Raw genomic sequence first — 112696 nt, forward strand, 5'->3', positions numbered from 1 at the left:
TCGCTTCCGACTCAGGCCGTTCTCTATGGAGCGCCGTTCAGGTGTTTCAGGTCAAAGACCCGACAATATAGGGCCGGATTTGCGGGATAATCCGGGCTTTCCCAGCCCCCCATTCGGGGCGCGCCAGTGTACTATCCATAGCATAAAAATATTTCCCAGTTATCGAATACCCACAAGGAGGTTATTCATGCAGCGTCGCTCGTTTCTGAAAAAGGCAGGTCTTGGCGCCGTAGCCAGTACCGCCGCTATTGCTGCTCCTGCTATTGCCCAAAGCAATCCCAAGGTTAATTGGAAGCTGACATCGACTTACGGTCCCGCTACCCCGGCTCTGTTTTCGACAGCCCAGTCGTTTTGCAAGATGGTGGAAGAGGCCTCGGACGGCAACTTCAACATCCGTCTGTACCCAGCCGGTGAAATTGTCCCCGGTTTTGGTGTGATGGATGCAGTCAGCAATGGCACGGTGGAGTGCGGTCAGACAGCTTCTTATTACTACTACGGTAAAGACCCCTCGTTCAGCTTTGACACGGCCGTGCCTTTTGGCCTGAATGCCCGTCAAATGAACGCCTGGATGCAGGAAGGCAACGGTACCAAGCTGCTGCGTGAACTGTTTGCCACTCGCAACATCATCAACTTCGCTTTCGGTAACACCGGCACCCAGATGGGTGGTTGGTACCGCAAGGAAATCAACTCTCTGGAAGACCTGAAAGGTCTGAAGATGCGTACGGCCGGTTTTGCTGGCGAAGTGCTGGCCCGCATGGGCGTGGTGCCTCAGCAAGTGCCACCAGGCGATATTTACCCATCGCTGGAAAAAGGCACACTGGACGCCGTGGAATTCGTCGGTCCTGTGGATGACGAGAAACTGGGCTTCCAGAAAGTGGCCAAGTATTACTACTATCCCGGTTGGTGGGAGGGGTCGGCCCAGGTTTCGCTGTACGTGAACGACGCTGCTTTCAATGCACTGCCCAAGCAATACCAGTCCCTGATTGAAATTGCTTCGCGTGCTGCGGGCGAGCGCATGATCTGTCAGTACGACGCCCAAAGCCCAGGCGCCCTGCGTCGCCTGATCGCCAGCGGTGCGGTACTGAAAGCCTTCCCGCGAGACGTGATGGACGAGTCCTTCAAGACCGCCAATATTCTGTACAAGGAGTTCTGCGACAAGGATCCCATGTTCAAGAAGATTCACGACGACTACATGGGCTTTCGTGACGCGATTGTGCCTTGGTTCCGTGTGGCCGAAGGCTCTTACGACAACTACCTGGGCATTGCTCTGGCAAACCAGAAAAAAGGCTGATCCCCGTAGTTGGGACCGGGCAGGGCAGTCTGCTCCGGTTCGACTAACCAGTCTTGTTAACCCCTGTTTTTCCTTTGGAAAGCAGGGGTTTTTAATGCGCCTTCCCTTTATGAGAGAGCGCCTGGTTGTGGCAAAAAACCTGTGTTTTTGTGCAAAACCCTAGTGTTATCCACTATTTATGTTATTATGGCGAGCTATTTGGCAGAAATGCACGGGCGGAATATAACGCCTTGGCAGGGTCAAATAGAGCTGCCCGGCTTGAAACAGCGGGTAGATTGTATGGGCCGAGCATGTTGCTTTGACCCAGAATTTTAATATTTAGGAACCATCATGAAGACCTTCGTGGCCAAGCCGCTTGAAGTCAAACGTGACTGGTTTGTGATTGACGCTAAAGGCAAAGTCCTTGGTCGTGTGGCCAGCGAAGTCGCACGCCGTTTGCGTGGTAAGCACAAACCCGAATATACCCCTCACGTTGATACCGGCGATTACATCATTATCATCAACGCTGCTGACATTGCCGTGACCGGTAACAAGGCGCAGGATAAGAAGTACTATCGTCACTCGAACTACCCAGGCGGTATTTACGAAACCAACTTCCAAACCATGCAAGAGCGCTTCCCAGGCCGTGCCATCGAAAAGGCCGTCAAGGGTATGTTGCCAAAAGGCCCTCTGGGCTACGCCATGGCCAAGAAACTGAAGGTTTACGCTGGTGCCGAGCATCCTCACAGTGCTCAACAGCCTAAAACTCTGGACATCTAAGGATAGGTCATGATTGGTAACTGGAATTACGGTACGGGCCGTCGCAAGACCTCCGTTGCTCGTGTCTTCATCAAGAAGGGTACGGGTCAAATCGTAGTCAACGGCAAGCCTGTTGACGAATACTTTGCTCGTGAAACGGGTCGCATGATTGTGCGTCAGCCCCTGGTGCTGACCAACCATGTTGAATCGTTTGACATCAAGATCAACGTGCATGGCGGCGGCGAAAGCGGCCAGGCCGGTGCTGCCCGTCACGGCATCACCCGCGCTCTGATCGACTACGACGCAACACTGAAGACAGAACTGAAACAAGCTGGCTTGGTGACTCGTGACGCTCGTGCTGTTGAGCGTAAGAAAGTCGGTCTGCACAAAGCACGTCGCCGCAAACAGTTCAGCAAGCGTTAATTCGCTTCGCGACCTGTTTATGGTGCTCAAAAACCCCGGACGTGTCCGGGGTTTTTGTTTGCTGGCTACATTTGTCCTGCTTTGCCCGGTCTGGTACTTGAGAACAGGCAGGACTACGTTAAGATAGAATTTTTGCTCGTCTCTCTTTCAGGAAAGTTCATGGCTACACATAGCGATACCCGGATCAAGGTAGGGATTGTTGGCGGTACAGGTTACACCGGGGTCGAGTTGCTGCGTCTGTTAAGTCAGCACCCCCAGGTAGAACTGGTTGCCATTACCTCGCGTAAAGAGGATGGTGTGCCGGTATCGGATATGTATCCGAACCTGCGTGGTCATGTGGACCTGAAGTTCTCCACGCCGGAAAATGCCAATCTGGAACAGTGTGACGTGGTCTTTTTTGCCACGCCACATGGCGTGGCCATGAGCCAGGTCGAACGTCTGCTGGAAGCGGGTGTGCGCGTTATTGACCTGGCCGCAGACTTCCGCCTGCAAGATACGGACGTATTCCAGAAGTGGTACAAGATGGAGCACAGTTGCCCGGACATCCTGAGCCAGTCGGCTTATGGCCTGCCAGAGCTGCTGCGCGACAAGATTGCTCAAGCCAAGGTTATTGGTAACCCGGGTTGCTACCCCACCACCGTCTTGCTGGGCCTGGCTCCCTTGCTGGAAGGCGGCAAGGCGCTGGTTGATGCCCAGCATCTGATTGCAGACTGCAAATCCGGTGTGTCCGGTGCTGGTAAAGGGGCTTCGGTTCCCAATCTGTTTGCTGAAGCCAGCGACAACTTCAAGGCATATGGCGTGTCGGGTCACCGTCACCATCCGGAAATTGTGGAACAGCTGCAGCGATTGGCTGGTGGCCCGGTCGGTCTGACCTTTGTGCCCCATTTGGTGCCCATGATTCGAGGCATGTTCTCCACGATCTACGCACGTATCAAGCCCGAAGCCATGGATACAGACTTCCAGGCCTTGTACGAGCAGCGCTACGCCCAGGAAACCTTTGTAGATGTGCTGCCTGCCGGTACCTTGCCAGAAACCCGCTCGGTACGCGCTTCCAACCAGCTGCGTATTTCCGTGCAGCGTCCTGGCAATGGCGATCAGCTGATCATTCTGGTGGTGCAGGACAATCTGGTTAAGGGTGCTTCGGGTCAGGCTGTGCAGAACATGAATATCTTGTTCGGTCTGCCAGAACAAACCGGCTTGAATCACGTTGCAATTTTGCCTTAAAGGGAACTTGGTCTTGGTGAACAGGTCAAATGTTTATGGCTGAATCACCGCAAACCAATTCTTCTACTGTCGCTCCGTCCCGTTCGCGGGGCGGGGCGACTACGATTGGGCTGGCCGTATTGCTGGGAGTGTTGTTGGGCGGTGGAGGCCTGTGGCTTTACCGCAGCCTGACTCAACCGGCCGATCAGTCCGAACAAATACAGCTGGCCATGCAAAATCTGGCGCGTAGCCAGCAATCCCTGCAGCAAATTCAAAGTGAATTTGAAGGGCTGCGCGGGCAACTGGTTCTGGAAGAGAGCACGCGCAAGGGTTTGGAAAAGTCCTTGTCGTCTACCCAGGCCGAACTGGCGCAGACGCGCGAACAGTTGGCCTTTTATGAACAGTTGCTCCCACCCGGTCCCAGTGGTTCTGTTACTGTCCGAGCCCTGGACGTTGCGAAAAGGGGTGATTTGCTGGAGTACAAGGTACTGCTGCAACGTAACGCCCCAGAAGGAAAGGCTTTTTCCGGGCGCCTCCAGTTTCAGCTGACTGGGCGGCAAGACGGAAAAAACGTTAAAATCGATCTATCACCCAGTTCCGGGCCGGACTCGGTACTGGCAGAGTCGTCTGTAGAACAGATCGATCCCTTGGTTTTAAACTTCAACCAGTTTCAGCGCGCCATGGGTTGGCTGGCTTTGCCGCCAGGCTTTGAACCCACCGCCTTGACGCTGAACGTCCTGGAAGGAAGCGTTATCCGCGCCTCTCGCCAGGAAAAAATCGCCCAGCCAGACTAATCACCTTACCCGCGGGTGGTCATGTGCAAGGCGATCACATGATAATTATTCATGCCGGCGGGGGCCGGCAGGAGAACCACATGAGCACTCTTACCGAATCCGTTGATCTGCAAGCCCCTCCTTCCCCACTGATCTTTACCGATTCAGCGGTTGAGAAGGTCCGTGAGCTCCTGATTGAAGAAGGCAGCCCCGAACTGAAGCTGCGCGTCTTCGTGCAAGGTGGCGGCTGTTCCGGCTTCCAGTACGGCTTCACCTTTGACGAACTGGTAAACGACGACGACACCATTATTGATAAGGATGGCGTGCAACTGCTGGTTGACGCCATGAGCTTCCAATACCTGGTGGGCGCTGAAATTGATTACAAGGACGACCTGGACGGCGCTCAGTTCGTGATTCGTAACCCGAATGCCACAACTACCTGCGGCTGCGGTTCTTCCTTCACGATGTAAGAAGGCAAGGCTGGCGCTGATTGCTTAGCGTTTCTGGCCTTGGCAGGTTGCTACAAAGTACACCCCAGACTCTGAGTTCAGAGTCTGGGGTGTTTTGTTTACGGGGTTTTGTTGAAGGCCGTGCACCGTTAGGTCTAAGGGGTAAACCGCTGGAGGACGCTTCTTGGTTCAACTTGGGAGGGGCTTGTTCGTAGCTCAGGCCGGATAACAAGCGCCTAGCACCGTAGCGCGCCGTGCGCCTGTCACAGCGGGCAGTCCCGCAGGAATACGTTCGATATGCGCGTAAGCCAGCCAGGCAAAGGCAAGGGCTTCGATGGATTGCGGATCCATGCCCAGCTCGGCGCTGGAGCGGATAGGCATAGTCACCAGATCGCCCAGGCGTTTCAGCATGGCCGGATTGGCAGTGCCACCGCCACACACAATCAGCTCTTGAATCTGATCTGCGTAAGGCTGGATGGCCTGTGCAACGCTATGTACGGTCAAGTCCATCAGAGTGGATTGCACCGTAGCAGGCTGAAGCTCGCCTTTCGGATCAACACGATCCAGATGCTCCTGCAGCCACCCCAAATTGAACAGATCACGACCTGTAGATTTAGGAGCAGGCAGAGCAAACCAGGGTTCGCTCAATAGGCTGCCAAGCAAGGCAGGATCAGATGCCTCGCTATCAGCCCATTGTCCGCCCTTGTCGTAGGACTGGCCTTGATGCTTGTTCACCCAGGCATCCAGCAGCATGTTCGCCGGGCCAGTATCGAAGCCAAAAACATCGCGTCCAGGCAGCAGCAGGGAGATATTCGCAATTCCACCCAGGTTTAGAATGACGCGGCCATGTTCGTGACGGAACAGGGCTTCATGGACGATGGGCACCAAAGGTGCACCTTGGCCGCCCGCCGCTATATCCCGGCTGCGGAAATCCGCAATCACGTCCACTCCACAGCGTTCGGCCAGAAGAGCAGGGGCATTCAATTGCAGGGTATAGCCCTGGTCAGGCGCATGGCGGATAGTCTGGCCGTGTATGCCAATCGCACGGATCAGGTCTCTCTCGGGGCCTTGAGTCCAGGGCGTGCAAGCCTGAGCATAGAGCTCGGTCAACTGCTGGGCGGCGATGCTGGCGCGGGCCAGTTCGTTGTGCCCTGGATGCTGCAAAGCCAGCAGCTCGTCTCGCAGAGCGGCTGGCATGGGCAGGCTATGGGTTTGGTGTATCTGTGCCCCCTGTGGGCCGAAGGATGCCAGCACGGCATCCACACCGTCCATGCTGGTACCAGACATCAGTCCGATAAACAGGGGGGCTTTCATGGTTTAGCGGCTGGCCAGCTTTACGGGCTCAGCATCTGTGTGCAGCAAGGCAAAGCTGTTTTGGTAGGAAGCCAGGGTTTGCTGGAACTGCTTGCGCTGCGGGGCATCCAGAACGCGTGCTACTGGCAGGTCTACCGACAGGGGATCAACGGCTTTCTGGGCGATACGGAATTCGTAATGCAGATGTGGGCCTGTTGCCCAGCCCGTCGAGCCCACATAGCCAATCAACTGACCCTGTTCTACGCGGTCGCCTTTACGCAGTCCAGCGGCAAAGCGGCTCTGGTGAGCGTACAAGGTGGTGAACTGACCGTGATGCTTCAGGATGATCGTGTTGCCGTAGCCGTTCTGGCGGCCAATAAACTCGACCGTGCCATCCGCGGTAGCGTGGATGGGGGTGCCGGATGGGGCAGCATAGTCCACACCCTTGTGGTCACGCCATCCGCCATGCACCGGATGGCGGCGACCGCCAAAGGTGGAGCTGATGCGGGTGAACTTCAATGCGGTGCGCAGGAAAGCGCCTTTCAGGCTTTGGCCGCTGAAATCGTAATAACCGCCGGAGCCATTTTCAGGCTGGAACCAGGCGGCCTCATGGGTTTTGCCCTGATTGATGAACTCCACTGCCAGCAAGCGGCCCGAACCCACGTCCTGGCCTTCATGACCGTAGGACTCGTAGACCACGCGGAAACTGTCGCCTTTGCGCAGATCTTTCAGAAAGTCGATCTTGCTGCCCATCACATCCGCCATTTGCAGCGTGATGTTGTCGGGGATGCCGGCCTGATCGCTGGCGCCAAACAGCGAGCTGTTGATGGTGGCTTGAGCCACGCGCACTCGGGTCTGGGTCAGGTCGGTTTGTTCCTGGGCGATAAAGCCATTGTTACCGTCCGGGCGTACTTCCAGCCAGCTGGCCAGACCTTGGCCGGACTGATCGGAGTAGGGGGTATGACGGTAGCGCAGCCATTGCAAATTGCCATTGGCATCCAAGGCAGCTTGGATGGTACGGCCAGGGTAAAGCTTGTAAATGGACCGCGCTTTCTTGTCGTGCGTCAGAAATTGCAACAAGCCTTCTTCACTGACTTCCATGCGCTGGAGCAGGGCGGACAAGGTGTCGCCACGGCGGATGCGGGTTTCAGTAATGTAGGCTTGCTGGTCCTGGGCCTGCAGCACGGTCAGGTCCGAGGGCAGGGTCAAGGCGGTGCGGGCTTGGTAAATCTGGGGTTCTGGACTGCTGGGCATCACCACGGCAAGTGCACCGGCGGCTACAAAAGAGCCAAGGGCAAGCGTGATCAAACCGGCACGGATAAAAAGGGCTCGGGCGGACCGAGGCTGGTGGATGTTGAGGTGGGAGGAGGAGCGTTTCCCTTTGCTGAACATAAAACCAGAACCTTGTTGGACGTACGGTTTACCGTCCACCTGGCTGGCAGGCGGAGGTCAGTTGTACTGGGCGGACAGAACATTCCAGCCCTGGCGATCTGACCTGCGCGGGAATGATAAAATAATTCGGTTTACGAAACCTTGCTCAATTCTTAAGCACGTCTCGCAATAGCAGGCTATCCTAGCGCATTAGGCTTAATTTTTCGAGCATTTTTACTCATTAGTTTGTCACCAGATTTGTTATGTCATCCCCCTCAGAGCCCCTTTCTCCAGAAGTCCTGGCTGATTTAGCCATCGTCAAACGCGGCTGCGACGAATTGCTCGTCGAATCCGAGTTTGCCCGCAAACTGGCGCGCAGCCATGCAACAGGACAGCCGCTGCGGATCAAGCTGGGTCTGGACCCCACGGCTCCCGACATTCACCTGGGGCACACAGTGGTGCTCAACAAGATGCGCCAGCTGCAGGATTTGGGGCATACCGTCATCTTTTTGATTGGCGACTTCACCTCCACCATTGGTGATCCCAGCGGCCGCAACACGACTCGTCCGCCCCTGACGCCCGAGCAGGTCATTGCCAACGCCAAGACCTACTACGATCAGGCTGCGCTGGTTCTGGACCCGGCCCGTACCGAAGTTCGCTACAACTCGGAGTGGTGCGACAAGCTCGGTTCGCGCGGCATGATTCAACTGGCTTCGCGTTACACCGTGGCCCGCATGATGGAGCGTGATGATTTCACCAAGCGCTTCAAGGCGAATCAGCCTATTTCGGTGCACGAGTTTTTGTATCCTTTGCTGCAAGGCTACGATTCGGTTCAATTGAAAGCGGACGTGGAATTGGGCGGTACCGACCAGAAATTCAATTTGCTGGTGGGTCGTGAATTGCAAAAAGAATATGGTCAGGAACAGCAATGTATTTTGACCATGCCATTGCTGGTGGGTTTGGACGGCGTAGAAAAAATGTCCAAATCCAAAGGCAATTACATTGGTATCAGTGAAACGCCGGACTCCATGTTCGGCAAGTTGATGTCCATCTCCGATACCTTGATGTGGCGTTACTTCGAGCTGTTGTCGTTCCGTAGTCTGGAAGACATCGCCGGTCTGCAAAAGCAGATTGAAGAAGGCCGTAACCCACGTGAAGTCAAAGTGGAGCTGGCACAGGAGATCGTCACACGTTTCCACAGCGCCCAGGCCGCCGAGCAGGCACTGGAAACATTTGATGCCCGTTTCCGTCGTGGCGAAATGCCCGAAGACATGCCCGAGGTAACCGTGGCCGGTGAACTGGCCTTGCTGCGCGTCTTGCGCGAAGCAGGTCTGGTTGCTTCCGGCAGCGAAGCCCAGCGCAATGTGGAGCAGGGCGGCGTGCGCATCAACGGCGAACGTGTGGACGATAAAGGTTTGCAACTGGAGCCGGGCAGCTATGTGCTGCAAGTGGGCAAGCGCAAGTTTGCGCGAGTCACTTTGACCGGCTGATTGATTGTGGAGGTCTGCAATGAAACTGCGTAGTGATTCTTTTCAAGATCAGAGCGTGATTCCCGAGCGTCTGGCGTTTTGCCGTTACGACGCGCAATCGAGAGTCGCCTTGGCCGGTAACGCCAATCCGCATCTGGAATGGTCCGATGTTCCCGAGCAGACCCAATCCTTTGTGGTTATTTGCCACGACCCCGATGTCCCCAGTAAACCGGACGATGTGAACCAGGATGGGCGCGAGGTACCGGCGGATTTGCCACGGGTGGATTTCTTTCATTGGGTCTTGATCAACATCTCGCCCGAGCTGCGTAGCCTGGCAGAAGGCTCTTATTCCAAGGGCATCACGCCACGCGGTAAAGCCGGTCCACTGGCTCTGGACGATACGCGCCAGGGCGTGAACGACTTTACCAACTGGTTTGCCAGCGACCGCGACATGAACGGTGATTACTTCGGCTACGACGGCCCGTGCCCTCCGTGGAACGATGCTTTGCCGCACCGTTATGTCTTTACGGTTTATGCCCTGGATATTGCCGAGCTGCCTTTGGAAGGTCGCTTCAATGGCCAGGACGTGTTGCGCGCCATGGAAGGTCATATTCTGGGTCGTGCATCCCTGACCGGTATGTATACCCTGAATCCCCGTTTGATCCAGCAATCCTGATTCCCCAGGGCGGACTGTTTGAGTTTTTTTCATATTCTCTTGAGTCCGCCTGCCGCCGCCTTACTTATTTCCATGTTTTTTGGGGTTTCTGCCACCAGAGACGTTTGTCTCGGTGGTTTGACGCGCTTCCGCGCTAAAATGTTGCTTTCTTAGTTTGCTACCACTTTATCCTTAGGAACCCTCATGTTTGACCGTTCTGCGACTCTTGACAAAGTTGACCCCGATCTTTGGGCTGCGATTCAAAGCGAAGATGTGCGCCAGGAGCAGCACATCGAGCTGATCGCCTCGGAAAACTACACCAGCCCCGCCGTGATGCAGGCCCAGGGCACACAACTGACCAACAAATACGCGGAAGGTTATCCTGGCAAGCGCTACTACGGCGGTTGCGAGTTCGTGGACGTGGTCGAGCAACTGGCTATTGACCGTCTGAAAGAGCTGTTCGGTGCAGAAGCCGCCAACGTGCAGCCCAACTCCGGTTCGCAAGCCAACCAGGGCGTGTACATGGCTGTGCTCAAGCCCGGTGATACCGTTCTGGGCATGAGCCTGGCAGAAGGTGGTCACTTGACCCACGGTTCCCCCGTGAACGCATCGGGCAAGCTGTACAACTTCGTATCCTACGGTCTGGACGAGAACGAAGAGCTGGACTACGACGAGCTGGAGCGCCTGGCCAAAGAGCACAAGCCCAAGCTGATCGTGGGTGGTGCTTCGGCTTACGCCCTGCGCATCGACTTCGAACGCATGGCTCGTATTGCTCATGAAAACGGCGCCTTGCTGATGATCGACATTGCCCACTACGCCGGTCTGGTTGCTGGTGGTGCTTACCCCAATCCCGTGCCTCACGCTGACTTCGTGACTTCTACGACCCACAAGTCCCTGCGTGGTCCTCGTGGTGGCGTCATCATGATGAAGGCCGAACACGAAAAAGCCATCAACTCGGCTATTTTCCCCGGCATTCAAGGCGGCCCACTGATCCACGTGATCGCTGGTAAGGCTGTTGCGTTCAAGGAAGCTCTGGCTCCCGAGTTCAAGACCTACGCTGCTCAAGTTGTGAAGAACGCTGACGTTCTGGCCCGCACTCTGGTTGAGCGCGGTCTGCGTATCGTGTCCGGTCGCACCGAAAGCCACGTCATGCTGGTAGACCTGCGTCCCAAAGGCATCACCGGTAAAGTGGCTGAAGAGGCACTGGGCAAGGCTCACATCACGGTCAACAAGAACGCCATTCCTAATGACCCAGAAAAGCCATTTGTCACCAGCGGCGTGCGTTTGGGTACTCCTGCCATGACCACTCGCGGCTTTAAAGAAGCCGAAGCGGAATTGACGGCGCACCTGATTGCTGATGTACTGGACAACCCTCACGACGAAGCCGTTTTGGCGGACGTTCGTCGCCGTGTACACGAGCTGACTGCCAAGTTGCCCGTTTACTCCTCCAAGTAATCCAGCCGGAGCGGGCCGTGAGGCCCGCGATCTTGAATGAAGTGTCCGTTCTGCCACCATGCCGATACCCAGGTGATCGACTCTCGAATCACCGAAGAAGGCGACGCCATACGGCGACGTCGTAAATGCTCGGCCTGTGAACGGCGCTTCACGACTTACGAGCGTGCCGAGCTGAGCCTGCCTGTTGTGGCCAAGCGCAATGGCACTCGTATGGATTTTGACCCCGCACGTTTGCGGGCGAGCATGGGCGTTGCGCTGCGCAAGCGTTCCATCCCCATGGCTCAGGTCGATGCCGCTGTGCAGCGCATCGAAGAAAAACTTCAACTGACTGGCGAGCGCGAAGTCTCCTCCGAGACCATAGGCGAGCTGGTCATGGCCGAGCTCAAGCAGTTGGACCAGGTGGCCTATGTGCGCTTTGCCTCGGTCTACAAGAGCTTTAAAGACATCCGCGAGTTCGTAGAGGCGATCGACGAAATGAACGATCCCGACCGCGGCTAAGGCTATGGTCGAGCAAGAAGACGTCATCTGGATGCGGCAAGCCCTGGAGCTGGCCGAGAAATCCCTTTATATCAGTGCCCCCAACCCGCGAGTCGCCTGCCTGATCGTGCGCGATGGCCAATTATTGGCTTCGGGTTCCACACAGCAAGCGGGTGGCCCCCACGCCGAAGTGATGGCCTTGCGTCAAGCCAAAGAGCGCGGCGTCAGTGTGGCCGGTGCGACCTTCTACGTCACCCTGGAGCCTTGCAGTCACCACGGGCGAACCCCTCCTTGTGCCGATGCGCTGATCAAAGCAGGCGCTGGGCGTGTTGTCTTTTCCATGTACGACCCCAACCCCTTGGTTGCTGGCAACGGCGTTTCACGCTTGCGTCAGGCGGGTATTACCGTAGATGGCCCCTTGTGCGTAGAGCAGGCGCTGGCGATCAACGCCGGTTTCTTTGCCCGCATGACACGTGGACGTCCCTGGTTGTGGATGAAGATGGCTGCTTCGCTGGATGGCCGTAGTGCCTTGCCGGACGGTCGCTCTCAATGGATTACCGGGCCGCAGGCTCGTGACGATGGTCACCACTGGCGCGCCCGTAGTTGCGTCGTGCTGACAGGCATCGGAACCGTGCATGCCGATAATCCCTTAATGAATGTGCGTGCGGTTTCTACGCCGCGTCCCCCGATCAAGGCGGTGCTGGATACGCATTTACGCATGGACCCGAAAGCCGCCTTGCTGGACGGCACGCCGTGCTGGGTATTCAGTCACCGTCGTGATCCCGAGCTGGAGGCGGAGCTGGCAGATCGAAATGCACAGGTTATTCCCATGCCCTTGCACGAAGGTCAGGTGGATGTCCGTGCCGTTCTGGACTGGATGACAGATCAACAGATCAATGAAGTCCATGCAGAAGCCGGTGCTCGCCTTTCCGGAGCCTTGATTGATGCCGGTGTAGTGGACCAATTACTGATGTACCTGGCCCCCAAGATCCTGGGGCAGGGGCGAGGCGTGGCCGATATTACCGAACTGGCCGGGCTGGACGATGTAGAGCCGTTTGAGTTTACCGATGTGCGCTTGCTGGGTGCCGACCTGCGCGTCCTGGCGCGCCAGCGCGATCATTGGGAAGCCTTGCTGCGAGCGGTGGGTGGAGCTTATCCGCCGGACTCGGAATAAGCTGTTTGTCCGCTTTACTGTTTAGTTGCTACTAATTAGCCGAAGAAAGAATTTGAGCACTTGCGTTACAAGGATAAGTGCTGCTATTATTATGGACTTGGCGTTAGCAGCTTCAAATTGCTTGGCCAAAAGAACAGTTAGGACAGGTGGCCGAGTGGTTGAAGGCGCACGCCTGGAAAGCGTGTATACGTTTATAGCGTATCGGGGGTTCGAATCCCCCTCTGTCCGCCAGAATACCGTTGTAAATCAGATAGTTAAGGTTTATGTCGTGTCATTATAAAGACACTCCTTTTCTGACTGATTTGCACATGCCCTGGCACTTGCCGGGGTTGCCAGCGGCATTACTAATGCCGAAAATAGCTTCGGCTTTTAGGCCAGCATTTTCATCGGCCTCGGGCATCCATTTAGCGTAAATTTTGGCAATCATTGTCCAGTCGCGATGCCCCATCTGTTTCGCAACCCACATTGGATGTTCTCCAGCGCTTACCATCATTGAGGCATAGGTATGTCTGGTCTGGTAGGGCCATCTGTAGCGAACCCCAGCAGCTTTCAAAATTCGTATCCAGGCATCTCTAATTTGTTGGTCACCCGTCCAGCGTTGGCCAGTGCCAGGGTTTAGAAATATGGGATCACCTTTCAGGAACGTGTGCGGTCGTTGTGCCTGCAGCGCTTCAAGCGTGGGCTTTAGGATTTTGATTTCCCTCAGCCCTGACGCGGTTTTTGTTGTTTCAGCTTGACCTTTTGATGCTTGGGTCATAGCACGGCGAATTCTTATATAGCCACGAACAAAGTCAACATCTCCCCAATTTAGGGCAATTAATTCACTGGTTCGAACCCCTGTCCAGAACGAGAACTTGATTTGATTGGCCATGTCCTGGGTACATTTTGCCAAAATGGACCGTTGTTCTTCGATCGTGAATGGGTCAATGTCTTCCTCTTCCTTTATCTGAGCTTTTCTTTGGTAGCAGAAATCAGTCATGAAATTGGCATCCAATAGCTCATCATCAACTGCATCAGAAAGAGCCTTGCGAATAACGCTTTGTATATTTGCTAATCGCTTGTTGCCGCACCGCATGACTTCAAGCCAGTCTCGGGTGTCTTTGCGACGCCATTGAGGCAAGAGCAAATGGCCAAACTGAGGAATAACTAAGTTATCGATGATTTTCCGGTAACCCTCATAACTGGATGCTTTCAGAACGGGTTTTTGCGAACGAAGCCACTTTGTCAGATATTCTTCGACATGTTCTGTTTGACCGCTTGTGGTGAAAAACATCTTTGCTTTAGGGCTATCAGGGAAATAATTGGCATATTCAAATGTGCCCTGATCGATAGCATGAATAATTGCAGCTCGCTGCTTTTCAACGCGCTTCAGATTTTCTGGTGTTGGTTTTAGTTGAATATTTTCTCTGCATCTAAAGCCCTGGTACTGAAATGTAATTTGAATGCTGCTTTTTGATGCAGGCTTGACGCCACTACCATTCCTACTCATATGCAATTACCATAAAACAAAAACGAGCAACACCATGCTGGGCTTGAGTGTACGAGCTTTGGGTAAGACCTGAGACTAGGTTTCGGGCTCTACCCAAAACTGGCGAAAACTGTACAAAATAAAAAAGGTATGCCCCCTAATTAAGGGGGGCTGAGTATAATTTCGACTAAGTATTAGTCAATACCTGGGAGAGGATTACTCGCCATCCTCACAAGGGATTGTCTCACGACAGATCCGGCGTCCAAAACATCTGGATCGTCAGTACTGGCCCCTCTTGGCGCCAACTCACTGGCCTGGGGGGGACTGATTTTTCACGCGCTTTATCTCCTGCCGCCGTGCATTGTTGGGCAGCCGCGCAGTCCTTACCTCAAGGTAGGGCACGGTATTTATCAAGCTTCGGTTGTTAAGGAACGTGCTATACATCAGCAATTGGATGTATTGTTAGTCAATGACTTAGTAAAGTCAACAGCTACCTGACCGTTATATTTATTATTTATGAACCATGATCACCCTAACTCTTCCGACAATTCCGAATTTGATGCGCCATATCATGTAAAGCGTGCTATCAAAATTGTGGGAAATGGAGCGCTCTTAGCTGAAAAACTTGGTGTCACAGCGGTGACTATTAGTGACTGGTCATCAGGAAAACGCCCTGTGCCAATTATTCGATGTGTCGAGATCGAAGAGTTGACCTGTAATGAGGTGACTCGAAAACAGTTACGCCCAGAAGATTGGTATCAAATATGGCCAGATTTACGCGATAAAAAAGCATAATCATAAAGCGCTTTTATTATTTCTTCGGTAATGCCCTTGGCTGAGTTTATTGCGCCTTGTGTAAATGATGGTTAAGAACCCGGCCCCAGGTCGGGTTTTTTATTTATGGGGTTGTTTGTAATTCCATAGTTTTAGGCTCAGTGTTGTGATGCTGTAGGGCTAATGTCATCTCTTTTGGATGCGTCTGCTCAAGCCGTAGCAGTGGAGGGCGGATCTGCATACCCGGTTAGTGTGCCACATCGTTCTCGCGTTCAAGTGCTGCACGCCGCCAGCGGCGCTTGCGGCCACCTGGCCGTCTTCAACACTTGAGCGCTGCGCTGCGACGTGTCTTCAGGTTCCGGGCAGTTCCGCCCCAGCAACCGGAGAGACCGAATGGCAACTAAAGCACAAGAACAGAAATTCTTTAACACAGCCGATGAACATCAGCAGCAAATCATCAAGCTTTTGCGAGCGGTAGCGCGTTACCGCGGCCTGGATCAAACATGGTCCGACTGGGTGGAAATGGGTGCCATTGCCATAGCGAATGCCGTCGATAAAACGCAGTTCGAGCAGCGCGAGAAACGTTATCTTGAAATTGTGGCTCAGTATCAAAAAGAAGAAGTGAGCAGTTTAGTTAAGGCATTTGCGCACCTGGTGCAGTGCTGGGAGCAGCGCGTCGCAACAGGCGAGTTTGGTGACGTACTGGGCTCAACGTTCATGATGATGGACATGGGCAACGCAGGCACAGGACAGTTCTTCACCCCGTACGAAGTGTCTCGATTGATGGCTGGCATCTTGATGGCTGATCATAGCGTGCACCAGGCTCAATTGAAGCAGCAGGGATTCATTACCTTGCAAGAACCAGCATGCGGAGCGGGTGGGATGGTTGTTGCTGCGATACACACATTGGTTGACTCTGGCGTTAACTACCAGCAAGCGCTACATGTCACAGCCATCGATATTGATCGGCGATGCGTCCACATGACATACCTTCAGCTGGCGTTGTTGCATGCACCAGCAATCATCATTCAAGGAAATGCGCTCTCGCTGGAGGTGTTTGAAACATGGTACACACCAGCTCATATACTGGGCGGCTGGTCATCTCGTTTGCGCGAGCAACGGGCCATTGGCAACGTCGATCAGTTGCTGATGCCTGAAATGGAGCGGGCTGGAACTGAGTCGATTATGGCGGAGCCGGCTCAGCATGTAGTGCGCGCTATTAAAAAGGGAGTAGAGGCGGGGCAGATGAGCCTATTCTAGGTACTTAGATGGTGGGGGCTCGCAGGGGCCCCACCGATATTCGTGCTCAAGTTATAGTCTGCGCGTTTTTAGTTATTCTGCGAATCCTTGGCTTCTAAGTAATCCCGTAGCTCTTTGACACCTGGATAATCTCCACTTCGAATTTGCGCTCGCAGCTCATTGGAGTGTTTCGAGAGCTCAATTTCTCGATGAATGCGATTGGTGATGCTTTCCCACTCATCCCAATAGCTTTAGAGTGACCCTAGGGCTCGTAGTCGAAAAATATCGTAGAAGTAATCCAACAAACCATTGCACGGGTGCAGACTAGTCAAGGCAAGGTATCCATCTCTGCTGTTGCAAAGTTGGCGGAGGGCACTCCTGCCTTGATTCACAACACCTATCCTGATCTTGCCGAAAAAATCATGGGGCTGGTAGGCAAAACGACGCGAAGCCAATGCGCTGCCAAACATGACGCCCTAGTTCGTGAATGCGCGGTTAACCGAGCTCGGAGACAGGAGCTCGCAGACTTGGCTAAGCTTGCATCAATAAATCAAGTGCTTATCAATGAAGTGGCCTTGCTACAAGGCATAGCCACTGGAAAAGTGGCTTCAATTCTTCAATTAAAAAGCGTTGGCGTTTAGCCCTTTTAAAGGCTCTGGTCACGTTCGCTCTGGTTAATGACAATAATTTCTACGTCAGTTGTGAGAGCGTGTTTCGCCCCAGTTTGCACGGTCGTCCAGTGATTGTTCTGTTCTCAAATGACGGACTTGCCATTGCGCGCAGCAATGAGGCCAAGGCGCAAGGAATTTAGATGGGCGCGCTGTCGGCCAACTTTGCCTTGTATCGGGACATGGGCGACCGCATGATGAGCATCGCTGCTGGGCTTGGGCCAGTCCAGGAGATTTACTGAATCGAACCCCGAACATGGTTGCTCCAGTTTGGTAATGCAAAAGAACTGCATAATGCAGTACATTTACGTATCTCAGTTAATTAAATTCCGCTATGGCGTGCCTCAAAGACGAGACCCTTTCCATCCGTACCTCTGCCGAAATTAAGCAGCTTCTGCGATTGGCAGCGGATCGCGAGCGTCGCTCGGTGGCATCTATGATCGAAATTCTGGTGCTGGAGTATGCGCGAAGCCATGACTTGAGACCGAGCCACCCGAATGAAGACGCACCTAAGGCGAGTGTTTGATATGGCTGTAAGCAGATTCATAAGCCACCTGCTCGCAATACCAAAGCACTCATGATGGCCGGAACCGATTCATGACCACGACAGAACACCAAATCGAGCTGGACCTGATCGCCAAGCTCGGCGACCTCAAGTACACCTATCGCCCCGACATCCGCGACCGCAATGCGCTGGAAGCAAACTTCCGTACTAAGTTCGAGGCCCTCAACCGGGTGCGGCTGACGGACGGTGAGTTCCAACGCTTGTTGGAAAGTCTCATCACGCCCGACGTCTACAACGCCGCTCAAACGCTCCGCAGAATCAACGCCTTCGAGCGCGACGACGGCACGCCGTTGAACTACACCTTGGTGAACATCCGGGACTGGTGCAAGAACGACTTCGAGGTCGTCAATCAACTGCGCATGAACACCGATAGTAGCCATCACCGCTACGACGTGATGCTGCTCATCAACGGCGTGCCCGTGGTGCAGATCGAGTTAAAGTCGCTGGCAGTCAGCCCGCGCCGCGCTATGCAGCAGATCGTCGATTATAAGGGAGCCCCTGGCAACGGGCACGGCAAGACGCTGCTGTGTTTCCTACAGCTCTTCATCGTCAGCAACCGCACTGACACTTGGTACTTCGCTAACAACAACGCCCGGCACTTTAGCTTTAATGCCGACGAGCGCTTCTTGCCGGTCTACCAGTTCGCCAGCGAAGACAACAAGAAGGTCACCCAGCTTGACAGCTTCGCCGACAAGTTCCTGGCTAAGTGTACCCTGGGTCAGATGATCAGCCGCTACATGGTGCTGGTCGCCAGCGAGCAGAAGCTGCTGATGATGCGGCCGTACCAAATCTATGCCGTCAAAGCCATCGTGGAGTGCATCCACCAGAGCTGCGGCAACGGCTACATCTGGCACACCACCGGCTCGGGTAAGACGCTGACCTCGTTCAAGGCCTCCACCTTGCTTAAAGACAACCCGGACATCGACAAGTGCCTGTTCGTGGTGGATCGCAAAGACCTGGATCGCCAGACCCGCGAAGAGTTCAACCGCTTCCAGGAAGGCTGTGTCGAAGAGAACACCAACACCGAAGCACTGGTGCGCCGCCTGTTGTCCGACGACTACGCCGACAAAGTCATCGTCACCACCATCCAGAAGCTGGGCCTGGCGCTGGACGAGAACAGCACACGCAACAAACAGAAGGAAAAGCAAGGCCAAGAGACCTACAAGCAGCGTCTGGAGCCCCTGCGTGAACAGCGTGTGGTGTTCATCTTCGACGAGTGCCACCGCTCGCAGTTCGGCGAGAACCACAAGGCCATCAAAGAGTTCTTCCCAAAGGCCCAGTTGTTCGGCTTCACCGGCACGCCGATCTTCAAGGATAACGCCACGGCCGTGCAGATTGAGGGCCAGCAGGCCAGCTACCGCACCACGGACGACCTGTTCCAGCGCTGCCTGCACGAATACACGATCACGCACGCCATCGAAGACCAGAACGTCCTGAAGTTCCACATCGACTTCTTCAAGCCAGAGGGTAAGAAGCCACCCAAACCGGGCGAAGGCCTGCCGAAGGCCAAGGTCATCGAGACCATCCTTGCCAAGCACGATGCCGCCACCAACGGGCGCAAGTTCAATGCCGTACTGGCCACCGCCAGCATCAATGACGCCATCGAGTATTTTGAGGCCTTCAAGGAACTGCAGGACAAAAAACGTGCCGAGGATGATAGTTTCGTTTCGCTGAACGTGGCCTGCGTGTTCTCTCCCCCTGCCGAAGGCAACAAGGACGTGCAGCAGATTCAGGAAGACCTACCGCAGGAGAAGGTAGACAACCAGCAGGACCCCGAAGGCAAGAAGGCCGCGCTCACGCGCATCATGGCTGACTACAATGCGCGCTTCGGCACCAACCACCGCATCGCCGAGTTTGACCTGTACTACCAGGATGTGCAGAAGCGCATCAAGGACCAACAGTACCCCAATGCCGATCTGCCGCACGACCAGAAGATCGACATCACCATCGTGGTGGACATGCTGCTTACCGGTTTCGACTCCAAGTACCTCAACACCCTGTACGTGGACAAGAACCTGAAGTACCACGGCCTGATCCAAGCGTTCTCGCGCACCAACCGTGTCTTGAATGACAGCAAGCCCTATGGCAATGTGCTTGACTTCCGCCAGCAGCAAAAACCCGTGGAGGAGGCCATCGCGCTGTTCTCGGGCGAGAAGACCGACAACCCGCGCGAAATCTGGCTGGTTGACCCGGCACCTAAGGTCATCGATACCTTGCAAGCCGCCAAGCAAAAGCTGACGGACTTCATGCATTCGCAAGGGCTGACGAATGCCCCGGAAGACGTTGCCAACCTGAAGGGCGATGCCGCGCGTAGCCAGTTCGTCAACCTCTTCAAGGAAGTGCAGCGCCTCAAGACGCAGCTGGACCAATACACCGACCTGTCGGAAGAACAGAAAACGCAAATCACCCGGATCGTGCCGCCCGACCAGATGCTGGGCTTCAAAGGCGTGTACCTGGAAACCGCCAAGCGCTTGAAGGCCTTGCAAGACCGCGACCAAACTCCGCCCGAGGTGCAGCAGCTCGATTTTGAGTTCGTGCTCTTTGCCTCAGCCGTGATCGACTACGACTACATCATGGGCCTGATAGCGCGCATGACGCAGCAGAAGCCCGGCAAGCTGACCTTGAATCGTGAGCAGCTCATCGGCCTGATACAGGCCGACGCCAAGTTCATCGACGACCGCGAGGACATTACCGAGTACATCCGTTCTCTGCCCGTAGGCCAAGCGCTGGACGAGGATGACATACGCAAAGGCTTTGATCGCTTCAAAGCCGACAAGAAGCACCGTGCGCTGGCAGACATCGCACAACGCCACGGCTTAGGTGCCGATGCGCTGCAAGCCTTCGTCAGTGGCGTGCTCCGCCGGTACATCTTTGACGGTGAAGCCTTGAGTGAGCTTATGGCGCCGCTGGACTTAGGCTGGAAGGCCCGTACACAAAAGGAGCTTGCGTTGATGGAAGAGCTGACGCCGCTCCTGCACAAACTGGCCCAAGGGCGAGAAATCTCAGGATTGAGTGCATATGAGCAATAAAAAGAACACCGCAATGACGAAGCAAAGTGAGCATCAAGTAGCACAGCCTCAAATTCGCTTCCCTGAGTTTAAAGGTTCGCAACCTTGGACTACCGAGCTTGGTGGGGATGCTTTTGATCAGATTAACAATAAAGATCACAACTCTGACCTGCCGGTTTTGGCTGTAACTCAGGAGCATGGCGCGGTTCCACGAGACATGATTGACTATCATGTATCTGTAGCCGATTCGAGCATCGAAGGTTATAAGGTCGTAGAAGTTGGCGACTTCATCATTAGCCTAAGATCATTCCAGGGGGGCATTGAATTTTCAACTTACCGCGGTATTTGCAGTCCCGCGTACGTCATTCTTCGACTCAAGAATGGCCACTCTAAAGAGTATTTCAGGCATTACCTGAAAACGGATCGATTCATTCGCCAATTAACAAAGAATCTTGAGGGGCTGCGTGATGGAAAAATGATCAGTTATAAGCAGTTCTCTGAACTGCATTTAGCGATCCCATCGCATAGGGAGCAACAACGAATCGCCGACTGCCTATCATCCCTCGATGAGCTGATTACAGCGGAGGGCAAAAAACTGGACGCCCTCAAGGCCCACAAGAAGGGCTTAATGCAGCAGCTTTTCCCTCGCGAAAGCGGAACCGTTCCCCGACTTCGCTTCCCTGAGTTTTTGGGGGCAGGGGATTGGAAAATGAAAAAAATATCCGCTCTGCTCACAAAGGTGGTAAATCCGGTGGATGTATCTGGTGACGCGATATATCGAGAAATAGGCATTCGATCACATGGAAGAGGTCTATTTCACAAAGAACCCGTTAGCGGAAAAGCGCTGGGCGAGAAACGAGTTTTCTGGGTGAAAGAAGATGCCTTTGCGGTCAACATTGTTTTCGCTTGGGAACAGGCTGTCGCTGTTACGTCGGCGGCGGAAAGAGGAATGATCGCCTCTCATCGGTTTCCCATGTATGTGGCTCAGAAGAACAAATCCGATGTCGAGTTCATAAAATATTTCTTCCTGACAAAGAAGGGAAAAGAACTACTGGGGATAGCATCTCCTGGGGGGGCCGGAAGAAACAAGACACTTGGTCAGAAGGATTTTGAAAAGTTGGAATTTCTTTCTCCAGAATACGTAGAAGAACAAGTCGCAATCGCCCGTTTTCTGTCTTCCCTCGACGATATAATCGCCGCACAAGACAAGAAGATCGACCACCTGAGGACTCATAAGCGAGGCCTGATGCAGCGGCTGTTTCCGGTCATTGACGAGATGCACGCATGAAGCCGGGACAAACCTTCTCCGACCTACCAGCGCTGGTCGGCCACCTGCGCAGTGAATTGGCAAACAAGAAGACTATCGTCCTGTACGCCTACAACGGCACCGGCAAAACACGCCTGTCCATGGCCTTCAAAGACGTCGGTAAACAGGATGATGCCGACAACGAAGCACGCGACACCCTGTACTTCAACGCCTTCACCGAAGACCTCTTCCATTGGGACAACGACCTTGAGGGTGACAGTGACCGCAAGCTGACGCTGAACCCTAATTCGCGCTTTTTCGCTGGTTTGGCCGAGCTGGAGATGGATAACCGCATCCGGCCGTTGCTGCAGCGCTATGCTGACTTCGACTTCCGCATCGACACCCAGGAATGGGCCGTGCGGTTTTCGCGTAGCGTAGACGGGCAAGTCATCGACAATATCAAGGTCTCGCGAGGCGAGGAGAACATTTTCGTCTGGTGCTTCTTCCTCGCCATCATGCAGTTGGCGATGGACCCGAACATTGAGGCCTACCGATGGGTGAAATACGTCTACATTGATGACCCGATCTCTTCGCTCGACGAGCACAACGCCATCTCCGTGGGCAACCACTTGGCGCAATTGCTGGTCAAGGCTGACAACTCGTTGAAGGTGGTCATCTCGTCGCACCATCCGTTATTCTTCAACGTGATGCATAACGAACTGGGTGTGCGTACTTCGAAGAAGGCGTCCGCCCATTTCCTGTCGCGTTCAAAGGTGGATGATTCATACACCCTCACTTACACCGGGGCGACGCCGTTCTTCCACCATGTGGCGGTGCTGACGGATTTGTACCAGGCAACACAGTCGGGCGAGCTGTACACCTACCATTTCAATATGCTGCGCTCGGTGCTGGAGAAATCAGCGAGCTTTCACGGCTTCTCGAAGTTCTCGGATTGCATCCCAACAGACGAGGCAGACGATCCGGAAGGCGTGCTGCATGCGCGGCTCATCAACATCATGAGCCACGGCGACTATTCTTTGTTCGAGCCCGTCCCGATGGGGAGTGAGAATAAAGAGCACTTCAAGAAGATTCTGGATGGCTTCCTGAGTCGCTACCCATTCAATCCAAAATTGTTCCCTCAGCCTGACCCGGCTGCTGAATAAGCAGGTACACCATGACCGATCTCGAAAAACAAAAACTGGGCAGGACCCTCTGGGCGATTGCCGACCAACTGCGTGGCGCCATGAACGCCGACGATTTCCGCGATTACATGCTCGCCTTCCTGTTTCTACGGTACCTGTCGGATAACTATGAGGCGGCAGCCAAGAAAGAGCTGGGTGCAGATTACCCCCAACTGGAGCCGGAAGATCGTCTGAGTCCTTTGTCTTTTTGGTATTCCGACAACGCAGAAGATACGCCAGAGTTTGAAAAGCAAATGCGCCGCAAGGTGCACTATGTCATCGAACCTCAATATCTATGGACCAATATTTCTGAGATGGCTCGAACTCAGGATGATGAGCTTCTCAGTACGTTACAAGACGGTCTCAAATACATTGAGGAAGCATCATTCGCAAGCACTTTCAGAGGCCTGTTCTCAGAGATCAACTTAGCTTCTGAAAAGCTGGGAAAGACTTATACAGAGCGTAACACCCGTCTGTGCAAGATCATCAGAGAGATAGCGGACGGGTTGAGCCAGTTCTCGACCGACAGCGATACGTTGGGTGATGCCTATGAATACCTGATCGGGCAGTTCGCAGCAGGTTCGGGCAAGAAGGCGGGCGAGTTCTATACACCGCAGCCCATCTCCACCATCTTGTCGACCATCGTTACGCTGGACGGGCAGGAGCCCGCCACGGGCCAGCGCACGCACTTGGACAGCGTTCTGGACTTTGCCTGCGGCTCGGGTTCGCTGCTACTGAATGTGCGCCACCGCATGGGGCTGCACGGCATCGGCAAGATTTATGGACAAGAGAAGAACATCACCACCTACAACTTGGCGCGCATGAACATGCTGCTGCACGGAGTGAAGGATTCGGAGTTCGACATCTTCCATGGCGACACCCTGTTTAACGAATGGGATGCCCTGCGCGAGACCAACCCAGCCAAAATGCCGAAGTTCGATGCGGTGGTAGCCAACCCGCCATTCAGCTACCGCTGGGATCCCTCCGAATCGCTCAGTGAGGATATGCGCTTCAAGAACTACGGTCTGGCACCCAAGTCTGCAGCGGACTTCGCGTTCCTGCTGCATGGCTTCCACTTCCTGAAGCAGGATGGCGTGATGGCCATCATCCTGCCGCACGGGGTGTTGTTCCGGAGTGGTGCCGAGGCCCGCATTCGCACCAAGCTACTCAAGGATGGACACATCGACACGGTGATTGGCCTGCCCGCCAACCTGTTCTTTTCAACCGGCATCCCGGTGTGCATCCTAGTGCTGAAGAAGTGCAAAAAGCCGGACGACGTGCTGTTCATCAATGCCGCAGAAGAGTACGACAAAGGCAAGCGACAGAACGTGCTTCAGCCCAAGCACATCAACAAGATCATCGACACCTATCAGTTTCGCAAGGAAGAGCAACGCTACTCGCGCCGCGTGAGCATGGAAGAAATCGAGAAGAACGATTTCAACCTGAACATCTCGCGCTACGTGAGTACGGCCGAGGCGGAGGAAGAGATCGATCTAGCGAAGGTGCATGCCGAGCTGTTAGCCGTGGACCAGAAGGTCAAGACCGCCACGCAGCAGTACAACGAGTTCCTCAAGCAGTTGGGGCTACCGAGTCTCCCATGATTGTGTGTTGAATATTGGGACGAGAGCCTTGGCCATATCAGCGATCATTTCCCTGCGAGGGGATGGGCGGCTGCTCTCATGGGAAGAAGTGCCAGCAGACAAGCAACGATTCATGTGTTCACGTCGCTCGGTAAATCTGTTCTGGAGCTGCAGGACCTTGAGCAGGCCATCAGCACGTTCACCAGTCGTGCCGCTGAGAGGTTGCGGACCCGGCAGGGTGTGACAGCGTCAATTCTCATGTTCATCCGCACCAGCTATTTTCGCAACGACTCACAGTATGCAGGCAGGATGGTGGTACTCCTACTGACGCCGATGAACCGCACGGCTAGCCTGGTGCAAGTAGCATTGCAGGGCTTGCATAACATCTATCGCGAAGGCTTCAAATACTCAAAAGCCGAGGTTTGCTTATTGGATCTCGCTACGCAGCAGCAAGAGGAGGCACAACGCAGTTTATTTTCGTCTGGCCCAGCAGCCGGCAGGACCGACAGATCTGCCCTAATGTCGGTGCTGGATAGCCTCAATCAGCGGTACGGCTGCAGTACAAGTGCAGCGGCCAGTTCGTTCGCGCCAGACGATGCTTTGTGGAAAATGAAGCAAGAACGAATGACATCGGCATACACCACAGACTGGAGTCAAATTGTGGATGTTTGGAAGTCAGGGGGGCTTGGTTGAAGCTGGTCGTGGATTAAAGAGTAGTTTGTCGTAATAAGAACGTAGCGATTGCCATAATAGTGCCTTCTGCAAAATACATCACAGCGTACAGCGCGTAGGGTGGTGGTTTCACTCCTTTCAAGGTCTTGATCATCATAGGATTTGAGATCGAGGTATCACGGGGTTGTCAAAGCCCTATCGCACGATAGGCATGGAATATGTCAGCGGTAATGAGCAAACCAATCGGTGGCACCCACCACATGAAATTGCTAAAGACTGAATTATCGCGTCCATCCGTTTCCTTTTGATCAATTACCACTTAATGGTCTGTCGTTGAGTTCAACGAGTTCCATTTAGCTTTTTTGACTTCGGCCCTATTGCGCCTGCGCGCTTTGCTTGCCAGGGCCGCGTTGCGGTCTAGTTGGTGTGCTCCGCACAAAAGGCGCTCGCCGCGCGGCTGTGGTGCGTCCTCTCATCACTGGGCTACCGCGAATCCGGTCTCGTCAGTCCGTCGCCCCAACAACGCCGACCGTACCACTCCAGGCCCGCACTCCAAGGGCTTTCGCGGCATAAACCACTCGCTTCGCTCCCTATTTATTCCACGGTCCCTTTCCGTTTGTCCTTCCATGGTTCGGCACGGCAAGGGCGACGAACTAACGAGACCGGCGGCACACACCGCAAGCCGAAATGTAGAACGCAACACATATCTACAAATCGGGCTCGGAATCTTCGATCCCGGTCAGCGGTTAATCCTTGGAATGTTTAAAGGGGGGATTCATGGAAGCAGAGAAAACTCGGCTTAAGGGGTACATCGTAACAGTGAAAGACGGTGATGAAACTACTGAAACTCACTATGTGGTCAAGCCAAATGGAGCTGTTCTGTTCAGTTCTGGCCACGACCCACTAGACCCTCATTTTGGCCCACGAAATAGCGATGATTGGGGCCAGTCATCAAACTTGCCTGAGTGCGCGGTGTTCGTTGGTTTTTTCTACAGACACATTGCATAAAGAAGCCCCTGTTCGGCGGCAACCGAAACAGGGGCAGGCATCACACAACCTTGAAGGAGTTCACGTAATGCAAGTTGATCTTATCAAATTAGCCCAGGAATGGCGAGAAGCCCATGCTACCGCGACACCCTTTCGTTTGCCAGCACTGACCGTTGCCCAGTTAGGGCGATTGTCTGCATTGCTTTCTGACGCATTGCCTGTTGTTGGTAATTCGACGGTTCATTGATTCAGTGGGAAAACACACCATGAAACATAAGGCTATTCAACTTGACCCGCGCAAACTGATTGTTTCGGAGCAGTATCAGGCTCGCAAAACAGCAAGTCAGACACCGTTGCCTCAACTGGCTGAATCCATTGCGGCTATCGGCCTGCTTCATGCCCTGGCTGTGGTCAAAAGCAAAAAACGTGGTTTCCATGAGGTTATCGCAGGGGGACGGCGTTTGCAGGCAATCCATCTTTTGCTAGACGATGGCCGTTGGCCAGAAGGGCAATCAGTTGCCGTCAATCTCTACGAAGAAGAAAACGCCCTGCTTGTATCGATTACTGAGAACGTGCAGCGTGAACAGATGCACCCAGCAGACGAGTTTGAATCATTTGCAGAGCTGATAGATCAAGGCAAAACCATTGAAGATGTGGCTGCCGCATTTGGTGTCACGGCAACCGTTGTGCGCCGCCGCTTGCAGTTGGGCCGAGTTGCGCCAGTATTGATGCAGGCATATCGTGACAATGAATTGCCACTGGATGCGCTGATGGCGTATGCAATGACGGACAATCAAGAGCGTCAAGTGCAGGTCTATTCCAATCTGAATATGTGGGACCGCAAGAGCCCTCGTGTTATTCGCGGGATGATTGAAGAAGCCATGACAGCTAATCACCGGCTGGTGCATTTTATCGGCCTGGACGCTTATCAAGCGGCTGGCGGCGGGGTGACGAGAGATTTGTTTGCTGATGAAGATGACCTGAACGGTATCTATCTAATTGATAGAGCTTTGGTTGATCGACTGGCGCTCAGCAAGTTGCAAGATACTGCTGCCAGTTTGAGGGCGCAGGGCTGGGCTTGGGCAGAGGTCACACTTGATTCTGAACCAGTCAGCAATCGCTATGGACGTGTTTATCCTGAGCAGGTTGATTTGACGCCGGAGCAAGCGGCGGCGATTGACCAGTTGCAAATCCAAGAAAAAACGCTGATGCATGACATAGCGATTCTGGAAGACGAGGAAGAAAAGGCTGATGAAGATGAATGGCAAGCATTGCATCAGCAGCTTGACGAACTACAAGAGCAAATCCGTACGATTGAAAACCAGTGCGAAGCCTATACCGACAGTCAGAAAAACGTAGCAGGTTGCATTGTCCGTCTGGATTACCAAGGTGTACTGGACATAGTTGAAGGGTTGATTCGTCCAGAAGATCGTGCGCAAGCTCAGGAGCAGCAAAAAGACGCTGAGGGAGTAGGGCGTGTTTCCCTGCCAGCAGTGAAGACCCGCCCAACGCATTCTGAACGCTTGGTGCGCCAGTTGACCGCCAATAAAACGGCCATTGTGCAAGCCGCCCTGGCCAACAATCCTAATGTGGCTTTGGCTGTGCTGGTCGCTCAACTGGCGCGTCGTCATTATGGCACTGGCTATTACAGTCACGGTGGTTTTGGATTGGGTATTTCGACCAGTTGCGAGCCCTTGGTGACAGACGCGCCAGACTTTCAGGAAAGCCGCGCTGGTCAAGAGTTGTCGCGTATCGAGCAACATTGGGGTGATGTGATTACTCCAGGTAGCGATGGTGGTGAGTTGACCTGGGCGCTGAGCCAAGATACCGAAACGTTGCTTGAGCTGTTGGCCTATTTGGTGGCCATTACCGTACAGGGTATTCAACACCAGGAGTCCAGTCAGGCGAACACGCTTGATCAACTGGCCGGGTTGCTAAACATCCAGATTCCTGAATGGTGGAGTGCCACAACTGCAACCTACCTAAGCCATGTCTCGAAAGACCGGTTGGTGGAAGTCGTTTCCGAAGGGGCTTCGCCCGAGCAAGCGGCACCACTAATGCGGATGAAGAAGAAAGAGGCGATTAGAGCGGCAGAGCAAGCCCTTGCTGGCACCGGTTGGTTGCCATCAATTATGAGGCTTAAAGACTAATTTCCGGAGGTGCTAGCCTACTGCGGAGTAGCACCTGAGTGATAAAAATGTTTCTGTCGTGGTTGACTAGAGTTTCTTGAACGTATTCTCAAGTAAGGGCTAATCTGGATTGGCTGTTGCTGTTCGTATCGCTGCTGCGAAAGCTGCATCATCGAGTGCTTCACCGTACTTTATGGCTTGTGCGAACAGGTCTTCTGCATAGCGAATTAGCTTCGAGGTTATTGGGTATTCAGAGGCTTGGAACAAATCGAGGCGATTGAGACGCTCACGAGCGCTAGGATGGGTATTGGGACGTATTGATGAAGTGTGGCCAGTACGGTTCAAACGTTGGGTTAGCAGTTTTCCGATCTCTTCGATGACATCCATATAAATGAACAGTAAGCGAACTCCGTTAGATTCGGCCTGGAATTCATGTAATAGTTCGATGACTCCTTGGGTTGGAGCTGTCTCACCGGCCGGTTCCTCCATTTCAAAGTTGAATCGAAGACGGTTATAGAGGGCTGACCGTAGAGCCTGCTGTGCAAACGCGTCGGCGGCAAACTCGAATTCATTTCGCAAGCCTGGCGGCTCATCCTTGTTTGAAGTAGCTTGCATCCGACGCCCGTGATCAAGTGCCAAGTGCCCTAATTCATGACGAATAATGAAGTCAACTTGGCTTGCCGTGATTGTATGAGAGTAGCGCGCTATGTCTGAGTCTAATAGTACATGGTAACGTGCGAGGCTACGGACCGGTACCGCAGAGATCGACTGAAAGTATATTGCGACAGGCAATAGACTCGCCCAAACACGCTCTAGTCGACGAGGCCCTGCCAAGTGCTGAGTGTGAAAGAAGTGAAGCAACATGCGATTGAGGCATTTTAGAATTGGCTCCAGCGCATAGTTCAGTCCGATCAGGCCATGGGTGTCATACCGATAGGAGCGGGCGTTGAAGGCAGGGTCCTTCAGAAGTACGCAAGCAAAATTGTCCAGCGAGTGGGCATCTATTTGCTCATCAGGGATTGTCGCCATGACACGGAGAAATCCAAGGCGACCCCAGTAGGGCAACAATGCATTGGGTGACTCAAGGTCTTCCCCCTGAGACTGGGCGACCTGAGTTAGGACGACCTCTAGGGCGTACTCGAAAGTTCCTGCTCGTTGGACACCCTCTTCAGATTCTGCGTCATCCCAGCTTAATCCAATTAGTGATCGAAGGGCTAGGTACGCCATTTCGGCAGCAGGAACCGGCGCGCTTTTTTGCAGGCTCCTGATGGCCTTCTGCTGCAATGGGTTTTTTGTGAAATTAGCATAATCCACCACTTGGAGCTGTTCCAGGTCGAAATAGAACTTCGGTTGGGCCCCTTTGCCCACTATGCTTTCAGCGACTCGAGTAGTCTCGGCAAGAATCCAGTTCAATTTCTCTTTCTGGACAACAGGTAGACACAGGTCATTATCGGAATCCATGAAGGATACATAGCGATTGTTCCAGCCTCCTGGCATGCTCACTCCAGTAGTTCGTTCGTCGTCGGGGCAGATTGCCACAGTTTTCATTATTGCGTCTGATTTCAAGTTGCCAACAAGCTCGATGGGTCGGCAAAGTTGGCTGACTCAGTGGACTTGGCCTTTTAAGTGTCCTGTCCCTTGCGTAAGAATAATCGGAGTTTTTGCCCTCCTCGGCGGGAAGGATAGGGCGTCCCAGCCACCTCAAAGCCCAGGCGATTGAGAGTTGTATGCATCGCAACGTTGTCTGCTCTGGCTGTGGCGAATACGCCTTTCCCCTCACTCTGTTTTAATGCTTCGCTAGCCACAACATGGGAATAGCGTCGGTTCCGAGCGAACGGATAGACGAAGACCCACCCTAGCTCGAACGGATAACGCGCCTCCGCTAATTTAATCTCCGCGTACCCTGCAATACGCTCTCGGTAGGCAGGCACTGGTGATTTCAGCGCGGCGATAGCTGCTAAGACCTTGACCTCGCGCAAGAAAACAATTGACCTCGCTAGCATTATCCGATCTTGGAGTCCGTGGGGATTAACTTCATCGCCCTCGAGAACAGCTAGTTGGAACTCATTGATTTCTTCCGTTGAGAGCTTGTTGGGGGGCTTGGACTGAAGCGTTGATGTCATAGTTGTCTGCACCAATAGATTTCATTTTTAGTCCGATTTTGGAGGACTGGATCGGGGTGAGCATGGCTATGATTAAATCATACCAAACGCTTACCACGAGTGATCGATTTGGGTCTTGGATTTAACCGATTGAACTGCGACATTCATTCTCTGACACATTCTGTGGGATTAAATCGCAATTTCTAAATTTGCTTTGTAGATCATTTCAGTATGGTTTTTATATGCAACAAAGACCACCTTTGGGTGGCCTTTGTTGTTTCTTGTCGGCAGCAAGTGTTTAGCGGTCTAATTGTGGACCTTCCCAGTTCACTTCAAGACCTTGTTTATCCATTTTATGTAGTCTCTCCTCATAAGCGGGTGTTAATAGCTGGTTGACCTTCTCAAAATCCGTCTGTGGCACTTGGGCATTCTCGATGTCTTTGCCGATGTACAGGTCTGTTCGATGATCTTCCAGTCCTTTGATGTAACCTTCAAGTACGTCTGGATTTTTTAGCTCTGCATCGGTCAATTCCTGAGCCTTCGAGCCTACTGCATAACCACGGTCATAGGCTTGAAATCCCTCCGCCTCTTTATGCGCAAATTGATGCTCAGGTATTGGAGACTCAAAATTTCGCTGTTCCTCTCTTACGTGGTCGGCTGACGTCAATTTTTCTAATGACACACTGGCCTCAAAAATCTTCGTATTGATGTGCTCACGCTCAGCCGGTTGCCGCTGGAGTCCCAGTTTGATCATCACATCACGAATTAATCGGGGTCCGTCCATGGTTTTGGTTCGCCTTTGCTGTTCAACCGTGTGTGACTTTTCGGCTTGGCGCCGCCGCTCGTGATCATCTATTGATTTGCGTTTGGTGCCGTCATCCCCATCGTTGAGTTTCTTTTCCATCGTCGTGAATCTCCTATTACGCGCAGTTTTATGCACTGCATGGTGAGGCCTTCGTCAGAGCGATGAAGGCGTGACAATCTGGCCGCGCTGTCTAGCAGCAGCGGCTAAATTGGAGTTGGTTGGATAGCGTGAGTTTCCCCGGCGTTGCCGGGGCCCCACCATGGTGACGCTGCCTGGTCTGAGGACCAGGCAAGAGACCAAAAGTCCCGCAACGAGCTTGCGCTCTTTGTGGCCCTTAAGGTCTCACACAGGACGCACCCCTGCCGGGGTGCCGAAAGCCGCATGAATGCGTGCTTTCAGAAGGTTGGCGACTTTAGACGGTGTGGAACAAATAGAGCAACAGAATCATCTAAAAGCCAGTAAACACAGCATTTCTATGGGGCACGCTTGTGGCATTTGAGTCTGTAGACATGGGTTAAAACTAGCCAAATACCCAATAATTACCAAATAGACACCAAACCATAGACAGGAAATTACCAATCAATTACCAATAAAACGTTAATTGATGAACAATTGATTACCAACCAATTACCAATTGATCGCCAAATTATCAAATCTCCAGTTCGGCATGTTGTTGCTCGGGTTTGGCGTGGGCCATTTCGTGCGGTTTGGCCTTGTTGCGGGTTGCCAGCAAGTCGTGAGCTAGTCCTTTGTAAGCCTTTCTATTGACCGCCTTGGGGAGCAATGTGGCGTTATCCGTGAAGACGGTGACCTCATGCCGTTCACGCGAAATACTCACGTAATAGGTGTCCTGGGCTGTTGTGCGCGAAAAACTTTCCGCGTTGTAGAGCACGCGATCGCAGGTCAGTCCCTGGGCACTGTGGGCAGTCGTTGCGTAGGCATGATCCAGGTGCAAGGGCTGGTCAGCGGACAAGGTGACAGCCCGGCCATTGGCCGAAATGGTCACCGAGTCCTTGGCGATACCGAGCACCTCATAGCGCTCACCATTGGCCAGATCGAGCTCGGCATTGTTGCGGGTTACCCGAACCATGTCCCCCACGGACACTTCAGCGGTGTGCTGGTGATAGACCGATAAGGTACTCATCGTTTTGGGGATGACTTCAATGGGCTGGGCTTCCTGGCCAGGACCGGGGCGCAGGGGTAAAACGATCAGCCTATCGGTAGCGCGGTTGCATTCGACGACCTCATAGAGTTGGCCACGTTTCATCCCGTTCTTGTAATCACGCTCGGGCTGGACGATATCACCGACCGTGTAATACTTGGCGCAGCGACGCTCGGCTCGCGTTGTGTCGTGTCGGGTGAGTAGGCGATATGGCCGTCCTTTGTCATTCAGACCCCGCAGCTCATGTACTCGTTGATTCAAGGCCTGGCGAGAGTGGTTGGTACCAGTGACAATGAGCGTATTGGCTTGCGCGGTATCGGACAGGTTGACGTACTTGCGTGCGATCGCTTCATAGCGTGGGCTGCTGTCACGTATTTGGGTGCCGTCATCCCATTTTGTGATGCGATCGTCAATCTGTACGACATGATCTTCCAGAACCTTGAGTGATGCACTGGCTTTGCCAACGGCGGCCAGTTCGACCGCTTGTTTAAGCGTGTCGCTTTTCTGGCGCTGAATATCACCCATGAGGGCGGTTTTCATGCCTTGTTCTTGCAGCAGTGCAAACGCCCGACCGGCCTCGACTGCTTTGGTTTGTCCAGTGTCCCCGAGCAACACGATGCGAGCGCCGCTGGGCTGTAAGCGGTGAAGCAATTTTTGCATCTCGCGGACCGGAATGACCCCGGCTTCGTCAATGACGACGACCGTTTTTTCGCCTAACTTGCTGTCTAGGCGCTCGGTCTCGGTAGCCGTTGTCATTGAGGCGACCGTATTGGCTTCAATGCCGTCCTGGCGCAGATTGGCGACCTGCGAACCGTAGGGGGCAAGGGCGATCATGCGATATCCTCGTGCCTCTAACAACGCTTTGGTTTCTTGCAGTGCGAATGATTTGCCCGTACCGGCCAATCCTTGTACGCCCACCACCTGATCTTGGCCTGATAGCATCAGTTCGATGGCACTGCACTGACCAGGTGTGAGGGTGGTGTCGGTTAACTCCGCTTGCAATTGATCACGTGCTAGCACCGGTGCAACTTTGTCGTGTCCCGCGTTCATCATGGATACGACATCGCGTTCACTGCGCAATGCCGTCTGAGTCGCAAAGAGTGGTTCGGTGGGTGTTAGCCGACCGACATCAATGGCTTTATCAACTTGCTGCAGGGCTATTTCTTGAGTGATCCCTCGTAATTGGACCAGCTCCTGCGCCCAAGCCTGACGGGTGCGCGGTTTAGCTTTGTGGTTAGAGCTACTACGGTAATGGAAGGCCCTGGCCACCAGCTCGTTTCGCGCAACCAGGCGGCTTAGAGACTGGCGTAGTTGCTCTGCGCTGACGGCTCCTTCCCCATGGCGCAGCGCATGACTGAACAATGCAGATTGGCTCATGACTGTTTCGCGTTCAGCCAGGTGCTTGATGGCCCAGATCATGGCGCTATCGGCAATGCGCTGACGCGCCTCGGGCTCAGGTGAGTGGCGTGTAAGACTGGCCAGATCTTTGGCGCGTTCTTTGGAGGCGTGCAGTTTACTTTGGAAGTCGATCCCAATGTCCTTTGACTGCGCCGTCCAGTCAGCTTGTAGCTGATCGCGGGTGAACTCCTGTGTTTTAGGCTGACGTGTGGCTAGCACAGCCATTTGGCGTTGCGCATGAGAGGCGGTGGGACTGTCCATGCCCACATCGGTCAGACGCTGGTTCATTTGCGCACTGCGTTTACTAAAGTGCTCGATCTGGTCACGCGTGATATGCGCCAGCTCAATATGGTTCTTTTCAAAGCGCAGATCGTAGCCGATGGCAGTTAGCTCTTTGGCTAATTCAGCCATGTAAATCGAGTCCAGGAGCGGACGGGATTGAACCAGTAAATCGTTGTTCAGCGCTGCCCAACTACCATCCTGGCGCTGGGTCAGATTCATGATGACGGCATGGGTGTGAAGCTGCGGGTCCGGTGGGGAGTTATCCGTGGCTCTGGCCGTTTCATGACGAAATTTGCTAATGATCAGATTGCCGGTATTTTCCACCTGTGATTTACCACGGATGGTTTGGCGTGACTGCGAAAAATGCTGCTCTGCATAGGCCAATGCACGCTCAACAGCGCGGTCATGGGCAGTGATGATGCGCTCATCGCCACCGATCAAGGCTTGCAGCGAGACGCTTTTGGGTGCTGAGATCGTCAGGTCTAGGCCAGAGCGGGCCTGTGAGTCGTGACGGATGCTGTTGCCAGCATTCACGCCACGGCCGAACTTGCCGCGCAACATGGCATGAAAGCGCTGGGTATCGACCGCGCCTGATGCGCCAAGCATCTGGGCTCCTTGGCCTTGCCAAAGGGCGGCCTGGCCATCACGGCTGTAGTAGTCATCGGCCTGGTCACCATAGTAGTGTGAATGCTTGGCTGCCCCAGAGCGGTGTAAAACCTCTTTAGTAATCATGTTGTGTTCCTACTGGCAAGACGAGAGCAGGCTGTCGCTACGCTTCAGCCATGCTTTGTGTTGAGCGGGGAATGCGTTTGAGTTGGTTCGACTCAATGAACGGCTCGATCACTTGAGCAAAGGGTTGAAACTGCAACTTGAACCGTGAGATCGGGTACTTACCGGCGAAGGCGACATAGCCGGTTAAATCATCAAAGGCTTGAATCTGCGCGGCGGTTACCACGCGTTCTGTGACTGGCGTATTTTGATCATTGGTATTGCGATCACCGACGGAGCGAGAGACGCTGTATTTATGACGCTCTACCTCATGTTCGCCTAGGCTTTTGCTCAGATCCTCAGCGGTTTCATGGTCAGTGCGAGATCCGCCCAGAACCAGCAAGTTACGAAAACTGGCGCGAATCGTTTGAGCCTTCTTCTCGCCGTAGATGTAGTCCAGTTGGGACGTGCTTTGCAGGCCAGCTACGATACGCAGGCCTTTTTTACGGCCCTTGGTCAGTCCATCTTCCAATGAGGGCAGGGCGTCCAGGCTGGCCAACTCGTCAATGAACAACCACCAGCGCCGTTTTGCATCTTCGGGCAAGGACAGAACCGCCGTAATGAACACGTCCGCCCAAGACGAGACTAATGGCTTCATCGCGGTCACCATGTCTTCGCGCCAGTTGATGAACAAATCCCCACCGTTGGGATCGTCAATCCAGTCACGAATAGAGAATGCGCCGGATTTCATACTGGTGTGCTCGGACAGCTTGTTCGACAGGACAAAGCGAGCACTTGAAAGAGCTTTACTGGCCTCAGATGAACCTACAAACAGCGATTCAGCCAATGTGCCTTCCAGGTAGTCCTTGAGCTTGGCTGGGTCCTCAATCGTACATAGCCGAAATAGCTCATCGATGTGTGCTTTGTCAGGTGTGACGGTGTAGAGCTTCTTGGCGGTCTCGCGCAGCAACAAACGTCCGTAATCGTTCCATTCTTCTGCGCTCTTGTCCTGGCTCATCGGCACCATTGAGTGGGACAGGCGTTTCCAGTCGTATTCCGCCCGAATTTCATTGAAGAACGCCCAGCCTGGTGAACGAGCATCGTATGGATTGAGGATGATGTCGCCCGGCTTCCAAAACTTGCTGAGCAAATCGCCATCGGGGTCAATCACAAACATTCGGTCCCGACGTTTTTGCACGGACTTGGCCATTCTGCGAAGCACCACGGATTTACCACTCCCAGTTGCTCCACCGATCAGGGAATGAAGGTTTTCAACTTTGACAGGCATCGGTACAGAGGCCACATCTACCTGTCGGTGTACTCGGTCTGTACATTGCGAACGGAGCTTGGCGATAGGGACGACTTTTGTTCCCCGGATATGTCGTGTGAATCGGTCGCCTTCAAAACCGGCCGTGCGTTTAAACATTCTGCTTAACGCAATAATGGCAACCAGTGATAAGGCGAACCCAATGGCAGGGGGAATATAGAGGACTGGGTGTTGAACTGTTGCCATCAGTAGATGCCAGGTGGTGCGTGCGTCCCACCGATTGACCGCCACCCCGCTGGCTAGGCTTGCAGCCGTTATCCATGCCAGAAGTGGGAACGCGACAATCATCAGGACAGACAAACGTCGTCTTGTAATCGGTGACATAAAGAACCCTTGAAAAGATATGCCCAGGGGCTGAGCCCCAAGGCAAAGGCATGCAGCCGCGTCTATGAAGTAAGAAAGTGCAAAAAGAGGGTGCTGGCGCCTACCCCAGCAATCGCCCCGACTACCAACGCTAGGATGGCTATCTTGCGTGCTGAGATATGTGCAAATCTCGCGTATCGAGAGGTGTCCGCACTGATCAGTTTCAACTCAGCGCGAATAGGTGAAAGGCTGCCTAGCACGTTATGCACTACTTGATCGGTCAGATCCATGCTGGCGCGATCAAGCACGGCTCCCAGAGTGTTGGCCAGATCTTCGGGCAAGGCCTGTAGCTGTGCATTGGCGGCGGAAAAGACTTCAATACCGGCCAGTAGCGCGGTGGCGGTGTCGCGCAGTTTGTCGTTGACGCGTTCTGTGCGTTCGATCAGTCCAGCCACATCCCCCAAGGTTTCCTGAAACAACAGATCCAGCTTGGTCCGTGCGGTTTTTTCTTCACTCATACGAAGCCCCGTTGGTGGCGGGCAGCAGCTCCTCGAATAAGGCCTGGAAGGCACGATGAAGTTGACGATCTACTGGGCGGGCTAACGCTTTTAATGCATGCATGTCCGACAGGTGTGAGATGCGTTTGCGGTCTTTGGGGTCCGCCTCACGCAATTGCTGACGATAGTCAGTCTGATCGGCCAGTATCGATGCGATGGTGATGCGTTTATCGGCCAGTAGCTCGAACACCTCATTCTCGAAAATGACAGCGTTTGGATTGGCGATGAATTCGCCAGTCTTCTTGGCGTAGGTCAGCAGCGCTAGAAACTCTTCATCCACATCGCTTTCTACACGGTTGAACAGCACTCGAATTCGATGTGCAGGCACGCCCAGGCCGCTCAAGGCGGCAACGGTTTTGATGGTTTCTCGCTGTGCTTTGCCTGTTGGGACAACCGGTAGAACGAACTGATCAATTTCTTCGTGAGACAAGTCGTAGCGCGACATATGCGCCAAAAACTCCTCGATGTTCGATGCCCCAACGTCCACGATGGCGTCGTTCAGCGTGAGCAAATCACGGAACAATTTCCCAAACTGCATCCCGCGCAATTGGTCTACATCCAGCCCCAGATCGCCCGCTGTTTCATTGGTCGATTCGATAGCGAAAATCTGGGCATGATTCAAGCGTGGGGCTAGCAGGTGCGACGCAACGACGGTTTTACCGACCGAGCCGGTGTAGTTCAGAACAGCGATTTTCATGAGAGTTTTCCTTCAGGTTGTGAGGGTGAATCAAAGCTGGGGTTAAGAGGATTTAGACCCGGCTCGCATAGCGCGGCCTTCTTCGCGCAGTGCATCCAGATCAATGTTCATCTCGCGGAATTTGCGCAAGTCAGCGGGTGATTCGATGGAACTAGGACGGCCTTGAACGGCGGGTGAGTCTGGTGGCGGTGATGAGGCTTGTGCCCCTATTGCGACGAGGGGGAGTGGTGCCGAAGCGGATGCATATGCTTGCGCTGAGGCGGCATTCTTTGCACGTCGTATTCGCCAGATTGTTCTGGCAAAGACCGATCGCGAAACGGATATCCCGACTGAGTCGAGATCTTCGATAATCGCGGCATATGACGAACCATTTGCCAGCCGCCGTTCGATGATGGGCAACAGCAGGCGTATGCGGGCTGTTTTGGTTGAGCGTGGGTCAGCATCGGCCAATGCGCGACGAAATTGCTCGACGAATTGGTCAAGTTGCATGGGTAGGGTTCCTGGTTGTGCTGGAAAGCAAATGCCACTTTCCACGTTGAAGATAGAAGCGCGGCAGGCCGCGCAGGGGGAGCCGCGCCCGGTGACGGGCGTGGGGGGCAGGGCCCCTGGGGAAGGGTCGAGGCCGCAGTCCGACCTTGGGAGGACTGGACAGGGAACCCGGCAGGGGTTCCGCGGCCAAGGGGGACACTCATCCCCGCCCGACAGGGTGGGGACCAATGTTCTTTTGGGGGCTACTTTTCCCCCATGCGATTAGCGTGGGGGACTGACGTGATACGCATGTCGTTCACATGCACTACGCCCGAAGGTGCGAAATGTTGCGCTGGGAGATTGTTTCTGAAATGTAACTTAAATAAGGTGGAGCAAGTGAGTTATCCACAGCCCTATATGGTAGAAGATAGGTAGAAGAAGGTAGAGGTGTAACAGAGGCTCTGAAACCCGCATGCATAAAGGGTTTTGGAAATGTAACCGCGATGCTATGCCGACAAAACGCGATGCTATGCCGATAAAGCGCGACGCTATGCCGATGAGGCGCGATGCTATGCCGATGCTTGGAGCAAGTTATCCACATGGCAAATCCGGTCATTTCATGACCAACTGGCGCGACGCTATGCCGATGTAAGTCGGCTAATCAGTGACGTTTTTTAGGCTTGATGGGGTTTGTCGCTGACGCGATACCAAACAGCTTGCTCGACCCCGCGTCGACTCGTTTCGATGCGAGGGGCAAGGATTAAGCCAAGTTCTGCTAGTTCATCGATGGCTCGTTCTAGTGCTGGGCGAAAGTCGCGTAAGCGTCCTTTGTATTGAGCGCGTTCTTTAAGGATTTGTAGGCTGTAGCGTTGCTCTTCATCCTTTGACGTACCAATCAATCGCTGGAGGCTTTTAGATAGCTCGTGACGCATGCATTGCCGCGTAGACCAGTCAATCAATGTGAATTCGCGGTTGCCGAAAATCTGTGCCCAGCGAGGGTCTACATACAGTGTGTACTCACTGTCTTCATCGTCATAATCAAAGCCGCCGATCATGGCCAAGAGGCGGCTTGAAGGATGGTTGCCGAAGCTATATTTAAGAGTCCCGTTCGATCGACTGGCCTCGATTGACAGGGTAAATCTGGCCAAGTCTTTTATGGCGTTATGGAGCCATTCATATTGACTACCGCCTACAGGACGACCTAGCGCACGTAAAAAATCAGCTCGGTTCACTATGGGGCGCTGACCAGCGGGGCAAGTCATTTGCAGGTACATGGCGTGCATCCAGATGTCGGCATGGCCCTCTCCTAGCTGTTTGCCCGAACCTTTGATGACAACTCGCTCATTGCGCAGGAACATAGCATCATCGTGCATAGTGCGGTGGCCGCGAGCTATCGGTGCGAAGATGCCGCTGCGTGCAATGTAGTTGGGCATTGCTCGTATATTTTCGCCGATACCCGGTAAGTAGATACGTTTGAACGTCGGTTTTTCCAGTTGTAGGGGCCCCTGTTCGTCCTGTGTGTACTGAGTAGCTGTTCGTGTGCTGGCTGTCTTAGCCAGACGGCTAAGAGCATCCTTCAAGCGGGCAGCGGAATGATGATTTTGCGAAGGCATGGCAATCCAAATAGCATGGGCACAGGGGTGCTGCAGCTTGGATATGCGTCCCTGTGCCGTTCAATAAAAAAACCGCTTCATGCACGTAGAGCGTGCGTAGCGGTTAATCGTTGCGGAGGGACTGGTACAGACGTTCAGCGATAAACCGAAAGTTCGTTGCCCAGTTTGAGACTACGACGCGGTTGAAGACCTGGCAGCCCATGTTCCTCAAAGAACTCTCGTCGGGCACGTAGCCATGCTTTGTAGCGCCAACCGTACCGCTCATCCCACGGGTAGCTGGCATCAATGTCGGAGGCGATTTGCTCCAGGTCCTTTCGTTCTGCTCGGCCGTCGTTGTAGACATCGGCCATCAAGTTGTAGGAATAGACGGCGAAGCCAATGCCTTCATAGGGTTCATTCATATCGATTTCCTCCAATCAGGGGCTCAGGTCTCGACGGCGTGGTTGATAGAAAATCTCACGTAGTTTGAAACGATCAAAAAACAGGACGATATCGACTGTATTTCGCAGGAAAGCCTGTATGGTCGCCAGATCTAACTGGCCGCCGGTCGGCGATTGCTTGATCAATGAGGCCAAGCGGTCGTAGGTGTCCAGTGAGCTATTTGCGTGTGTCGTTGAAATAGATCCAGGGTGCCCCGTATTGAGAGCAACTAAATACTCCCAGGCTTCACCGCCACGTAATTCTGCAAGGAATATCCTGTCAGGTGACAGGCGCATACATGCCGCAACACAGTCTGTCGCTGTCACACGGCCGTGGCTACCGCCATAGAGCATATGTACCAAGTTCTTGTGGTTGGGGAGGATTAATTCATGGACATCCTCAATCGTGATGATGCGTTCCTCTAGTGGCACACGTTCTATTAAGGAGCGGGCAAAGGTTGTTTTCCCAGAGCCTGTCTTGCCAGCAACGATGATGTTGCGGCGAGCCTGAACTGCCTCATGTAGAAAACGTGCAATCTGACCTTCGTTTTTCAGTTGAAGCAGGAGGTGATCAGTCGGTGTTAGACCGCTTTCGTCTAGTAGATCCAGGCTGTCACAAACTTCATTGAAAGCGCCTTCTGCTTCCAGCTCATCCAGTGTTTTGACTAACTGGGTGTGTTTTCGGATATTGATTGCAATGGTGTTATCTAGGCATCCTGGAGCTTGTACGATTTGTCCCCGTTCACCGTCAGGCAGTATGACCGACATGATGGGAGCTGGTGCCAAGCCGTTATACACAGACAGTGAGAGCGATAGACCCTCCAAACTAGATAAGGTCAAAGGCATGCACTCGTGCTCATGCCAGGCGCCGTGCTGACGCACAAATACGGAGTAGGGGCGCACAATCGCAAGTTCTGAAATAGTGGGGTCTTTAAGATACGGTTCGAGTGGCCGTAAGGCTGCCCGAACCGCAATCCCTCGGTCCACACTATTGACGGTAATGGGTGGGTTTGAGGTCATAAACTTTACTGAAGTCCAAGTCGCGGGCGACCATGATTCCGACTCGTTCGCCCTGGTTCTTATACAAGGTGGGGGGAATATCCAGTGAGTGCTCCAAAATCTTGGCAACGACTTCTTGGCCACCCTCACGGGTGTTATCAAACCTGATATTTCCGTCTCCCTTGTTTCCTTGATTCGATGCCCAATTGCCTAAGTCGCCGAGGAGACTGAGCAAAATGGCATTGCCCAAGCGATCCCAAAAGTGGTGATCAATGGCTCCGTCAACGCCCGCTTCACCCAACGGGCCCGTCCCAGGCGAGCCGAGGTTAAGAATGACGCCACTGGGTGTTTCAAGGCGATGCCATGTCACAAATGCACGTGGTTGCCCTTGCTCGATGCCACCGCTTTGGTAACCAACAAATTTGGTTCCAGCGTCAATCAGGACAACCTTCCCGTTCGCACTCATGACGTTTTGGGTGGCGTTGCAGGTCAGCATCCCTGCCTGCGCTGTGACTAATCGAGTTTGCATGACGCAATCGATCATCGTGCCTTGAGTAATCAAGAAATTGCGATTCCCTAGTTGCCCCGCCACAGAGGGAGCAAGCTCTAGCGGGCGCAATTGACTCGCTAATGGGCCGGCATCAGCCTGAGCGGTTGCCGAGGTTCCAACGTGTTGTTGTGTGTGCTGTTGCCCCTGCTCATTGCTCTGAGCGCGTAACGGACTGCGTAGTCGTCGAGCATCAACACCATTGATCAGGTTGGGAATCATGGGCAGCGTAATAGTGCCAGTTTGCTCTTGGGGTGATTTATCAGTCGTAGAGTTATCTGGCTTAGATGCAGGTGTAGGAGCTGGCTGCGTCTTTAGCTCAGGTAATCGAAGCAGGTTGCTGATACCACTGGCGGTGGGATCTGCATTCTCAACAGGGGCTTCAGCACGAGTATCTGTCATTTTCCAGATGACGATTGCAATGATGCAGATACCGATCACGAGGCAGAGCCACAGAAAGCCACGGGCACCCGGAGGCAAGGGGCGACGCGTACTTCCGGTGTCGCTTGGCCCCCGATCATCAACGTCATGTGAGTTGGTTTGGTTGAGGCTCATTTCAAATACTCCTCCGTTTTGAAAATGTGAGTCAAACCACGGCTCTGTGCTTGCCAGGCATCCGCATTGCTATCGATGAGCAATATGTTCCCAGGTCGAATGGTGGTGGTTGCGGCGTATGCTTGCCCCTGCTCATTGACTGGTTGGACGATTGGCAAGCGGCTTGAGCTGAAGGTCATGAGCGTTTTGCCGTCCTTTTGTTTTATGTGGTCGGGGGCCAGTTCAAAAGCCTGCGGATCGTAAGCCGGTTGAGCCGGATAGGCGGTGGCGGCAGGACCAGCAGAGGGGGGCAGGGAAAGCGGTTTAACACCATGGACGACACGTTCGACAGAGGGAGAGACTGTTCCTGTATGTGGCTTTGTGGGTGTCTGTCTAAATGCGGCGTTATGGATTGCGACTACATTGCCTCCGAGCCGAATATGCCAACGTGCGCTAGTGCGATGTAGCACCATCGTTCTGTGATCGGCCATGTGGTAATTCGTGAGCACTTCTTGGCCATCTTCAGTGACTCGATAAATGGCGGGGATTTCGGCGGTTGGTGCAAACTGCATCCAGGTTTGATGGCCGTCATCCCAGGCGTGTATCGGGGCTAAATCAAGGTCGCCACTCTTAGAATATGCTTGCCAGTTCACTGGAAGACCTACCTGAGAAAATGCGGCTTGAACGGTTTGTTCATGCTGCTGCTGGCGTGCTTCTATCGCTTCACTGTCGGGATAGCGCATGATCAATTTATAGAGGGCCTGTTTTGTCTCCCGCTCGTTGTGGTACTCGATTCGGAAGCTATAGTTCCGCCGGTCAGTGACTACGATCAAGTTGGTATCAGCTTGGTCAACCACTGGCTTGAGAAACAGATGATTGGTGTATTCGGTAAATTCATAGGCTTCACTGTCGCCGAATACATGAAAGAGATAGTTTTCGCCTTCTTCTAACTCGATCATTGTTCCCACACCGATCACGGAATCGAGCTGGGTGACATTGTGAGGGTCGTAGTTGGCGTAGCGTATCCGGTGGTCAGTGCCTGCTTGTTTGGGCAGATCTAGGGCGAGTGCAGGCGTAGCGACCAGGCACGCCAGTGCCACCGCAAATGCCGTTTTGGCAAATCGGTTCATGGGTACTCCTTCAAGGGGATTTAACGTGAAAGGTCTGCGGCTAAGTCGTAGCGGATAACTTGAAAGCCGAGAGGGTTGCGGCGAGCAACCGATTCGCTTAAGGGCACCTGGAGGTATTCGTATGCAACGGTGGCAATCTGGTGACGCTCTTTTTCATTGCGGCCGGAGCTGACGTCCCGTTGAGCGGTACTAAATCGAACAGTAGCGGTTTGATTGGTGCCCATCGTGATCGAGTGAACTTCAACATCCAGATTCGAAAGCTGGCCAAGTCGCTCAGTAGGAGCGTTAGGACCCTCAAATCGCTTGCCGTATTGAGCCTGTATGGGCGGTGAAGAAAGTAGAGCGCAGGTGTCAAACTGCTCTTGGATGGTGTACCAGTTATAGCCTTCGCAATTAAGGACGTAGGTATTCAGAAAATACTTGTCGATGCGTTCACCATAACTTTCAGGGGTGTCGCCCAGGCTTGTGATGTGTTCAATGGCACCGGTTGTGTCATTGACACGGATGATGTGCGGTTTTGCTGGCTCTTTCAAGGGGGTTAGGCCTGCTACGGCAACGACGCCAGCAAATGCCAAAACGCCAAGAAAAATGTTGAGTTGATGAGCTCGACGACGACTCGAAATCAGTTCTGTCTTCAAGTCACGTTCCAGCCCTCGGCTCTTTTCCAGCTCTTCAGCGACATCGATGGTTCGGAGCTTTTTACTCATGGCTACCTCCGCTGGACAAAGGGGCCGTGAGATTGACCGGGACTCGTGGCGAGTCGGCTGGTTGTGGTGGGGCTGGCGGCGTAAAGGCGCAACCAGCCATCACGGCGGCCAAAGCCACCGCGGCAAGTTGTATTTTCATCGGGAATGACTCCTGGCCCAGCTATGCAGACTGTTGGGCTTTATGGAAGAGTGGAGGAGGAAATGGGTGGTGCTGTAGCGCGGTTAAGGACTTATTAGCGAATCAACTTCCGAATCAAGCTACCTGCGCGCATGGCGTTCATGGCACCGCGGCCAGCACTGCCAAGGCCAAACTGGGCACCAAAGCCGCTGGAAAGACTTTGGGCAAGGCCAGGCAACATAACGATGATGACAATCGTGGCAATCCCCACGAGAAAGTATCCAGCGATTAATGAAAGAAGTGATGTGTCTCCTTCGGTCAGTAGCCGTATGAGCATGGCTATGTACGAGAGGGTTAGCTCTAGCAAAATAGACATGATCAGTGCGCCTAGTAATGCCAGGATCACAAAGTTCAGAGCCTGTGACACCCAACTGTCAAATAGCCGTTCCGTGCGCTCAAATGCTAATGCGGCTATGAAAAATGGCCCGGCTGCTACCACTAAGGCCATACCAACTTTGATGACAATCATCAGCACCGCTACAGAGGCACTAATTATCGCGGTGACTACAGTTAAGAAGCCTGCATAGATATTGACCAGGATGTTCTTGCTGCTTGGGTACCAGTTTGTTTCTGAGTCCTCCATGGTGGCCGCTGCTGATTCGGTCCTTGCCCGAAGGGTGTCGATACTGTCGGAGAAGGTATTGCCGCCCGCGACGATACCGGCAACATCGTCAGGCAAGGAGATCATGACATCGACAATATTGGTCTGATAGAAACCACCGGCTGTCGCGACCCCCGCAATAAGTGCCACTCGTATTGCTTTCCACATCAGCTCAATGACGGTCATGTTTCCATAGCCACGCATAATGGCCATGTTGTAGAACAAAAATTGCAGGGTTAGCCCAACGACAATGATCGGAGCCAAGGCCCGGGCCAGTTGCTCAATGGGTGTCGCTATAGCGGTATTCAAAACGACATCCACTTGCCTCATCAACCACTCGCCAATCCGGTCAATGTTGGCTGGCTCGGATATTCTGTTTGCATCAAAAGCCATAATGATCTCCAGTTATGGAGTTGCTTGTCTGTTTCTGCCGCCAAACCAGCCCCCGTAGACGACATTGCCGCGCTCCTCCAGCAGTGCCGATTCGGCAGCAAACTGTTGCTCCGCCAGTTGAATACGGGTTTGGTCTGCCTGAATGTTCGCTTGCTCAATCGCAATGCGAGCTTGCAACTCTGCGATTTCCTTCGGGTTACTTGTCTGATTGATTTGGGCCTGAAGGCCATCAATCGTCTCAAGTCGTTTAGTCATCGCGTTGTACGCCTGTTCAGACATGGCCTTTTTTGTCGCCGCAATGCGTACAGATCGTTCACGAAGCGCTTTAGAGTCCTGCTGGAAGTTCACTGGTGCATTGACGTCTTCGGATATGGCACTGACAGAGCTTGAAAGCGTCGAGTTTTGGCCATCGAGGCGATTGAGAAGCGCAGAGGCATCGCTAGGTAGTGACTCCCGCATCATTCGCCGAACATCGGCATTTTCAAGAACGTAGCCAAAGCCCGAGGAGTGGGTTAGTGCTTGAACTTGTGCTTGCGCCTGTTGGAGCTGAGCACGCGCCGTCTCCAGTTGATCCAGCAAGGCGTTGAGCTGGGGGATTGAGTTCACATCCAATGTAGGGATGCCACCGGCTGAGTAGCTGGGTGATACAAGTGAAAAGGCAAGGCAAAGCCCTGCTGCAAGCGCAGAAATGCTTTTCATAATTGCTCCGAGGGATACAGGGACGCGCCAGGACGGCGCAAAGAGATGGCCAGTAAAGACTGGCCATCAAAGGGGCGATCTGGAAGGTTGGACTACTACAACTAAGTCTAGTGACTGCTGGCCGCTTTGTATTGATCCGCTGTCACTCTTTTGAATGTGATGGTTTTATCATCGATATCACTTAATGAATCATTGTCGCCACTGTATTTGACTTGCCTTTTCTCTCCTATAGTCAAAATACCGTTTCCTTTGTATACCCCTTTTTCAATATCCCTTGAAAATCGACCGAAATTAAGTTGATTGATATTTACAAGGAAATCGCTGCCGTCAGGTTTGATATGCATGGAAACAGGGCGTTTTTCGCTGTCTTGGAGCCAGTATCCCGCGAATTTTTCTTCTTTTGTTTGGCAGCCAGTAATTAGGCTAATTGCAATTAGGCTGGAAGCAAATATTAATCTTCGTTTATTCACGCTGGACTCCGCTTAATAAATATTGGATTTAATTAACCTCGCAATAATAGCTAAGAATTAATAATTATGTGATTAAGTTAATGACTAATCAGTTCGACTGGCTCCTCACCTTTACGAGCTCGTTCGGCCCGATCAAAGTAAAGAGGCAACCATGTGGCTGGGTCATCGCCAACCTCGGCAATCACCTGTTTAGCAATCGTGGCCATGTCGGGGCTGCCGGAAAAAACCAAAAGAGCTTCAGGGCATGTAGATAGATCCAACTCGGCGACCGTGACGCTGGATCCCTGTTTGATGACGAATTGACGGCTTTTTTCTCCAAGTTGTTTCACTAGCTCAAACTCTCTAGCGCTTAGCCCAAAGTCCTTCATGTAGGTTTCGCGCTTTGCTCGTGGGTTTGGAAGGAAAATGAGCGTTCCGGCCTGTTGGATAATCGAAGGTCCGACGGGGTTTTCTGCAATGGCCTCCGGCTCCTGGGTGGAGAACGCCAGCACGCCGTTCTTTTTACGGATGGTTCTAACCGCGTCCTGCATGTCGTCCTGGTAGTGCTTGTCTTTCAAAGGATGTTGGCACTCATCGACCAAATTGATTATCCGTCGTCCGTCATGCAGAGCCTGACTGCGATGTCGTATGTACATCGTCGCTGCGCCGCGAACATGCTCGTCATCAAGGATTTCAGTAAGGTCAAAACCAAAAATGGGATTGTGTCCTTCAGGCACTTCCAGATTTAGCCTGTCTGTCGGGTTATCGAAGACCCAGCCATATTCACCGTCACGCCTCCATGGCAAGAGACGCTTATGCAGGGTAAGCTGCTGTCCTTCTTCCTGGTAGTAGTCAGGCAGATACTGGAGAAGGGTATGGATACCTCGATCTTCTTTGTCAATTTCCAGGATTAACATTTCCACTGCTTTCGCAATGTCTTTTGCTTCCTTGGTAGAGACCGTTTCACCACGAAGTCCGGCTAGGTGCGCCACCAATTGGCGCATGAAGGCCATGTTTTTGGGTGTTGGGTCCAGTTGGAAAGGCTGCCAGCCAGTTGGTAAACCCAAGCGGAGGGTGAAGTATTGCCCACGCAAGGCCAATACAAGTACATGGAGTCCTTCATCTTTGTCCAAGATCAGCGCCGTTGCACCAAACTTCTGTGCTTGAGTGAGCAATACCCCTTGTAGAACTGTTTTGCCGGTCCCGGTGTATCCAATGATTAAGGTGTTACCTGGTCGGCGTTGGCCAGTCTCGTCGACCTCTTCAAGTGATACGTGGTAATTGAAGAAGAAGGGCGCACCTACAACTGACTTAAACATCGTTACGGCAGGCCCCCACGGGTTGCCTGTCGCTTTTCCTGAGAGCTGATTGTGGAAGCTGTTCAAGCAAAGCAAATTCTCGCTTGTGATGGCCACGGGACGAGTTCGCCAACCCCAATTCGCTGGGAGTTGCGACCAAAAACCAGCCTCCAGGGCTTTCTCAAGTGGTTTAACAACTAAACCGCGATCGGCGAATCTTGCTCGCATATCGGACATGGAGCGACGCAGAGAATCAGCGTCGTCTCCCCAGATCAACATGGTTGCGTGATGATCACCAAGCCCAAGGTCGCCAGTCTCGATTTTTTCGATCACTTTCTTTAACTGCTTGACTTGACCCGGTGCATCATCATTGGAGTCCTGAAGTAGTTTCTTGTGCTTTTTGACGAGCTTTTTGGCGGCCGAGTTAGTGAAGCTGCCCCAAGATTGAGTGATGACATACTCATAAGGGCTGGACAAGATAGAGTCCAAGTGGCCAGGCCGTACTTGTCCCGGCTTGCGAAACAATTCCAGCATTCCAAATTTTCGTGTCCTGGTAAGGGTTCTGATTTCACCTAGTTCGCCATAGCGCGAGAATACGGGTCGCGCAGACGGCAAGCTGTCCCACAGGTAGCCATCCGTCACTGGCACTGCATGCCATTCACCAGAGAGCAAGAATCCAAAAAATTCACCTGGCTCACTAAACGCATACCCATTTCGATCCACAATTTTCAGGACTTCAGCGTCATAGCGATGCAGCCCAGCAAGAATGGCGCGAACAGCCCCTTTCAGATCCTCAATGGATTCGGTTTGCCATGCCTTTAGACGTTCAGGAGATGCTTTTTCAAGCGATGCCATCACGCCCAGCAATTCATCTGCTACGGGATGGATAGAGACGGTCAGGTAGAGTTCGTTGACTTTCAACGCATTTTTGTCATTGAAGGTTTCACGATAGGAGTCATCGAACTGCCGGGCGAAGACTTGTGAGAATTGGCTGTTTGGATACTCAGTCACATAGCGACCAACGATATGCGTGTATAAGCCCAACTTGCCAAGCGGCAAACCACGAAGGACGTTATGCAAGGCTTCAAGCCAGTCATTTTGATCTTCCAGGCTGGCGGCCATGGCGGAGCGTCCGCTGATCTTGATGACCGCCAGGTACTCATTGCCTTTGTCCGCAATAATTTCGTCAGTAACGTGGTGTGAGTACGGTACGTAATGTGATACCGGACGCTCCTTCAAAGTCAGGGCGCTCATTACTTACTCCTTTATTTGTGGCGCCAGGGTCGGCGCGCTGAGAATGAGGTTGGGGCGTAGCTGGAACCATTCCAAAAATTTTTGTTGCGGTTTTTGAATCGTGTCTTCAGCTCCAACCCCCAGATCTCGAAGGCTTTGTCGTCAGATTTTGTAATCCAGGCAAGCCATGGGATTACAAAGATCAAGGTGGCCCACATGTACAGACCGATGAACATGGCCAAGATGGCGACAGAGGACAAAGTGCTGAGGAAGACCATGGTGGGGACTCCCATGAATGTTGGCTTCCTACCTAAACCGTTGAACACGAGATAGTGAAAAGGCTTTAGTTCAGTTTCGTCATCATCGTAGTTGTCTGGGTTGTTTGCCATGTCTTAACCTCTCCAGAGCAGTGCCACGATTTCGATAACTGAGCCTGCGCCAATAACGCCAATAGCCCAGCGTGTGGCATCTTCTTTACGCATGATCTCAGCGGAGTACAGGACCCAAATCACTAGACCGGCAATCACGCAGGCGATGGGCAAAATAATGATAAGAGCGTCACGGAGCGCTTCCAGTGTCGTTTTTGCTTTATTCAAGCCCCCAATCGCTTGGGCGTAGGCCATATTGGTGGTCAGCATTGCCAAAATGGCCGACTGGTAAACATGGCGCACGGTCCGGTTTTGCGCTAAACGGGTCAGGTATTGCTTAACAAACATGTATAGCTCCTTGTCCTGGTGTCAGAAAAGACCAGGCGTTTTGGTTAAGAAAAAGGATGTGTTTGCCCGAATGGGCGCGGATAAAAACTGTTGGTCGGCACTTGCGGCCGTAAGCAAAGAGGTGCTGCCTCTCTGAGCTCTCCACCTTCGCCTGACGGGCTTTGGACCGCACTAACGCCTCGACCCACTTGTCGCTGGAGAGTGCTTGGAATATTTAGGCAGAGGGCTGCACTAATACTGCTGGCGTGACTTCGGTTGGTTCAGGCGGTGCTGAAACTTCTTTCTCGGTATTCTTGAAACCGTCGGCGACTCTGTTACCTGTAAAGCCATCCGGTTTCCCTGCTCTTTGAGGTCGGGGCTGCTTCGGTTCTGCTGTTACGACCACAGCTTCATTTTTGATGGCTTTGATCGCTGGAACCTTCACCCCAGCCTGTGCCAGGACTTTTCCAACATATCCATTGCTGAAGCCTCGCTCGAAGTTGCCTGTGTTGTAGCAAGATAGGGCCGAACGTAGAGCTCGTTGCTCATCGGCTGTTTGCCGTAAGGCTCGCTGATAACAGTCCGACAGCACTTTTTGAGCAGCTTGCAAATTAGTGCACGGGTCAAAGACTGTTTCTGTCGTCAATCCAAGCCAAGACCAGTTCCGAACATTGATCTGACCAAGACCTGCATCAAAGTCAATGCCACGATCAATGAGATCGTTCGCAATTTGTGCGGCTTGTTCGTAGTCAGTTGGTTGTTCGGCTAGTCGTTTACCTTTGTTTATGCCAATGGCATATACCTGGGCCTTTGATTCATGGCGTACCAGGGCCGATAACGTCGTTTCATGAATGTTGGGCGCACAAGTTGCGGCCAACAGAGTGAGTTCTGCAAGCACGGTACCCTCTCAATGATTGTTGCCAGTGCCGCTGGAGTCGTCGATGTTGCGACGAGGGTCCTCAGAAGAGTAGTGCCAATTACTGGCCCAACTGCCTGTATGTTCAGCATTCCATTTTGATTGGGCTTGATCGTAGTCCGTAGCTGAAACCCAATAGCCACCTCGGTTGGGGTCCCCCACATATTTGGTACTCAAGTCATATGTCCACTCATGGTCGTTGTAGGCAAGGCAGTAAGTGGGCAGCTTCGTTAGGGTGACTGTCTTGATAAGGGACAAGTCCCGAATAGCCGGGATGCCTAGATAATTCGAGCCGACAACGCGGTAGCGGTAGATGTCTTTTCCATATGTCGCATTGAGATAGTCAGGATCGCATTTGCCTGCTCCGCGCGAGATGGCATCCATCCGTGCCGACATACCGGGTTCCGCCGAAACGGGGCACATACCCAGGAAAAAGCGCCGGGCATCGACTGTCGCTTCCCAATCAAGCATGCCTTTGTAGTATTTCCGGATATCAAAGTAGTGACTTACCGAAGCTGCACATTCACCAGGCCGCAGGCTGCTGGACAGGCATAGAACGGCCTCACAAGCCAACCCGGGAAGTCCGGTCAAAACTTCGGACGATTGGGCATAAGAGGTGGACGCGCAGGCCAACGCCAGCGCACCTAATGAAATGGGGAGCTGTTTCATGTGTACTCCAAAATGGATAGAAGACGATGGCGCTGGGCCACAGAATGACTGGATGGGTGAGAGCGTAAGGGGAGAGCTACCCCTCTTTTGTATTACTGCGGGTTGGTAGCGGGGGTGGGAATCAGGTAGAGATCACGTGATTCGCCTGCTGCTTCAACTGCTTTCATCCAGCCTGGGGTACGGCCTCTGCCTGACCAGGTTGCACCGCTAGGGTGTTTGTATTTGACTGTGGGCGAGGTACTTGGCTTGACGCTTGGACGGCGAAAGGCCTGGGCAATCTCGTCCATGGTCAGGTCGTTGTCCCGCATGGTTCGTATGATGTCGGCAAGCACATTCTGGCGGGTCTTGCGTTTGATAACTTCCGCTTTACGCTGAAGGCGGGAAATTTCTGCGTTGATTTCTGAAACGGTCTTGAGGTCATTGATCATGATGATCCTTTTGTTGTGTTAACGAGTGAGCCATCTCCAGATTGACGACCAAAACTTGGTGACGACGGCAATCATAAAAAACCACATGAAGATGTGTGCAAGAAAGGCGATCGTTTGCAAGATCCAACTTCCGCCAGACTCAGGGATAGAGTTCCAGGCAGAAAGAACAATAAGTGTTGCGACTACTCCGAGGATGAAGGCACGGCCACTTGATTGTTGCTTCCCTTCTTTAGGTGCGGGTTCCATATGACATCTCCGAGTGAGCTGGCATGTATCCCATGGTCAGCATGCTTTTGTGTACCTGGCTGACTTGTTCGGGTTGGACCAAGATCCGCAGCAGCATCAGGGTTTCCATTTGAGTGGCTGGCGAGTGTTGATCCAGTAGATTTTCTAGAGCATGGCGCAGTGACGTCAGCTCTGATTGCATGGATTGAGAAGTGGTCAGCAGTTGGCGGGCATATTCTGATGAGGATAGTCCGGCCAAGGCCGCTGCTTCGCTTAGGTGCTGGCGTTGCGATGGCGTTATGCGTAAGCGCAACAGTTCCGACAGAGGTTCTGCCATAAAGTCTTTCCTTGGGGTAATTAAGACACGAAAATCAAAGATAGACGTTTGAGTCAAAGGTGGGCAATCAGGATTTTACAGCTGCTATTTCTAACTTAGTCATTAGTGTATTGATATATTGGGCTGGTTTTTATAGTTGGTAATGATGCAAATCTAAAAGAGCATGAGCAAGCCTGTGTAAATAAATGAGCGCTACAAAAGCGCTCATTTATGTTTTTTATATTATTTTGGTTTTATTCTATTCAATTCTTCAGATATTTTTGATATTCTTTTTTGTGTTTCTTGTTTTGGATTCATTGGAAAAATATAAGTCCCAACTCTCAGGCCTGTTCTTTTTGTAGAGTCTTTGGAGGATTGGTCTGAGGATATGGCAAATACTTCCGTCCAGAATAATATCCCATCACAATGTTTTTTTAGAGATGTTTTGTTAAACCTAGCTAAGTGTTTTGTTCTTATGTTTTCATGAAAATTATTTATGAATTTTCTTGCGTTATCTGGATCTACTCCATGTCCGGCAGGAATTAGGTCATCGAGATTGAAAGCTATAATTCCTTTCAGTTTGTTTTTTTCTAGTTGTCTACACCCTACTTTAAATGCCCTTCCGAATGAGGATTCGGAATATATTTTTTTGCAAGCTATGCCATATTTATATTCTTCAAAATCAATTACTATATCTGGTTCATCGTAAGATATTTTTAATTCTGTTTGGTTTAGCCTTCTAAATAAATCGAATTCCCATAAAGAGTCTTTTGCAGAGCTCTGGTTATTGGTATTGAAATCAAACATTCTAGACATGAATTTCTTGATTGACTCAATATCTGGGTCACTAATTAGTGCTTCTTCAAACGAAAGAATTGATTTTGCTTTTTTGTATAAGGCTGGGATGTCTCTTCCGGTTACTTGGATCTCATCATTTTGGCTGAGATTTCTAAATTCTTTAATAATTAAACCTAATGTTTTGTTTTCTTTGACAGGTAGTTTTAATTTTTTTAGGTTTATCTCTATATTGTCGATTGCCTCTAAAATTCGATCCATCGTTGAGGTTGATTCCAATATTATGTTTGGTTCTTGGTTCTTGGTTCTTGGTTCTTGGTTTGTGGTGACATCCATTCTGCTAGTTCCTATCTCTGTTGATTGATCAAATTCATTGTATCAATTTATTTCTTTTGTTGTGTCAATTTCTAGGCTGTCGCTTGGTGACGAGTTGCCTTACTGAGTTCGACTAGCAATAACCACTGTGGAAGAAATAAGTCCAGGCTTAGTTTGCACATGACTTAACCAAAGTTTTGGCGAAATAAACCTAGTTAGTGCGCGTAGGTTTAAGATTAATGAGAGGCAGTTCTAAGACATGTGAATGACATCTAGACTCTTAGACGGTGCATAAGCTGTTAATTGTTAGGGGGTTCGAATCCCCCTCTGTCCGCCAGAATTCAAAAGCCCTCGCACAGCAATGTGTGGGGGCTTTTTTCTTGGCTGCGTTTTACAGAGTCGGTGAAATTAATAATTCATGTTTAGCCAGGCTCTGCGTCGTCGTTGCAAAAAAGGTCGCTGACTGGGAACCGCGCAAGATCAGCGCAGGCCTTGAGAGTCTTGCCTTTGTTTCTCTCGCCATTTTGAGGGAGGAAGTGTTTCGTGTTGCCGCCAGGCGGCGCGAAATGATTGCAGGCTGGCAAAACCACAATGCTCGGCAATTCGCTCAATAGACCAGTCGGTATCCATGAATAATTGACGCGATCTGTCCAGCCGCATGGTTTGTTGGTACTGCTTCAGACTGATACCGCATTCTTTCATGAACAGGCGGCTCAGATGCCTGTAGCTGACTGAAAATTGTGCTGATAAGGATTCGTTGAGCGGGGTTTGAACCGTCTGTTGTGCCAACCAGTCTTGCACTTCATGAATCAAGGGATGTTGGTGATTGCGATAACTCAGATGGACGGTTAACTGCGGGTCTGCTTCCAGACGACGAAACTGAATCAGATTTTCGCGCGCGATACGTGCGCTGATTGCGCTGCCGAAATACTGGGTGATCAGGTGCAATGCCAGATCTATTCCTGCAGAAACGCCAGCTGAGGTATAGATAGGACCATCCTGCACAAGGATGCGTTTGCTGATAACCCGTGCTTGTGGTGCAAGTTGTTGCAGGGTTTTGAGGTGATTGTGATGTGTCGTGCAGAGGCGACCATCCAGCAGTCCTGCTTGTGCCAGCAGCACAGCGCCTGTGCAAACGCTGGCGATCACTATTCCCGACGGTAGCTTGCCCCCGATATCACGTAGCCATTGCGTCACTTGTTGCTGTGCCGGCGTTGCGGGGAGTTCGGCCTGGATTTTGCTTCCTACTACGACAACGACATCTCCTGCAGTCAGACGCTTGGGGAGGGGGGCAATCGCGCTTAGAAAAATCCCCTGGTAGCTTTTTATGTGGGACTCCGGCCCGACACACTGGATCTTGATGTCGGCTATATCCAGTTCTGTTAGAGAAGCAAAAATCTGCATAGGCCCTCCCAGATCCAGGATGTGCATCTGGGGAAGGACGACAAAGAAAATCCGTTTCATGTGTTATTCGGATGAGTCATTGATTTGATTTAGCGATGTTATCGCTTTTTATTCCTTTTTCTTAATGGTGTTTTCTTTTCTATTTATGTCCTGAAACGGTCTGGAGCTTGGAGGGGCGAGAACTTACGATAAACAAGAAATTTTTACATCGAAAGGACTTGTCCTCGTGGCGGAAGAATCAAGAGTTATTGAGCTTCATTGGAATCCCGCTTTTACGGGAGCAACGGGGGCCGGGGTGCTGGAGCTTATCAATATGACGGTCGCTGATAAGGGCACGCTGGGGTTTGCCTCTGAGCTGTCGGGAGAGCAGGCGCATCTGTTCCTGGACGCCCTGAACCGCAAAGTGGCAGACGGCGACACGCAAGCCTTGTATGCCAGCTATGCCGGTCAACCCGCTTTCTTTGTGATGATGAATTTGAGTGGCATGCCCAATTGCCGACACAGTGCTGAACTCGCCAAGGCGGTCGTGGCGCCGGGGTTTCGTGGACAAGGTTTACCGAAACAGGCGCTGGAGGCCGTGGACCATACCTGCACCTTGTTCTGGAACATGTATGACAACTTGCATCGAGAGTACTGTCAGCCAAGCCCCGTTCGTCTGAGTTGATTCGGTGCGCCATTGAAAATCTGAGGTGGATGTTGCTTCATGCAAAACAAGAATGTTGTCCGCTCTCTGGTCGGGCTGGGATTTCTGGCCATGTTTCTCTCGAGCGCGTTCAAAGGGGTTTTCCAGGTTTATTTCAATGACCTGGCTCTGTCTTTTGAGCGCGGCCGATCAGATTTCGGTTTTGTGGGCGGGGTGTTCCTTTTGGTATCCGGGCTGGCATCGCCGATGGTCGGTGCCTTGTCGGATCGCTTTGGGCCCATCTGGACCGTCTTGATCGGCAGTGTGCTTGGAGGGGGAGCATTCCTTTTGCTTGGCCTTCTACCTCATCAGTACTGGCTTTTTGTCATCTTGTATGGACTTTTGGCGGCGTTTTCTCTGGCGGCGATGACGTTTGTGCCCATGGGCATATTGGTTGACCGATTGTTTGACCAGAGAAATAAAAGTTTTGCTTATGCCTTGATCACTAATGGCACGGCAATTGGATTCATTGTCCTTTCTCCATTCTGGTTGTGGTTGCAAGCCCATTTCGAATGGCAGCAGGTCTTTTTTGTTGTTGGTCTGCTGTTCCTGGGGCCTTTGGCCTTGCTGTTCTGGCTGGGGGCACGAGTGCCTTTGCCTGCGAAAGAGTCTGTCGGACATATTCAGGAGAAACGCGTTGGCACTTGGCCTGTCGTGTTGCGCGATCCTGGCTTTTACGTGCTTGCCTTTGGTTTCTTCGGCTGTGGGGCGTCGATGGCGTTCATTGACGTTCATCTGGTGCCTTTATGGCGCGATGCCGGGGTCAGCCGCGCAAGCATGGGGATGAGTTTGAGCCTGTTTGGCGTGCTGGAAATGATTAGCGGTTTAGTGGCTGGCTGGTTGGCGCTGCGCTTCTCCCAGCATCGGCTGCTGGCGGCATTCTACGTACTACGCTGTCTGGCTATGAGCTTGTTATTGGCTCCCTCCGGGATAGTGACGACCTATGTATTTGCGGCTGTATTTGGGGCCAGTTATCTCGGAACAGTCATATTGACCTCAGCGATCTGTCTGGATCGCTATGGAGGCGCCGTCAAGGGACAGGTATTTGGCATGCTTTTTCTGGTTCATCAGATCGGCGCTTTTGGGTCTGCTCAATTAGGTGCTTACGGCTATGACCGTTTGGGTAGCTATCAGGCCACAGTCATGGTCCTGGCCATGCTGACCGCGATTGCCGGTATTTCTTCACTCTTTCTGTCGTCTGTTGCGTTTCGACGGACTCAATCTGAATTCAACTGAGATCTCCATGATGTTCAATGACCAAGGTGCTACTCAAATGCTCAGGATTGGACAGGGTATCGATGTCTCTGACAGCTTTTGCGAACCGCTTGCACTGACCTCTGCCTATTGCTTCAGTTCAGCCAGTGAGGCAGCCGCTCGTTTTGGCGGGACGGAGCCGGGCAATGTCTATAGTCGATTTACCAATCCAACAGTCAAGACTTTCGAGCAGCGGGTTGCTTTCCTGGAGGAGGCTGAAGCGGCGGTAGCGTTTGCATCCGGCATGGCCGCATTGTCAGCGGTGGTGATGGCGTTTGCCGCGAGTGGTCGCAATATCGTGTGCGCACGTGATGTGTTTGGCACGACTCTGACGATGTTGCGTCAGCATTTTTCCCCTTATGGAGTGGAGGTGCGCGTCGTTGGCATGTTGGATTACGACGCTTGGGAAAAGGCGATCGATAGTGCTACATGCTTGGTTATTGTTGAAACTCCAGCAAATCCGATGCAGCAGGTTGCCGATATTGCCCGGCTGTCGCGCATGGCCCATGCCCATGGGGCATTGCTCCTGGTAGACAGCACCATGCTGACCCCAGTTTTGCAGCGACCATTGAGGCACGGCGCGGATCTGGTATTGCACTCTGCCGGTAAATATATGGATGGCCAAGGGCGGTGCATAGCCGGTGTAGTCGGTGGGGCCGAGGCATTGATGCAGCCACTGCGGGCGGTGTTGCGTTCGCAAGGAGCCTGCCTGAGCCCTATGAATGCCTGGTTACTGCTCAAGAGTCTTGAGACGCTTGAGTTACGTATGCAGCGCATCAGTGCCAGCGCACTGTCGATAGCGCGTTGGCTGGATAAGCATCCGAATGTCGGTTCGGTGTTTTACTCGGGCCTGGAGTCGCATCCCTGCCATGAAATCGCTTGCGCGCAGCAGGCCGGCTTTGGAGGGGTGGTCAGCTTTGAAGTGGGCACGAGCCAAAAAGAGGCTTGGGCTTTCATGGATGCTTTGCAGCTGATTTCAATTGCCACCAATATTGGAGATACACGCAGCATGGTCACGCACCCGGCATCAACGACACATGGACGCTGGTCGCCGGAGGATCGCATGCACTGCGGGATTGGGGACAATCTCGTGCGCTTGTCTGTGGGCTTGGAGTCACTTGCCGACTTGCAGCAGGATATTGATCTGGCACTCCAGATTGCCCTTGCTCAGAAGGATCAGAGTGTGCGGGGCTACTCCTTGCTTGAGACGCTGGAATGAGGGGGACAGATGTTTTTGACGTTGTTGTTTTCTGTCGTACTGACTTTCCATGCGCTGGTGCTGTCAGATAGCGGGCGACGCTCCAAGCAATGGTTTCGGTATCTTGTTATCAGCTTGATGGCTCTGTTGCTGAGCTTGCCGATTGATTTTGCCACCCTGAGCGACCGCCGGATTGACGGCCTCGCCTTTGGTGGCTTATGCGGTTGATGGCTGAGGGGGCCTGGTACCGGATAAGCCCATTGGTTTCAGCTTGTCCGGTACCAATTCCACTGGGACATCAGACCAGGCAGGATTAAGGCAGCAGGCTCAGGCGGTCGACTTCAAATTCGGTTTTGCGCAGGCCTTTGTCGAACTCGCCCGTCAGCTCCACTTTCTGTTCGGCGCTGATGGTTTGACCAGCCGGAAAGTCCTTGTTGTCGATCTCTACCGTGATACGGCCGGTGGCATCTTCAAAAATATAGCGCTCATCACCTTCAAACGACACCAGACGGCCTTGCAAACGCGCGATTTGATCGTCGCGGCCGGTTTCCAGGAGCTGCTTGACGGTCATGAGCGGCACATTGTTAGGGCCAGAGTAGGATCCGGCAGCCGTGGCGGCTTGAGGTGCATTGCTTGGGCCTGTGTAGTTGGCTGGTTGCGCGAGGGCAGCGGTGGCGCTCAGAGCAAGTACGGCGGCAAGAGTGGGTAAAGTGAATCGCATGATTGGGTTTCCTGTATCGGGTTATCGGGTCAATGTTCCGCCGATTGCGGAATGGTTTTATTAGACCCCCCGAACCTGAAGGCAATCTTAAGATACTTAATTGGGTGGGAAATCCAGCACGACACTCAGACCCTGGCCGTCCAGCCCCTCTTCAAAGGACAGCGTGGCCTCGTGCAAGGCCGCGATGCGGGCCACGATGGACAAACCCAGTCCGTTGCCTGTTTGGCCGGTTCCCAATACGCGAAAGAAGCGTTCTCCCAGTCTGGGCCGTTGTTCGGGGGGGACGCCAGGCCCATTGTCTCGGACCGCAAGGCGTACACCGCCATCGTGTCTGCGTGTTGTTTCGACCCGTACTCGGATGCCTGCGCCGCCGTAGCGAATGGCATTGCCAATCAGGTTACGTAAAGCGCTGTTTAACAGCACTGGCGCCGCCTGTATGCTTGTGACGGCCAGGGCTCTTTCCATGTTGATGGATGCCGAAGGCAGTGATGGAACCAGACTGTCCAGGACCTGATTCAGGTCTACGGTTTCACGCTTCAAGGGTTCGGCCTGCGGCTCCAGTCGCGTCAGGGCGAGCAGGCTTTCTACCAGGGCGGTACAACGGTCCAGGTCTGCGCGTAATTGCTGCAGATGGGCGTCAGGCAGTTGCAGCTCGCGCTCAATTAGTTGAACGCGCATGCGCAGCCCGGCCAAGGGCGTACGCAGTTCGTGTGCGGCATCGGACGTAAAGCGCCGTTCACTTTCCAGTGCGGAAGACAAGCGTGCCATGAGCGCATTCAATGCATCCAGCATGGGTTGCAGCTCGCGTGGGGGATTTCCGCCTTCTACAGGAGTGAGGTCATCAGACGATTTGGAATTGATGCGTTTAGCCGTGTCCTCCAAAGGACGCATCAGGCGTCGGATCAGGAACCAGCTGGACAGACCCAGCAGCGCCAGTAGCCCCACTGCGGGCCACACCAGGTTCTCGGCCATGTCTTCAAGCAGCTCCAGGCGTTCTTCCATAGGCTGGCCAACCTGGGCTGTGACCCCTCCGGCTCCGGGGCGCACGTAAACCCGCCAGAGTTCGTCATCAACCCAGACAGTGGTGATTTGCTTGCGTTTCGCCTGGGGGATAAAAGCCGTTTTGGGAGTGTCGTCGCCGCGTAGCAGTACCCGGCCATCTGCGGCCACGAGCTGGTAATACATGCGCAGCTTGAGAGCCGCGTCACGGTTCAGTCGTGTGTCTGTTGTATTGGCAGAAGCCTGCGCCTCTTGCGGGTCCAGCATCAGTACCAGACGTGCCCCTTCTTCAAGGGCATCATCAAGCACATCGCCGGTTGCGTGCCAGGCCACTCCGACTACGATGGCCAGGCTGACCAGCCACAGCCCAATACTGGTGCCCATGACGGTAAGCAGCAGACGACGTCGTAAGGACCAGCCTTTCGGGCGTGACACCGGGGACTTGGCGGTAAAGCGGATACGCGTTAGTTTCTGGAGCAGGTTTTTCATGCGGGTGCCAGAACGTAGCCTTGATTACGTACGGTGACGATGAAGTCACTGCCCAATTTCTTGCGCAGATTGTAGATGTGTACTTCGATAGCGTTGCTTTCCACTTCTTCGCTCCAGCCATAAAGGGCTTCTTCAAGCTGGGCACGACTCAGAATATGGGTGGGATGATGCATCAAGGCTTGCAGAACAGCGAATTCGCGTGCTGTTACGGCCACAGGCTTGTCGTTCAAGGTGACGCGCTTGGCTGTCGGGTCAATGGCGACGGGACCGTGACGCCATTGGGGAGAGGCTTGGGCGGCACTGCGGCGCAAGGCCGCACGTACTCGCGCGGACAGCTCCTCAAGATCAAACGGTTTGACCAGATAGTCGTCCGCGCCCAGATCCAGCCCCTGTACCCGGTCAGCCAAGGTATCGCGCGCAGTGATCACAATGACGGGCACTTGTGCGTGAGATCCGCTGGCTCCTCGCAGACTGCGTAAAACCGCATCGCCGTCCACACCGGGCAAGCCCCGATCCAGCAAGATGCACTGATAGGTATGAGTGGCCAGGGCTGTGGCAACTTGATCGCCACGTTGCAACCAGTCCACAGCATAGCCGTCCAGATGCAGCCAGGACTGCAAGGAACTGCCCAGCGAAGGATCATCTTCGATTAAGAGAATACGCATGTGCAAAGCCTGGCAGGGAAAGATGAAGGGAAACTGATGTAGCTGCGGGGTATGAGGTAAAGCAGGGGCAAGCCCCTACCTTGTTTGTATAGCGACTGTGTGTTTTTGAAAAGTGCAGCGAGGTGTTTTCCGTTCTGATTGGCGCGCTAGATGCTGCGCTGTTGTACCCGTGCAGACAGCTCCTGCGCCGTCTCCTTGCGCTCGCTATATCGATCCACCAGATACTGCGCACAGTCACGCGTCAGCAAGGTGAACTTCATCAGTTCCTCCATCACATCCACCACGCGCTCGTAGTAGGACGAAGGTTCCATGCGGCCTTTTTCGTCAAATTCCAGAAAGGCTTTGGCAACCGAAGACTGGTTGGGGATAGTGATCAGGCGCATCCAGCGGCCCAGAACCCGCATCTGGTTCAAGGCGTTAAAGGATTGCGAGCCGCCTGACACTTGCATCACGGCCAGTGTTTTGCCTTGTGTTGGGCGTACAGCACCGATGCTTAACGGTATCCAGTCAATTTGTGCTTTCAGAACGCTGCTCATGGCACCGTGGCGCTCGGGCGATGTCCAGACCATGCCTTCGGCCCACTGCACGAGTTGGCGCAACTCCTGCACTTTCGGGTGGTCTTCTGCTGCACCGTCGGGCAAGGGCAGGCTTTGCGGGTCGAAAATTCTGGTTTCTGCACCCATTGCTTCCAGCAGCCGTGCTGCTTCTTGTGTCAGAAAGCGGCTGTAGGAGCGTTCTCTCAGGGAACCATATAAAAGCAGAATTCGAGGTGGGTGTGTGGCGCGTGCTTGAGGAAGCAGTTCTGCCATATCTGGAGTGTTAAATGCGTGCTCGTCCAGATTGGGTAAATCAGGCTTGCTCAATTCTTTGTCCTTTTTCATCAATAACGGTTTGGCCGTCTTCTTTCCGGAAGGCACCTTGTTGTGCTTGGGGAAGTATCTCCAGCACCTGTTCCGAGGGACGACACAAGCGCGTTCCCAATGGGGTGACAACAATAGGGCGGTTGATCAGAATCGGGTGTTGCAACATGAAATCAATCAGCTGTTCATCGCTCCATTTCGGGTCGCCGAGCCGGAGTTCTTCATAGGGCGTACCTTTTTGTCGCAGGACTTCACGCACGCTCAGGCCACAGTTTGCGATCAACTTAGTCAGCGTGCTGCGGTCCGGCGGTGTTTGCAGATACTCGATGATGGTGGGTTCTTGCCCGCTATTGCGGATCAGGCCCAAGGTGTTGCGCGAAGTGCCGCAGGCGGGGTTGTGATAGATGATGATGTCTGTCATGGCGCGATCTTGATATCAGGGTTTAGTGGGCGATACCCAGTCGCAGCGCCAAGGCTGCCAGGGTGATCAGCAAGACGGGTGTGGTCAGGATGGCTCCTACTTTGAAGTAGTAGCCCCAGCTGATTTTTGTGCCTTTCTGGGCCAGGACATGCAGCCACAGCAAGGTGGCCAGACTGCCTATAGGTGTGAATTTCGGGCCCAGATCGCTGCCAATGACGTTGGCGTAAATCATGGCTTCCTTGACGACGCCCTCGGCGCTGGAAGCGTCAATGGACAGGGCTGTGACAAGGACCGTGGGCATATTGTTCATCACCGAGGACAGCAGCGCAGACAGGACGCCGGTACCCATGGCCGCCGCCCACACGCCAGCTTGGGCGAACTGATCCAGCAATAAACCCAGGTAATCGGTTAGCCCGGCATTGCGCAGGCCGTAAACCACCAGATACATGCCCAGCGAGAACACGACGATTTGCCAGGGGGCGCCACGCAGCACTTTTCGTGTGCTGATGACTGTGCCACGGGCGGCAACCGCCAGCAAAATGATGGCGCCTGCTGCGGCAACCGCACTGACAGGGACACCCAGGGGTTCCAGTGCAAAAAAGCCTGTCAGCAATAACGCCAGCACCATCCAGCCAGCCTTGAAACTGGCCATGTCCTTGATAGCTTCAGCAGGCGCTCTTAATTGTTCAAGGCGATAGTGGGCGGGAATGTCGCGACGGAAGTACAGCATCAGAACGACCAGGCTGGTCAGTGCAGACACGATGTTGACGGGTGCCATGATGGCGGCGTAGTCCGTGAAGCCCAGTTTGAAGTAGTCGGCAGAGACGATGTTCACCAAATTGGAGACGACCAGCGGCAAGCTGGCTGTGTCCGCAATAAAACCGGCTGCCATGACAAAAGCCAGAGTTGCTGCCGGTGAAAAGCCCAAGGCCAGCAACATGGCCATGACAATCGGCGTCAGAATCAATGCGGCCCCGTCATTGGCAAACAGGGCAGAGACTGCTGCGCCCAGAATCACGATAAAGGCAAAGAGCTTGCGCCCGTTGCCGGCTCCCCAACGGGCGACATGCAGGGCGGCCCATTCAAAAAAACCTGCCTCGTCCAATATCAGGCTGATGATGATAATGGCGACAAATGTGGCGGTGGCGTTCCAGACGATATTCCAGACCAGGGCCAGGTCAGTCCATTGCACGACGCCAGACAGCAAGGCAGCAACTGCGCCTAAAGAGGCACTCCAACCAATGCCCAAACCTTTGGGCTGCCAGATCACCAAGGTTAAGGTAGCGATGAAAATGAGTACAGCAAGAAGCATGACGGAGTGCTCTGATCAGGGGGATAGCCAGCAAGGCAGTGAAGTTTCGAGTGGTTTTTGCAGGACGTGGATATCAAGTGTCCGGCGCTCTAGCAGTTCTGACACAGGTCTTGCGTTGGGAGGCAGGTTTGACCCTGACAGCAATTCTCGGTCAGATAAGTAAGCAGATCGTTCATGGCGGGAAAGGTGGCGCTGTAGAGCAGATTGCGACCTTGCCGCTCGGCGTGGATCAGCCCGGCGTTGCTAAGCTCCTTTAAATGAAAGGACAGGGCGTTGGGGGCAATGCCTAGCTGCTCAGCCAGAGAGCCGGGTGTCAGTCCGGTGGGCCCGGCAACAACGAGTGCGCGGAAAACCCGTAGGCGGGCTTCGTGGGCCAAAGCGGCCAGGGAGCGGATAACTTGAGATTCTTCCATGGGGTAATAATACAACAATTCAAGAATTGTTGAATAAATGATTGATTTCCAAGCGCAGTACTTTTGCAGACTGCTTATCTATTTGAAAGACAAAGTCACGATGATGTTCTGGTATAGCGCGTATGGCCCATTTTTCTGTTTGCCGCCAGCGCAAGGCTTAAGCCGCCAACTGCTCACTTAACCAGTCGGCAAATACTTCCGCACGCGGGTTTTGATCCAGAGCCTGGGGAGAGAGCAGGTAGTACGCCGAGCCGTCCGCAATGAATCCTTGCGGGGCAATGAGCTGACCGCTTTGCAGTTCATCTTGCACCATCAGATGCGACACAATACTCATGCCTTGTCCGGACAAGGCGGCCTGGATACATAAATAAAAATGCTCTAGTTCCAGCTTGTTGGCAGAGCGTATGACTTGGCCGCTAAGTCGCGCCCAGGTGGCCCAAGCTTGCGGACGGGAGCTGCTTTGTATCAGCACCTGTTTGGCCGTGTCCTGGGTGTGGGGATAGTGGGGCTGGCAGACCGGCCCTATCATTTCTTCGCACAACTTCAGGCCGCAGACCGAGTCTGCCCAATGAAAGTCGTCACGGCGTATGGCCAGATCCACTCCCATTTGAGCAAAGTTCACTGGTCCCCCGGCTGTAATCAGATGCACGGTGATATTGGGATGCAGAGTGTGGAAATCCCCCAGTCGGGGTATCAACCATTTCATCGCAATGGTGGGCTCGCAGGAAACGACCAGCGCATGTTCACGCTGGGTCTGCTGCAACTGATACACCACGTCTTCCAAGCGCTCGAACATGGGCGCGGTCACATGCAAAAGCTGGCGGCCTGCCTGTGTCAGAAATACAGCTCGATTGCGCCGTTCAAACAGTTCTACCCCCAAAGATTCTTCCAGCGCCCGAATCTGGCGACTGACCGCGCCGTGAGTGACATGCAGCAGCTGGGCTGCCTGCACAAAGCTGCCTGCCTTGGCGGCCGTGTCGAAGTAGCGGAAGGCCGTGAGATTGGGGATTTGCATGGTCGATGAAAACTCACAGAAATAGCGCAGGAATTACCGTTTTTAAATTAGCACAGGATTATCAATAATGAAATCCTGAGAGCGAATATTCAAACAAGAAAACGATAGAAGTTTTGGAGGGTTTTTCTTGGGTTTTGAAAATCTGGATTGATCCCGTTGAGAATAGCAAAAACTATATAAATTCGATGAATACATAGCTCACCAGGAAGGGTTTTCACATTCTGACTGGAGCGGTCTTTGCAGACTGGTAGATCGTTCGCGAAGGAACGATCTCATTCCTAGAGTGTAGGACTGGCTCTGCGGTTTGGCTGCCTTTGACCTAGCTTGTCACACCGATTTCATCAAACTTAGGCTTGTTAAAAATGCATGAACTGTTGGCCGTTGCCACTATCACTATCCTGGCCGTGATCAGCCCAGGCCCCGACTTTGCCATGGTCACTCGTAATGGCTATTCCTTTGGCCGCAAGATTGGCCTGATTTCGGCTCTGGGTATTGCTGCCGGGGTGCAGGTGCACGTGGTCTACACGGTGCTGGGCGTTGCGATTCTGATTACTCAGTCTCCCACCTTGTTTCTGGTGATGAAAGTGGTGGGGGCAGCGTACTTGATGTACCTGGGCTATCAGTCTTTCCGTAATCGCACTGTTTTGAATACGGACGGCGAGGCAGGAAATATGCCCAGCGCCTGGCAAGCTTTTGGCATGGGGTTTTTGACCAATGCCTTGAATCCCAAAACCATGTTGTTTGTGGTGGCCACCTTTACGCAGCTGGTGCAGCCGGATGCATCGTTCTGGCTGAATTTCGCTTATGGATTTTTCATGTCTTTTGCCCATTGGGTCTGGTTCAGCATTGTGGCGCTGGTGTTCTCAAACAAGCGCTTGCGGGCAGCCATGCTGGCCCGGCAAAGATTGCTGGACAGGGTGATAGGCGTGGCCTTGTTCAGCTTGGGCGCTTCGCTGCTATTTGCCAACTCGGTGTCTTAGGGCGGCCATGCGGGAGCAGGTGCTGTGCACAGGCGATTTGTACTGCCTGATTATTGAAGTGATTAATAAATTGGTTTGAATTAAATTCAGAATTTAATTGAGTATTTTATTTTTAATTTGATTTTGAATTATATTTGTATGGCTATTAATAATAAAAATATAAAAGTATGGAAAAAAATATGAATTAAATTCTTTAAAAGAATATCTGTTATCTTCTGTCATTTATTGACGGCGCTCTGGGTATGGTTGTTACGTTGCCGTTTCAGGTTTCGCACACTACTTGTAGAGAGGGAGACAAGAATGACTTGCCATCATATAAACGCAAAAGCGCTGGCTGCGTCTGGCCTGGCTTTATTCGCAGCGGTTCAGAGCGGTGTTATGGCTCAAAGCCCGGAGCCCCGGCTGGATACCAGCCAGCTGTATGCAGACGTGCATTTCCACGCTTCCAATTACGCCATGCAAGGTATTTCCTTAAAGGAATATGCAGAGCGCTATATGAGCGCCAATCGCCAGCAAATTGTGCGCTCCACCATCATGCCGATTCCTTTGCAGCAACGCTGGGATGGGTTTGAACAGTACCAGGCACAGTCTGGCGATCAGATGTATGGCCCGAACTACTACATAGGCCCCAAAGCAGACTTGTATTACTACTCTTTTGTGGATGCCATGTTTGCGCGCGAGTACGAACGCTTGCCGCCCCAGTATCAGGAAAAGCTGGATGTCATGATTACGGCTTTCAATCCCATGGACGTATATGCCTCGCAACATATCAAGCGTGCGGTGCTCAGTTTTCCAGGCGTGTTTGCCGGGGTGGGAGAGTTCACCATTCACAAGGAGCTGGTGTCCAGCAAGCTGGCTGGTGAAACGGTAGAACAAACCAAGGCCCCCTCTGTGCCGCTACCGCCTGATGCGGGCGATGGCAGCAAGGTATCGCTGTATTCCGAGTCGCTGGAGTATTTGTTCAAGACCATTGAAGAGATTGGTCTGGTCGCGATCTTGCACAATGATATGTACCGGGTAGAGGTCAATTACCAGGGTGAGCTGGAGCATTCCTATCCCGATCAGGACTATGTGGACGGCTTGAAGCACGTGTGCGGACATGCGCCCAAAGCCAAGGTGGTGTGGGCGCATACGGGCCTGGGGCGTTTTGTGAAACCTACCAGCGACCACATTACGCGCGTGAAAGAAGTGCTGGATGCCTGCCCCAGCTGGTCTACCGATATTTCCTGGGATCTGGTGCAGGACTATATGTTGAATCCCGAGCCGGGCATGCCCAGTCGCCAGGATTGGCTGAATTTCTTCAATGAATACCAGAACCGGATTCTGTGGGGTTCAGATGTGGTGATTTTTACGCGTAATCGCTTTGAGTCGGACCCTCCCACGTCAGTGACACCGGGCGGTTTGATGGAACCGGCTCAGTACCATGCGGACTTGTCCAAGATGAGGGAGTTTCTGGACGAGTTGCCAGTGGCCATAGGCAACAAGATTCGCTATGAAAACTATCTGGGTTTGTTCAATCGTGCCAAGTTCTCTGTGCGGGCCTGGGAGCGCGAGAATGCGGATCTCAATATCTGGGATATTCCTACGCCCGTGCATCCTTGAAGGAGGCATGCTGTTGATATGGGCGATCAGCCATAGATACTGGACTTGATTCTGGCCCTTTCAAAGCCAATGGCAAAGGCAAAAAACAGCCCCCCGACAGTTGGATAACTGTCGGGGGGCTGTTTGCGATTGCGCGTCAAGAAAGCCGAGCCTGGCTTCTTGATTCTGCTTTCAGGCATCTGGCTGGATGCAGCCTGGTTAACCGGCCTTGTTCTGCGCAGCCAGCTTGTCCAGATCCTCCTGAATCAGCTTGCGAATAGCGGTTTTCAAGAGCTTGCCGGTTGCTGTGTGGGGCAGTTCATCGACCACGATCAGTTCGTCAGGAATACTCCATTTGGAGACTTGTTCTGTAAACAGATCAATCATGTCCTGCTTGGTGAAGGTGGCGTCGTCCTGTAGCTGGACCACCAGAACCGGACGCTCGCCCCAGCGCTCGTCGGGCCTGGCTACGACAGCCGCTTCCTTGATCGCCGGGTGAGCCTGGGCAATGTTTTCCAGCTCGATGGAGCTGATCCATTCGCCACCGGATTTCACCACATCCTTGGTTCGGTCCACGATCTGGATAAAGCCATCCTGATCAATGGTCACCACGTCGCCCGTATTGAACCAGCCATCTTCTGTATGGGCAGAAGTGTCATTGCTATTGAAGTAAGAACCCGCAATCCAGGGGCCGCGCACCATCATGGCACCAAACATCTTGCCGTCGCGGGCAATGGGTTGACCATCGTCGCCATCTACCCGGAACTCGACCCCGAAGAGCGGACGACCTTGCTTGGCCAGCAGCTTGAGTTTCTCGTTCTCCGGCAAGGACTCGTGCTTGGGCAGCAGGGCAGCCGCCAGACCGACCGGGCTGGTTTCCGTCATGCCCCAGGCGTGGCGTACCTTGACACCCAGCTTCTGGAAGCGGGTAATCATGACCGGAGGCGCAGACGAGCCGCCAATCACCAGACGTTGCAGGCTGCTGAAGGTTTTGCCATTGGCTTGCATCCAGTCGAGCAGGCCTAGCCAGACGGTAGGCACACCGGCTGTCATGGTGACACCTTCGTTTTCAAACAGGGTATGCAGGCTGGCGCCGTCCAGTTTCGGGCCGGGCAAGACCAGTTTGGCGCCCACCATCAAGGCCGCATAGGGCAGGCCCCAGGCATTGACGTGGAACATGGGCACGATGGGGGTAATGGTGTCAGAAGCAGACAGACACAGGGCATCGGGCATGCTCAAGGCAAAGGCATGCAAGATCGTGGAGCGATGGCTGTAGAGCACGCCTTTGGGCTTGCCCGTGGTGCCGGAGGTGTAGCACAGGCCGCAGGCCGTGTTCTCATCAAACACCGGCCAGTCGAAATGATCGGATTCAGACGCAATCAGGGTTTCATAGCACTGCAGGTTGGGCAGCAGGTCCGACTTGGGCATGTGCGCTTCGTCCGTCATGATGACCACGGCTTTCAGCTTGGACAACTGATCGGCCAAGGCCTCCAGAATCGGCATGAAGTTCAGGTCGGCAAACAGCACGCTATCGTCTGCGTGTTCAATGATGTAGCCAATTTGATCCTGAAACAGACGCGGGTTGATGGTGTGGCACACCAGGCCCGAGCCCGATACGCCGTAATACAGCTCCAGGTGACGATAGCCGTTCCAGGCCAGGGTGCCGACGCGGTCGCCATGTTGCAGACCCATTTTTTTCAGCGCATTGGCCAGTTGCTGGCTGCGCTTGGACAGATCGGTATAGGTGTACCGGTGAATGTGGCCTTCAACGGTTTGGGAGACGACCTCTCGGTCTGCGTGATAGTTCGCTGCGTGACGCAGTATGGATGATACTAGCAGTGGGGTATTCATCATCATGCCAAGCATGGTCTTCGTCCTCCCTGGGAGTAAATCAAACAGAACTGACGGGCCTTGAAACTGTGAGTCTACGCGCAGAAAATGGACGAAACACATCACTGACTGTCATGGCCTACGTTTGCACAGTAGCCTGAAACTCACAAATACGTCTATGTAGTCGTTTGTATTTGCTTGCGTAATGCCAAAGCTTCTGTGAAAAATTGGGCAATCATGCGGCTGTCCCGGCGCTCGGCCAGGCAATATAAATACGTGTCGGTGCGCACGGGGTCTCCCTGAATACGAACGGCTTTGAAACGGTGGTCCGGAATGAATTCGGCCTCGGATACCGTACCGACGCCCAGCCCTCGGGCGACGGCTTCCCGCAAGGCCTCCCGACTACCAATTTCCATGACGGCGCGGGGCCGGATATGCTCCTTTTCCAGTGCTGCTTCCAGACAGGCCCGTGTGGTAGAGCCCGATTCCCGCTGCAATAACGGCGCATCCTGCAGGGCGGACAGAGGCACGCTGTCGTGCCGGGCCAAAGGGTGCGACAAGGGGGCGAACAGAATGACAGCATGGCTGGCGTAGTGCTCGGTGTGAAAAGCCGGGTCCTCGCAGGCTCCGGCCAGCACGGCAATATCGGTGGCATAGTCGGCCAGGTCGGCCAGCACCTCGGCCGAGTTCCCCATATGAATGGAGATATCCACCCCTGGAAACAGCTTGTGGTAGGCCTCTACCATTTCGATCACATGAAAAGGCCCCACGGCCCCAATGCGCAAGCGCCCCACGTGCAGCTTGCCACTGTCATGTAGGAGGTTGAAGGCATCTATTTCCAGAGCCCCCAGTTGCTGTGCCACGGGCAGCAGGGCCAGCCCGACCTGGGTTAGCTGAATCCCGCGCCCCCGGCGATGAAAAAGCTCGACATCGTGTTGTTGTTCCAGGCCCTGAATCTGTTTGGTAACGGTGGGTTGGGCCAGTCCCAGGGCGCGAGCCCCGGCGCTGAAGCTGCCGTGGCGGGCAACAGCCAGAAAGGCACGTAGGCGTGCGGCGGACATATAGACTCCATCTATAGATAACTGATGTTTTCAATCCTAAATCGATAACATGAAGGCAATGTGACCTTCCTAAGATGTCGGCATTCCTCCTACAAACCCTAAGGACGACTGCCGTGAACAAGAACGTATTTCAGACTGCCCGCCGCTCTTTCATCGCGGCAACGGCCGCTACAGCTGTTTTTTCGGTGTTCGGTACAGCGGCTCAGGCCGCACAGGACACGCTGACCATTGGCTTGATCCCTGCCGAGGATTCCCAAGCCATGATCGAATCCAGCAAGCAGGTGATTGAACAGCTGGAGCGCGAGTCGGGCATGAAGGTCGAGCCCTTTGTCGCCACGGACTACAACGGCATCATCGAAGCCCTGCGTGCCAAGAAGCTGGACGTGGCTTATCTGGGCCCATTCTCTTATGTGCTGGCCAATTCGGTGGCCGATGTAGAAGCTTTTGCCGTGGCTGTGACCAAGAAGACGGGCAAAAGCGCTTACAAGAGCTTGATCGTGGTGCGCGCAGACAGTGGCATTGAAAATGTGGAGCAGTTGAAAGATCGCACCTTTGCCTTTGTTGACCCCAGTTCCGCCTCCGGCCACCTGTTCCCTAAAGCGGGTCTGGAGAACGACGGTTACAAGCCCGAGGTGCTGTTTTCCCGTGTGGTGTTCTCCGGTTCGCACGATGCCAGCCTGCTGGCCGTGGCCAACAAGAAAGTTGATGCTGCCGCTGTTGCAGACCGTATTTATACCAGCGCCATTGCCAAGGGTCAGTTGGCCGAAGGCGATTTGAAAGTTGTCTGGTCGTCCAGCGATATTCCCGAGTCGCCCATGGTCTGGCGCAAGGATCTGGATCCAAGCGTGAAAGAGAAAGTCGCCAAGGCTCTGGCCAATATCAAAAATGTTCCTTGGGGCGATCAAGGCATGCTCAATGGCTTCCAGCCTACCACTGACGCGGCTTACAACGTAGTGCGCGATACCGCCAAGGTGCTGGATCTGGATCTGCGGAGCATGAAATGATCCGTGTGCGTGGCCTGAACAAGTGCTACGGCAGCAATAAGGTGCTGTGTGGTGTGGACATGGATGCAGAGGCTGGCGAGTTCCTGGTGGTACTAGGCCAGTCCGGGGCGGGCAAGTCCACCCTGCTGCGCTGCATGAACCGGCTGGCCCAAGCGGATACGGGCGAGTTGTCCGTGGCCGGCATTGACGCCATGTCCGCCCAGGATACGCGAGCTTTGCGGCGCCAGGTTGCCATGATTTTCCAGCATCACGATGTGGTGCCGCGCTTGTCGGTGCTGCGCAATGTGTTGACTGGGCGCCTGGGAGCGGTGCCCGTGTGGAGTTCCATTTTGCAACTGTTCAGCCGGGCAGATATCGCTCTGGCCCAGGACTGTCTGCAACGGGTCGGGCTGGCTCACAAGGCCCAGGCCCGTACCGACTCCCTGTCCGGTGGTCAGCGTCAACGGGTGGGCATTGCCCGTGCGCTGGCTCAGCGCCCGCGCATCATTCTGGCCGACGAGCCGGTTGCCAGTCTGGACCCTAAAACGGCCCGTCTGGTGATGCGTTATCTGCACGATGCCAGCCGGGAACTGGGCATTACCGTGGTCTGCAACCTGCACCAGGTTGATTACGCACGCGAATTTGCGGATCGCATTGTGGGTCTGGCTCATGGCCGTGTGGTGTATGACGGTGCCCCGGAGCAGATGACTGAGGATGATCTGGCACGCATTTACCCCGGCCCCGAGCTTGGGCACAGCGGTGTGTCGGGCAGTACGGGTGATGCCGCTTCTTTTCTGGCCGAACCGCTAAGCATTGTTACCAAGGGAGCGTGAAGATGGACAGCAAGTACTCCTGGGTCATGTCTACCCCGACCAGCGCCAAGGGCTGGATTCTGACCGCCCTGATGGTGGCCGCCATTATGGTGGGATTGCAGTGGAGCGCAGAGGGGGCGCAGTTAAGCGCCGCCGAGTTTGCTGCCGGCCTGCCACAAATTGCCGACTTTCTAAGCCGCACCTTTCCACCGGACTGGAGCATTTTGGGCAATTTGCTCGCTCCGGCCATCGAGACCATTCAGATTGCGATCTGGGGCACGGTGTTGGGCGTGATCGGCGCAGTTCCCGTGTCCTTTCTGGCTGCCCGTAACCTGAAGGTCAACCGCTACTTGTACGGTTTTACCCGCCAAAGCCTGAACATCATCCGCAGTATCAATGAGCTGATTCTGGCCCTGGTGTTTGTGGCTGCCGTGGGTCTGGGCCCCTTTCCTGGTGTGTTGGCTCTGGCCGTACATGGAGTGGGAATGCTGGGCAAGTTCTTTGCCGAAAGCATTGAGGAAATTGACCAGGGGCCATTGGATGCCCTGCGTGCTACCGGCGCGCGTCCTTTGCAGGTGATTGTGTTCGGTGTCTTGCCTCAGGTTATTACCGCCTGGATTGCCGTGATCCTGTATCGCTTCGAGGTCAACCTGCGTTCGGCCACCGTGCTGGGCATGGTGGGGGCTGGCGGCTTGGGCTTTGAACTGGTCAGCAGCCTGAAACTGTTCAAGTACCAGGAAACAGCGACCTGCATTGTGGTCATTACCGTGATGGTGGTGGTGGCCGACCTTATCTCCAACCGCCTGCGCGAAGCGATTCGCCACAACGGGCGCGATTGATTGCAGTTTTTCTTTTGAGATTGTTATGTGGCATTTTTTCAATCCAGTTCAGATCGATGCAGGGCATGGGGCTTTTGAGCGTCTGCCCGAGCATCTGGGAACACGGCGAGCCATTCTGATTGCCTTTCCCGAAGCGCGTGAACTGGGCCAGTGCGATCGTTTGCAAGCCTTGCTGGGCGATCAACTGGTGGCGATCGAAACCGATATACAGCCCAATCCGGATGTGTCCTGGCTGGCCCCGCTGTATGAGCGCCTGTGGCGCGATCATCCCGATGTGGAGTGCATCATTGCTCTGGGTGGTGGCAGCGTGATCGATTGCGCCAAAGCCATGCTGAGCAGCACGCCTTCGGGCACGTTTTCCGAATTGCTGGACTGCCTGTCCGGCAAGGCCAGCCTGAGCCAGCCTCCAGGGCGGGTGCGCAGCCTGATTGCCGTGCCCACCACGGCAGGCACCGGGAGCGAGGTTACCCCCTGGGCAACGATTTGGGACAAGGGACAGGGGCGCAAGTACTCCCTGCATCTGCCCTGGACCTGGCCTCAGGCCGCCATTATTGATCCGGGCTTGATGCGCAGCCTGCCTGCCGCAGCGACTTTGGCCAGTGGCCTGGATGCCTTGTCGCACGCTCTGGAGTCGTTGTGGAACATCAACCGCAATCCGGTGTCGGCCAGTCTGGCGGTCGCGGCAGCGCGCCAGATCATGGGCAGCCTGCCACTGCTGATGCAGGACCTGTCCAACCTGGAGCTGCGCGGCCAACTGGCGGTTGCAGCCGTCATGGCAGGGCTGGCGTTCTCCAATACCAAGACGGCTCTGGCTCACTCCCTGTCTTACGAGCTGACTCTGGAACAAGGGCTGCCGCATGGTATCGCCTGCTCCTTCAGCTTGCCCCATGTAATGCAAATGGCACTGGGGCAGGATGCCGATCTGGACCGCTTGCTGTTGTCCATTTTTGATGCGCACAACGGCCTGCAGGCGGTGACGGCTCTGGCCCGTTTTCTGCAGGGGCTGGGCGTCAGTACAGACCCGGCCGCTTACGGTCTGGCTCCCGAGCAGTGGCAAGAACGAATTGCCCAGGCTCTGGAAGGCCCACGAGGACGTAATTTCATTGGTGCACAGACTCTGGATGCTGTGCAGGTATAAGCCCGGCTATTGATCCGGTTTGTTTTCAAAACTGAAGGTTTTTCAATAATGACTCAGAATTTCAATGCTCTGGATACGCTTATGTCGGACAAGGTGGAGGCCGTTATTTTTGACTGGGCTGGCACGCTGGTCGATTTCAGTTCTCTGGCACCGACACAGATTTTTGTGGATGCCTTTGCCACCTTCGGGATTCAGATCAGCCTGGAGCAGGCACGTGGTCCCATGGGCTTGTCCAAGCGCGATCATATCCGTACCTTGCTGGCGACTGAATCGATTCAGGACCAATGGGTGGCCCAGTTCGAGCGTGCTTCCACGGATGCCGATATTGATGCCATCTACGAGCGTTTCATGCCCATGCAGATCGAGAAAGTAGCCGAGTACTCGGCTCCGATTGAAGGGGCGGCAGCTGTTCTGGAGCAGTTACGTGCCAAGGGCATCAAAGTGGGTTCCTGCTCGGGCTACCCTCGTCAGGTGCTTGATGTGTTGCTACCTGCTGCAGCCAGCCAGGGCCTGGCTCCCGATTGCGTTATCGCTGGTGATGAGTTGCCTGCGGGTGGTCGTCCCGGTCCTTTCATGGCCTTGGCCAATGTTCTGGCTCTGGGCGTGGGTGATGTGCGTCGTTGCATCAAAGTGGACGATACCGTGCCCGGTATCGAAGAAGGCCGCCGTGCGGGGATGTGGACGGTGGGCTTGAGCCTGTCGGGTAACGAAGTGGGCTTGTCGCTGACCGAACTGGAGACTGCAGACCCAGCTGAAGTAAAAGCACGAGTCGAGCGAGCCAGCGAGCGTTTGAGCCAGTCCGGCGCGCACTACGTGATTGAAACCATTGCGGACTTCCCAGCCATTGTCCAGGCGATCCAGGCGCGTCTGGCACAAGGCGAAACACCCTGATTTCGTGGGGGCATTGAATCAGGCGTAAAGGGAAGGGCGGGGCTTTATGCCCCGCTTTTTTTATGCCAGGTATCAGTATGGCCGGGCGTGCTTCAGGTATTGCGCCGTCAGGCGACTAGGCACGTAGCTTGCAGGCGCTGGACAGGGCGCTTTGGTGTTGAGCAATGGCCTCGAAGAAGGCGGCCACCAGGCGCGACTCACGTCGCTCGTGCAGACAGCAGACATGGATTTGCGTCCAGACCGGCTCATTCTGGATACGCACCACCCGCAGGCGCGGGTCTGGCACGTATTCGGACTCGGAGACCGTACCCACTCCCAGGCCACGAGCCACGGATTCGCGCAAGGCCTCCCGGCTGCCGATTTCCATGGCGATATCCACCTTGATCTTGTGTTCATGCAAGGCATCTTCCAGCGCCTTGCGAGTGGTGGAGCCTTCCTCACGCATCAGCAAAGGCTCGCCAGCCAGTTCGTCCAGGGCAATGGCATCGCGCTTGGCAAAGGGGTGGTCATGGCGCACAAAGGCAATGACCGGATAACGGGCATAGGGCTGCATGTAGTAGCGGCGCTGGGGCTGGCAACTGGCCACGACGCCGACATCGCAGACGTACTTGTCCAGATCGTCCAGGACCAGCTCGGAGTTGCCCAGTTTGACGGACAGCTTGATGCGCGGGTACACCGCGTGGAAGGACTCGATCAGTTCGGTGACGTGGTAAGGGCTGACGGCACCCAGTTTGAGGGTGCCGTAGTGCAGCTTGCCCGTGCCATCCAGCATTTGGCGCATGTCGGATTCCAGCGAGATCATGCGCCGGGCCATGGGCAGCATTTCCAGCCCGAGGGTGGACAGTTCGACACGCCGGCCCCGGCGATGAAACAGCTCGGCTCCGTATTCGCGTTCAATCATCTGTATTTGTGAACTGAGCGTGGTGTGGCTCATGTTCAGGGCCCGCGCGGCGGCGGTAAAGCCACCGTGCTGGGCCACCATGACGAAGGCCCGAATCTGGTTGAGCGTCATCGTGTTTCTCTAACTGTTTTTTTTCGGGACTGGCTGCCCTATCTTGCCTGATCAGTATGACTAGCGTGCGACGCCCATGGCCGGATCACTGATCCCGTCGCGGCCATTTTCCAGACGGCCAGCAAAGCGGCGCTCGAAATGTTCGCCCATGGTGGCGGTGAAGTCATACCAGTTGGCCGAGCCTTCCAGCGACCAGCGCGCGTCAATCTGCATGCCGGGGTCCACGGTGTACACCCATGGGCCATCTTCCCGATACGCATTGGCGGTGACCGTGACGGTCGCCGCTTCGCTACCCACGTTCATGATGGTCAGGGAGACGGTGTTGGCCTTGGGCTCGTAGCAGACGCGGACTTCGGGTTTGGGGCCTTGGCGCAGGGCGTGCAGATTGCCCTTGAAATGACGGTGGTAGCCGTTGGGGCCCAGCACCCACAAGCTGTAGTCGCCGTTCTGGTCTGCGCCCACGGTCCAGGAGTCCGAAATCATCTTGTCGGCTTCCACGGTAAAGCGACGTGGGTACTCGGACAGATGCAGCTCGTCGTACACATGGAACACGGTGCCTTGGGTGCCAGTATTGCTGAAGGTCAGCCACACCTTGTCCTTGTCCAGATCCACATTGGCGCTGGTATGCAATTGATAAGGCAGGGCACGGGAGGGGCGTAGCATCAGATCCTGTGTGGGCATGGGCTCGGAACCCACAGGCGGCATGGGAACCTTGCCCGCCTGTACTTGCTGCGCCAGTGTGGCATCGGCCTGATCGCGGGTGGGGGCTGACACCAGGGCAGGCTTGTTGGCATTGGGGGACTTGAAGTCAAAGCAGGAGCGCATGTCGCCGAATACGGCTCGACGCCAGGGGCTGATATTGGGCTCCTGCACACCGAAGCGCTGCTCCAGAAAGCGCAGCACGGAGGTGTGGTCAAACTGCTGGGAGTTCACCCAGCCGCCCACGCTCCAGGGAGAAATGATCAGGGTTGGCAAACGGGGGCCGGCACCAAAGGGGCGGCCATCGGGGGGCAGCTTGCGCGAGTCTCCATCCGGGGCGGGCATGGTGTAGTACTCGTTCGAGACATCCACGGTGGACTTGCCGGCCAGAGTGCCGTCGCGGTGACGCCATGGCGGGGCTGGTGGGGGCATGTGGTCAAAGAAGCAGTCGTTTTCGTCGTAGTTCACGATCAGAACGGTTTTGCTCCAGACTTCGGGGTTGGCCGTCAGGATGTTCAGCAAACGCTCCAGATACCAGGCACCCTGTCCGGGCACGCCCATGCTGGGGTGTTCGCTGTAAGGGCCAGGGGCCACAATCCAGCTGACCTGTGGCAGGGCACCCATCTCGATATCGTCGGCAAGGGCTTGCAGAAAGCCGCCGTCGGGCATGGTATTGCCAAAGCCCTTGTACAAGGGAGACAGCGCTTCCATTTGTGGCGAATAAGTGGCCGAGGGCGAGCCCATCGAGGCCAGATCTTCATTGACCTTGCGGTAGGACGCAAACGCCACCAGCTGATTGTTATTGCTGTTGTTGCCGGGACGGTTGTAGACCTTCCAGCGCACGCCTGCTTCCTGCAGACGCTCGGGGTAGCTGGTCCAGTCCAGCCCGTCTTCGGATGGGCCCAGGCCCCCCCAGTTAGAGTTGGTGACGCAGGCACGCCCGGTGACATTGGCCCCATTGGTGCCGCTCCACAGGAACATGCGGTTGGTGAAGGTGCCGGTGTTGATGGAGGTGTGATAGGCATCACAGACGGTAAAGGCGTTGGCCAGTGACCAGTGAAAGGACAGGTCCGACTCCTTCAGGTAGCCCATGGCCACATTGGTGTATTTGGCTTTGGGCCAAAAGGCCATGCGGCCGCCGTCCCAGGCCTCCTGCTGGTCATTCCAGTCGTGTGCACCGCCCACGCGCAGGGCATTGCCTTTGGTCGCGTCCAGATAATAGGGCTGCACCACGCCGCTGCTGCCTTGCTGACGCCAGACCGATTCGCCCGAGGCCATGGGGATGGTGAAGCGGTCACTAAAGCCGCGTACTCCCGGCATGGTGCCGTAGTAGTGGTCAAACGAGCGGTTTTCCTGCATCAGGATAATGACGTGCTCCACATCATTGATGGTGCCGGTGGCATTGTTGGCCGGGATGGCCAGTGCTTTCTGAATGGCGGGGGGAAAGGGCCCCAAGGCAGCGGCGCTGGCGGCCAGCCGCAGAAAATTGCGACGATTAAGGTAAGTCATGGGAAAGCCTTGTCGATTGAAGGTAGCAAGAGGGCCAGGCGCGGCAGTGACCACAGCCCGGCCGGGGTGCTCTGTCAGGGAGCGCAGTCCAGTTGCGAATTGGGGGTGGCGGGCTTGTCCGTGCCTTGTTCGCCCAGCGAACCGCTGGCCGGAGGCGTGACGATGGGCACCTGTTCACTGCCCGAGCCCGTGTCGCTTGCTGGGGAAGGGTCGCCGCTGCTGCCATCGCTGCAGGCACTTAGCATCAGGGCCGTGACGCTAGCCAGTGCCAAGGTGCGCATCAAGCGAGCCGGAAGAGTCAAAGAGGTCATGGCGTGCTCGCTTAGTGGGTGGACAAACTGGACAGCGGCTTGTTGGACCAATAGATCGACTGCAGCTCTTCGTCGCTCAGCACACGATTCCACATGGCCAGATCACCAAACATTTGCTGGGTTGGCGAAGCAACAGCACATTTGCCCACGGTGTAGGGCGGCGTAACCGAGCCATTGCACTTGTTCATCAGGAACTTGCCGGTGCCATCATCGCCAATCCCCCATTGCGGATAGGGAGAGAGCTTGGACAGATCAACAGCGCCAGTGGATTTGCCAGCTGCAACCTGCGTTGTCTGGCCGATGACCGGGTCGAAGATCTGCATGTTCATCTTCTTGGCCACACCGTCCACCGCAAAGGCAATGTAGACCCAGCGGCCTACCGGAATTTGCGTGTAGGGATTGGTGGGGCCGTCGGCACGAACACCGCCTGAACCAATATTGAAGGCCACGCCACACTGATTCTTGGTGGAGCTGCTGAACAGGCCAATCGCCACACCGGCATTGCCACCGCTGACATAGTTCTTGTTGGACAGGATGGTGACGTTATTGCGGTCAATGCACTGGGGCACCTGATACCAGAAGCCGATGGTGAACTGGGGGCTGCTGCCGGTGGAAATATCAAAGCCTTGTGTTGGCGTCATGCGGTAGCCTTCCAGCCCTTCCACGGTGACATGATTGGTATCGACCAGCAGCCCATGCGTGCCGCTAAAGGGGCCGGGCACCACTACCCCTGCGGCCGAAGGCAGATCGGCAGAGGCGGGGGCCATGCTGCTGTTGCCTTGTGCATCAACAGGCGGCAGGGTCGCGCTGAAGGGGTAGTAAGAAAGCAGACCGTTGCGCAAGGTGGTGGCCAATGGCACAGGCGGCAAGTAGGAGATGGGCGGGCTGATCAGGTTGCGCCAGGCGGCCTGCTCGCCCGAGCCTGCCTGCACGGTGTAGTCAAACTGATACGTGCCTTTGCTGCTCAGGTCGGCCGTCAACTGATTGTCGGTATAGCTTTGTGTCCCTGCGGGCAGACGCGAAGCAATGACCTGGCCATCGCGCAGGATATCGATGGGGGCGTCGGCCGGTGCTTTCCAGTCCAGCTTGATGGCCACGGACGAAGAATTGTTGTCCACGACGGTGGCATTCAGATTGGACACGGCTTGTGGGCCCAGCAGGCTGCTGCCATCGAGCTTGTATTCTGCCGCTGGGGGCAGCGTGTCCAGATAGCGCATGACGGTGGGAGCGACATCAACCAGGCTGTTGTACTGATACAGCTCGGCCAGTGTCTGGGGCAGGCTGGCTCCTACGCCTTGTTCCCCTGTGTTGACGCTTTGGTTGAAGGCCAGGAAGGTAGCGGACTGGGACAGCAAGGGCAGGCCATTGTCTTGCCCATGCTCGCTCAAACCGTGGTTGCCTGTCACGACAATCAACCATTGGCGATCCTGCTGCTTGGCCGTGGCCGCCATCAAGGTACCGATCTCCTTGTCCAGCTTGCTCAGGGTGGCCAGGTAGTCAGGTGACTCGACACCAAAATCCAATGCCGCATCTTTGGCAGAACGGTACTGAACCAGAACCTTGCGGTAGTTCCCTTCAATCATCTTCATTGCCTGGGTGGAGACACAGGACAGGGTGACGGCTTGTGCAGAACAATCGGCCAGCTCGTGCAGACGCTCGGCATCATGGTCAGCCTTGAGCAAATGGGCCAGTCCGCTGGATGCAACGGCCGCGGCATTCTGGCCTGGTTGGGCAGAGTGAAACAGGCTGTTTTGACGCAAGACCTGGTCTGGTGCCGTAGATACCACGCCGTGACGATTGGCCCAGGTGCCGGTCAGCAGGCTGGCCCAGCCCGGCATGTCCAGATTGGCTTGTTGGCTGGGGGTGCCCACCACACCGCCGCTATAGGCCAGTTGGACGTTCAGTTTGGCCAGATTGGGGAGGCTGCCCGCTGCCATGCCTTGCTGCACAGCGCGGTAGGTGGCCCCGTCCAGATCAATGATCAGGGCGTGACGAGAGCTGGGTGTGTCAGGTTTTTCCGGGTTGGTGGGGGTTTCGGGGGCGGTGGCCGGGCCCGAGCTGGTTTCAGAGCCACCACAAGCGGCCAGAGCGGCAGATAGACTTGCTACTGCCAGGGCCTTGATCAGGCCTGTTTTGCTGCGTCCTGCGCGGCCCAGGGGCGGGTGTTGCAAGCAGCCAGCTTGGGCCGCGTTCAGATACCGGGTTGCAGAAGGAGGGGGAAAGCCGGGCCCTTGAGAAAGGGGGTTGGCCATGTGCGCATGTCTCATGATTCGATTGCCTTGTCGCTGACGTTAAGAAAGGATCGATCGAATTAGAGCAAGGCAGCATGACGGCCTTGGGTCGATATCCTAGACGTTCATCGTCGTTGCTGTTTGTTTTTTCGGCGGAATCTCTTGGAGGTTTGGAGCGCGAGTCAACAGTGCCGGTTCTGGAGTGTGAACAAGCCCGCTGTTAGCGGGCTTGTTTTGTTAAAGAGGGAACGCTTAAACAGTAGGAGTTGCGCAGGATAGGTAAGGCTTCAGAGTTTGTAGTGTTTCAAGGGGATGGGAGATCATGCAGTCATGGCCAGCTTGTAGTTCCAGATAATGCCAGCCTAGTTGGCGGGCATATAGCTTGCTGCTTTCCAGAGCGCTTAGAGCAGGTTGAGTACAGTCTACGTAGATGCCGGGATATAAGTCTGGGCCTACATTTTGTATATCTGTGTAGGTGCGGGCGGGGTGCGGCGTCAGCATGCGGTCTGCCCAGCGAATGTCTGCTGGGTCATGTACCCCCATATTTGCAACCGTGGGGACAGGAAAGACCGTTGTGCTGTTGCTACCCTGGTAGCTGGAAATCAAGCGTTGTCGGCGTGTCGCGGGGTCGTGTGCGTCGGACCAGCTTTGACCGCAAGGGACCAGGACAGCATCGAGATAAATGGCACGTTGTATGTGCGTGCTGCCGGTGATATGCAGTTGCTCTTGTAAGCCGGGCATGATCAGACCCGCATAACTATGTCCGATCAGGACACAGTCATCGAGCTCCTGATATTGCAAGAACATCGCAATATCTTGTATGTGAGTGTGTATCCCAACCTCTGGTGTCAGAAGGTGGGCACGGTCTCCCAAGCCTGTGAAGGTGGGTGTGAAAACCCGGTGGCCATGTTGCTCTAGCAAGGTCTGTAGGCCGCCCCAGCTCCAGCCTCCGTGCCAAGCTCCATGTAGTAAAACAATATTGGACATGACAGACTCTTTTTAAACTGCGCAGTAGCGGTCCTGCATTTCTTGATCGATTAGTAGTTCGGCAGCACTGGCACGGTGCACAACAGTGCCATTGTCGATAATCACCGCACGGTCTGCGATCTCCAGAGCGAGAGCCACATTTTGTTCGACTAAAACCAACGTTTTTCCTTGCTGGCGCAGCTCGGTAAATAGCGCAAACATTTCATCGACCAGTTTGGGCATAATCCCTTCAGAGGGCTCATCAAGCAAAATGAGCTTCGGATTGCTCATCAGGGCACGTGCAATCGCTAGCATTTGCTGTTCCCCACCAGACATGGTGCTGGCTGCTTGCTTGAAGCGTTCTTTCAGGCGGGGGAAGGTTTGTGCAATTTCCTCAATACGCTCTGTCAGCTTGTACTGGCCGGGTGTCGCTGCCAGACCTAACTGCAGGTTTTCCAGGACCGTAAGTCCCGGGACGATCCTGCGTTCCTCAGGGACGTAGCCCAGACCGTAGCGGAAGCGTTGATGGGCGGGCCGGGCAAGTATTTCTTGTCCTCCGTACAAGACTGATCCTTGGACTTTCGGTACCAGGCCCATTATTGCCTTCAAGGTAGTGGTTTTGCCGGCGCCATTTCGACCTAGAATAGCTAACAGTTCACCTTCTTTAACGGAGAGGTCGATACCTTGAAGAATATGGCTGGGCCCATACCAGGCTTGGAGGCCGGTAATGTGCAGCAGCGTGTCTTGCGGTGGGCTACTAGTGGTGGGCGGCATGTTTTTCCCCTAAATAAACACGTTTGACCTCGGCATTGTTCATGATGTCGGTGGGAGGGCCCTCGGCCAGTAGGGCACCGTGATGGAGGACAAGAATCCGATCACTTATATCCATGACCATCTTCATTTTGTGCTCGACTAGTGCAATGGTGCGTTGTTGGCGCAATGCCTGGATCAATTCGATAATTTGTACTGTCTCTTGTGGTCCCATGCCGGCCGTTGGTTCGTCCATTAAAAGCAGCTCTGGATCGCTGGCCAGAGCCATGGCAATCTCTAGTGCACGCTGCTCTCCATGAGATAGGGAACTAGCCAGTAAACCGGCCTTATGATCCAGTCTGACCATGGCTAGCAGTTCTGTGATGCGCTCTTGGGCCTGGGGGCGCTCATCGCGTACAGTCCAGAAATTCAGGGTGGTTTTAGGAGTTTCCAAGGCTAGAAAAATATTTTCCGCCAAAGTGCTTTCCAGAAAGAGGCTCGTGATTTGATGAGACTTGGCAATACCTATATTGACAAACCGGTGCCGGGGGGTAGACCGGGTGTCTTGGCCCTTAAACAAAAGTTGACCAGTATCGGGTTTGATGGTGCCGCTCAACATGTTGAATAATGTGCTTTTCCCGGCCCCGTTGGGGCCGATAATTGAAAGCAGCTCTCCGCGTCGGATGTTAAAGCTGATGTCTCTATTGGCGACATAGCCACTGTAAGTTTTGCTCAAACCTTGGGCGGAAAGAATAATGTCGTGTGTCATGGCTTTGGCTCCGCAGGACGGCTCTGTCGTATTGCTTGAACGCCACCCCAAATACCTTTTGAGAAAAACAGTACCAGCAGCATGAACAAAATACCGCTGATCATTTGCCAGTAGTCAGTCAAGTCAGAAAGAAGGTTTTCAGCGCCTAGAAAGACAACCGCTCCTACCACCGGGCCGACAAAAGTGGCCATGCCCCCTAGTAGCACCATCATCACTACTTGCCCGGACAGGTGGACCGAGAGCGTCTCCAGGGGGACTGTTCCTATGTGATAGGCATATAGAGCTCCTGCTAAACCGGACAGCAAGCCGGAGATTGCAAAGGTGATCTGCCGAACACGTAGAACAGGCACACCGCAAGCTGCTGCACGCTGCTCATTTTGACGGATCATGGACAAGGAGCGACCCAGGGGGGTGTAGAGCAAGGCACGCAGCAGACTCAAAGCGCCCGCTACAATTGCAAAAATCAGGTAGTACTTGCTGAGTGGGTCGGAACTGGACAGTTGTAAGAATCCCCAGTCTATTTCCAAGGGGGGCACGCCTCGCAAGCCGTTGTCCCCTCCGGTCCAGTTTGGATTGCGGTAAGCGAAGAAGTACGCACATTGCGCCAATGCCAATGTGATCATGGCAAAGTAGATTCCACGCACCCGTAAGGATAAAAAAGCAAAGAGCAGGCCGATCCCCAAACCCACCAAGGCGCCAGACAGCAAAGATAGTTCCCAAGGGAGTTGGCCGTGGACAGCCGCGATGCCAGCCGCATAAGCTCCACCTCCAAACAAGGCTGCGTGTCCTAGCGATAGCATGCCGCCATAACCGAAGACTAAATTGTATGCACTGGCAAAGAGTGCAAAAATCAGCATGGAGGTAGCCAGGGATTGATGGGGAACCAGCCAGGGAAGCAGGCCCAGGAACGCCAGTGTTCCAAGCAGGTCCAGCCAGCGTCCGGATCGGTGGATGCGAGCAGCCGGTCTTGTGTCGCGGTGTGCTCTTGTAAGAATTGATGTTTGCATAATTTTTTAGCCTAAAGCCCCACGGCGCCCCAGAAGGCCTTGGGGACGCGCCAGTAACATGAGAGTCATCAGCACATAGATGGAGAGTTCTTGGAACTCGGGGGCGAACAGGGTCACAAAACTGACAACCATGCCGATCAGCAGGCCGGCCAGTACAGCGCCAGATAAGGACCCCATCCCCCCTACGACCGTTACAACGAAGGCATCAACCAGAATGGCCGAACCCATATCCGGATGGACGCCCCGCATGGGTGCAGCCAGAATTCCTGATAGGGCGGCCAGTCCTGACCCCAGGGCAAAGGCCATCAGCCAGACTCGCGAAATGTCGATGCCCAGAATGCGGATTATGGTCCCGTCTTGGGCTCCAGCGCGGATAATCAGTCCCCAACGTGTGCGCTCCAGCAGCAGCCACAACAGCAATACGAGTCCCAGACAGAGCGCGATTAGAAAGAGCCGATACCCCGGCAAGAGGCCAAACCCAAGATCAACCACCTCGCTTAGGGCATCAGGAGTAGCAATATGGACACCCTCTCGGCCAAAAATCATGCGCACCGCATCGACGATGACGTATGCTGCCCCAAAAGTAAGCAGGAGGGGATAATCGATACCTTTGCCGTACAAGCGCCGAATCAGAAAGCGCTCAAAAAGTCCTCCAATGGCAGCCCCACCCAGAGCGGCTACAACGAGGGCTGCAGTAAAGCTTTGCGTGTACTCCAGCGTGACAAAGCCCAGGTAGGCGCCCAGCATGTAAAAGGCTCCATGTGAGAAGTTCACCACGTTAAGCAGGCCGAAAATCAGTGTTAGTCCTACCGCTAGCAGAACATAGATGGAGCCGAGCGCCAGTCCAGCTGCAGCTTGTTGGAAAATCAGGTCTATTGTCCATTCCATAGCGCTGCCCCTATGCGGTAAAGCCCAGGCTTTCACAAGACATCAAACGATTTTCCGCCGCCTCTTCGGTTGCCAGAATCTCAAATAAATCATCGTCAGTCTTGGCTTGTTCGGGAGCTTTGGACTGCACGATAAAAACAGATTGCACTGATTGATGGTCGCAACGACGGTAAAACTGGGGGCCTTTGTAGTAGTCGTACTGCATTGAGCTGAGCGTGTGAACAAGTGCGTCAGGTTCAATCGACTGAGCCTGGATTGCGGCTTTCAAGGGAGACAGGACGCTGGCATAACCCAAGGCCGCGTAATCAGATGGATTGGCACCATCCGAAATTGCACGAAATCCAGCGTTAAATTTGGCCGCGCTAGGCACCGAGTCTTCAATTCCCCAGTAGTAGCCGATGCAGCCTAAAACGTCTTCATAGACCTTATGTCCGTCCACTTGCCTGGCGGTATGCACCATAAGGGGAACAGCCAGTTTCATTTTGCGTTTCAGGCCAAACTCCCGGGCTTGCTTTAAAGCGACTTGTTGGTCTCTACCGAAATTATTGATGACCAGCAGGTCCGGTTTGAGCGCCAGAATGCGCGGGAACAATGTGGAGTAATCATTGACGCCTAAAGGGTGACGAATATCGTCGATGATTTCTGCCCCTTGCTGTTCTGCTGCGAGCCTGAAACCTGCGGCCATTTCTTGCCCATAGATATATTCGGCAGTCAGCATGACGATACGCTTGGCACCTTGTGGCACCACGTAGCGAGCCAGTGCGCCTGCAGTGGCCGTTGGTGTTAGCCCTTCATGAAACAGGTACTTGCTCCATTCAGTCGCCTGGTTTATCGAATCGGAATTGGCTATAGGGGTGTACGGTACACCTTTGGCCTTGATGACACTGTTGACCGAGAAGGCAGCTGGGCCAAAAGGACCTGCAATGAAATTAACCTTTTCCGTTTCGATCAGTTCCAGTGCGCGTGTTGCACCCTCGCCGGCATTCAGCCTGCAATCGCGTACCAGCAGTTCAGCCATGCGCCCCCCCAGGCCGCCAGCTTCATTGAATTGCTGGATAGCTAATTGGGCACCCAGCACTTCCAGGCGAGCGTCGGCGCCATAAGGGCCTGTAAGTGGAGCGATGAAACCGACCTTTATAGGTGAGTTGGCTTGTGCCCGTGCCCAGCTAGGCACGGATAAAGCCGTGAGTGAGGCCGCCGAAAACTGGAGTAATCGACGACGCTTTGGGGAGCAGAGAGCGTTCTTATCCATGAGAGGGATCCTTGAGAGCATGGGCCAGGCAACTGGAGGACTACTGAGTATTGGGTTGGTAAGGGGCAAACCGCTGTACCGCGTTTTCGGTGTACTCGACCTTAGGCTGTGTTCCGGCAATGACGTAAAGCAGCAGGGACTCTGCCTCGGGGTCGCCCTCGGTGATATTTTCAAATCCGCGGGCAATGCCGGCTGGCATGGAAATCACGTCGTAGGGGCCCAGATCTACATGCTCTTGCTCAGAGCCCTCGTTAAAGAAAAATCGCCAACGGCCTGTTAAAGGCATAAAAGTCTCGTTGGTGTCATGCACATGGGCAAAGGCACCGCAACCTGGCTTGGCACTGGCAAAGCCCAGATTAAATCCCTCATTGATTGCAATGGCTGCAGCCGCAGAGGCGGCGGAGCCGACAGGAGAAAGCCCACCCTCTTCAGGTGGAGCAAAGCCTATGACGTTCATCAGGGTTCGGACCCCCAATGGGTGATTCATATCGGGCAGTCCTGTGCTGGCACCACGCAGATCTGCGAATCTAGCGACACGGGTCAGCATCTCCTGGCGAGAGGCAACTCTGCAGGGGATGATGCGGTTGGAATTAGTGGGGTTTTGATTGTGCTCAATCATTGTCTCTTTCCTTAAAGTTTATCAAACGATAAAAAAGATTATCGTGCGATAATTTAAGTTCCGCAATTTAATTTAAATGAGGGGTTTCCCTAGCATGGCTGAGCACTTACCGCCTTCAGATACACCCAGAAAAGAGGCTGATATGCCACGGAAGCATTTGTCTGGGGTAGACCGACGAGATCAAATGGTGGAGCAGGCCATCGAGCTTTTTGCTCAAAAGGGATTTGCCTTGACGACCAGAGAGTTGGCTCGTGAGCTGCACATCACGCAACCACTGTTGTATCGATACTTTCCTAGCAAGCAGGAGCTGATTGAGCAAGTGTATGAGCGGGTGTTCTTAAGTCGCTGGAATCCGCTTTGGGAGGTCTGGCTGGCTGATCGAAGTCGTCCATTCCGGGATCGTTTGGTGCAGTACTTTGTGGACTACACCCAGGCAATATTAACTAGCGAATGGGTACGGATTTTTCTGTATGCGGGCTTGCAGGATCCGTCTTTGAACCAACGTTATCTGCAAATGCTTCATGAACGGATTTTCAGAATTCTGAGCCAGGAGTTGCATTACGACTTGGGGCGGGAGCAGGCCTTGACATCAGATCAGGCGATGCTGGAGAACGAGGCCTGGTGGGGGCTACACAGTAGTTTCTTTTATATGGGGGTACGCAAATGGGTGTATCAGCTTGAGGTGCCTGATGAACTGGATGCCGTGATTGCGTACCGTGTGGATGCTTTTTTGGACGGACTAAGGTAAAGATTTATGCGGCTAAGCCCAGTCTGTTTCAATAACCACCCTCAATAAGAGGGTGCCTGCCCCCATGCCTTGATTCGCTGGACTATAAATTGGTGCAGCTCGCGCAATAGCGGTGTGATCTGCTGGCGGCCAGCAGCCAGCAGGTAAAGGGGCGAGGCTTCAAAGCCCCAGTCTTGGCAAAGTGGAAGCAAGTGCCCTTTGGCAAGATCGTTCGCTACGTCGAAGTAGGCTTTATAGGCAATGCCTTTGCCCAATAAAGCCCAGCGCCTGACAACATCCCCATCGTTAGACACATTTACGGCTCTTACAGCTACAGTCATTGTCGGCTCACCGCCTCGTTCAAAACGCCAACGATCGTGTACGTCCTCACCTAGCATAAAACACAGGCAGTCATGGTTTTTGAGCTCATCAGGGGTCTTGGGGGTACCGTGACGACTTAGGTAAGAGGGGGCTGCACACAGCACGCGCCGATGCTGGGGGGCGATAGGCAGAGCCACCAAATTGGAGTCTGCCGGATGACCATAGCGAAAGGCTGCATCAATGGGTTCGCTGTATACATTAGCCAGCCGATCGGACAGATGCAGGCGTATGTCCACGCCCGGATTGGCATCCTGAAATTCATTTAACCAAGGCAACAGCACATTGCGCCCCAGATCGGACGGGGCGGCCAGCTTCAATTGGCCCCGGGAGCCTGGGCGGCCACTGGACAATTGCAGGCTGGCTTGCTGCAAGGCGGACAGGGCGGGACGACATTGAGCCAGAAACACTTCGCCTTCAGAGGTCAGCCGCAAATGGCGCGTGGAGCGCAGAAAAAGCTGTACACCCACTTCTGATTCGAGGCGTTTGATTGCCGCACTGGCGGCTGCCGGTGTTATGCCCAAACCTCGTGCCGTGGCGGACAGACTGGCGTTGTCAGCGGTGCGAACAAAAATTTCCAGATCTTGCAGTGCTTTCATAACGTGCCTCGCTGGGCTGGGTTTTTATGCTGAAAAGCTAATTAATGGAATTAATTATGACGCTATTTTCAACGTATTTTTGAATATCGTTTCAAGCAAAAGCCTGTTTTTCTAAAGATCCTGAAAAGGCACACTGTGATCCACATTTTCATTTTCTTGATGAGGCATACAAATCATGGGTCTAGCAACATCTACTTTGTTTTCGGCATTGAAAGTGGGCAGCTTGCAGTTGCCTAACCGTATCGTGATGGCTCCCATGACACGTAGCCGCACTGATCAGCCAGGAGATATTCCGAATGCGCTGATGGCCCAGTATTACGCTCAGCGTGCCAGTGCAGGCTTGTTAATTAGCGAAGCGACGCAGATTTCGCGACAAGGGCAAGGCTACAGCTTTACTCCCGGCATCTACACCCAGCAGCAGGTGCAGGGCTGGCGCTTGGTAACAGATGCTGTGCACCAAGCAGGTGGCCGGATTGTCTTGCAACTGTGGCATGTGGGTCGGATGTCTCATGCCAGCTTTCATGCAGATGGTCAGACTGTGGCCCCTTCCGCCTTGTCTCCCCAGGCTCAGGTTTGGGTAGTGGGGGAGGACGGGGTGGGGCGGATGCTGGATTGCCCCGTACCGCGCGCCCTGAGCGAGCAAGAGATTGCAGCTGTGATTAAGGACTACCGCCAGGCGGCCGCCAAGGCCATGCAAGCGGGATTTGATGGCGTGGAAATCCATGGTGCCAATGGCTACCTGATTGATCAGTTCCTGCGCACCACATCCAATCACCGTGAAGATGCTTATGGGGGCAGTGTGGAGAACCGTATTCGTTTTGCCACAGAGGTGGTCGAAGCAGTAGCGGCAGAGATAGGAGCAGAGCGCACGGGTATCCGTCTGGCCCCCTTTATTACGCAGCGAGCCATGAACTGCCCCGAAATCATTCCAACGATCTTGCAGTTGGCCAAGGGATTGGACGGCAAGGGTCTGGCCTACATTCACTTGTCAGAGGCTGATTGGGATGATGCCCCTGAGATTCCTGATGATTTTCGCCATGCCTTGCGTGCCCACTTTTCGGGTCGAATTATGGTTGCGGGCAAATATGACGCACACAGAGCCGAGAAGATTGTAAAGAGTGGCCTGGCTGATCTGGTGGCGTTTGGTCGCCCCTTTATCGCCAATCCGGATTTGCCTGCACGCTTGCGTGATCAGCTTCCCTTGGCAAGCTTCGATCCACAAACCTTGTTTGGGGGTGGCGCACACGGGTATACCGATTATCCGAGCATGGCCTAAGACAGGTCATTGATTTTTATAAGGAAAAAAGATGAAAGCGATTGCGTATAAAGCGCCCCAAGCGATAGAGCTGCCTGAGTCCCTGATGGATATTGAGTTGCCCGACCCGGTGGCCACAGGCCGCGACTTGCTGGTCCAGGTAAAAGCGGTGTCCGTCAACCCGGTCGATACCAAGGTGCGACAGCGTGGTGGGCCGGATGCCGGGCAGCAGTACAAGGTGTTGGGCTGGGATGCCAGTGGCATTGTGAAGGCGGTTGGCCCTGAGGTCCGCTTGTTCAAACCGGGTGATCGCGTCTGGTATGCCGGTTCGATTGCGCGTCCGGGCACGAACAGCCAACTGCATCTGGTCGATGAGCGCATCGTGGCGCATGCACCCAAATCGCTGGATTTTGCCGCAGCAGCCGCTTTGCCCCTGACCACCATCACTGCCTGGGAAATGCTGTTTGACCGTCTGGGGATCGCACCTGGCAAGGCTCCCAGCGGCAAGAGCCTGCTGATTGTAGGGGCGTCCGGTGGAGTGGGCTCCATCATGACGCAACTGGCATCCCGCCTGACTTCCTTGACCGTGATTGGCACCGCTTCCCGCCCCGAAACCCAGGCCTGGGTGCGTGAACTGGGTGCCCACCATGTGATTGATCACAGCAAGCCCTTGACTGACGAGCTGGAGCGTATCGGCTACCCGCAAGTGGACTATGTCGTCAGTCTGACGCATACCGATCAGCACTTTGAGCAGATTGTTCAGGCCATCGCCCCGCAAGGAAAGTTTGGCCTGATTGATGATCCCGCCAGTCTGGATGTCAGCCAGCTCAAGCGCAAATCTGTGTCCTTGCATTGGGAGTTCATGTTTACCCGCTCCTTGTTTGGCACGGACGACATGCTGGCCCAGCATCGCTTGTTGAGCGAAGTCGCTGACCTGATTGATGCCGGTCTGATCCGCACAACCTTGACCGAGCGTTTTGGCAGTATCAATGCCAGCAATCTGAAAAAAGCCCATGCCTTGCTGGAGTCGGGTAAAGCACGTGGCAAGCTGGTGCTGGAGGGGTGGGACGCGTAAACCGCTTATTGTGTTTTGAGCCACCAACCCGCGTTGCCATATGGCCACAGCGGGTTTTTGGTGGTTTGAATTAAACGGTTTCCAGGCTTTATTTGCATTAATGTGCTTGCTCGGAGGTTGTCCCTGGGGCGTTTACTACATGGGACGTCTTGTGTATTGCCCACGCCTGGAGCCCAAGCTCATGTCCGCGATTTTGAAAACCCTGTTCAGTGCTGGTGTCTTGCTAGCGGCTTCGGCCAGCGCCCACGCCTACCAGACTGAAATTATCTACAACAAGAAAGGGGAAGCGGCCTTTGAACTGCGGGTCTTTGGCCCTCAGGATGGCCCTTATGGCAATATTGGGCCGTCGGCCTTTGATGTGGACGAAAACGGCCGCCGCAAGATTCGTGCGGCGCTGGAGCGCTGGGCTGAAATCCTGATTCTGCCGCCGAATTACCGTCCCGGCGTTGTCCATCTGGGCACCTTCGCGGCGCCCGGTGCCTCTGCCAGCAGCGATCCCTGGTTGATGGCGGGTGATCCGGTGGCGGTTTCCATGCTGCAGGCCGCTCTGTTCAATGCCTTGTCGCCAGAGGACTACGACAGCCCCCATGGGATTATCAATATCGGGCTGATGCCCTTTGATACGGCCCCGGTCAATCCCAGCCAATTACCCTTGACGGGTCAGGCGGACTATAACGGGGTCATTTTTCACGAGTTGGCGCATGCCCTGGGTTTGGGGAATGTGGTTGCCGACAGGAATGGGCCTGGCACAGGTACACCGCAGTTTGCTCCTTTCCTGAATCGGTGGGCGGCGGGTTTGCGGGATGACAATGGCAATCCGGCCCGCCCTGAGCAGAACATTCTGTGTACGCCTTGCAGTCATCCCTATGATGCGCAGGCCTTCGATCTGCGCAAGGATCAGGGCTACTTTACCGGCCAGCATGTGCAGGAGGTGTTGGGTGATGCCATGCCCGGCGTCCCGGTCAGCATTCTGACTTTTCATGACAATCCTGCTGCCGGTATAGACACGGATTACATGAGTCACAGCGAGTTGCGCAACAGCTTGATGAGCCATCAACGTTACCGCAATTACACCAACTTCATGGAAGCTGAAATCGCGGTGATGCAGGATCTGGGCTTGCAGATCGACCGGCGTAATTTCTATGGTTATTCGGTTTACGGGGATGACGTCACTCTGGTCAATCAGAATGGTTTCTTTGCCCGTAATGCCGAGGGTACGGCGTATCTGCCGGGGCAGTACAACACCGCGACTCAGGGCCTGGGCCTGCACATTTATGGCCAGCGCAATACGATTACCCAAGCGGCGGATTTGCTTGGCGCCGGCCCTGGCGGTATAGGCGTGCGGGTGGACGGTAGTGAAAACACACTGATTATTCCGGCCTCTACACGTATCCATGCCCAGGGCTGGGTTGGGCGTGGTCTGCAGTTCAGCTATGGCCGTAATCACACGATCGTGCAGCAGGGCGAAGTGCGTGCGCAGGGTGAGGACGGGGTGGCGGCATTGTTTGATTTTGGCAATAACGCCAGGGGCAATCAGGATGGTTATCATGGTTCATGGCAATGGTTCTCGCCGTTGGAGAACAAGCCGCTTGGCTATGTGCCCCAGATTTTGCAGGGCGCACTCATCAAGGACTACCATTTAGCCGGTCTCTTGTCGGGCAAGAAAGCCGCTATCCAGATTTCCAGCAATGCACAGGTTGAGAATATCAACGTCATGCAAGGTGCCCGGATTCAGGGCGATATCCTGTCTGACTATTCCACTCGTCAAAGCAACGGCGAGCTGTTTGTCACCCATGTGAATTTTGGGCAGAAAGCAGATGAGCAAGGGCGTGCCACGCTAGAGGCCGATCCTGATTTCCGCCTGCGTTATGACGGCAATATTCAGGGCGCGGACAACTTGGCCGTGGTGATTGCAGGGGGCGAAAGCTCGCTCAATGGCCAGCATCAACTGCATGGTCTGCGTGTGGATGCAGGCGCTACGCTGAGCGGCAATAGCAGCTACGCCATCAATCCGGAAGGTAATTTCAGTAACCACGGCACCTTGAGCCCGGGTAACTCCTTTGGTCAGATGACGATTCAAGGCGATTTCGTTCAGGCTCCTGAAGGCCGGGTATTGATCGAAGCCGACACGCGTCAGCATGACCGGATTGAAGTGCAAGGTCTGGCTCAACTGGCTGGTGAATTGAAGCTGCAATTGCAGCCTGACTGGTATGCCGATGGCTGGTCCTTGAGCCAGAACACGGTCTTTCAGGCCACACAGACCCAGGGTGGTTTTGATCTGCTGACTGCCAGCCTGAATTCGCCCAGCCTGAGCGTGCACGTGAATAACGCTGGCTGGTCGGTCAGCCGTCAGGCAACGGCTTATTCGCCCTACGCAGGCAATCCGAATGCGGGTGCCGTGGGCCGCAGTCTGGAGCAGGCCTCCACTGACAATCAGCGTCCCTTGGCCTCTGTCTACCAGGCTTTGGACTTCTCCGCAGCGGATGGCAGCGAGATTGGTGACGCACTCAATCAGTTAAGTGCTGGTGCTTATGGGGCTCAATTGGCGGCCAGCTTGCGTCGCGAGCAGTTGGTGTCCGAGCAACTGCGTCAGCGCCCTGGCCTGGGCAAGGATGGCTGGCAGACTTTCATCCAGCCTTTTGGTGGCCGTTATCACTGGCAGTTAAGCAGCAATGATGTAGACCACCGCAGCCAGACTTATGGTGTCGTGTTCGGTGCGGAACATCGCGCTGCAGGCAGCGATTGGAGCTTGGGTGCCCATGCAACCGCCAATGAGCAAAGCTTGAATATAGATGCCCCTTATCAGGCCAAGAGCACGCTGACGGGGTTGGGTGCCGGTGTGCATGCCTTGTACCGTGCTGATGCTCGTGAGGGCTGGCAAGGTCTGGCGCAAGTTCGTATGGGCTTGGAACAGGGCAAATTGAACCGACGTATCGCGTTTTCTGACTATCAGGCCAATCCCAAATCTGACTGGACTGGCCATACCTTTGCAGCGGGTCTTCAGACTGCCTATAGCTGGCCCTTGGGCGAGGCAGGCAGCATAGGTCCGGTTCTGGCTTTGGACTATCTGCGTTACAGCCGCCCTGGTTTACGTGAAGAGGGGGATGCGGGTAGCCTCTTGCAGCTGGATTCGACCCGTGCCCATTCCTTGCAAGCGTCGCTGGGTCTGGCTGTCAGTCAGGTTTGGGAGTTGAAGCAGGGCCGTCGTTTACAGACCGGGGTCTCCGCTTCCTGGGAGCAGGCTTTGCTGGGCCGCAAGCAGACACAATATGCACAGTTTGAGGCTTCACCACAGACAGGTTTTGATGGTCGCTATGCGCGTGTCGATAGCCATGCGCTGGCATTGCGGGCGGGCTTGACGTTGCAAAGCTCCGAGCGTTTGCGTTTGGGGGTGTCCGCAGGGACCCGTTTGCTGGGCAATAGCCGGGCAGATATTTCGGGGAGTGTGTCGCTGAACTGGGCGTTCTAGGCGGGATTAGCCGGGGTTTTGAAGGGCTATCTGTTAGCCATGACTATTTGATAGGGAACTGCCGGATTGATTCTGGCAGCTCCGTAAATTGGATCACGCTAGCCCCGTTGAAGGCCTTCAGGCGGCCTGGCGGCTGTTCTCGAACCAGTCCCACAGTGCCTGACGCTCCGGCTCCAGTTCCACCGCCAGGCCACCTGTAAACTCACGCCATGCAGGCAGGTAGGTGTGGGCCACAACAGTCAGCACCGGGTAGCCCTGGTCGATCAAGGCCAGGATCTCGTTGTTGAAGCCCTGGCCGTCCGCTTCCATGATTCCAAAGCGATTCACAATCACCAGATCAGCCGAGCTTTCCAGCGCCTGCCGCAGTACTGCGCTGGCTTCCAACAAGGCACCAATGTCCAGGCAACAGGCGGTGGATTCCGACCCCAGGTTCTGGGTAATGGGATACAGCGTACCCTTGTCCAGATCCTGTACCGTGCGCAGGCTATGGCCTTCCTTCTGAATTTCCGGACCTTGCACCAGACCACAGACGCGATAGTTCTTCGCGCGCAATTCCTGCACGAATTCCAGTAGCAAGGCGTCGGCACTGCCTTTGCCTGCGTGCACGATGGCCGCAAGGGCAAGAGGCGGGGAATTGGTGTCCATCGGGATGTGGCTCCGGGCAGTAGAAAGAGAAGGCAAGGCTCTTTGTACACGCATTGGGCCTGGGCTGGAAAGCGGAAAAACCTCTGTGCTGCTGGCCGGTGTTTGGCCTTGGTGGGTAGCAGGCTTGTTGTTTAAGGTTCAAGTCTCGAAGCCTTTCTGCTTGAACAGCGGATGGAACTGTTGCGAAAGCCGCTTGCTGCTTTGCTATACGGGCTTGTCTGGCTATGGCGTGGTTCTGTTCCATGAGACAATTCATGCACTTTTAGTGACTGATGGGATATTCGATTGGACAAGACTTTTGTTAAGGGCCTGGTGCTCCTGGAAGCCCTGGCCAAGCACGAACGCGGTTCGGGTGTCACCGAACTGGCCAATCAATTGATGCTCAATAAAAGCAATGTGCATCGCCTGTTGCAGGCCCTGGTTCACCAGGGCTTTGCACGCAAGAATGAAGATACGGGTCGCTACGAGCTGACCATGAAGCTCTGGGAGCTGGGCTCGGGCCTGGCCAACCGTCTGGATGTGCGGGTGGAAGCCTTGTCTTTCATGAAAGAGCTGGCCGAGCAAACCCAGGAGACGGTGCATTTGTCGTTGCTGGACGGGGTCGAGGTGCTGTATATCGAAAAGATAGACAGCCCGCAGCCCGTGCGCGCCTACACCACGGTGGGTGGTCGCTCGCCTGCGCAATGTGTGGCTACCGGCAAGGCCATGCTGGCATGGGCCAGTGAAGACACCTTGAATCTGGTCAAGAACCGCCTCAAGCCTTATACGCCTCGCAGTCTGGTCAAGTTTGGTGATTTGCGCCGAGAGTTGGAGCAGGTGCGTGAACAGGGCTATGCCATTAACCGTGGCGAATGGCGTGAGCAGGTCGTGGGGGCGGCTGCGCCTATTTACGATAGTCGTGGAATGGTGGTGGCGGCTTTGGGTATTTCCGGGCCTGCGGAACGTCTGGAGGAAGCCCGGCTGGTTCAGGCCGGTAAAACCTTGATGACGGCAGCGGCACAGATCTCGCGCCGTTTGGGCTATAGCGGCCGTTAAGCTGCTACAGCCCCAGTCAGCTTGCCCTGGCTGCAAGAAGCCGCCCGGATGCCAATTGCCCCCAAAATCTGGATGCGTCTCCAGTTTTTGGGGGCAGTTCCATTCAGGAAAGAAAATTCAAGATTTTGCGGCTTGCCGGAAGGCCGCAATTCTTTGTTTGAGGCCGGGTGCGGAAGCAGAGCGTACCAAGGCTGCCATATCCCGATCAGCTTGTTGTGGGCAGCCCGTTAACTGATGCAGATAGGTGCGACTGGTGGCGTCCAGCAAGCCCGCAGTCTGTTGAGCCTGCTCGATGACAGCAGGCCATGTATCGGGTTCTTGTATGCCGTTAATAAAACCCAGTTGCTCCGCTTTGGCAGCATCAAAAATCTGGCTTCCTGCCAGAAGTTGATGAGCCTGCTGGCCGCCGATCAGGGCAGCCAGTCTGCCCGTTCCCAACGCCAGACCAAACTGCAGTCCAGGCATGCGAAAGCGGGCGTCGGCACTGGCGATGCGCTGACGGCACACGGCAATCAAGTCCACGCCTGCGCCAAAGTTCTGCCCATGCGCCAAGGCCAGGGTGGCGCAGGGCGTATAGGCCAGCATCTGCAAGAGGGTTTCAATGCGGATAAAGCGCAGTACCAGGTCCCCCTCGCTTTCTTGCTCGTAGTCGCTGAAGTCAAAACCGGCACTGAAATTGCGGCCTTCACCGCGCAATATCAGCAGATCCGCCTGGGCCTTTTCCGCGGCCTGCACGGCCGCGATCAAGGCTTCGACCAGATCGGCCGACAAGGCATTGCGCTTGTCAGGCCGGTTCAGCGTCAGTGTCCAGACTTTGCCCGCGCAGTCCACGATCAAGCCGGGACTGCTGCTGCAATACGGCTCTGTCATGGGGTAACTCCGTGCAAGATGCTGTCGTTATGTTCGCCCAATGCCGGGGGGGCCATGCGGACGGGCAAGCCCACTCCATTGATACGCAGGGGCGAGACAAAGGTGCGCGTCTCGGTGTCTGTGCCCGGCAGGCGAATGTTTTGCACCCACTCCATGTGCTCGACCTGCGGGTCTCGCAGCACGTCGGAATAGCGGTTGATGGGACTGCAGGGCACGCCTTGGGCACGGAATTGCGCTAGCCAATGTTCGGAGTCGTGCTGCGCAAAAATGGCTTCCAGCAGTTCACGCAAGGCGTCTTGATGTTTGGCGCGCAGGGTGGTGCTGGTGAAACGCTCGTCCTCGGTCAGGTCCGGGCGTTCTACAACCTGACAGACGGAGCGCCACAGCGCATCGTTGCCCGCTGCCATGGCGAAGTAACCGCCTTTGCACTGGAACGCCTGGTAGGGGGCATTGCGTGGGTGGGCGGAACCCAGCTTGTCCGGGTCGCGACCACTGCCGAAATACTCTGAGGTTTGCAGTGCGGCGATGGCCAGGGTGGTCCCCAGCATGGGCACGTCGATATGTGCCCCCTGACCGGTGGCGCGGGCTTGAGGCAAGGCGGCACTGATGGCAAACGCCGCATATAAACCGGCCGCAAAGTCCGCCAGTGGAACTCCGCATTTAACGGGGGCTCCACCTGCTTCGCCCGTCACGCTCATCACGCCGCTCATGGCCTGAATCGTCAGGTCAAAACCGCCTTCCTGCGAGCGGGGGCCGCTTTGTCCGTAGGCAGAAATTGAGCAGTACAGCAGTCTGGGATTCAGGGCCTTAAGGCTTTCATAATCCAGCCCCAAGCGCTGCATGACGCCGGGCCGATTGTTTTCCAGCAAGACGTCTGCATCCAGTACCAGTTGGCGTGCCTTGGCTACATCTTCGGGGTTCTTCAGATCTAGCGTTACCGAGCGCTTGTTGCGGTTCAGCGAAGCAAAGTTCTCGCTATATCCTTGGTTGATGGGCGGCCAGCTTCGCAAGGTGTCACCCCCTTTGGGGTGTTCGATCTTGATGACGTCAGCCCCCATATCGGCCAACAACATACCGCAGTACGGGCCAGCGGCCACATTGCAAAATTCCAGTATCCGAACCCCGTTCAGGGGCAATGTCGTATCCATGAATCAGCTCCAGAGCATGATAGGTAGATGGGGGCCGACAGGGCCTTATGCGTTCACATCAACCACGATGCGGCCGCGTACCTTGCCTTCCAGTAACTGGCCGGCTTGATCAATGGCTTGGGAAAGTGTGATGGTGCTGGCGCCGATGCGCTCCAGGGCTTCGATAGACAAATGCTTGGCCAGCAAGTCCCAGGCCGCCAGGCGCTCGGGTTTGGGGCAATGGACGCTGTCCACCCCAATCAATTGCACACCACGCAGAATGAAGGGGGCCACGGAAGCGGGGAAATCCATGCCCTGGGCCAGACCGCAAGCGGCGACTGCACCCAGGTATTGCGTGCCTGCGCAGACATTGGCCAGGGTATGGCTGCCTACGCTGTCGATGGCTCCGGCCCAGCGCTCCTTGCCCAGTGGCTTGCCCGGTTCGCTCAAGGTGTTGCGGTCCACAATCTCGCTGGCGCCCAGCGCCTTCAGATAGCTTTCTTCCTTAGGTCGGCCTGTGCTGGCCATGACGGTGTAGCCCAGGGCATGCAGCAGGGCCACGCTGACACTGCCTACGCCACCCGCGGCACCTGTCACCAGAATCGGGCCCTTGTCCGGCGTGACGCCTTGGCGCTGCAAGGCACGCACGCACAGGGCAGCGGTATAGCCGGCGGTGCCTATCATCATGGCTTGCTGGGTAGAGAAGGCCTCAGGCAGGGGAATCAGCCAATCGCCTTTCACGCGTGCCTGTTGTGCCAGGCCACCCCAATGTACTTCGCCCAAGCCCCAGCCATTGAGCACCACTTTCTGGCCGGACTTGAAATTCGGGTCGCTGCTGTCGGTCACCGTGCCAGCAAAGTCGATGCCGGGCACCATGGGGAACTGGCGCACTACGGGGGATTTACCCGTCATGGCCAGGCCGTCTTTGAAATTCAGGGTGGAGTAGTCGATGCGGACGGTAACCTGGCCTTCGGGCAGGGCGGACTCGTCCAGGGATTGCAGGCTGGCTTTGTATTGGCCGTCGGTTTTGTCGATGACGATGGCAGAGAACATGAGTGAATTCCTTCGATCAGTTAAGGGTTTGTGTTCTGATATTTGGAACAGCGTTCTTCAAATTGACATGGAAAAGCAGTGTTTTCATTTTATCCAGAAGCTCGTTGCGGTCAAGCCCAATGCGACCAGATGATCGAACTGGGGAAATCCCGAAGGGGTTTAATAGTTGACACCTGAAATCAAATATCCCACTATTTGAACCGTTGTCCTAAGTTACTTGTGTTGTTGCTGTCTGTTGTATTCAAGCCGTTCTCACGGCATTTTTAATATCAAAAACAAGAACAGCGTTCTATATATTGGAACACAAAGAGAGGAAAACTCTCACACAGGAGGCAAGGATCATGTTCAGTTCTTTTTTTTCGCGCACAGGGCTTCTACGCACAGTGCTGGTCTCGGGACTGGCGGCAGTCAGCAGCTTTTCTGCCCCGGCGGCCATCGCGGCCGATACCTATCCCAGCCGTGAAGTGACCTTTGTGGTTCCCTATCCCCCAGGCGGTAACAGCGACAATCTGGCGCGTCTGTTTGCCGACCGTCTGCGCGTCAAGCTTGGCGTTCCCATCGTGATTGAAAACCGGCCCGGCGGCACCACCTCACTGGGCACGTCTATCGTGGGTCGCGCCAAACCCGATGGCTACACCTTGTTGCTGGCCACCAGCACCGCCTTTACCGTGCTGCCCTATATACGCGACGTGCCTTATGACCCGATCAAGGGCTTTGATTTTGTAGGCAGTCTGGCCGGTTACCTGCCCATCATGACGGTGCGCAATGATTTGCCGGTCTCCAACCTGAAAGAGTTTGTCGAGCTGGCCCGCAAGGAGCCCGGCACCTTGACCTATGGTTCGGCAGGTATTGCGTCTGGCGGTCACCTGGCTGGAGAAATTCTGGAAAACGCCGAGAAACTGGACTTGCTGCATGTGCCGTTCAAAGGCTCGGCAGACACCATGACGGCCTTGATGGGCAATCACATCGATTTCTTTATTGATGGAGTCGGGCTGGAGCTGGTGAAGAGCGGCAAGGCCAAAGCCCTGGTGACCTATGCCAGCGTGCGTCATCCCGAATTGCCGGATGTGCCCACACCGAAAGAAGCCGGTTTTGATCTGGCCCTGCCTTTTGAAGGGTTCTGGGGGCTGGCGGTGCCGGCTGGCACCCCTGACGATGTCATGAAGAAGCTGGCCAAGGCTACCGAAGAAATCCTGGCCGAGCCGCAGACTCAAGAGCGTTTCCACCGCATCAGTGTCAGTGCCAGCTGGAAAGACGGCGATGCGTATGCCAAGGATCTGGAGCAGAGTCGGGCTTATTACAGCGAGCTGCTCAAGACCATCAAGATGAGCGATGACTAAACGCTCACAGAACCACCAACAGGAGACAAACGTGATGGAAACCGTCACTTGCGCCAGCACGCTGGACGCTTTGCTGGACCCGGCATCCATAGCTTTGGTCGGCGCCTCGGAAGATCAGTCCAAGTTTGGCGGGCGACTGTTCCGTATGCTGCTCAAGCACGGTTATGGCGGCAAGGTCCTGCCTATCAATCCCAGCCGCAGCAGTTTGTTTGGTTTGCCCGCTGTGCCCGGTCTGGCTGCACTGGATAGCGCTCCGGATCTGGCCGTGTTTACGGTGGGGGCCGATACCGTTCTGGAACAGGCGCAGATTGCGGCCCAAATGGGGGTACGCGGTTTGCTGGTGATCTCTGCGGGCTTTGCTGATGCAGGCGAGCGCGGGCTGGAGCGCGAGCAGGCCTTGCTGCGTATCTGCCGTGACTCGGGCATGCGACTGATCGGTCCCAATTGCCTGGGCATGATCAGCCCCAGCCGCAGTCTGGTGCTGTGCTCTTCGCCGGTGCTGGACAGAGACAGCCTGCCGGAACGGCCTATTGGTTTTGTCAGCCAAAGCGGTGCCTTGATGACTACCTATTTTGATCGGGCCTGGGCGATGGGCGGTGGCTTTACCTACGGTTTTTCGGTGGGTAATCAGGCTGACCTGGATCTGTGCGACTTTGTGGATTTCCTGATTGATGATCCCAAGACGCAAGTGATCTGTACTTATATAGAGGGCATTAAAGATACCCAGGCTTTGCGTCGCACAGCTCGTCGGGCGCAGGCGGCGGGCAAGCCCTGGCTGGCCGTCAAGGCAGGGCGCTCCAGTGCGGGCAAGGCGGCCGCCTTTTCGCATACCGCCAGCGTAGCGGGTGACCATGATGTGTTTGCCAGTGTCTGTCGCGATGAAGGCATCAGCCTGATGGACGATATGGGGGCCATGCTCTTGCTGGCAAACAGCATGGTGCGCTTTACCAGCAACAAGATCTCCAAAGTCGCGATTGTGACGCCTTCGGGTGGCGGTGGGGCCTTGGCTGCAGATGCTTTGGCAGAGCATGGCGTGGAACTGTCCAGTTTTTCCGCTACTACCAAGCAGGCTCTGGCTGCCCACTACCCGGCAGGGCAGGCGGATAACCCGGTTGATCTGGGAGCGCGTCTGACGCAGGACTCCACCGAAGTGGCCCGCGCTACTTTGGATGCCTTGATGCAGGATCAGCAAAGTGACGTGTTATTGATCACGGCTTCCATGTGTCCGCAGGAGTGGATGGCGGCCCTGATTGAAAAAATCATCCACCCCGAACCGCACTGGGCCAAGCCCGTGATGGTGGCGTTTGATGCGGGCGCAACATCCGAGCCTTTGCGGCAGAAACTGGCCCAGCACGGCCATGCGTATGCCAGTTCCAGTCTGGAAGCGGCGCTGGCCTTGTCCGCCTGGAAACGTCACGGCCAGTTTGTGCCGCGCCAGCAAGCCTTGCGTCCCAGTGCCTGCCAAGCGCCTACGGTCATGCCGTGCGGTGTTTTGAATGAAGATCAGTCCAAACGTCTGCTGGCGCATTACGGCCTGCCCGTGAATCTGGGCCAGGTGTGCGAGGACGTGGAACAGGCCGTGGTGCAGGCCGAGCAGATTGGCTATCCGGTGGTGATGAAGATTGTGTCTCCCGACATCGTCCATAAAACCGAAGCGGGTGGGGTGGCGCTGGATGTGGCCGACGACGCCAGCTTGCGACGCGATTTTGCTCGGCTCTACGCCAATGCCAAAGCCTATAAAGCAGATGCCCGTCTGGAAGGCGTTTTGGTACAGGCCATGGCCAAAGGGGATGTGGAACTGCTGATCGGGGCACGTCAGGATGCGCAGTTTGGCCCGGTCGTGGTGTTTGGTGCAGGCGGCATTCTGGTGGAAATGTTGTCAGACCGGGTGATTGCCGCGGCCCCTTTAACCCTGGCTGATGCAGATCGACTTTTATCTACCTTGATGATCGACAAGCTGCTGAAGGGGTACCGGGGACGCATGCTGGATCGTGACGGTGTGCTCGATGCGATTGTGCGTGTCAGCTTCCTGGCCCACGACTTGCGCGACACCAACTTTGAATTGGATATCAACCCCTTGATCGTGGCGGCTACCCGCTGTCACGCCGTTGATGCCCGCCTGTCCATAGGCGAATAAAACCAAAACCTATTCTTTGAAAAATACCCAGGAGGAGTAAACCATGTCGGATTATCAGTGCATTCTTGTAGAAAACCATGATGATGGTGTTTCAATCTTCACGATCAACCGTCCCGATCGCCGCAATGCCTTGAGCGCCACTGTGGTCAAGGAATTGCAGCAAGCGTTTCTGGCCTTTGACGAAGACCCCACACGCCGCGTAGCCGTGCTGACCGGGGCAGGCAATGATGCTTTTTCTGCCGGGGCGGATATTAATGAGTGGCCCGAGTTGTGGCGCGCCATTCCCACGGTAGGCTTTGAAACCGACAAGCCCATTATTGCGGCCGTCAGCGGTTGGTGCGTGGGGGGAGCCCTGGTGATGGCAATGATGACGGACTTGCTGGTAGCGTCCGAGAGTGCCAAGTTTTCTTACCCCGAAGCCAAGCTGGGCTTTACCGGCGGCATCATCTCGGGCCTGGCCTCGCGCATTCCGCATCATGCCGCCATGGAAGTGATCTTGTTGTGCCGTACGCTGGAAGCCCGCCGTGCTTACGATCTGGGTTTTGCCAATGAAGTGGTGCCGGTAGGCGAGCAAGTCCAGGCTGCTGTGCGTATGGCGCAGGACTTGGCCAAGATGTCGCCGCGTGTTTTGCAAACCTTGAAGCGCTTTATCAATAATGAAGTGCTGACGCGCGGCCCGTCCGAGCAGATGGCGCGCACCATGCGGCAACTGAAAGCGATCGAGGATAGTTATGATGCCAAGGAAGGGATGAACGCGTTCAAAGAAAAACGTGCCCCGGTGTATCTGAACAAATAAGAACTGATTCACGAATTGGGCCGCAAGGCCCAGTCAACTATGGAGACATCCCCTTATGCACCCCCGTTTTGAGCGTTTTATTCAAGGGATGAATGAATTGACCGGCCGCCCGGCTGTCGCCGAGGCGGATATCCTGCGTGATGGCCGTGTCCTGCTGGGCGAACTGGTGGCCCAGGACGATTGGCTGGCCCCGGAGTACACCCAGCCCCATCCTCAGTTTTATCAGCAGTACTTGCTGTATTGCTGTCCGCAGGAACGCTTTTCCGTGGTCAGCTTTGTGTGGGGTCCCGGCCAGAAAACCCCTATCCACGACCATACCGTGTGGGGCTTGATTGGTATGTTGCGTGGCGCGGAACGCTCCCGGCCTTTTGACCGTGATCCCGATACCGGCCATATGACAGAACAAGACACACAGACTCTGGAACCAGGCGTGGTGGAAGTGGTGTCACCCACGGTGGGTGATATACACGAGGTCTCCAATATGTATGACGACCAGGTGTCCATCAGCATTCACGTTTATGGCGCGGATATCGGCAAGGTACGCCGTCACGTCTTTGACCCGCAGACTGGGCAGGCCAAGGAGTTTGTCTCCGGCTATGCCAACCGTCCGGCTGTCGCGTGAGTCAAGTGGTGTTGTTGGGCAGGTGCCCAATACGGGCGCCAATAATCATTTCCTGAATCCAGCGGTAAAGCAGCACGGAGTAATCACGCTGGGCGACTTTCTCGTCCAGTGCGTGGTTGCTTCCTTCCAGTACCCGATGCGTCAGAGAGTGGGCCTGGCTGAAGGCTTGGCGATACGTTAGCAAGGTCTGGCGGGGAATCAGCTCATCGTATTCCGCTTCAAACAGCAGAACATCTCCCGTGAATTTGGAGCAGGCCTGCAAGGCGCGGTTCTCTTGCGGAGAATGAGTATGCAGACGGTAGTCCTGCAGCAACTCTCGGTTGAGCTGATCCTTTGGAGACAGCCAATCGTCGTCCGGGTACAAGGCAGGAGCCAGCAAGCTGAGCCAGCGTACCGATCGAAATTCACTTAACAGGCAGGCCAGATAGGCGCCATAACTGTGCCCCACAATGGCGATGGAGCTGGAGTCCACCATAGGGTGGCTGCTCAAGGTGTCAAAGGCCGCGCAGATGTCCTGAAAGTTCTGTTCTCGGGTGACGTTCTCGCGCTCGTGCTGATTGGCATTGTGCCCGGCAAGATCAAAGGTCAGACAAATACAGCCCATACCGGCAATGGTGTGGGCGCGTTTCAGGTCAAAGTGCTGGCTGCCGCCCCAACCGTGCACGAACAAAATGCCAGGGACAGGGGATTGGGGGACTAGCAGGCGTGCATCCAGGTGCTGATGGGGCACTTTGATGGTGGTGTTGAAAATTTCCGTACTCATGATGGCAGTGGGCCGCCGAAGCGGGCAAGATAAGCCTCGTCTTCTTGGTCGAGGCTGTAAAGATGAGGGGAGTTTTTCACCAGGCTGGCATCGTCCAGATAGCGCTCGCGTGTCCATGCGTGGGTATGTTGGAGCTCAGGGTGGCGTTGCAGGGTGCGGATGGCCAGAATCTCTGCAATGGACGCTCCGCCAAAACGCCAGGAATGTTCCAGTACGGCTGCCTTGTAGTGGCCACGCGCATTTTTACCGACGATGAGGTCATAGTTGCGACGTGAGGCATACAGTTCAGGAAAGGCCTGCCTGATGTTTTTTTCGTAGCTTATGGTCAGCTCAAGCAGATGCTCAATGCGCTTCATGCCCGAGAGCTGCAGCAACTGCTGAAACCCGCCGCGAACCAGTAGCAAGCTGGAGCCGCCATATACGGACTCGTGCTGCAGGTTGGTGGTCTGGTGTTGCTGGCCGATATAGGAAAAAAGATGCTCGCCCACCTGGGTCTGGCCGATGCTGAAGGTCTCGCCATCGAGCAGGTTCTCCTCCAGTACCAGACCCTGTTCCAGTTGACTCTGCCACGGCGGCAGGTTCAAGAGCTCTTCCAGCTCTTGACGGCTGTAGATCACCTTCTGGCCTTTGCCTGCATTAGCACTGGCCAGTTTGGCCCGTATGCCGGTCTGGCCTGCTTCATCCAGAAGGCTCATTGTGCGTAGCGCGTCGTTTCTTGAAAAGACGCTGTAGCCTGGCAAGACCGTGTGCCGTAACGCCAGGCCCAGCTCATTGTTCCAGCCTTCCGGGCGGTCCATATCGTCCTGGGGAAGGGGATGGGCGACGGTTTTATGGGCCAGAAAGTCATATGGCACTACACCCCCATACAGTTGGGAGGCCTGTTCGATACCCAGTTGTCGCGCCTGCTCCAGGCTCAAGGTCTGCAGGGGGAGGTAGTAAGTGTTTGCGGAGCTGGGCTTTAGCTGGTCTTCATAGTCAATATGGACTCGAGGCAGATCCAGGAATTGCGCCAGTTCCCTGGCCATGAATTCCAGACTTTGGAGCGCGCCCTTGTTGCAGCCCTTGCTGGGCAGGCTGATTTGCAAGGAGGTCTTGGGCGTAGAGGTAAGTATCTTGCTCATGGGGCCATCCTTTTAAATAAAGAGAGTGCGGCCAGTGTCAGCGAGTCATGGCGCAACCGTTTTGGCGCCAGAGGGCGTTCGCTGTGCCAGCTCGGAGAAAAAGCGCGTCTCCAGCAGACTGGTTTGCAAAAGTGTCAGCAGGTCAGAGGGGTGTGGCAAGGAAAGCTGGGCCGCGCTGGCTGGCTCCTGAGGACCGATGCGTATGCTCAGCCCGCCTTTCTGGTTCACAAACTCAAAGGCGGCCTCATCGGTCAAGTCGTCGCCAATCATGACGGGCTTGCGGTCGGCGAACGCGGGCAGGCGTTGGGCTCGGGCCAGGGCTTGGCCTTTGTCAAAGCCGCTCATGCGCAGTTCGATGACACAATGTCCGCGGATCAGATCAAAGCCGGGATATTCCGAGCACAGCACGTGCAGTTCCGTGGCCAAGGCCTCGCCAACTTCAGGGCGTTGCCGAAAGTGCACAGCCACACCGTGCGATTTGCGCTCCATCCAAACCAGTGAGTAGGGGTGGATCAGGGCGGCGACAGAGCGGGACAGGCTGTGGTGCTCAGCCGGGTTGATCGGGATGTTCCAGCATTCCTGACCCTCGGCGTCATACATGGCTGCGCCGTGGCTGCTGATCATGGCAAGCGGAAGCTTGGTGCAGGCGATATGCAGGCTGTCATAGTCGCGGCCTGAAACCAGTGCCACCGCGCCGTCGCAGGCAGCGTGCAGATTCAGCAGCAGGCCGGCAGTGGACGGGGGAAGAAATACCTGGTCAGGCCGCGCAGCCAAGGGGACCAGGGTACCGTCCAGATCCAGAAACAAGGCGGTCTGATCCAAATGCAGAGCGTTATTCATATCAGCTTCCTGGGTAACCCGTGATGGGGAGCACGGTGCCGGTGATGTAGCTGGCGGTGATCGGGCTGGCCAGGTAGACATAGGCAGGCGCCAGTTCTTCCGGCTGGGCGGGGCGGCCAAAGACCGTATCGGCACCAAACTCGGGGATTTTTTCGGCCGGGGAGTCGGCGGGGTTCAAGGGGGTCCAGACGGGTCCGGGAGCGACCGCGTTTACACGTATACCTTTGGGCGCCAGGTTGGCCGCCAGGGAGTACGTGAAGGCAATAATGGCGCCCTTGGTGCTGGAGTAGTCCAGCAGATGAGCGGCCCCGCGCAAGGCTGTGACCGAGCTGGTATTGACGATGGCATCGCCCGCGTGAAGGTGCGGCAGGCAGGCCTGGGCCATGTAGATATAGCCATAGATATTGGTGTGGAAGGTTTCATTGAGCCGCTCCGGGGTCAGGTCCAGCAAGGATTGGGCATGTTCCTGAAAGCCGGCATTGTTGACCAGAATATTCAGGTGACCGAAGCGGTCAAGTACCTGCTCAATCGCTTGTCGACAAAATTCAGGGTCTTTCACATCGCCGCGCAGTGTCAGGCATTGGCGGCCTTCGGCCTCGACGGCCAGACGAGTGCGTCCGGCATCTTCATCCTCGTGCAAATACACAATCGCCACATCGGCACCTTCTCGGGCATAGAGCACGGCAACGGCCCGGCCTATGCCCGAGTCCCCACCGGTAATCACGGCGACTTTTCCTTCCAGCTTGCCGCTGCCCTTGTAGCTGGAGGCTTCGTAGCGGGGGGCCGGGTCCAGATCACTTTCACACCCAGGCTTTTCCAGGTGTTGTTGCGGCAGGGGGGGAGTGGGGTAATCGCTGCCTGGGTGGCTCTTATCGTGCGTGACGGGCTCGTTCTGGCCGACCCCGTTCTTGTCCTTCTGGTCCTGCTGTTCTTGCAGGTGACGTTGCTCTTTCACTGTTTGACGCGTTGTCATGACGGCTCCTGAAATAGACAAGGAATGGGACAGGGCGCGGCGGCCCTGGTGGGTGCGCCGCGTCCAACTGGGGCTTGGTTAAGGCTTAGCGTCGCTGGTCCTGGGTGGCCTTGCCACCTTTGGCGCCGGCCTTGCGGGCCTCCTCGGAGTCGAACTCATGGGCCGTGCCCTTTTCATGGGCTGCCCGGCCACCCTTGGCACCGGCTTCACGGGCTTCTTCAGAAGTGAACTCGTGAGCTGTGCCCTTTTCATGAGCGGCGCGACCGCCCTTGGCGCCCGCTTCGCGAGCTTCTTCAGAGTTGAACTTGTGCGCCGTACCGCGTTCATGGGCTACACGGCCGCCTTTAGCGCCAGCCTCACGGGCCTCTTCCGGGGTGAATTCGTGCGCGGTGCCTTTTTCGTGCGAGGCACGCCCACCTTCAGCAGCAATCTCGCGCTGCTTTTTGTCGTCCATGGAGGCAAAGCCACGTTGATCTTTATGATCCTGTTTGTTGGTGTGCTGGGTCATATAACTCTCCTTGAGAAAGAACACCAATCACGTGATTGGTTATGACTGACCCAGCACAAAGCGTGCCTGACTGCCTGGGGGCGGGGCGCGGCACACAAGTTGCTGTATCTGGAGACATGGTTTTCAGGAGAGCAATCATGATGTCAATGACGTGGTGGATGTGGCTGCTGTTATTGCTGGGCGGCTGGGCGATACTGCTGCTGGTGCATTTTCTGGGTGGCAAGATTATTGAAAGACTGGCCTCGCCAGAGCACTTTCTGCGGTTTTTCAGCGAACGGATACGCTGGCCGTCGCGGCTGTTTTTTCTGGCCGTATTTTTGCGCATATGTATTCCGCTGGCCCCCATCTCGGCCAAGTGGCAGTCCTATCTGATCGTTGGGGACATGCTGGTGCTGATTATCTGCACGACCTGGATGCTGATGAGTGCAGTCGAATCTCTGTTCCAGCTTGTGGTGGTGCGTCACCCCTTGAATGTGTCCGACAATCTGCGTTCGCGTCAGATCTACACCCAGGCGCGTGTGCTGGCACGCAGTGTGCATTTCTTGCTGGTCTTGCTGGGCTTGTCCTTTGCTTTGATGGTTCTACCCGGCGCACGGCAACTGGGCACCAGCCTGCTGGCATCGGCCGGGGTAGCGGGGCTGGTAGCCGGTATTGCTGCCCGGCCGGTGCTGGGTAACTTTATTGCCGGTTTGCAGATCGCATTCACCCAGCCCATACGCATTGACGATGTGGTGATTGTGGAAGGGGAGTGGGGCCGGATAGAGGAAATCACGGCCACTTATGTGGTGGTACGTGTGTGGGACGAGCGCCGTCTGATCGTTCCCTTGCAATGGTTTGTAGAAACTGTCTTCCAGAACTGGACCCGTCGCAGCGCCTCTTTGCTGGGCACGGTATTTCTATGGGTGGACTACAAGGTTGAAATGCAGGGCTTGAACACGGCATTCAAGGACTTGTGCGAGTCCTCTGAATTGTGGGATGGGCGCGTTCAGGTGTTGCAGGTGACCGATACCAATGAGTGGGGGATGCAGTTGCGCTTTCTGGTCAGTGCTGCCGACTCGGGCCGTTTGTTCGACTTGCGCTGTTTGTTGCGCGAGCGCTTGGTGGCCTATCTGGGTCAGCACCAACCGGATGCATTTGTACGCGTCAGGATGCTGGAAGCTCAGCCAGAGGGTCATGGGCCTGATTCAAGCCCGAGCTGATGCCAAGATCATGCAGGAACTGTTCGCACCACTGCCTCAGGTCCTGCTGTCGCAGTTGCATCATTAAATGCTGGTGGCGTCGGCGTCGTTCCTCTAGCGGCATGTTCAAGGCCTGATACAGGCTGCGTGCGGTGGCGTCCGCATCAAATGGGTTGACGGGCAGGTAGCCGCCTTGCAGGGATTGTGCCGCGCCCGTAAAGGTGGACAGAACCAGGACACCGGGGTCGGCGGGGTCCTGGGCAGCGATATATTCTTTGGCCACCAGATTCATTCCGTCACGCAAGGGTGCGATAAAACCGACGCGGGCGCGGCGCAACATGCGCATCAGCTGGCCGGCCGGAAAGGCGCGGTTCATGTACACCACCGGACTCCAGCCTGGCGTGGCAAATTGACCGTTAATCTGTCCGGCCAGACTTTCCAGCTCTTCACGCATGACTTGATAATCGTGAATATCGCCGCGGGTAGAGGGGGCGATTTGGACATACGTTGTTTGCCCGTGCAGCGTCGGGTAGCTGCGCAGCAGCGTATCCAGGGTGCGCAGCCGATAGGCCAGGCCCTTGGTGTAATCCAGCCTGTCCACACTGATAATGGTGTCAGGCCCGTTGACTGGTTCGATTGGTGTGGCGCTGTCGGTCCATGAGGGGGCCTTGGCCAGAGCCTGAACCAGATCCACATCGATACTGATGGGATAGACGTCTGTGCTGACGGTACGGGCGCCTGACTCGCTCGTGTGCGGTGGCACTAAGGTCTGGAGTGCGGCTGTCAGCGCATGATGGTCGCCACGGCTTTGGACGCCAATCTGGTCGTAATGGTGCAGCATGGGCAGCCATTGTTCATAGCGGGGAATGGAGCGCAGAATCTCCGGGCACGGAAAGGGGGTGTGAAAGAACAGGCCAATGGCCTGCTGCATTCCTTGCTCTCGGCAAAAATGGGCTAATGGCATCAGGTGGTAGTCATGGACCCAGATCAAGTCGTCCTCTTCGGCAATCTGGCGCAAATAAGCGGCAATTTGCCGGTTGATCTCCAGGTATTGCTGGAAGTGGTGGGTCTGGAAGTCCATCAGGTCCAGGCGGTAGTGAAAGGCGGGCCAAAGGCAGGTGTTCGCGTAACCGCAGTAAAACTGTTCGTATTGCTCCTGGGTGAAGGAGAAGGTGACGGCTTGGTAGCTGCCCCGATCTTCGGTACGCAACGCCCCCGGCTGTGGATCACATTGGCCGTTCCACCCCAGCCAGATGCCCTGGGTCTGCGGGTGCTTTAACAATTGATCTACCGCGACGGCCAGCCCGCCTGTGCAAGGTTGATCGGAACTGGCCACGCGTACGGACACCACAATGATTTTGCTCATGCTGATTCTCGCTTTGTTTTATTAAGGGATCTTCGTTGGAGAATCAGCAAATTGCGTACCCGCTCAGTTCAAGGGGTGCACATCCTGCCCGCTGACAGCACGCAAGCGTGCCCGTTGCAAACGTTCGCGGGCATTGGGAATACCCAGTTGCAGGCGGTACTTGGTGACGGTTCGTTTGGATAGCTCCACACTGTTCTGACGCAGCGCCTGATGCAAGTCGACATCGCTTAAAGGCTGACGCTCTGGTTCACTGGCAATCAGCCGGCGTATCTGCTCCTTGACCAGGGCGGTGGAGCAACTGCCACCGAAATCAGTCTCCAGCTCGCCGGAGAAAAAATGCCTGAAGCTCAAGGTGCCAAAGGGAGTGCTCATGTACTTGTTGGCAGTCGCTCTGGAGATGGTGGATTGATGCAGATCCAGCTCCTTGGCCAGATCGCTGATGCGCAGGGGTTGCAGGCCTTGCTCACCTAGCTCGAAAAAAAGGATCTGGTGCCGGACGATGAGTTCAGCGACACGGCACACCGTGCTGCGCCGCATCGCCAGACTCTCGGCCAGCCAGCGAGCCTGAGTCAGGGCGCTGTGCAAAGGGCGGTTCTGTTGCGTGCGTGCCTGTTGCTCCAGGGTGGCGGCATATTCTTGATGCACCTGAACGCGTGGCAGGCTGCGAGGGTCCGCGAGCACGCGCCAATGCTTGCCATCGCGGTAGACGTGGACGTCTGGCGTAATGGCCTGGCGTAACGGTTCCAGATAAGCCAGACCGGGCTTGGGGTCCAGGCTTTGCAGTTCGCGTAGCGCCTGATGAAAGTCTGCATCGGACAGATTCAGGCGGCTCTGCACTTGTGACCACTCGCCTTGCGCCAGCGCGGGCAGCTCGGTAGCCACTAACTTGAGCAGTCTCTGTTTCAGAACCGGGTCTAGAGACTGACGCGCCTGGATCTGCAAGCGCAACGCGTCGGACAGGCAGTGGGCACCTGTACCGGGAACAGAAAGGGACTGGACCAGCGCCAGCGCGGTTTGCCATTCGGCAAGGGGGATGTGTTCGTAGCCGGTGGGGAGCAGGTCTTCAAAGTGATCGCGCAAGTATCCGTTGTCATCCAGGGCGTTCACGATCAGGGCACATAAGGCCTTGCAGCGCTCACTGGCGTGACTCAAACGTACATGCTCCAGGATCTGTTCGTCACGGCTGCGCGGAGCCGGGCTTATGTCGTGCTTATCGATCAGGTGAGCGCTTTGGCTGGACCCAGGATGGGACAGGCCCTCTCGTACGGGGGCGGCGGGTTCTGGAGCGGGTTCCAGTAGGGGATTGTCTTGCAGGCTGTCTTGTACCAGCGTTTGCAGCTCCTGCGCCGAGAGCTGCAGGATTTGTGCGGACTGTTGCAGTCGCTGCGAGAGGGTTTGCTGCATGTGCAGCTGCGGAACCATTTCCAGCTTCATGGTGGCGTCTCCTTGTGCTTGGTGATGCGAACCGACAGTTCTTCGGACACAGTTGCCGGGATGATCCGGGCCCTGTGCTATCTACATAGCAAGTTCCGTTCCTGCCCCAAGGTTGAAGGCGCGGGTACGGCCCTTGCTAGGACACCGTCAAGGCTTTGCTGGCCATGCGGATTGGCCTCAGGTCAGCAAAGATGTTCTGGTTTCAGGCAATGACTGACGTTTTTGGAGGTGTGCGATGCGAGTAAGACATCTGATGTGTTTGGCGGTGGCGGCGGGTCTGGTATTGGGTTTGAGTGTTCGCAGTGCTTCTGCCATTGAGCTGTTTTCTCCGGATAAAGGGTTTTTGAGAGATGCGGCACAATCGGGACATTTTGAAGTGACGGCTGCCAAGCTGGCTCTGGAGCGCAGCAACAACGATAGAGTGGTCGAATTTGCACAAATGATGATCGACGACCACGAGCAACTGGCCCAGGAACTGCAGACGCTGGCACAGGCACGCAAGGTGGAGTTGCCCACGGAGCCCAGCCTGATGCAGCGTGGCAAGATTTCCATGCTGGAGGGCGCGGAG

106 protein-coding genes, 1 tRNA gene and 1 pseudogene (1 of these 108 running past the window's edge) are annotated in these 112696 nt (G+C 54.8%); 44 read left to right on the top strand and 64 right to left on the bottom strand.

Annotation, left to right across the window (positions count from 1 at the left end; translation table 11 throughout):
* The first annotated feature begins 187 nt into the window (after nt 1–187).
* From ACU6HM_RS12460 to erpA, 6 genes are all read left to right on the top strand, one after another.
* Nucleotides 188–1291 (top strand): TRAP transporter substrate-binding protein, encoded by a 1104-nt coding sequence (locus ACU6HM_RS12460; RefSeq protein WP_009460663.1) that lies wholly within the window; start codon nt 188–190, stop codon nt 1289–1291.
* 330 nt (nt 1292–1621) lie between these two features.
* A complete protein-coding gene (gene rplM, locus ACU6HM_RS12465; protein WP_003801836.1) occupies nt 1622–2050 on the top strand; it encodes a 50S ribosomal protein L13 in 429 nt (142 codons plus the stop codon).
* A 9-nt stretch (nt 2051–2059) separates the two neighbouring features.
* Complete coding sequence (gene rpsI, locus ACU6HM_RS12470; RefSeq protein WP_009460666.1) at nt 2060–2452, top strand: 30S ribosomal protein S9; 393 nt, start codon at nt 2060–2062, stop codon at nt 2450–2452.
* A gap of 159 nt (nt 2453–2611) precedes the next feature.
* Nucleotides 2612–3676 carry an N-acetyl-gamma-glutamyl-phosphate reductase gene (argC, locus tag ACU6HM_RS12475; protein WP_429587203.1) on the top strand — a complete coding sequence of 355 codons (1065 nt, stop codon included), beginning with the start codon at nt 2612–2614 and terminating at the stop codon, nt 3674–3676.
* Between the two features lie 35 nt (nt 3677–3711).
* Nucleotides 3712–4449 (top strand): DUF6776 family protein, encoded by a 738-nt coding sequence (locus tag ACU6HM_RS12480; protein WP_143241235.1) that lies wholly within the window; start codon nt 3712–3714, stop codon nt 4447–4449.
* An 80-nt stretch (nt 4450–4529) separates the two neighbouring features.
* Nucleotides 4530–4898 (top strand): iron-sulfur cluster insertion protein ErpA, encoded by a 369-nt coding sequence (erpA, locus tag ACU6HM_RS12485; RefSeq protein WP_003801826.1) that lies wholly within the window; start codon nt 4530–4532, stop codon nt 4896–4898.
* A 195-nt stretch (nt 4899–5093) separates the two neighbouring features.
* Here erpA and ACU6HM_RS12490 read toward each other — a convergent pair whose 3' ends face one another.
* Complete coding sequence (locus ACU6HM_RS12490; RefSeq protein ID WP_446763867.1) at nt 5094–6191, bottom strand: anhydro-N-acetylmuramic acid kinase; 1098 nt, start codon at nt 6189–6191, stop codon at nt 5094–5096.
* A gap of 3 nt (nt 6192–6194) precedes the next feature.
* Entirely contained in the window at nt 6195–7562 is a 1368-nt protein-coding gene (locus ACU6HM_RS12495) for a M23 family metallopeptidase (protein ID WP_026484381.1), read from the bottom strand.
* Nucleotides 7563–7804: 242 nt separating this feature from the next.
* Here ACU6HM_RS12495 and tyrS point away from each other — a divergent pair, with 242 nt between their 5' ends.
* The 6 genes from tyrS (at nt 7805) to ACU6HM_RS12525 (ending at nt 13002) form a co-directional block, all read left to right on the top strand.
* On the top strand, nt 7805–9031 hold the full coding sequence (tyrS, locus tag ACU6HM_RS12500; protein ID WP_009460677.1) for a tyrosine--tRNA ligase: 1227 nt from the start codon (nt 7805–7807) through the stop codon (nt 9029–9031).
* A 19-nt stretch (nt 9032–9050) separates the two neighbouring features.
* Entirely contained in the window at nt 9051–9686 is a 636-nt protein-coding gene (locus ACU6HM_RS12505) for a YbhB/YbcL family Raf kinase inhibitor-like protein (RefSeq protein ID WP_009460679.1), read from the top strand.
* Nucleotides 9687–9869: 183 nt separating this feature from the next.
* Entirely contained in the window at nt 9870–11120 is a 1251-nt protein-coding gene (glyA, locus tag ACU6HM_RS12510) for a serine hydroxymethyltransferase (protein ID WP_009460681.1), read from the top strand.
* 36 nt (nt 11121–11156) lie between these two features.
* Nucleotides 11157–11618, top strand: a complete 462-nt coding sequence (gene nrdR / locus ACU6HM_RS12515; RefSeq protein WP_003801815.1) for a transcriptional regulator NrdR — start codon at nt 11157–11159, stop codon at nt 11616–11618.
* A gap of 4 nt (nt 11619–11622) precedes the next feature.
* Nucleotides 11623–12771, top strand: coding sequence for a bifunctional diaminohydroxyphosphoribosylaminopyrimidine deaminase/5-amino-6-(5-phosphoribosylamino)uracil reductase RibD (gene ribD / locus ACU6HM_RS12520; protein ID WP_009460683.1), 1149 nt, complete (start codon nt 11623–11625; stop codon nt 12769–12771).
* A 140-nt stretch (nt 12772–12911) separates the two neighbouring features.
* Nucleotides 12912–13002 (top strand) — tRNA-Ser (locus tag ACU6HM_RS12525).
* Between the two features lie 43 nt (nt 13003–13045).
* Here the strand turns inward: ACU6HM_RS12525 and ACU6HM_RS12530 are convergent.
* On the bottom strand, nt 13046–14260 hold the full coding sequence (locus tag ACU6HM_RS12530; protein WP_446763868.1) for an Arm DNA-binding domain-containing protein: 1215 nt from the start codon (nt 14258–14260) through the stop codon (nt 13046–13048).
* Between the two features lie 495 nt (nt 14261–14755).
* Here ACU6HM_RS12530 and ACU6HM_RS12535 point away from each other — a divergent pair, with 495 nt between their 5' ends.
* The 10 genes and pseudogenes from ACU6HM_RS12535 to ACU6HM_RS12580 all read left to right on the top strand — a co-directional run bounded on the left by ACU6HM_RS12535 (nt 14756) and on the right by ACU6HM_RS12580 (nt 28309).
* On the top strand, nt 14756–15034 hold the full coding sequence (locus tag ACU6HM_RS12535; RefSeq protein WP_446763869.1) for a YdaS family helix-turn-helix protein: 279 nt from the start codon (nt 14756–14758) through the stop codon (nt 15032–15034).
* 372 nt (nt 15035–15406) lie between these two features.
* Nucleotides 15407–16273 (top strand): N-6 DNA methylase, encoded by an 867-nt coding sequence (locus tag ACU6HM_RS12540; RefSeq protein ID WP_446763870.1) that lies wholly within the window; start codon nt 15407–15409, stop codon nt 16271–16273.
* 634 nt (nt 16274–16907) lie between these two features.
* Nucleotides 16908–17159, top strand: a pseudogene (locus ACU6HM_RS12545) (Y-family DNA polymerase); the annotation flags it as partial.
* 358 nt (nt 17160–17517) lie between these two features.
* Nucleotides 17518–20514 carry a type I restriction endonuclease subunit R gene (locus ACU6HM_RS12550; protein WP_446763871.1) on the top strand — a complete coding sequence of 999 codons (2997 nt, stop codon included), beginning with the start codon at nt 17518–17520 and terminating at the stop codon, nt 20512–20514.
* A complete protein-coding gene (locus tag ACU6HM_RS12555; RefSeq protein WP_446763872.1) occupies nt 20504–21781 on the top strand; it encodes a restriction endonuclease subunit S in 1278 nt (425 codons plus the stop codon). The genes ACU6HM_RS12550 and ACU6HM_RS12555 overlap by 11 nt, the downstream gene beginning before the upstream one ends.
* Entirely contained in the window at nt 21778–22902 is a 1125-nt protein-coding gene (locus tag ACU6HM_RS12560; protein ID WP_446763873.1) for an AAA family ATPase, read from the top strand. The genes ACU6HM_RS12555 and ACU6HM_RS12560 overlap by 4 nt, the downstream gene beginning before the upstream one ends.
* Before the next feature lie 11 nt (nt 22903–22913).
* The gene (locus tag ACU6HM_RS12565) at nt 22914–24521 is read left to right on the top strand and encodes a type I restriction-modification system subunit M (protein WP_446763874.1); all 1608 of its coding nucleotides are present in this window, start codon (nt 22914–22916) and stop codon (nt 24519–24521) included.
* 78 nt (nt 24522–24599) lie between these two features.
* Entirely contained in the window at nt 24600–25193 is a 594-nt protein-coding gene (locus tag ACU6HM_RS12570) for a DUF4113 domain-containing protein (protein WP_446763875.1), read from the top strand.
* A 1054-nt stretch (nt 25194–26247) separates the two neighbouring features.
* On the top strand, nt 26248–26406 hold the full coding sequence (locus ACU6HM_RS12575; protein WP_395029686.1) for a hypothetical protein: 159 nt from the start codon (nt 26248–26250) through the stop codon (nt 26404–26406).
* Between the two features lie 19 nt (nt 26407–26425).
* Nucleotides 26426–28309: a ParB/RepB/Spo0J family partition protein gene (locus ACU6HM_RS12580; protein ID WP_446763876.1), complete on the top strand. Its 1884-nt coding sequence runs from the start codon at nt 26426–26428 to the stop codon at nt 28307–28309.
* A gap of 99 nt (nt 28310–28408) precedes the next feature.
* On the opposite strand, the gene ACU6HM_RS12585 is transcribed toward ACU6HM_RS12580, so the two are convergent.
* The 28 genes from ACU6HM_RS12585 to ACU6HM_RS12720 all read right to left on the bottom strand — a co-directional run bounded on the left by ACU6HM_RS12585 (nt 28409) and on the right by ACU6HM_RS12720 (nt 54720).
* Complete coding sequence (locus tag ACU6HM_RS12585) at nt 28409–29749, bottom strand: hypothetical protein (protein ID WP_446763877.1); 1341 nt, start codon at nt 29747–29749, stop codon at nt 28409–28411.
* 161 nt (nt 29750–29910) lie between these two features.
* Nucleotides 29911–30411: a hypothetical protein gene (locus tag ACU6HM_RS12590; RefSeq protein ID WP_446763878.1), complete on the bottom strand. Its 501-nt coding sequence runs from the start codon at nt 30409–30411 to the stop codon at nt 29911–29913.
* Nucleotides 30412–30688: 277 nt separating this feature from the next.
* Nucleotides 30689–31294 carry a hypothetical protein gene (locus ACU6HM_RS12595; protein WP_446763879.1) on the bottom strand — a complete coding sequence of 202 codons (606 nt, stop codon included), beginning with the start codon at nt 31292–31294 and terminating at the stop codon, nt 30689–30691.
* 550 nt (nt 31295–31844) lie between these two features.
* A complete protein-coding gene (mobF, locus tag ACU6HM_RS12600) occupies nt 31845–34769 on the bottom strand; it encodes a MobF family relaxase (RefSeq protein WP_446763880.1) in 2925 nt (974 codons plus the stop codon).
* Between the two features lie 37 nt (nt 34770–34806).
* Nucleotides 34807–36396: a helicase HerA-like domain-containing protein gene (locus ACU6HM_RS12605; RefSeq protein WP_446763881.1), complete on the bottom strand. Its 1590-nt coding sequence runs from the start codon at nt 36394–36396 to the stop codon at nt 34807–34809.
* A 62-nt stretch (nt 36397–36458) separates the two neighbouring features.
* The gene (locus tag ACU6HM_RS12610; RefSeq protein WP_446763882.1) at nt 36459–36893 is read right to left on the bottom strand and encodes a hypothetical protein; all 435 of its coding nucleotides are present in this window, start codon (nt 36891–36893) and stop codon (nt 36459–36461) included.
* The gene (stbB, locus tag ACU6HM_RS12615; protein WP_446763883.1) at nt 36886–37629 is read right to left on the bottom strand and encodes a StbB family protein; all 744 of its coding nucleotides are present in this window, start codon (nt 37627–37629) and stop codon (nt 36886–36888) included. Before stbB ends, ACU6HM_RS12610 begins: the two co-directional genes overlap by 8 nt.
* A gap of 42 nt (nt 37630–37671) precedes the next feature.
* The gene (locus tag ACU6HM_RS12620; protein WP_446763884.1) at nt 37672–38118 is read right to left on the bottom strand and encodes a hypothetical protein; all 447 of its coding nucleotides are present in this window, start codon (nt 38116–38118) and stop codon (nt 37672–37674) included.
* A 653-nt stretch (nt 38119–38771) separates the two neighbouring features.
* Entirely contained in the window at nt 38772–39710 is a 939-nt protein-coding gene (locus ACU6HM_RS12625) for a TrfA (protein ID WP_446763885.1), read from the bottom strand.
* Nucleotides 39711–39844: 134 nt separating this feature from the next.
* The gene (locus ACU6HM_RS12630; protein WP_446763886.1) at nt 39845–40111 is read right to left on the bottom strand and encodes a hypothetical protein; all 267 of its coding nucleotides are present in this window, start codon (nt 40109–40111) and stop codon (nt 39845–39847) included.
* Between the two features lie 15 nt (nt 40112–40126).
* Nucleotides 40127–41149: a P-type DNA transfer ATPase VirB11 gene (gene virB11 / locus ACU6HM_RS12635; protein ID WP_446763887.1), complete on the bottom strand. Its 1023-nt coding sequence runs from the start codon at nt 41147–41149 to the stop codon at nt 40127–40129.
* The gene (gene virB10, locus ACU6HM_RS12640; RefSeq protein ID WP_446763888.1) at nt 41118–42230 is read right to left on the bottom strand and encodes a type IV secretion system protein VirB10; all 1113 of its coding nucleotides are present in this window, start codon (nt 42228–42230) and stop codon (nt 41118–41120) included. Before virB10 ends, virB11 begins: the two co-directional genes overlap by 32 nt.
* Complete coding sequence (locus ACU6HM_RS12645) at nt 42227–43339, bottom strand: TrbG/VirB9 family P-type conjugative transfer protein (protein WP_446763889.1); 1113 nt, start codon at nt 43337–43339, stop codon at nt 42227–42229. The genes virB10 and ACU6HM_RS12645 overlap by 4 nt, the downstream gene beginning before the upstream one ends.
* A gap of 20 nt (nt 43340–43359) precedes the next feature.
* Entirely contained in the window at nt 43360–44046 is a 687-nt protein-coding gene (locus tag ACU6HM_RS12650) for a virB8 family protein (protein WP_094197161.1), read from the bottom strand.
* Complete coding sequence (locus ACU6HM_RS12655) at nt 44039–44185, bottom strand: conjugal transfer protein (protein WP_094197160.1); 147 nt, start codon at nt 44183–44185, stop codon at nt 44039–44041. The genes ACU6HM_RS12650 and ACU6HM_RS12655 overlap by 8 nt, the downstream gene beginning before the upstream one ends.
* Before the next feature lie 94 nt (nt 44186–44279).
* On the bottom strand, nt 44280–45218 hold the full coding sequence (locus ACU6HM_RS12660; RefSeq protein WP_260466875.1) for a type IV secretion system protein: 939 nt from the start codon (nt 45216–45218) through the stop codon (nt 44280–44282).
* Nucleotides 45219–45230: 12 nt separating this feature from the next.
* Nucleotides 45231–45917 (bottom strand): type IV secretion system protein, encoded by a 687-nt coding sequence (locus tag ACU6HM_RS12665; RefSeq protein ID WP_446763890.1) that lies wholly within the window; start codon nt 45915–45917, stop codon nt 45231–45233.
* A 107-nt stretch (nt 45918–46024) separates the two neighbouring features.
* Nucleotides 46025–46387, bottom strand: coding sequence for a hypothetical protein (locus ACU6HM_RS12670; protein WP_446763891.1), 363 nt, complete (start codon nt 46385–46387; stop codon nt 46025–46027).
* Between the two features lie 77 nt (nt 46388–46464).
* On the bottom strand, nt 46465–48918 hold the full coding sequence (locus tag ACU6HM_RS12675) for a VirB4 family type IV secretion/conjugal transfer ATPase (RefSeq protein WP_446763892.1): 2454 nt from the start codon (nt 48916–48918) through the stop codon (nt 46465–46467).
* 11 nt (nt 48919–48929) lie between these two features.
* Nucleotides 48930–49286, bottom strand: coding sequence for a type IV secretion system protein VirB3 (locus ACU6HM_RS12680; protein ID WP_446763893.1), 357 nt, complete (start codon nt 49284–49286; stop codon nt 48930–48932).
* Between the two features lie 3 nt (nt 49287–49289).
* Nucleotides 49290–49613, bottom strand: coding sequence for a conjugal transfer protein (locus ACU6HM_RS12685; protein WP_446763894.1), 324 nt, complete (start codon nt 49611–49613; stop codon nt 49290–49292).
* Between the two features lie 214 nt (nt 49614–49827).
* Nucleotides 49828–50490, bottom strand: coding sequence for a lytic transglycosylase domain-containing protein (locus ACU6HM_RS12690; protein WP_446763895.1), 663 nt, complete (start codon nt 50488–50490; stop codon nt 49828–49830).
* Nucleotides 50491–50499: 9 nt separating this feature from the next.
* Complete coding sequence (locus ACU6HM_RS12695; protein WP_446763896.1) at nt 50500–51177, bottom strand: TrbM/KikA/MpfK family conjugal transfer protein; 678 nt, start codon at nt 51175–51177, stop codon at nt 50500–50502.
* 92 nt (nt 51178–51269) lie between these two features.
* On the bottom strand, nt 51270–51605 hold the full coding sequence (locus ACU6HM_RS12700; protein WP_446763897.1) for an H-NS histone family protein: 336 nt from the start codon (nt 51603–51605) through the stop codon (nt 51270–51272).
* Nucleotides 51606–51623: 18 nt separating this feature from the next.
* Nucleotides 51624–51851, bottom strand: coding sequence for a hypothetical protein (locus ACU6HM_RS12705; protein ID WP_446763898.1), 228 nt, complete (start codon nt 51849–51851; stop codon nt 51624–51626).
* Entirely contained in the window at nt 51835–52167 is a 333-nt protein-coding gene (locus ACU6HM_RS12710) for a plasmid mobilization protein (protein WP_094197151.1), read from the bottom strand. The genes ACU6HM_RS12705 and ACU6HM_RS12710 overlap by 17 nt, the downstream gene beginning before the upstream one ends.
* Nucleotides 52168–52389: 222 nt before the next feature.
* On the bottom strand, nt 52390–53277 hold the full coding sequence (locus ACU6HM_RS12715) for a hypothetical protein (RefSeq protein WP_446763899.1): 888 nt from the start codon (nt 53275–53277) through the stop codon (nt 52390–52392).
* A 459-nt stretch (nt 53278–53736) separates the two neighbouring features.
* On the bottom strand, nt 53737–54720 hold the full coding sequence (locus tag ACU6HM_RS12720) for a GlxA family transcriptional regulator (RefSeq protein ID WP_250756107.1): 984 nt from the start codon (nt 54718–54720) through the stop codon (nt 53737–53739).
* A gap of 253 nt (nt 54721–54973) precedes the next feature.
* Between ACU6HM_RS12720 and ACU6HM_RS12725 the strand changes: the two genes are divergently transcribed.
* The 4 genes from ACU6HM_RS12725 to ACU6HM_RS12740 all read left to right on the top strand — a co-directional run bounded on the left by ACU6HM_RS12725 (nt 54974) and on the right by ACU6HM_RS12740 (nt 58022).
* The gene (locus ACU6HM_RS12725) at nt 54974–55324 is read left to right on the top strand and encodes a hypothetical protein (RefSeq protein WP_446763900.1); all 351 of its coding nucleotides are present in this window, start codon (nt 54974–54976) and stop codon (nt 55322–55324) included.
* 90 nt (nt 55325–55414) lie between these two features.
* Nucleotides 55415–56578, top strand: a complete 1164-nt coding sequence (locus ACU6HM_RS12730) for an MFS transporter (RefSeq protein WP_446763946.1) — start codon at nt 55415–55417, stop codon at nt 56576–56578.
* 7 nt (nt 56579–56585) lie between these two features.
* A complete protein-coding gene (locus tag ACU6HM_RS12735) occupies nt 56586–57815 on the top strand; it encodes an aminotransferase class I/II-fold pyridoxal phosphate-dependent enzyme (protein ID WP_009460693.1) in 1230 nt (409 codons plus the stop codon).
* Between the two features lie 9 nt (nt 57816–57824).
* The gene (locus tag ACU6HM_RS12740) at nt 57825–58022 is read left to right on the top strand and encodes a hypothetical protein (protein ID WP_203145455.1); all 198 of its coding nucleotides are present in this window, start codon (nt 57825–57827) and stop codon (nt 58020–58022) included.
* 85 nt (nt 58023–58107) lie between these two features.
* Here ACU6HM_RS12740 and ACU6HM_RS12745 read toward each other — a convergent pair whose 3' ends face one another.
* The 8 genes from ACU6HM_RS12745 to ACU6HM_RS12780 all read right to left on the bottom strand — a co-directional run bounded on the left by ACU6HM_RS12745 (nt 58108) and on the right by ACU6HM_RS12780 (nt 64689).
* On the bottom strand, nt 58108–58515 hold the full coding sequence (locus ACU6HM_RS12745) for a YgiW/YdeI family stress tolerance OB fold protein (RefSeq protein ID WP_060186678.1): 408 nt from the start codon (nt 58513–58515) through the stop codon (nt 58108–58110).
* A gap of 96 nt (nt 58516–58611) precedes the next feature.
* A complete protein-coding gene (locus ACU6HM_RS12750) occupies nt 58612–60003 on the bottom strand; it encodes an ATP-binding protein (protein WP_250756103.1) in 1392 nt (463 codons plus the stop codon).
* Nucleotides 60000–60668 carry a response regulator transcription factor gene (locus ACU6HM_RS12755; RefSeq protein ID WP_009460700.1) on the bottom strand — a complete coding sequence of 223 codons (669 nt, stop codon included), beginning with the start codon at nt 60666–60668 and terminating at the stop codon, nt 60000–60002. Before ACU6HM_RS12755 ends, ACU6HM_RS12750 begins: the two co-directional genes overlap by 4 nt.
* Nucleotides 60669–60814: 146 nt before the next feature.
* A complete protein-coding gene (arsH, locus tag ACU6HM_RS12760; RefSeq protein WP_446763901.1) occupies nt 60815–61531 on the bottom strand; it encodes an arsenical resistance protein ArsH in 717 nt (238 codons plus the stop codon).
* Nucleotides 61518–61949 carry an arsenate reductase (glutaredoxin) gene (gene arsC / locus ACU6HM_RS12765; RefSeq protein ID WP_250756101.1) on the bottom strand — a complete coding sequence of 144 codons (432 nt, stop codon included), beginning with the start codon at nt 61947–61949 and terminating at the stop codon, nt 61518–61520. The genes arsH and arsC overlap by 14 nt, the downstream gene beginning before the upstream one ends.
* 22 nt (nt 61950–61971) lie before the next feature.
* A complete protein-coding gene (locus tag ACU6HM_RS12770; protein ID WP_446763902.1) occupies nt 61972–63261 on the bottom strand; it encodes an arsenic transporter in 1290 nt (429 codons plus the stop codon).
* 89 nt (nt 63262–63350) lie between these two features.
* On the bottom strand, nt 63351–63674 hold the full coding sequence (locus ACU6HM_RS12775) for an ArsR/SmtB family transcription factor (protein WP_083054599.1): 324 nt from the start codon (nt 63672–63674) through the stop codon (nt 63351–63353).
* A 157-nt stretch (nt 63675–63831) separates the two neighbouring features.
* A complete protein-coding gene (locus ACU6HM_RS12780; protein ID WP_250756099.1) occupies nt 63832–64689 on the bottom strand; it encodes a LysR substrate-binding domain-containing protein in 858 nt (285 codons plus the stop codon).
* Between the two features lie 362 nt (nt 64690–65051).
* Here ACU6HM_RS12780 and ACU6HM_RS12785 point away from each other — a divergent pair, with 362 nt between their 5' ends.
* Nucleotides 65052–65669, top strand: a complete 618-nt coding sequence (locus ACU6HM_RS12785; protein ID WP_009460710.1) for a LysE family translocator — start codon at nt 65052–65054, stop codon at nt 65667–65669.
* Between the two features lie 378 nt (nt 65670–66047).
* On the top strand, nt 66048–67271 hold the full coding sequence (locus tag ACU6HM_RS12790; RefSeq protein ID WP_203145459.1) for a hypothetical protein: 1224 nt from the start codon (nt 66048–66050) through the stop codon (nt 67269–67271).
* A 198-nt stretch (nt 67272–67469) separates the two neighbouring features.
* Here ACU6HM_RS12790 and ACU6HM_RS12795 read toward each other — a convergent pair whose 3' ends face one another.
* Both ACU6HM_RS12795 and ACU6HM_RS12800 read right to left on the bottom strand, forming a co-directional pair.
* Nucleotides 67470–69116 (bottom strand): long-chain-fatty-acid--CoA ligase, encoded by a 1647-nt coding sequence (locus ACU6HM_RS12795; RefSeq protein WP_446763903.1) that lies wholly within the window; start codon nt 69114–69116, stop codon nt 67470–67472.
* A 140-nt stretch (nt 69117–69256) separates the two neighbouring features.
* Entirely contained in the window at nt 69257–70141 is an 885-nt protein-coding gene (locus ACU6HM_RS12800; protein WP_009460716.1) for a LysR substrate-binding domain-containing protein, read from the bottom strand.
* A 113-nt stretch (nt 70142–70254) separates the two neighbouring features.
* Between ACU6HM_RS12800 and phnD the strand changes: the two genes are divergently transcribed.
* From phnD to phnX, 5 genes are read left to right on the top strand one after another with little or no spacing between them, the layout of a single operon-like run.
* Nucleotides 70255–71145, top strand: coding sequence for a phosphonate ABC transporter substrate-binding protein (phnD, locus tag ACU6HM_RS12805; protein WP_022983585.1), 891 nt, complete (start codon nt 70255–70257; stop codon nt 71143–71145).
* Entirely contained in the window at nt 71142–71957 is an 816-nt protein-coding gene (gene phnC, locus ACU6HM_RS12810) for a phosphonate ABC transporter ATP-binding protein (protein WP_446763904.1), read from the top strand. The genes phnD and phnC overlap by 4 nt, the downstream gene beginning before the upstream one ends.
* Before the next feature lie 2 nt (nt 71958–71959).
* Entirely contained in the window at nt 71960–72775 is an 816-nt protein-coding gene (gene phnE, locus ACU6HM_RS12815) for a phosphonate ABC transporter, permease protein PhnE (RefSeq protein WP_009460720.1), read from the top strand.
* A 25-nt stretch (nt 72776–72800) separates the two neighbouring features.
* Nucleotides 72801–73913: an iron-containing alcohol dehydrogenase PsrA gene (psrA, locus tag ACU6HM_RS12820; protein WP_369327151.1), complete on the top strand. Its 1113-nt coding sequence runs from the start codon at nt 72801–72803 to the stop codon at nt 73911–73913.
* Nucleotides 73914–73961: 48 nt separating this feature from the next.
* Nucleotides 73962–74804 carry a phosphonoacetaldehyde hydrolase gene (gene phnX, locus ACU6HM_RS12825; protein WP_446763905.1) on the top strand — a complete coding sequence of 281 codons (843 nt, stop codon included), beginning with the start codon at nt 73962–73964 and terminating at the stop codon, nt 74802–74804.
* Between the two features lie 115 nt (nt 74805–74919).
* Here phnX and ACU6HM_RS12830 read toward each other — a convergent pair whose 3' ends face one another.
* The 11 genes from ACU6HM_RS12830 to ACU6HM_RS12880 form a co-directional block, all read right to left on the bottom strand.
* A complete protein-coding gene (locus tag ACU6HM_RS12830) occupies nt 74920–75816 on the bottom strand; it encodes a LysR substrate-binding domain-containing protein (protein ID WP_052159501.1) in 897 nt (298 codons plus the stop codon).
* 60 nt (nt 75817–75876) lie between these two features.
* Nucleotides 75877–78024, bottom strand: coding sequence for a phosphocholine-specific phospholipase C (locus ACU6HM_RS12835; RefSeq protein WP_369327150.1), 2148 nt, complete (start codon nt 78022–78024; stop codon nt 75877–75879).
* Nucleotides 78025–78098: 74 nt separating this feature from the next.
* The gene (locus tag ACU6HM_RS12840) at nt 78099–78335 is read right to left on the bottom strand and encodes a hypothetical protein (RefSeq protein WP_446763906.1); all 237 of its coding nucleotides are present in this window, start codon (nt 78333–78335) and stop codon (nt 78099–78101) included.
* An 11-nt stretch (nt 78336–78346) separates the two neighbouring features.
* Nucleotides 78347–80602, bottom strand: coding sequence for a hypothetical protein (locus ACU6HM_RS12845; protein ID WP_446763907.1), 2256 nt, complete (start codon nt 80600–80602; stop codon nt 78347–78349).
* Between the two features lie 216 nt (nt 80603–80818).
* Nucleotides 80819–81553 carry an alpha/beta hydrolase gene (locus ACU6HM_RS12850; protein WP_446763908.1) on the bottom strand — a complete coding sequence of 245 codons (735 nt, stop codon included), beginning with the start codon at nt 81551–81553 and terminating at the stop codon, nt 80819–80821.
* 12 nt (nt 81554–81565) lie between these two features.
* Nucleotides 81566–82306, bottom strand: coding sequence for an ABC transporter ATP-binding protein (locus tag ACU6HM_RS12855; protein WP_009460732.1), 741 nt, complete (start codon nt 82304–82306; stop codon nt 81566–81568).
* A complete protein-coding gene (locus ACU6HM_RS12860) occupies nt 82290–83051 on the bottom strand; it encodes an ABC transporter ATP-binding protein (RefSeq protein ID WP_009460734.1) in 762 nt (253 codons plus the stop codon). The genes ACU6HM_RS12855 and ACU6HM_RS12860 overlap by 17 nt, the downstream gene beginning before the upstream one ends.
* Nucleotides 83048–83908: a branched-chain amino acid ABC transporter permease gene (locus tag ACU6HM_RS12865; protein ID WP_009460736.1), complete on the bottom strand. Its 861-nt coding sequence runs from the start codon at nt 83906–83908 to the stop codon at nt 83048–83050. The genes ACU6HM_RS12860 and ACU6HM_RS12865 overlap by 4 nt, the downstream gene beginning before the upstream one ends.
* Before the next feature lie 156 nt (nt 83909–84064).
* Nucleotides 84065–84946 carry a branched-chain amino acid ABC transporter permease gene (locus ACU6HM_RS12870; protein WP_254498848.1) on the bottom strand — a complete coding sequence of 294 codons (882 nt, stop codon included), beginning with the start codon at nt 84944–84946 and terminating at the stop codon, nt 84065–84067.
* A 10-nt stretch (nt 84947–84956) separates the two neighbouring features.
* Complete coding sequence (locus ACU6HM_RS12875; protein WP_031233034.1) at nt 84957–86198, bottom strand: ABC transporter substrate-binding protein; 1242 nt, start codon at nt 86196–86198, stop codon at nt 84957–84959.
* A 40-nt stretch (nt 86199–86238) separates the two neighbouring features.
* A complete protein-coding gene (locus ACU6HM_RS12880; RefSeq protein WP_009460742.1) occupies nt 86239–86817 on the bottom strand; it encodes a cupin 2 protein in 579 nt (192 codons plus the stop codon).
* 142 nt (nt 86818–86959) lie between these two features.
* Here ACU6HM_RS12880 and ACU6HM_RS12885 point away from each other — a divergent pair, with 142 nt between their 5' ends.
* Entirely contained in the window at nt 86960–87565 is a 606-nt protein-coding gene (locus ACU6HM_RS12885; RefSeq protein WP_022983581.1) for a TetR/AcrR family transcriptional regulator, read from the top strand.
* Between the two features lie 41 nt (nt 87566–87606).
* Here ACU6HM_RS12885 and ACU6HM_RS12890 read toward each other — a convergent pair whose 3' ends face one another.
* Nucleotides 87607–88521, bottom strand: coding sequence for a LysR family transcriptional regulator (locus tag ACU6HM_RS12890; RefSeq protein ID WP_336974269.1), 915 nt, complete (start codon nt 88519–88521; stop codon nt 87607–87609).
* 175 nt (nt 88522–88696) lie between these two features.
* Here ACU6HM_RS12890 and ACU6HM_RS12895 point away from each other — a divergent pair, with 175 nt between their 5' ends.
* The 3 genes from ACU6HM_RS12895 (at nt 88697) to ACU6HM_RS12905 (ending at nt 94320) form a co-directional block, all read left to right on the top strand.
* Entirely contained in the window at nt 88697–89797 is a 1101-nt protein-coding gene (locus ACU6HM_RS12895; RefSeq protein ID WP_250756090.1) for an alkene reductase, read from the top strand.
* A 31-nt stretch (nt 89798–89828) separates the two neighbouring features.
* Nucleotides 89829–90851 (top strand): zinc-binding alcohol dehydrogenase family protein, encoded by a 1023-nt coding sequence (locus ACU6HM_RS12900; protein ID WP_250756089.1) that lies wholly within the window; start codon nt 89829–89831, stop codon nt 90849–90851.
* Nucleotides 90852–91032: 181 nt separating this feature from the next.
* The gene (locus tag ACU6HM_RS12905; RefSeq protein WP_446763909.1) at nt 91033–94320 is read left to right on the top strand and encodes an autotransporter outer membrane beta-barrel domain-containing protein; all 3288 of its coding nucleotides are present in this window, start codon (nt 91033–91035) and stop codon (nt 94318–94320) included.
* 117 nt (nt 94321–94437) lie between these two features.
* On the opposite strand, the gene ACU6HM_RS12910 is transcribed toward ACU6HM_RS12905, so the two are convergent.
* Complete coding sequence (locus ACU6HM_RS12910) at nt 94438–94965, bottom strand: DUF2478 domain-containing protein (protein WP_250756087.1); 528 nt, start codon at nt 94963–94965, stop codon at nt 94438–94440.
* Between the two features lie 285 nt (nt 94966–95250).
* Here ACU6HM_RS12910 and ACU6HM_RS12915 point away from each other — a divergent pair, with 285 nt between their 5' ends.
* A complete protein-coding gene (locus tag ACU6HM_RS12915; protein WP_250756086.1) occupies nt 95251–96000 on the top strand; it encodes an IclR family transcriptional regulator in 750 nt (249 codons plus the stop codon).
* A 117-nt stretch (nt 96001–96117) separates the two neighbouring features.
* Here the strand turns inward: ACU6HM_RS12915 and ACU6HM_RS12920 are convergent, their stop codons facing one another.
* From ACU6HM_RS12920 to acuI, 3 genes are read right to left on the bottom strand one after another with little or no spacing between them, the layout of a single operon-like run.
* Complete coding sequence (locus ACU6HM_RS12920) at nt 96118–96870, bottom strand: enoyl-CoA hydratase/isomerase family protein (protein ID WP_009460760.1); 753 nt, start codon at nt 96868–96870, stop codon at nt 96118–96120.
* Complete coding sequence (locus ACU6HM_RS12925) at nt 96867–98018, bottom strand: CaiB/BaiF CoA transferase family protein (protein ID WP_254498853.1); 1152 nt, start codon at nt 98016–98018, stop codon at nt 96867–96869. The genes ACU6HM_RS12920 and ACU6HM_RS12925 overlap by 4 nt, the downstream gene beginning before the upstream one ends.
* Nucleotides 98019–98063: 45 nt before the next feature.
* On the bottom strand, nt 98064–99050 hold the full coding sequence (gene acuI, locus ACU6HM_RS12930; protein ID WP_446763910.1) for an acrylyl-CoA reductase (NADPH): 987 nt from the start codon (nt 99048–99050) through the stop codon (nt 98064–98066).
* Between the two features lie 341 nt (nt 99051–99391).
* On the opposite strand from acuI, the gene ACU6HM_RS12935 reads away from it, so the two are divergent.
* From ACU6HM_RS12935 to ACU6HM_RS12950, 4 genes are read left to right on the top strand one after another with little or no spacing between them, the layout of a single operon-like run.
* Nucleotides 99392–100390, top strand: a complete 999-nt coding sequence (locus ACU6HM_RS12935; protein ID WP_250756085.1) for a Bug family tripartite tricarboxylate transporter substrate binding protein — start codon at nt 99392–99394, stop codon at nt 100388–100390.
* 34 nt (nt 100391–100424) lie between these two features.
* A complete protein-coding gene (locus ACU6HM_RS12940) occupies nt 100425–102527 on the top strand; it encodes an acetate--CoA ligase family protein (RefSeq protein WP_446763911.1) in 2103 nt (700 codons plus the stop codon).
* A gap of 43 nt (nt 102528–102570) precedes the next feature.
* Nucleotides 102571–103323 carry an enoyl-CoA hydratase/isomerase family protein gene (locus ACU6HM_RS12945; protein WP_035273445.1) on the top strand — a complete coding sequence of 251 codons (753 nt, stop codon included), beginning with the start codon at nt 102571–102573 and terminating at the stop codon, nt 103321–103323.
* Between the two features lie 55 nt (nt 103324–103378).
* Nucleotides 103379–103945, top strand: a complete 567-nt coding sequence (locus tag ACU6HM_RS12950; protein WP_060186695.1) for a cysteine dioxygenase family protein — start codon at nt 103379–103381, stop codon at nt 103943–103945.
* 1 nt (nt 103946) lies between these two features.
* Here the strand turns inward: ACU6HM_RS12950 and ACU6HM_RS12955 are convergent, their stop codons facing one another.
* The 5 genes from ACU6HM_RS12955 to ACU6HM_RS12975 form a co-directional block, all read right to left on the bottom strand.
* Nucleotides 103947–104708 (bottom strand): alpha/beta hydrolase family protein, encoded by a 762-nt coding sequence (locus tag ACU6HM_RS12955; RefSeq protein ID WP_083054568.1) that lies wholly within the window; start codon nt 104706–104708, stop codon nt 103947–103949.
* Complete coding sequence (locus ACU6HM_RS12960) at nt 104705–105829, bottom strand: DUF3182 family protein (protein WP_446763912.1); 1125 nt, start codon at nt 105827–105829, stop codon at nt 104705–104707. Before ACU6HM_RS12960 ends, ACU6HM_RS12955 begins: the two co-directional genes overlap by 4 nt.
* A gap of 45 nt (nt 105830–105874) precedes the next feature.
* Entirely contained in the window at nt 105875–106669 is a 795-nt protein-coding gene (gene otsB, locus ACU6HM_RS12965) for a trehalose-phosphatase (protein ID WP_060186696.1), read from the bottom strand.
* Nucleotide 106670: 1 nt separating this feature from the next.
* The gene (locus tag ACU6HM_RS12970; protein WP_022983321.1) at nt 106671–107642 is read right to left on the bottom strand and encodes an SDR family oxidoreductase; all 972 of its coding nucleotides are present in this window, start codon (nt 107640–107642) and stop codon (nt 106671–106673) included.
* Nucleotides 107643–107727: 85 nt separating this feature from the next.
* Nucleotides 107728–108150 (bottom strand): KGG domain-containing protein, encoded by a 423-nt coding sequence (locus tag ACU6HM_RS12975; RefSeq protein ID WP_446763913.1) that lies wholly within the window; start codon nt 108148–108150, stop codon nt 107728–107730.
* Nucleotides 108151–108287: 137 nt separating this feature from the next.
* On the opposite strand from ACU6HM_RS12975, the gene ACU6HM_RS12980 reads away from it, so the two are divergent.
* On the top strand, nt 108288–109349 hold the full coding sequence (locus ACU6HM_RS12980; protein WP_250756082.1) for a mechanosensitive ion channel family protein: 1062 nt from the start codon (nt 108288–108290) through the stop codon (nt 109347–109349).
* Here ACU6HM_RS12980 and ACU6HM_RS12985 read toward each other — a convergent pair.
* Both ACU6HM_RS12985 and rpoN read right to left on the bottom strand, forming a co-directional pair.
* Nucleotides 109294–110694: an alpha,alpha-trehalose-phosphate synthase (UDP-forming) gene (locus tag ACU6HM_RS12985; RefSeq protein WP_369327140.1), complete on the bottom strand. Its 1401-nt coding sequence runs from the start codon at nt 110692–110694 to the stop codon at nt 109294–109296. The genes ACU6HM_RS12980 and ACU6HM_RS12985 overlap by 56 nt on opposite strands.
* Nucleotides 110695–110757: 63 nt before the next feature.
* A complete protein-coding gene (gene rpoN / locus ACU6HM_RS12990) occupies nt 110758–112128 on the bottom strand; it encodes an RNA polymerase factor sigma-54 (RefSeq protein WP_446763914.1) in 1371 nt (456 codons plus the stop codon).
* A 235-nt stretch (nt 112129–112363) separates the two neighbouring features.
* Between rpoN and ACU6HM_RS12995 the strand changes: the two genes are divergently transcribed.
* A protein-coding gene (locus ACU6HM_RS12995; RefSeq protein WP_446763915.1) for a DUF4142 domain-containing protein crosses the window boundary here: on the top strand, nt 112364–112696 show its 5' portion. The gene runs 204 nt beyond the window's last position; only the first 333 of its 537 coding nucleotides appear in the window; the start codon lies at nt 112364–112366; its stop codon lies off the right edge, out of view.

It is taken from the genome of Alcaligenes sp. RM2 (assembly GCF_052931795.1).

Excerpts from the sequence above, each read along its gene's own strand:
- ACU6HM_RS12870 (WP_254498848.1), bottom strand. The coding sequence starts at position 84,946 with ATGGAATGGACAATAGACCTGATTTTCCAACAAGCTGCAGCTGGACTG.
- mobF (WP_446763880.1), bottom strand. The coding sequence starts at position 34,769 with ATGATTACTAAAGAGGTTTTACACCGCTCTGGGGCAGCCAAGCATTCA.
- ACU6HM_RS12610 (WP_446763882.1), bottom strand. The coding sequence starts at position 36,893 with ATGAGTGAAGAAAAAACCGCACGGACCAAGCTGGATCTGTTGTTTCAG.
- ACU6HM_RS12715 (WP_446763899.1), bottom strand. The coding sequence starts at position 53,277 with ATGGATGTCACCACAAACCAAGAACCAAGAACCAAGAACCAAGAACCA.
- ACU6HM_RS12570 (WP_446763875.1), top strand. The coding sequence starts at position 24,600 with ATGGGAAGAAGTGCCAGCAGACAAGCAACGATTCATGTGTTCACGTCG.
- ACU6HM_RS12985 (WP_369327140.1), bottom strand. The coding sequence starts at position 110,694 with ATGAGCAAAATCATTGTGGTGTCCGTACGCGTGGCCAGTTCCGATCAA.
- ACU6HM_RS12845 (WP_446763907.1), bottom strand. The coding sequence starts at position 80,602 with ATGAGACATGCGCACATGGCCAACCCCCTTTCTCAAGGGCCCGGCTTT.
- ACU6HM_RS12595 (WP_446763879.1), bottom strand. The coding sequence starts at position 31,294 with ATGGAAAAGAAACTCAACGATGGGGATGACGGCACCAAACGCAAATCA.
- ACU6HM_RS12535 (WP_446763869.1), top strand. The coding sequence starts at position 14,756 with ATGAACCATGATCACCCTAACTCTTCCGACAATTCCGAATTTGATGCG.
- ACU6HM_RS12650 (WP_094197161.1), bottom strand. The coding sequence starts at position 44,046 with ATGAGTAAAAAGCTCCGAACCATCGATGTCGCTGAAGAGCTGGAAAAG.
- ACU6HM_RS12785 (WP_009460710.1), top strand. The coding sequence starts at position 65,052 with ATGCATGAACTGTTGGCCGTTGCCACTATCACTATCCTGGCCGTGATC.
- ACU6HM_RS12780 (WP_250756099.1), bottom strand. The coding sequence starts at position 64,689 with ATGCAAATCCCCAATCTCACGGCCTTCCGCTACTTCGACACGGCCGCC.
- ACU6HM_RS12875 (WP_031233034.1), bottom strand. The coding sequence starts at position 86,198 with ATGGATAAGAACGCTCTCTGCTCCCCAAAGCGTCGTCGATTACTCCAG.
- ACU6HM_RS12865 (WP_009460736.1), bottom strand. The coding sequence starts at position 83,908 with ATGCTGATTTTTGCACTCTTTGCCAGTGCATACAATTTAGTCTTCGGT.
- ACU6HM_RS12940 (WP_446763911.1), top strand. The coding sequence starts at position 100,425 with ATGGAAACCGTCACTTGCGCCAGCACGCTGGACGCTTTGCTGGACCCG.
- ACU6HM_RS12480 (WP_143241235.1), top strand. The coding sequence starts at position 3,712 with ATGGCTGAATCACCGCAAACCAATTCTTCTACTGTCGCTCCGTCCCGT.
- rpoN (WP_446763914.1), bottom strand. The coding sequence starts at position 112,128 with ATGAAGCTGGAAATGGTTCCGCAGCTGCACATGCAGCAAACCCTCTCG.
- ACU6HM_RS12905 (WP_446763909.1), top strand. The coding sequence starts at position 91,033 with ATGTCCGCGATTTTGAAAACCCTGTTCAGTGCTGGTGTCTTGCTAGCG.
- virB10 (WP_446763888.1), bottom strand. The coding sequence starts at position 42,230 with ATGAGCCTCAACCAAACCAACTCACATGACGTTGATGATCGGGGGCCA.
- ACU6HM_RS12895 (WP_250756090.1), top strand. The coding sequence starts at position 88,697 with ATGGGTCTAGCAACATCTACTTTGTTTTCGGCATTGAAAGTGGGCAGC.
- ACU6HM_RS12505 (WP_009460679.1), top strand. The coding sequence starts at position 9,051 with ATGAAACTGCGTAGTGATTCTTTTCAAGATCAGAGCGTGATTCCCGAG.
- ACU6HM_RS12835 (WP_369327150.1), bottom strand. The coding sequence starts at position 78,024 with ATGACTTACCTTAATCGTCGCAATTTTCTGCGGCTGGCCGCCAGCGCC.
- ACU6HM_RS12745 (WP_060186678.1), bottom strand. The coding sequence starts at position 58,515 with ATGCGATTCACTTTACCCACTCTTGCCGCCGTACTTGCTCTGAGCGCC.
- ACU6HM_RS12975 (WP_446763913.1), bottom strand. The coding sequence starts at position 108,150 with ATGACCCAGCACACCAACAAACAGGATCATAAAGATCAACGTGGCTTT.
- ACU6HM_RS12495 (WP_026484381.1), bottom strand. The coding sequence starts at position 7,562 with ATGTTCAGCAAAGGGAAACGCTCCTCCTCCCACCTCAACATCCACCAG.
- erpA (WP_003801826.1), top strand. The coding sequence starts at position 4,530 with ATGAGCACTCTTACCGAATCCGTTGATCTGCAAGCCCCTCCTTCCCCA.
- ACU6HM_RS12575 (WP_395029686.1), top strand. The coding sequence starts at position 26,248 with ATGCAAGTTGATCTTATCAAATTAGCCCAGGAATGGCGAGAAGCCCAT.
- ACU6HM_RS12735 (WP_009460693.1), top strand. The coding sequence starts at position 56,586 with ATGATGTTCAATGACCAAGGTGCTACTCAAATGCTCAGGATTGGACAG.
- ACU6HM_RS12625 (WP_446763885.1), bottom strand. The coding sequence starts at position 39,710 with ATGCCTTCGCAAAATCATCATTCCGCTGCCCGCTTGAAGGATGCTCTT.
- ACU6HM_RS12620 (WP_446763884.1), bottom strand. The coding sequence starts at position 38,118 with ATGCAACTTGACCAATTCGTCGAGCAATTTCGTCGCGCATTGGCCGAT.
- ACU6HM_RS12660 (WP_260466875.1), bottom strand. The coding sequence starts at position 45,218 with ATGGCTTTTGATGCAAACAGAATATCCGAGCCAGCCAACATTGACCGG.
- ACU6HM_RS12555 (WP_446763872.1), top strand. The coding sequence starts at position 20,504 with ATGAGCAATAAAAAGAACACCGCAATGACGAAGCAAAGTGAGCATCAA.
- stbB (WP_446763883.1), bottom strand. The coding sequence starts at position 37,629 with ATGAAAATCGCTGTTCTGAACTACACCGGCTCGGTCGGTAAAACCGTC.
- psrA (WP_369327151.1), top strand. The coding sequence starts at position 72,801 with ATGTGGCATTTTTTCAATCCAGTTCAGATCGATGCAGGGCATGGGGCT.
- ACU6HM_RS12950 (WP_060186695.1), top strand. The coding sequence starts at position 103,379 with ATGCACCCCCGTTTTGAGCGTTTTATTCAAGGGATGAATGAATTGACC.
- ACU6HM_RS12980 (WP_250756082.1), top strand. The coding sequence starts at position 108,288 with ATGATGTCAATGACGTGGTGGATGTGGCTGCTGTTATTGCTGGGCGGC.
- ACU6HM_RS12730 (WP_446763946.1), top strand. The coding sequence starts at position 55,415 with ATGTTTCTCTCGAGCGCGTTCAAAGGGGTTTTCCAGGTTTATTTCAAT.
- ACU6HM_RS12920 (WP_009460760.1), bottom strand. The coding sequence starts at position 96,870 with ATGACAGAGCCGTATTGCAGCAGCAGTCCCGGCTTGATCGTGGACTGC.
- ACU6HM_RS12680 (WP_446763893.1), bottom strand. The coding sequence starts at position 49,286 with ATGGCAAACAACCCAGACAACTACGATGATGACGAAACTGAACTAAAG.
- ACU6HM_RS12655 (WP_094197160.1), bottom strand. The coding sequence starts at position 44,185 with ATGAAAATACAACTTGCCGCGGTGGCTTTGGCCGCCGTGATGGCTGGT.
- ACU6HM_RS12710 (WP_094197151.1), bottom strand. The coding sequence starts at position 52,167 with ATGGCAGAACCTCTGTCGGAACTGTTGCGCTTACGCATAACGCCATCG.
- phnX (WP_446763905.1), top strand. The coding sequence starts at position 73,962 with ATGACTCAGAATTTCAATGCTCTGGATACGCTTATGTCGGACAAGGTG.
- ACU6HM_RS12750 (WP_250756103.1), bottom strand. The coding sequence starts at position 60,003 with ATGAAAAACCTGCTCCAGAAACTAACGCGTATCCGCTTTACCGCCAAG.
- otsB (WP_060186696.1), bottom strand. The coding sequence starts at position 106,669 with ATGAATAACGCTCTGCATTTGGATCAGACCGCCTTGTTTCTGGATCTG.
- ACU6HM_RS12885 (WP_022983581.1), top strand. The coding sequence starts at position 86,960 with ATGCCACGGAAGCATTTGTCTGGGGTAGACCGACGAGATCAAATGGTG.
- ACU6HM_RS12860 (WP_009460734.1), bottom strand. The coding sequence starts at position 83,051 with ATGACACACGACATTATTCTTTCCGCCCAAGGTTTGAGCAAAACTTAC.
- ACU6HM_RS12795 (WP_446763903.1), bottom strand. The coding sequence starts at position 69,116 with ATGCTTGGCATGATGATGAATACCCCACTGCTAGTATCATCCATACTG.
- virB11 (WP_446763887.1), bottom strand. The coding sequence starts at position 41,149 with ATGACCTCAAACCCACCCATTACCGTCAATAGTGTGGACCGAGGGATT.
- ACU6HM_RS12585 (WP_446763877.1), bottom strand. The coding sequence starts at position 29,749 with ATGGATTCCGATAATGACCTGTGTCTACCTGTTGTCCAGAAAGAGAAA.
- ACU6HM_RS12580 (WP_446763876.1), top strand. The coding sequence starts at position 26,426 with ATGAAACATAAGGCTATTCAACTTGACCCGCGCAAACTGATTGTTTCG.
- argC (WP_429587203.1), top strand. The coding sequence starts at position 2,612 with ATGGCTACACATAGCGATACCCGGATCAAGGTAGGGATTGTTGGCGGT.
- ACU6HM_RS12665 (WP_446763890.1), bottom strand. The coding sequence starts at position 45,917 with ATGAAAAGCATTTCTGCGCTTGCAGCAGGGCTTTGCCTTGCCTTTTCA.
- ACU6HM_RS12695 (WP_446763896.1), bottom strand. The coding sequence starts at position 51,177 with ATGAAACAGCTCCCCATTTCATTAGGTGCGCTGGCGTTGGCCTGCGCG.
- ACU6HM_RS12630 (WP_446763886.1), bottom strand. The coding sequence starts at position 40,111 with ATGAATGAACCCTATGAAGGCATTGGCTTCGCCGTCTATTCCTACAAC.
- glyA (WP_009460681.1), top strand. The coding sequence starts at position 9,870 with ATGTTTGACCGTTCTGCGACTCTTGACAAAGTTGACCCCGATCTTTGG.
- ACU6HM_RS12645 (WP_446763889.1), bottom strand. The coding sequence starts at position 43,339 with ATGAACCGATTTGCCAAAACGGCATTTGCGGTGGCACTGGCGTGCCTG.
- ACU6HM_RS12960 (WP_446763912.1), bottom strand. The coding sequence starts at position 105,829 with ATGAGCAAGATACTTACCTCTACGCCCAAGACCTCCTTGCAAATCAGC.
- ribD (WP_009460683.1), top strand. The coding sequence starts at position 11,623 with ATGGTCGAGCAAGAAGACGTCATCTGGATGCGGCAAGCCCTGGAGCTG.
- ACU6HM_RS12725 (WP_446763900.1), top strand. The coding sequence starts at position 54,974 with ATGACGGTCGCTGATAAGGGCACGCTGGGGTTTGCCTCTGAGCTGTCG.
- ACU6HM_RS12565 (WP_446763874.1), top strand. The coding sequence starts at position 22,914 with ATGACCGATCTCGAAAAACAAAAACTGGGCAGGACCCTCTGGGCGATT.
- ACU6HM_RS12890 (WP_336974269.1), bottom strand. The coding sequence starts at position 88,521 with ATGAAAGCACTGCAAGATCTGGAAATTTTTGTTCGCACCGCTGACAAC.
- ACU6HM_RS12720 (WP_250756107.1), bottom strand. The coding sequence starts at position 54,720 with ATGAAACGGATTTTCTTTGTCGTCCTTCCCCAGATGCACATCCTGGAT.
- tyrS (WP_009460677.1), top strand. The coding sequence starts at position 7,805 with ATGTCATCCCCCTCAGAGCCCCTTTCTCCAGAAGTCCTGGCTGATTTA.
- nrdR (WP_003801815.1), top strand. The coding sequence starts at position 11,157 with ATGAAGTGTCCGTTCTGCCACCATGCCGATACCCAGGTGATCGACTCT.
- ACU6HM_RS12925 (WP_254498853.1), bottom strand. The coding sequence starts at position 98,018 with ATGGATACGACATTGCCCCTGAACGGGGTTCGGATACTGGAATTTTGC.
- ACU6HM_RS12900 (WP_250756089.1), top strand. The coding sequence starts at position 89,829 with ATGAAAGCGATTGCGTATAAAGCGCCCCAAGCGATAGAGCTGCCTGAG.
- ACU6HM_RS12910 (WP_250756087.1), bottom strand. The coding sequence starts at position 94,965 with ATGGACACCAATTCCCCGCCTCTTGCCCTTGCGGCCATCGTGCACGCA.
- ACU6HM_RS12855 (WP_009460732.1), bottom strand. The coding sequence starts at position 82,306 with ATGCCGCCCACCACTAGTAGCCCACCGCAAGACACGCTGCTGCACATT.
- ACU6HM_RS12705 (WP_446763898.1), bottom strand. The coding sequence starts at position 51,851 with ATGGAACCCGCACCTAAAGAAGGGAAGCAACAATCAAGTGGCCGTGCC.
- ACU6HM_RS12550 (WP_446763871.1), top strand. The coding sequence starts at position 17,518 with ATGACCACGACAGAACACCAAATCGAGCTGGACCTGATCGCCAAGCTC.
- ACU6HM_RS12970 (WP_022983321.1), bottom strand. The coding sequence starts at position 107,642 with ATGACAACGCGTCAAACAGTGAAAGAGCAACGTCACCTGCAAGAACAG.
- ACU6HM_RS12955 (WP_083054568.1), bottom strand. The coding sequence starts at position 104,708 with ATGAGTACGGAAATTTTCAACACCACCATCAAAGTGCCCCATCAGCAC.
- rplM (WP_003801836.1), top strand. The coding sequence starts at position 1,622 with ATGAAGACCTTCGTGGCCAAGCCGCTTGAAGTCAAACGTGACTGGTTT.
- ACU6HM_RS12490 (WP_446763867.1), bottom strand. The coding sequence starts at position 6,191 with ATGAAAGCCCCCCTGTTTATCGGACTGATGTCTGGTACCAGCATGGAC.
- ACU6HM_RS12560 (WP_446763873.1), top strand. The coding sequence starts at position 21,778 with ATGAAGCCGGGACAAACCTTCTCCGACCTACCAGCGCTGGTCGGCCAC.
- ACU6HM_RS12530 (WP_446763868.1), bottom strand. The coding sequence starts at position 14,260 with ATGAGTAGGAATGGTAGTGGCGTCAAGCCTGCATCAAAAAGCAGCATT.
- ACU6HM_RS12790 (WP_203145459.1), top strand. The coding sequence starts at position 66,048 with ATGGCTCAAAGCCCGGAGCCCCGGCTGGATACCAGCCAGCTGTATGCA.
- ACU6HM_RS12935 (WP_250756085.1), top strand. The coding sequence starts at position 99,392 with ATGTTCAGTTCTTTTTTTTCGCGCACAGGGCTTCTACGCACAGTGCTG.
- ACU6HM_RS12700 (WP_446763897.1), bottom strand. The coding sequence starts at position 51,605 with ATGATCAATGACCTCAAGACCGTTTCAGAAATCAACGCAGAAATTTCC.
- ACU6HM_RS12590 (WP_446763878.1), bottom strand. The coding sequence starts at position 30,411 with ATGACATCAACGCTTCAGTCCAAGCCCCCCAACAAGCTCTCAACGGAA.
- ACU6HM_RS12540 (WP_446763870.1), top strand. The coding sequence starts at position 15,407 with ATGGCAACTAAAGCACAAGAACAGAAATTCTTTAACACAGCCGATGAA.
- ACU6HM_RS12840 (WP_446763906.1), bottom strand. The coding sequence starts at position 78,335 with ATGACCTCTTTGACTCTTCCGGCTCGCTTGATGCGCACCTTGGCACTG.
- ACU6HM_RS12945 (WP_035273445.1), top strand. The coding sequence starts at position 102,571 with ATGTCGGATTATCAGTGCATTCTTGTAGAAAACCATGATGATGGTGTT.
- ACU6HM_RS12850 (WP_446763908.1), bottom strand. The coding sequence starts at position 81,553 with ATGTCCAATATTGTTTTACTACATGGAGCTTGGCACGGAGGCTGGAGC.
- ACU6HM_RS12460 (WP_009460663.1), top strand. The coding sequence starts at position 188 with ATGCAGCGTCGCTCGTTTCTGAAAAAGGCAGGTCTTGGCGCCGTAGCC.
- ACU6HM_RS12880 (WP_009460742.1), bottom strand. The coding sequence starts at position 86,817 with ATGATTGAGCACAATCAAAACCCCACTAATTCCAACCGCATCATCCCC.
- arsC (WP_250756101.1), bottom strand. The coding sequence starts at position 61,949 with ATGACAGACATCATCATCTATCACAACCCCGCCTGCGGCACTTCGCGC.
- ACU6HM_RS12775 (WP_083054599.1), bottom strand. The coding sequence starts at position 63,674 with ATGGAAGAATCTCAAGTTATCCGCTCCCTGGCCGCTTTGGCCCACGAA.
- ACU6HM_RS12755 (WP_009460700.1), bottom strand. The coding sequence starts at position 60,668 with ATGCGTATTCTCTTAATCGAAGATGATCCTTCGCTGGGCAGTTCCTTG.
- ACU6HM_RS12830 (WP_052159501.1), bottom strand. The coding sequence starts at position 75,816 with ATGACGCTCAACCAGATTCGGGCCTTCGTCATGGTGGCCCAGCACGGT.
- ACU6HM_RS12685 (WP_446763894.1), bottom strand. The coding sequence starts at position 49,613 with ATGTTTGTTAAGCAATACCTGACCCGTTTAGCGCAAAACCGGACCGTG.
- phnC (WP_446763904.1), top strand. The coding sequence starts at position 71,142 with ATGATCCGTGTGCGTGGCCTGAACAAGTGCTACGGCAGCAATAAGGTG.
- rpsI (WP_009460666.1), top strand. The coding sequence starts at position 2,060 with ATGATTGGTAACTGGAATTACGGTACGGGCCGTCGCAAGACCTCCGTT.
- phnE (WP_009460720.1), top strand. The coding sequence starts at position 71,960 with ATGGACAGCAAGTACTCCTGGGTCATGTCTACCCCGACCAGCGCCAAG.
- ACU6HM_RS12675 (WP_446763892.1), bottom strand. The coding sequence starts at position 48,918 with ATGAGCGCCCTGACTTTGAAGGAGCGTCCGGTATCACATTACGTACCG.
- ACU6HM_RS12770 (WP_446763902.1), bottom strand. The coding sequence starts at position 63,261 with ATGCTTCTTGCTGTACTCATTTTCATCGCTACCTTAACCTTGGTGATC.
- ACU6HM_RS12740 (WP_203145455.1), top strand. The coding sequence starts at position 57,825 with ATGTTTTTGACGTTGTTGTTTTCTGTCGTACTGACTTTCCATGCGCTG.
- ACU6HM_RS12800 (WP_009460716.1), bottom strand. The coding sequence starts at position 70,141 with ATGTCCGCCGCACGCCTACGTGCCTTTCTGGCTGTTGCCCGCCACGGC.
- ACU6HM_RS12605 (WP_446763881.1), bottom strand. The coding sequence starts at position 36,396 with ATGTCACCGATTACAAGACGACGTTTGTCTGTCCTGATGATTGTCGCG.
- acuI (WP_446763910.1), bottom strand. The coding sequence starts at position 99,050 with ATGTTCTCTGCCATCGTCATCGACAAAACCGACGGCCAATACAAAGCC.